This window comes from Sphingobacterium siyangense, assembly GCF_007830445.1.
Lineage (GTDB): Bacteria > Bacteroidota > Bacteroidia > Sphingobacteriales > Sphingobacteriaceae > Sphingobacterium > Sphingobacterium siyangense.
Window position 1 is genome coordinate 1 of the sequence record NZ_VLKR01000009.1, and the last position, 115,343, is coordinate 115,343.

Below are 115,343 nucleotides of genomic sequence, written 5' to 3' on the forward strand. Positions count from 1 at the left end.
TATCGACATTCATAGGGACTTCTGAAAATGCAGTGATGATCCAGATCTGGACTTCACTCATTGGCATATTACTGTTAAAATACTTGCAAAAAAAGGCCAAATATGACTGGAACCTGTCCAATCTGGTCGCATTCATCAGAATGAATATCTTCGTGAAAATAAACATCTGGCAATGGATAGATGATCCCTTTTTCAGGCCGCCTATAAAAGGAAAAAAGGGACAGCTAAAGATCTTCGCAGATTGAAAAATAGGGGTCAATATCGAAATGATGAAAAAAGCTATGCCTGTACCACAGAAATCCAATCCTAAAATTTATTTAGGACACATGTGATTAAATATGTATTATTTTACCGAAAAACGATACAGGGATTTCGTTTGATAAACTTGCCCGGGGTTTAGGACGGTTGTTGGAAAATTGAGCTGATTTGGGGCATCCGGAAAATGCTGCGGTTCGAGGCAAAAGGCGGTACGAAAGGAGTCTTTTTTCCCGTTCTTCAATTGCACTTGTTCATTCATAAAATTACCGCTATAAAATTGTATTCCAGGTTCTGCAGTCAGAATATCCATAACAATACCCGATTTATCTCCAATCACATGGGCTGCTTTGTACCAATCGCCATCTTTCTCCTTGCTTAAGACAAAGTTGTGATCATAGCCCTTTCCAAAGCTCAGTTGCTGATCATTGGCATTAATATCTTTTCCTATTGGTTTCAAGGTTGTAAAATCAAAAGCTGTTCCCTTTACCGGTGCTAATTGCCCTGTTGGTATTAGTGTACTATCCACTGGTGTGTATTCATTCGCAAACAATTGAAGCTGATGATCCAGAATTGTACCGCTTCCCTCACCATTTAAATTAAAGTAAGCATGGTTGGTCAAATTGATCACCGTCTTTTTATCGGAAGTAGCACGATAGGCAATCATCAATTCATTATTATCGTTAAGCGTATAAGTCACTTCCATCTGGATGTTTCCTGGAAAACCCTCGTGTCCATCAGGTAAGGTGTAAGCAAAAGTAAGAGACGATTTATCTGACGATTTTAATGTCCAATTGGCAAAATGCACACCTTTAAAACCTCCATGCAGTGTATTAGGACCGTTATTTACCGCCAATGTATAGGTTTTATCATCCAACTTAAATTTTCCCTTAGCAATCCGATTACCAAAAGGCCCTACAATAGTACCAAAAAATGGTTCTTTGGGATTATTATAATCAGCCGCTTTAGAAAAACCCAAAACAACATCGCATAACTCCCCCTTATTGTCAGGCACCCATAATCCCACTAAACGTGCACCAAAATTGGTAAAATAAGCTTGTACGCCATTTTTATTGCTCAGTTCATATAGATAAGCCTGTTTTTGATCAATAGTTCCGCTGAACTGTGCGTTATCCATGTAGGCCGATAAAGAATCTGCTTTTGAAGTTTTGGAACCAGTCGATTGCTGACAAGACACACAAAATGCCAGCATTGCAGAAAGACCAAGCAAGGTCAATTTTCCTCTCATTCGTAATATTTTAAATGGTTTATAATCTTTGTTTAGATAGAACATACGTCCTTTTCTAGATTTTTTATAATTTTAACGCTTACAATATATAAGCTAAAGTCTTAATTTTTTCAGAAATTTTAAGATTAAATTGTTTCATTTTAGCACTATTTTGTATCAATAACCAAATGATCATGATCAACCTAAAGCCTTTACGTCTTCTATTTTTTCTGTTGCTCCCCGCGTTGCTCCATGCACAGCCTTATTATTTCAATCATTATCAAATCAATGAAGGATTGTCTAACAATGCTGTCATTTGTAGTATGCAAGATAGTCAGGGCTTTCTTTGGTTCGGTACAAAAGATGGGTTAAATCGTTTTGATGGTAATAATTTCAAACATTTTGATGCATCAAAATCTGGAAAAAATAGTCTGGGGGGCAATAATATCATTTCATTGAAAGAAGATTTTCGAAAGAGAATTTGGATTGGTACAGATCAGGGAATCTATTGTTACAACCCCGTCGATGAACAATTTAGACTGCTGAGTAAACAATTTGAAAATGCGGACGTCCCTGTTATTATTACCGATCAACGCAAAAGGATCTGGTTTATATCAAATGGAATGCTCTATTGCCATGATTTAGTTAGTCATGCAATTCAACAATTTACAAAATCAGATCTCTACATTACGTCCATCAGCTGCACAAAAAATGGAGCGGTATTTTTTGGAACTCCTGAAGGCAAAATCTTCCAAATAGGTCCTTCCGGAAAACCCGTACTCATGCTTGACTTTCAAGCAAAATATGGTGCTAAGGATTGGTTTAGTATTGAGAAAATAATGGAAAACCGCGACGGAGACTTATTGATTGGTACTTCAAAAACTGGTGTTTATTGCTATCGCTTTCAAGATAAATCCCTTAAGTCTATCCTTGGACCAGATCAACTGCATCAATTTCTCTATGTCAGAGATATTATACAGCCAAATGATCATGAATATTGGTTTGCAACAGAATCTGGCCTCTTCATTTATCAAATTGCTAGCCGACGTTACATCAACATTCAGAAAGAACAAGAAAACCCTTGGGGTATATCTGACAATGCCATTTATAACATCCTACAGGATAAGGATGAGGGTATTTGGCTGGGAACCTATTTTGGTGGGATCAACTATTATCATAAGAACAATAGTATCATCGAAAAATTCCTCCCACAAGATCGCCCCGGGGGCCTAAAAGGCTCTGTTGTACGCATTATCAAAAAAGATATCGATCAGAATATATGGATAGGCACCGAAAATGGAGGACTATCTAAACTGGACCCTAAGTCGGGTAATATCCAAAACTTTTCCGATAAGCAGGGGAATCTGGCAAACAATAATATCCATGGCGTTCTTCCTATTGGTGATAAACTACTGATCGGCACCTTCGTCAATGGCCTGGACATATTTTCGCCAAAGCTTCAAAAAGTCATTTATCACATCGATCGCAATAACAATGCAACCCCTTCTGATCTACAAAGCAATTTTCTATTTTATCTCTATAAAACTCGAAAAGGAGACATTATAGCTGCATCAACTCGTGGCTTATACCGGTTTAACTTTGAAAAAAAGTCTTTTCACCTCATTGATAATGTCCCCGAATACATGTTTTACACGACTATTTTGGAAGATAAAGAGGGAAATATCTGGGTAGGTACATGGCGCGATGGGCTATTTTGCTATAATCCGACCACACGTTATTTCAAACATTATACACATCATCAGAATGACCCCAATTCTTTGCCTAACAATAGGGTCAATAGTCTATTTGAGGATTCAAAAAATCAAATTTGGATCGCCACTGAAGGTGGAATGGCTAAGAAGAAATTAAATCAGGACAGTTTTGAAAACATTGGCCTGGAAGAAGGAATGCCCAGTAACGTAACGCTCGCATTTTTAGAAGACAAACAACAGAATCTCTGGGTAAGTACCTCTAAAGGGCTGGTACGCTATCATCTGCCCAATGGCAGAAAACGGATCTTCAACTTGGAGTCAGGCCTACCGACGATTCAGTTCAATTACAATTCATCTTTTGATGACGACAATGGGAACTTCTATTTCGGTACCATCAATGGCCTTATACGTTTCAATCCGGAAAAACTAAACCAAATTAACTATAAGAATCAAATACCGATTTATATCACTAATTTTTACATCAACAATAGAGCGATCAATCAATATACCGATGCAAGTATTTTATCCAAATCAATCTTATTCACAAAAAATATCAAACTAAAACACGACGAATCATCCTTCAGTCTTGATTTTGCGGCATTACACTACCAAGCCCCCCATTCTATTCACTATAGTTATAAAATGGATGGTCTTGACGACAATTGGATAGACATTACAAGCAATCAACGCGCTTATTTCACCAAGTTAGCTCCCGGTAATTACGTTTTTACCGTAAAAGCGGAGGATCCAAATGGTAACACAATACCCACCTTTGCTAGTCTTAAAATCACGATTCTTCCTCCTATTTGGGCAAGTATACCAGCTTTTGTTTGCTACGCACTAATCCTTATGGGGCTCATTGTATTTGTGATTCATCATTTCAATGAAAAGATCAAGCAACGCAATCGACAACACCTTCTAACCGTACAAAATCTACGTGAGCAAGAACTCTACCGTTCAAAAATCAATTTTTACACCGATGTTGCCCATGAAATACGCACACCGTTGACATTGATCAAAGCCCCCTTAGAGAAGCTTATGGATAAGGTAGATCACAATCCTGTAACAGACAAGCTATTATTGACCATGCAGAACAATACGGAGAAGTTGATTGCGCTTAGTAACCAATTACTGGATTTTAGACAGGTTGAAACGGAAGGATTCAAATTACACTTTGAGTCAGAAAACATAAGCCAAACGGTTCAGGAAATCATCAACAATTTTACGGTCACACTCCAGGCACAGGGAAAGCAGATTGTGTCACACATTATGCCGGATATTATAGGTCAGGTCGATATCGACGCATTCGACAAGATTTGTTACAACTTATTGAATAATGCCCTTAAATATTCTTCATCCTATATTGAAGTGAATTTGAATATGGATAAACAGAAAAATATCTTTATATTGACCGTGAAAAACGACGGAGCTTTAATTCCTTCAGAAGAAAGGGAAAGAATTTTTGAACCATTCAATCGTTTAAAGCAAAATAAGAATGTTCCCGGAAGTGGTCTAGGCTTGGCATTGACAAGATCCCTAACCTTAAAACACCAAGGTACCTTGTTATATAGTACAAACGACCTCCAATTGAACGTATTTAGCTTGACGTTACCTTTGAATCACAATACAAACCCATAATTATGAATGCCAAATCCAATTTATTATTAGTAGATGATCATACCGAACTGCTTGAATTTATTGCGGATGATCTCAATGAAGATTATCAGATAACAACGAGTTCTAATGGAAGAGAAGCCCTAGATTTATTAGCCTCTGAATATTTCGATCTGATCGTAAGTGATGTAATGATGCCAGAAATGGATGGTTTTGAGCTCTGTCAAAAAATTAAGGAAGATATCGCTTATGCACATATTCCAGTTATACTTTTGACAGCAAAAAATAGTATTGAATCAAAAATTCAGGGTTTAGAATTTGGTGCCGACGCTTACATTGAAAAACCTTTTTCGCCCGCTTTTTTAAGAGCACAAATAGCCAGTTTATTAAAGAATAGAGTTAAGGTCAAGGAGTTTTTTATTAAAAATCCGATGTCACAAATCCAACAGATCGGGCAAAATCAAAGTGAACAAGAGTTCTTGCTGAAGATTGAAGAAATCATTATGCAACATCTCGATGATCCCCAGTTTAATGTCGATAGAATGGCCGATATTCTCTGCATGAGCAGACCTACACTCTATCGCAAAATCAATGTGGTATCCAGCCTATCACCCAATGAACTGATTAATTTAACTCGGCTCAGAAAAGCAGCAGAACTGCTTATTCAAAAACAATATAAAGTTTACGAAATTTCTAATTTATTGGGCTACAGTTCCGCTACTCATTTCTCACGTAATTTCCAAAAGCAGTTTGGCCAAAGTCCTACCGAATTTCAGGACGCTCAAACTGCTTTATCTAAATCTTAACCCAGCAAATAATCATATCTGAATAAAAATAGGTGTCCGTCCAAGCGTGCACCTATTTTGTTGATTCAACTTGGGCAAGTGTTGCATACTGTGCTGCATAAGTGAACATAAACATTCCTTCCAAATCATTCTTACTTTTATCATTTGCCCAGCCTCCGAGCAAGTCATTCGGCAGAAATCCATCTTTCAAGAAGTGGGTATAGCCGTAATCCAAGTTATCCTGAAAAGATTTTGCATACAGTCCAGCCTTGCTATAATTGGGAAATATAGCGGTATATCCTCTTAACAACACGCCGTTAAACCAATTATTAAAACCATCTGTCGCATAGGTATAGTGCTCAGGAATCTGCTGCCCTAACTTTCCAAAATAAGTAAAAGTCGCATCGGCCAGTTTCTTGCCATCTTCTAAATATCTTTTTGCTTTCGTAACACGATATAAGTCGGCGGCTCCAGAAATCATCGTTCCACTGTTATAGGAAAATGCCGTGCCGACCGCTTTTCTGAGCTCGGTATTTTTTCGATATTGTACACCGTTGACCGTTTCATAAGCTATCGAACAATCTGGAAAACAATCACCCATCATATCCGCATAAACACCTTTTTCATTAAGAAGATATGCCTTTTGCCAGTCATAAATCCTTTTAGCATAACGGAGATAAAAATCGCTCTTCTTCTCTTTTTTAGAAATACGAGTTAGTTTATCTTTCGGATCAATGGAATGCGCAACGATTTGATCTCCTTTCTTTTTATAGATTTCATACAATGCAACAAGCGGACTAATAATCGGTGCATTACTACAGGCATGCTTAGTTACATATCCTGGGCCCCATGGGATTCCACCATGCTCTTTCCCTTTCTCATCCAAAGTACAGTCCCAACCATCAAGAACATAAGCAGTAAGGTATTCAGCTTCTTGCAAATAGCGTTCTTGCCCAGTCAAATGATAAGCTTCCAATAATTCCCGTACTAGCCACATCTGATCATCATAGACATTCAGTACTCCCGTTACATTTGCTTTTCCTTTTTCTCGGACGCGATCGACAGCATACACCGTCCATTCTTTATGTTGTGTAAAAGATGTTAGCGTAAATGTCCCTAAATAATAAGCTGCATTTGCATGAAGCTTAGCCAATAAATCCACATAGCGGGAATAATACTTTCCGTAAAGCTCGGTATTACCTGCCTTTTGTTGCTTTTTCAAGCCGCTCAACACAGCATTTACAGCTTCTATGGAAGCAGAGTACATCCATACACTCGCTTTTTCTTCGGATCGAACCTGCGTAAATGGATTATAAAAACGATGCATTTTGAAATCTTCACCAGAAAAATAGACTTCCATTGACCGATCAATCAATTGGATCGCCCGTAAAAGATTCTGTTGGTTTTTATGTTGATCATGTACTGATCTTTGGCTGTGCAATTCTTGCGCACAAACCTGTTTTACACAGAGCGGTGATACTGACAGAGAAATTAGAGAGAGTGCCCAAAAAGGCCGGATGGAAAAGAATTTGATCATGACGTGGTTTTAAATTGATTAAGTAGTCTTTCATGCGCATTGGTAGAGCGTGATAACCGAGGTTGAAGATAAGCATTTTTCAGACAAAAAAAATCGCATTTTTTGAAATGCGATTAAAAAATATTTGCCCTTTAGCTTAGTTAACCAAGAACTTTCTCGGTCAACTAAGCTGCCACTGGCTGACGATGACGATTCACAAATTGCTTTTTCAATAGATACAATTTGTAATGGTCGTACAAACCAATGATTAAAAGAACAAAACAAACCACGTAAAATGTCTTATTCGATAAATAGGTGAATGAAATACCGCTCACAAGCCCTCCCATGACATAGGCTCCCACGATACTCAGCAGTAAATGGAATTTGTCGACCAATGTCTTATTGCTTCGGTTCGACTCCTTAGTGAACATCGAAATCAATATTGCTAAATCTGTCGTTAGCCCTGTCAAGTGTGTCGTTTTCACAACAGAATTCGATATGCTCGCTGTTAAACCATTTTGCAATCCCATTGCAAACAGCAATGCACCGACAAGTATCTCTGTTTCTTTCAAAGAATCTTCATAAAATACATCAAGATATATCCCGACAAATAATATACTCAGTATTTCCAATGCCAAAGGAATGGAATGTGTCAGATAGGAGCTAAAACGTCCTTTACCATGAATGATGATAAGATTCGAAAGCATACTCCCGACTAGAAAAAGTAAAATCCAAAATAGCACTACTGCACCTTGATACCAATTTCCTTTCGCAATCTCTTGCGCAAAAACCGCATAATAACCTGTTACATTGGATGTAAACGAGAAAAAGACAATGACAGATGCGACATTGACCATTCCCGCAGAGAATGCAGTTATTCCCCCTAATTTGATATTATCTTGAATCGTTCTATGATTGCTATATTTTCTCAGCATATTTTTCCTTTCCTCCTTTTTTCAGCACAATTCGTGCGATTCCTTTCGTCTGCATATCCAAGTTAAGATGCAGTATCAATTGGTTTTTATTCAATTTTTGTATGACAAAGCTCTCTATAAGCTCATCATTTTTCCGAAGCTCAAGGATATGGCCTCGTCCCTTCAAAAACCAATTGTATTGTTTGTCCTCATGATGGGCAATAAAATTTTTGTCACCCATTTTTTCAAAATGCCATAATCCATCCTGCAAGGGTGGAAGGTGAGCGATTGCAGCATCTTTTATTCCCTCATGGATAACCGCCTGTTTTTTGAACGTTGGAGACTTCTCCACTTTCTCAAAGTACCAACCTTGCTCTTCCCACTCTCCTTCTAAAAGCCGCTCGGGGTTTTCATAAAACATAACCATTGAACTAGCTCCTAAAAGCAAAAAGGACAACAAGACGAAGTTGAACCTTGCTAATATTTTTCTCTTAATAGTTAACATCCCATTTCTTGTTAAAAAATAAATCCGCCAAGACATTTCCTCCTGTTCTGTTTGTCCCAGGTCTTGCGACAATCGAGACATTCTTCTGTTTACTTTTACTCAAGTGAAGCAAAGCCTGTCCGACGTCGAAAAAATGCCGTGTTCTTCTTTCAAATTCATAATCTGTGGGAACTTTGACTTCATCAATCCGAGCTCCGCGCAAATAATGTTGTAAATAATTGAGATTGTCAGAGCCGATGATATCTGTATAGATATTTAGCTTACGATTTTCATAACGATGACTGATCATCTGGCAGGCCTTCAAAAAGTCCTCCGATTGAAGATTACTGAGTTGGTCATCCAATGTGATTCCCAATAGTTCGCTGATCGATGTACTGCTCTTATTACCATAGACAAGAATGATATCAAGTTCTTCGGCTTTCGATTGCTCTATACTATGAATCACAAAAAAAAGTGAATCAATCGTAAAATCACTTGGAATCAATACACGCATTGCCTTTGCCATATCCAATTATTTTTATACAAAATTAATAGGTCATCATGGCAACCGAATGAATCTGGAATTAACTTTCTATTAGAATTTTAAGACCGATATTAAAATGAGATTAAAAAAAAGATGCAGATTAAAATGGGATTAAAATTTAGTTCCGGCTTTGTAATATAATTCCGCTAGTGCCTTTCTGTAGTCCGTAACCAGCTTCTCTTGCTTGATCCGCATTTCGATCAGCTTGTTTTCCCTACTATTAACAACAAACAAGGTTGATTCACCCAGTTCAAACTTATTTAATTCCCCCCTAAGAAGCAGTTCCTGATTACTTATATTGATCGATTGAAGTTCAATCTGTTTACTGTAAGCATTTAAATCATTATATTTTTTAACGACTTCATTGTAAATATTTCTCTCGGTCACAGCTTGTTCAAATCGTAGCTGATCTTGCTTAATCCGGACCTCTTTGAGCTTCCCACGTTCGGCGCGAATAAAAAGTGGAAATGCAAATTCAAAACCTACTTTATAATTCTGCCAATTAAAATCATACTGCGGCGGTACAAAGTCATTAAAACCGTGACGGCTAGAAATGAGCGTGCCTGACACATTGAATTTAGGTTTAAGCATTTCTTTTCGATAACGTTCCTCAAATAGAAGTTGTTGATTTTTACTCGCCAACTTTATCATTTCGGGATGAGCAATTTTTGCCGAATCAAGTAGCGCCTCGATCACACTATTATCTGGCAAAATAACAGGATCTTCGAGCTTATGCGGTATGGCATGATCGGGAAGTTCTACTGGAAATTGTTGATCATTCCACAGATGATTGGACAATACAATTTTCGCGTTTTTAAGTTCAACTTCATACTTTGAAAGTTCTATCCGCCGTTCTTTTACAACGACCGAAGCTTCGATGGAATCAATTACAGGTTTATCTCCCAGCGTCGTCTGCTCACTGATTGCTTTAAACCGTTGATCAGCCAATTTTACACCCTCCAATAAAAGCTGATACTGCTGATAGGCAAAATACCAATTCCAATAATCTGAAAGTGCCTGAAACCAAATGGCATTTATTTGTTTTATCTTTTCGCCTTCGAGGTAGCTGATCATAGCCTTTGCCTGCTGCAGCGTATTTCTTCTGCTATCGACGATTAAACCTTGCCCCAATGGAATACTTAAACCGATTGCGGAAAGCCCTGCATTATTTGTTCGGGATTGCGGGTTTGTATAATCACCAACATTTCGATCATAAGCAATTTTCAGATCTGCGCCAGCTAACCAAAGAGGAATTTTTAGCTCACTATTCCACTGATTATAATAATCCGTATTGCCAAAATGCTTATTTTTAAAACTGGAATTTAACGTCGGATCAAACTTCCCTAAAGCCTGTGTTACCTGGGCTTTTGCAGTTTCACTCAGCAGATTCACTTGTTTAACGATTGGATGATTGGCCATTAAAAGCTCTTCCATGTCATCCACGGTAAAAGTATTCCTTGCTCCATACTCCTTTTCCTGAGCCGAAAGATGAGGAGAGAAAAAAAAGCACAACACGATAAAAATAAAATTCAATTTATTCATATAACAATTACTTTTTCTCACTTTCTTTTGGTTCTCTTTCCAAACTCGGCGGAAAGCCATTCAACTGTCGCCATATCTCATACCATAATGGGACTTTATTTAAAATAACCCTTCCATAAGCACCTGAGCCCTGATTTAACTGAACAGGCCAGGGTTCATCTCCTTCCGGAACAGGAACTGTTGCACGTATCAAAATCCTAAATCGGCCATTCGTACTACTCACTTTATCGATGACTGAAACTTTTCCAGCAAAGGTACCGACCGCGACAGACGGCCATCCGGAAAATTGGATCGATGGCCAGCCATCAAATTGTAGCCTTACATCACTTTCCGGCTCAATCAGTGGGACATCCATTGCGTTTACATAAAGTTCTACGGCAAGCTGTGGTTTTTTAGGCTGTAATGTCGCAACGGACTCACCCTCCTTCATATTTTCACCAATTCCTGCCTTAAAGGTTTTTACAATAAAACCATCTTGTGGAGCCCTCACGACATATAACCCCCGTCGTACATCAATATTGGATATCTCATTTCTCAGTTTGGCGATATCCCCTTGTACTGAGGCTTTGGAGGAAAAAGCCGAACTTAAATCGGACTGCGCTTTCGCCAATGATTCATTATACTTTGCGCGGATGTTGTTTAATTCGATACTGGCATTTGTTAATGATTGTCTTGAATTCGACAACTTGTTATCTGCACTTACTACTTTAGCTCGATCATTTTGCAGATTTAAACGCCTTGTTTCGATATCTGTTAACGAAAATAAGCCGTCACGATAGCCCTCTTCGTACCGTTTGAGCCGCTTTTCACTGGTCTCAAAAAAACTCATGACAGCGACCAATTCTGCACTATCTATTTTTACCAGATTTTGAGCTTGGATCACCTTATTTTTAGCTGACGCAAGCTGAAAATCAAGCCCATTTTTCAATGCTTCAATCTGTGCTTCAGTGGCTTTCATTTTTTGATTAGCAGCATTTTCTCCGCTTTGTTTGGCATTCAATTGCTCTTCTAACCGCAATGGTAACATGGGATCAAAATAAGATTGAGAAGTCTCCGAAAGCACTAAAATCGTATCACCTTTCTTCACTTCCTGCCCCTCAGTAACGGCCCAATATTCAATGCGGCCACCAATCTGATTTTGGATAGTCTGTGGTCTATCTTGTGGACGTAAAGCAGTAACCGTTCCTACTCCAGGAATTGTCTGCCTCCATGGGAGAAAAAGTGCTAGTACAAAAACAATCCCAGAAAACACAAGAATTCGCCCCAAGACTAGGGATCCCCGCTCTTTCAATAACTTATCAACCGCATCATGGGAAAGATCTCTCCATGAGAGCGTTTTCTGACTCGAACGATCCTTATTAATCAACATAAACCGCAGCGTCCTCCTCCAACGCAAGATCCGTTACAGCCGCCAATTTGACAACTCCAGTAAGCATATCAAAAATAGTATTCAAATTTGTCATCAGTTTTTCAATGGCATAACCAATTTGAACGATGACAACTTCAGCAGCAACAAATTGACCAAAAGTCATTTGCCGCTCAACAACAAAATAAGATCCAAGCAAGAGCATCGCTCCAAACAACAGGGTGCGAAGTAGGACAGAACCAATAAAAAAACGCTTTAAAACCTTAAAATGATCGTTCCTCGCCCCTAAATACTTACTGACAATATAATCTGTTGTTTTTGTCACTTCGTTCATTTTCGTCTCATCAGCACGATAATGGTCAATTTGTCCGGCAACAGCTTCCAAATAGGCTACCGTCTCATATTTGTATTCAGACTCTTCAATACTTGTTTTCAACCCTCTTTTATAGTATAAAACAAGTATCGTAATAACAGAAAAAATGACAATAAGGCCAAAGGCCAGAAATGCAGGATGATAAAATGATAATAAGACCACGCTAAAGAAAATTGTCACCACTGCAGCGATGATATCGATCAAAAGTTTGATAATTCCCTTTTGGATAATGATAACATCAAAAAATCGGTTGACCAACTCCACAAGATTTTTTCCAAGTAACTCTTTAGGTTTAATTCTCGGCAGGCGATAAGAAAATTCAACCGCCGATTTTAGAAAGATTTTCTGCTCTAAATACTCGACTAAGGTCAATTGTCCGATCAATAATACCCCGCCCACAATCACGCCAAATAACACAAAAGCAATTAAGATATAGGTAGAGCTATACATCGCTCCATTGCTTAAAAAATTAAAGATAGCTGTTATCCCTATTGGAATAGTCAAACTAAAAATACCGATGACGATGGCATAAATAAATATATAATTGATCGTTTTCCGTTCAGTATGTAATAAGCTAGCCAACCGTTGCAAAGGTGATGGTCCGCCTTGTATATGCCCCATAAAAAATAGATAGAAGATAAGTTATAAATGATGAATTTCAGCTAAAAACAACAGTAAAAACTCCGATCGATCATTCAATTAGTCCGATCTCTCTGTTTCTAATACTTGGTTGTTCCTTAAATGAAATTGTAGAGGGAATTTGACTCTCGACTTTACGGAGTGCAATAGCGACATTAAAAAAATTGCGTGTTTTCTTTTTATAGGTATAATCGCGTGGTATTATGACCTCATTCACAGACTGCCCTTTGAGGTAATGCTGCAAATAATGACTGTTATCGGTACCCAAAATATCCGCAAAAATACTGAGCTTACGGTTTTTATAGCGTTGATAGATTCCGCTACAGGCTTTTAAAAAAGATTCAGATTGAAGTGTTTCCAGTTGATCTTCCAATCCAATTCCGAGTAATTCACTCGCAGAAGTGCTGCTTTTATTGCCATACACAAGAATAATATCGATAGAATCAGCCATTGACTCTTCAATACTTTGACGCACAAAATGGAGTGAGTCAACTGTAAAATCACTAGGTATTAATATACGCGTTGTTTTAGCCATGCCTTTTTTTAACAAAGTTAAAACGCACATATGGCAACGGAATGAATCTAAAATTAGCTTTCCATTAGAAAGCGAGCAACAGTATTAAAATGAGATTAGAAATGCAGTTGAAATTAAAACCACATTAAAATCGAAGGTAAGTGGGTAGTTCAATTTCTACAGTGGTGCCTTCACTCACAACAGAATTGACCTTCAATGTACCACCATGCAACTTAATAATATTTCTGGCCAAAGGAAGTCCAATACCATAACCGTCAATGCCACTCGTATTGGACGCTCTAAAATAAGGATCGTAGATATGATCCAATTCGCGGGAGGGTATTCCGATACCTTTGTCTTTTATTAGAATAAAGACTTTATTGTCCAATGCCCCTAAAGCAATATAAGCGGTTCTATCGGATGAATACTTACACGCGTTGCTGATAATATTGGATAGCGCAAGCTGTAACAAAATTGCATTTCCATTCACCTTAAGTCGCATACTATCATCTGGTAATAGACTGAAATCTGTGATAATCTTAAATTTATCATTGATGGCCTTAACAGTCAGCTCGGCGTCCATCACGATCTGATCAATACGAACGGGGCTAAATGCGGTCGCATTATTAACAAAACCTGTACGCGCCAACAGTAAAAGTGCTTTTGTTTTCTTTTCCAAATGCTCTGCCGACTCAATGATCTTAAATAATGTTCGTTGGTACTCCGCTGTTGTTCGTTCTTTGGATAAAGCAAGATCTGCCTGTCCTATGATGGATGTCAATGGTGTATTTAGCTCATGTGATGCATTGCTGATAAAGTTCTTTTGTGTTTCGAAAGAAGTTTCCAAGCGCGTCAACATCCGGTTAAATGTGAGTGCCAGGCCATGAAGCTCACCTTTGTATTTATCCTCATCCAATCGTTTATAAAGATTTTCCGAACCAATCTCTTGCACCTCTTTCATCATGGTTAGTATTGGCTTTAAGAACGAACGTTTCATAAAAACCGAAACAACGAATATAAAGAGAATCCCCAAAATCAGACTTATAATAAGCAGATTACGAAGGTAGGCCAAATGGTGTGTATAAAAGTAATTTTCAGCGGAAGCGCCCACAATATACTTTCGACCATTTTGCGAAAAATATTTAGTTGAATAGAATTGATTACCCGACTTGAAATTTGAGCTTCCTTTTTTATTGATTTTATCCCAAAGTTCTTGATGAAATCCTTGGCTTCTTAAAATAGCACCATTGCTATCAAATTCCACCAAAAATTCATGCTGATTATTGAGATTTTCTATAAAATCAAGGCTCCACTGATCAGCCTGGGAGGCGGATTTACTATTCAGAAATTTTTCAGCAGCAATATTTCGCCGCAGATCGAGCCGTTTATAAAAATCTGTAAAAGCAAAATTTGTAACGGAATAAAAAATAAAGCCAACAAAACAACTCACATAAATGACCAGAATTGCAATGAGATAAATAAGCTTTCGATTGTAATTGTGCATTTTTAAATATTCAGTCTTCTATTTTTAGAACATATCCCATACCAATAACCGTGTGGATCGCTTTTTTGCTCGTTATTTTTTCAATCTTTTTTCTCAAATAATTCACATAAACATCGACGACATTTGATCCAATATCGAAATTTATCCCCCATATTTTGTCCAAAAGCTCCGTTCTCTCAAATACCTTTTTGGGGCTCTGAATAAACAACAAGAGTAAACGATACTCTGTACTTGTCAGATTGAGTTCCTGCCCCTCACAGTAGGCTATTTTTTTATAATCATCGATACTCAGAAAACCATAACTAAATGTGTCTTTCGAGGGCTGTAACTCACGTTGTGTTGCCTGTACGATAGACTGTTGCCTGCGGATCAATGAACGTATCCGAGCCTTCAATTCAATGAGCTTAAAGGGCTTGGAAAGATAGTCATCGGCACCATTATCGAGTCCGAGCACCACATTTTCTGGAGTACCAAGTGCAGTCAGCATCATAACAGGTAAATCGGTATACCCCCACTGTCTGATCTGCTTACAAATATCCAGGCCATTGGTTCCCGGCAAAAGAATGTCCAATAGCACAAGAGAGACATCTTGCTTCGCCAAAAGCTGTTCCAGACCTTCCGAACGCCCCAGATGAATGACCCTATAGCCATCCTCGCCTAAGCCTTGTACGATCAAATCAGCAACATCCTGTTCATCTTCAACCAAAATAATTTTTTGCTCCTCCATATTCGTCATGATGTGTAGCTCTCTGTAATGAACTACGATCCAAACCATAAAAATAACGTTTTGACACAAGAGACACAAATCCCATTTTTGCCCGAATCCACACAAAAAGAATCTTGCTCTATTTTGCAAAAGAGAAAGCGCTGTGTTCATCGATCGTGAAACAGCGCTTTCGTCCTAGTATTTAATTGGTTCAGCTATAATTCTACTTTACCCATTAACGGGTCTGTCTTACTTGATTTACCAGTCTCTATATGTCCAGCATAGCGGAATTTGACCGCATGATCTTCTGAACACGTTATTTCGATATCATACCAACCTTCACTCTTGCTGCAATCGATTTCAACCAAAGCAGGATCATCCTTGCGCATTGCTTTCGCATGGAAAAGATCATAGGAACAGTCTTTAAGAAATAAATCCCAATTTAGCGACTCTGATTGTACACAAAGAATAGGCTTTCCAGCAACTACTTTCGTATACACATCAATAGCTGGAATATGCGACTTTGCGCCTTCAATCGCACGATAGAAACCATTAGGGCCATGCAATGCAAATGATATGTACTCTCCTACAATTTTATCGAGTTCCCATTCATACGCTAATTGATCCCCTTCCCGTACCGTAAAATTCCAAACTTTACCCGCCGCATGGCCATCATACGCCACATAGGAAATAACATGATAAGGCAGACCCGCTCCCGCTTTAGCTGTATTGAGCCTTCTTTCCAAGGTTGAGCTGATGGAAAGCATCGTTGGTGTATGCTGTACTTTTAGCTGCAATTCATAAGGTAAAGCACAAGCATCCTTCCATCCCTGCTCTTGCATCTGCATAGCTGCATGATACTGACCTGTCGATTTGATTTCCTCCAGTTTTTGGCTGTCGATTTTCACAAAATCTGTTGGGAGCTTTTTATTCCTGGCGGAGAATATACGTTCAACATACCCGTCTCTGTCTACCGGATTAAGCCTTGTTTTGGAAATGTTATCTACAGGACGAAAAGACGTTGTTAAGTCGCCACAGACCATTCTTCGCCATTGACTGATGTTTTCTTCCCGTATCACCTTACCCGTTTTCTTCTCCAAAAAATGTTCTAAAAATTGAAGACAGGAGGTGTGGTCAAAAACTTCGGAATTGACCCAACCACCCTTAGACCAGGGTGAAGCTATCACCATTGGTACGCGATAGCCCAAACCAATAGGACTTTCAAAACTTACATGATTACTATTTTTCCTTTTTCGCTCCTGTTCTAGCGTAACATATTCATCCGAAGTGTCGATTTCTGACACGGCACCCTGATCTTTGTTCGTGCTCAATGGCGGAACAAAAGGAGCGATATGGTCAAAATATCCATCATTTTCGTCATAAGTTAAGATGAAAATTGTCTTTTTCCAAACCTCAGGGTCTTTGGTCAATATATCGAGGACTTCGGATACGTACCATGCCCCATACCAAGGTGAGCCCGGATGATCCGAAAAACGACAAGGTGCCACTAACCACGACACTGTAGGTAATTGGCGATCTTCAACATCTTTTCTAAACTGATAAAAAACATCTCCGGCTGGCACCTCAACTTCCTGCCGCTTTCCACCTTCTTTATAACTTAATTTATCAAGTTTGTGAAAGTTGGGATCAGCTAGATTAGTCACAAATGCATTGTGATGGATATCTTTTTCGAACTGGGATAGCTTTTCAAAATTCTCGGGCGTATAATGAATGACATCCCTTTTCAAATCCTCCAATTCCGCTTTGGCTTTGTGCAGCAATTCTTCTTTTGGATTTGTTTCCAAAAATTTATGCAGCTCTTTTACCCGTTCTTTCATCCACTGATAATGTGCCAAATGATATCTTACACCATATTGTTGGTGAAACTCCAGGTTGTTATCTGTAAAATTGGCCAACCAATCTTCCTCTTCTCCTTTAAAGCCTACTGGTAAACTTAGTTCATTTTGATAAACTTTCCACGAGACCCCTGCTTTTTGCAGTCGTTCAGGATAGGTTTTCCATTTGACATCCTTGTAGTTGATCTGACCATTGTCTACATGCGCAACAGATTCGGGATTACGGGGTTCTTCGCGCACTGTACCAGTCCAAAAATACGATCGATTAGCGCTCGTTCCCGTCAGTGAAGAACAAAAATGCTGGTCACAAATTGTAAATGCATCTGCAAAAGCATAATAAAAAGGAATATCCGCACGGTTATAATAACCCATTGTTAAAGGCATAGCCTTATATTCTGAATTGCCAGAGCTCTTTGCTTCCAACCAATTATCCATTTTCCCGTCATGACGAGCAGCAACCATATCACGCCAACCATGCGGAAGCGACCCCATCCAAGTCGATTTACTATTGACGATATCTAAATGGAAAGGTGCAAAATATGCACCTTCCTTATTTCCTTGTATCCATACAGGTAGGCCATTCGGCAATTTCATCGCGCGGGGATCGTTAAAGCCACGTACACCCTTCAAAGTTCCAAAACAGTGGTCAAACGATCTGTTTTCCTGCATCAAAAAGACAACATGTTCGGCATCCAAAAAAGTTGATCCTTTTGGAGCTTCAATCGCCAAGGCTTTTTGTATTGATTCAGGCAGCCAGTTTATGGCGACTGTACTCCCTGCCAGCATGGCTGCTTTTTTTAAAAATACCCTCCTTGAATCCATTATTTTAACCACCAAGTCTGTAAATTAATATTGTCATTTCCGCCAAATTGTAATTTGATCGCATCAGATACATTCGCCGTATTATTATTGTACTCATCTTGAGGATACATCCAGCGATAGGCTGTTTTCACATTCGCCGATTTACGGAAACTCGGATATCCCGTGCGCAAATGATCAAAATAAGCCGAGTATCCCCCCTGATGAAATGAGCGCAGGTATTTCTGCATCAAGATACGTTCGAGCTTTTGCTCATTGGAGCTAGCTCCGTCAAGACTTACCGAATTTTGTTCAAGATATTTGGCCGCTTGTGCTTCATTTGTATAAGTTCCCAAATTTTTCGCATACTTTTCATAAAATTTGAACGATGCCTGTACTCCTTTGGTATACGTTGCATTGAGATCGCCCGTTATCCAACCTTTCAAAATGGCTTCAGCCAAAATAAACTGCATCTCCGAACAGCCCAATAAGACCAATGGCTCAGCTGTGGGATCTTGATAAAATCGTTCGTGGACTTTCGATAATTTACCTAATACGGCTTTTGCATTCACCTGTGCATAAGGAACAATCGGATCTCCGCCTTCATAAGCCGTAAAGTCATTAATCGCTTTACCCGCTTCTTTACCCAGTCTTGTTTGTGTAGCGACGACAAATAACCGCGGATCTTTCAGGTCCTGCAATCGTTGGATAAAAGTGGAATCCATATACATTCCCGATCCATAACCGCTAGAGTTAAATTCAGGATAGCGATTACCCTCTTGATTCAAAAAGATGAGTTGCCCATCTTCAGCACCACTAACATCAGTGATTCTAGACTCATTGGTAAATATTTTTGAAAATTCTGTTGCTGCATTAAATGGAAGATCAGTCGTTTTCTTCGAAAGCGTCAATAATACTTTTAGGCGAAATGAATTGACTAACTTGTTCCAATTGCCACTATTTCCACCATAAATAATATCCCCATTTATGGTGTTATTGTTCTTCTTCAGAATAATACTTGCTTCCTCGAGCTCCTTCAATACACCCACCAAAACGTCTTTCTGTGTATCGTATTTCGGCGCAAAAATTGCCGAATTTTCACCCTTTGCTGCTTCTGAATAAGGGACATCACCAAACGTTAAGGTAAGATTATAAAAATAATACGCACGGAAAAATTTTGCTAATGCCAAATAACTTTCAGCGCCAATACGTTCAGCTTCTTCCGTCATCTTGGTAATATTGCGAAGATTACCATATTGCTCAAAGCTTCCCCTTTGCCAATTATAAATTTGATTCGCATTTTCACCATCTGTTTGCACAATCATTTTCAAGGCATATAGTGGTGAGGTACCATGCCAGGTCCGAAAAGCATCCCATTCTACCTTCGTCAATAAAGCTTGCGGGTGGGTTGTTGTCGCTTCATTTGGATTAACATTTACTTCAGTCAATTTCTGACAAGAAGTCATGATTGAAAGAGAAAATAATCCAAGAAATATATGTTTATTAAATAATTTCATCGTACTACGTTATTAAAACTTAAAATCTAGAGAAAAACCAATATATCGCGTGGAAGGATCTTGTAAGTTTCCATCGTTCCCAACACCAAAATCAGGATCGATATAAGGTACTTTCTTCCACATAGCCAAATTATAGCCAAATAGTGATGCATTTAAGGCCGTAAGCTGTTTTAATTTAAACACCTTATTGACATCATAACCTACCGAAAGTCTACGCAGTTTTACAAATGATCGATCAAACACATTGGCAAACAGTTTACTCTCAGACTCTGTAACTCTGGCCTGGTAAGGATAATTTTGACTCCAAGCCTGCCAATCAACAGCTTTTGTATTACTTGTATACGTTCGGGTATCTGAAGTAATATTACCGTTCACGTCGCGGGTAAGCTCACCCCCTGTTACGATCACCCCATCTGGTACAAAAACTGGTTTCCCTGCATCATATTGTTCCTGACGATATAAGACCGAAGAAGGATGCTTTCCACCCCACCACATTTTTTCTATGGTTGTCGAATTCATCACGCCGCCAATAGATCCGTCGAAATCAAGATTTACCTGAAATCCCTTAAATTTGAACTGGTTTGCAAAACCAAATTGCCAGTCCGGTTGAAAGTAACCTAAATACTGTGGAAATGGATTTTTGGTCGGCATACCCGTATTCGGATTCAAGATAACCTTACCATCAGCCGATTTTTCCCAGACAGTACCATAATAGCTGTCTGCACGATCGCCTTTTTTAAGATTACCGTATTTCGCTTGGTTATTGTAAATTTCTTCCAAACGCTGAATTGCACGAGACCAGTTAACAGTAGACGTCCACGAAAATTGTTCATTTTTAATTATATTCCCTGTCAAAGAAATCTCCAATCCTTTTGTACGGTATTTATTTCCATTTACTTTACGCGAAGTAAAAGCGGATGCTTGGGAAATACTCAAATCGATGATCTGATTTTTATCAACAACATTATAGTACGTTACATCAGCCGAAAGCCTATTTTTAAAGAAAGCCATAGAAGCACCAATTTCTAAGGAAATGGACTGCTGCGGAAGGATATCAGGATTAATAATACCTACAGGATAGGTTACTGATGGCGTCGAACCATAGGTAACATCTTTTTTATAAGTCGCAGCAATGCTATAAGGATCCAGATCAGAAGATACTGATGCCCAGGAACTGTACAATTTAACAAAGTCAATTTGCGCTGGCAGTTTAAAATAATCGGAGATAACACTACTTAGTGAAACCGATGGATAAAAGAATGACTGATTTGCCTTTGATAATGTGGATGACCAGTCATTTCTTCCTGAAAAATTCAGATAGGTCGACTTAAACACATTTAAGTTTACCGACGCATAAGCACTTCGGATTATTTTCTCAGTTGTTGTATTTGTTGCCTTAACTGGACCTTGGGTATTGCCTAAGTTGTAGACAAATGGTACAACTAAACCATCAGTAGTTTGATAAAGCTCACGATAATCTCTTTTGAAAGTGGAAGATCCCGCATTAACGGTTACACCGAAATTATCAGACAACTGCTTAATATAGGTTGCTAAGACGTCCGCATCAAAATTGAGCTGCTTGCTATCCCAGTTTTTATAATCCCCATTCCGTGAATCGCCATAATTCATATAAGACTTAGGACTCTGCATGTCCTGGAATAGATTTTTTTGTCTTGCTGCAGCACGACCTTTGATGGTAAATTCAGGTGAAATACGCCAAGTTAAAGCAGTCTGCCCGGCCAAAATATCCTGATCGTATACTTGGTTCAACTCATTAGCTGCAAAATAAGGGTTGTTGTACCAAGCATAGTTATAGTTTGCTTGACGATAGCCTTCCTGTCCCGGAATATAGAGGTGATCCTTTAATTCCTGTCCATTTACATCATTTCCCATCCACAACAAAATCGTATACATATGATTTTTAGGTCCATATCCATACCTTGGATAATTTGGAGATTTCACTTTGTTATAGGATAAGTTAAGATCTAATTGTACCTCAGGAGTAAAACGGTAAGAGGTATTCAAATTTAATCCACCTGTAGAAAGCTTTGTATTGGGCACCTGACCTTTTTGATAGGCATATTTTCCTGTTCCAAATATGCTTACCTTTTCCGAACGATACGATAATGTCGCATTATTCTCGGTAATCAGTCCAGTTCCAAGGAAATCCTCTAAATTGTTATGTGCGCCCCAATCAATCGGCACTCTTTCATAACGTGACTTATCATTATACTTGGTTCCACTCACATCACCCCACCAAGGAATCACTTCACCAGTTTGCTTATCACGAATCGGACTGTTCCATTGTGCCACCTTTATTCCGGAGTTCAATTTGGGTCCCCATGTCATATCTCCATCTGAAATCCCCCCATCAGCACCATCCCAAAACTCATATTTACCGTTGGATCCACTTCCGAACTCCTTCTGCGATTCAGGAAAAACTGTAAATCCAGCAGAAAACATATTACTGGTTCCAACCGAAAACTCCAGCCTATCGCTTTTTGCACTTTTGGTTGTAATTAAGATCGCGCCATTTTTACCGCGTGATCCATATAAAGATGAAGCGGCTGTTCCTTTCAGTACATTGATATTCTCTATGTTTTGACTGGACATGTCGTAAAAATCAGATTCTACAGGAATACCATCTACGACAATAAGTGGGCTCTTACCACGCAATTGAAAAGATGGTGCCTGAAAAATCCCCGTTGGATTATTAACGATAAGACCAGATACTTGTCCCGTTAGCGCTGTACCAATATTCATTGTTTTAGACTCTTTAAGTACGTCTAATTTAACTTCTTGAGTAGCGTAACCAATTTGCTTCTTTTGTTGCTTGATACCAATTGCCGTGACAACAACCTCATCCAACTTTGAATCATCCTTTTCCAAAACCACCACAAGATCCCCATCTGTAGCAGTTATTGTAGCTGTTTTATATCCTAAAGAAGAAACACGGATTTGGTCGCCAACCTGACCTTTCAGATTGAATTTACCATTAAACTCTGTACGCGTACTCTGTTTGCTGGTTTCATTGATGATCGTGCCGCCGTCAATAGGTTTGCCGTCCTGATCCTTAACAATCCCTTTAATAATAGCTTGATCGGCAATTTCGAGCTTGGTAGTTTCATTCGCAAAGTTTGCCCATACGCTATCGACATGTGCCGCATTCAGCAATGCAATAGCTAAGGTCACCTGAGCTGTTTTCCTAAATTGAGGTAGTTTAATAGGTTTCATTATTTTGAATTTTGCCCAAAAAAATGAAACCTATATTACTAGAAGATGAGTAGTATATTAACAATGCAATCTTAAAGATTGCTTAACTTAACATTAACATCGTTCGCGCTGCAATGTCTTATACATCAACTTGCATATTGAGCTTCCGCGTGCTTCGTCGAACCGCATAGATGACTATAATGAAAATAATCCAATCTATCGCCGCGCTCGCTACGTAAATGCTGTGTACACCAAAATATTTTGGCGCAATAATTAAGATAGGAATATAAAATACAACCTGTCGCAATACACTGATAAAAGTCGCAGGCTTGGCATGATCAATGGAAGGAAACCACACCATCGCCATAAAAATAAATGGAAGAACCAATAAAACACTCATGTAAATTCTGAAATCCATTAGCTGCTGTATTGAAAAAATCGCTTCTGGTATCAGTATCGATATCACAGCAACGGGATGAAGCATCACCAGCAACCAGAACGGAAGCAGAATCAGCAGCCCAGTAATGGCAAATAAACGGTACGAATTGATACTTCTCGTATACTGCCCAGCACCATAGTTCATCCCCGTTACAGGCTGCAAAGCCCGCATAAGCCCCCATAGTGGGGTATTTAATAAAATATAAAGCCGATTGACCGCCGTAAAAAACGTAATATCCATATCATTTCCGTAATTGGCCAATGCGTTGAAGACAACAATATTCTGGATTACAATCATGACCATCATAATAAACCCGGGCATTCCTAATGAAAGCGTTTCTTTTAAAATCGATAAATCCCAAGATAAAGACCAAAACTTTGTTTTGAACGAAGCCTTTCCCCCGGCGTAATACCATACACCTAAAAATGTGTAGATGATCATCGATATATTGGTTGCCCAAGCTGCCCCTGATACACCCCAACCAAAGTGTTCTATAAAAACCGGTTTAAGTAAGACATCAACAAGCAATCCAATTGCAATCATCCAGGCCGCAGTTTTCATAAGACCCTCTGCACGAATAATCATGTTGAGGGCCAAACCATAAATCCAGAAAAAACTACCCAATATGGTTGTTCGAAAGTAATCCACCCCAAGAGCCAATATATCACCTCTACCACCCATCATGTAGACCAATTTGTCGGCAAATGCATAGCAAGGGAGCGTAATTATAAGAGAGAAAATAATAGTCAAAAAATGCACCGTACCAAATGACCTATGTAATTTCTCCTGTTGATCCCCACCTATCCAAATACTAATTGCCGCCCCCATACCTGTTCCGATCAGAGTACCAAAACCTTGTGCAAATTGGGCTAAAGGATAGGTTACACCGACAGCTGCCAACGCTGTATTGTTAATCAGATGACCAACAAAAATACCATCCAGAAAATTGTTCAGACCATACAGGACCATTGCAATCACGGCAGGCCACGACATCTGCCACATCACTCTACTTAACTTACCGTTTAAGATCAGTTGTTTCTGTTTCTCCATAACCTATCGTAAACGTTAGGCCTGGATTTCTTCACTCTCACTACGGCGATCTGTAGCAGATTTATCTTCAGCAACTCCGGCTTTCCAATACGAATAAGCATAAAGCTCCTCTCTTCCCCAACCGAGATCCTTACGCAAATAATTGCGAATCTCCTTAACTGTCGAAAATTCAGCAGCTACATAAGCAAATTTATCCGCTACAGGCAAGGATCTGATCTTCACCAAATCCGCCAAAAGGCTACCTTCCTGTGGCGTATCATTATGTAACCAAATAAAATCAATAGCAGCCTTAGTCTTCAATTGCTGTATATCTTCGCTACCATGTACTTCAATCATACAGATTCCCTTTGCCAAAGGTGGCAAATCTTCTAAGATTGCCCCCAGAACAGGAATTGCAGTTGCATCCCCAACAAGGAGATAGTTAGCTGCAACTTCATATAGAGAGGTCTTACCTGCTTTCATTAGAATCCCAAGCACATCGCCAGGTTTTGCAGCCATAGCCCAAGCTGAAGCTGGCCCCTCATCACCATGGGCAACAAAATCAATCCATACCTCATTTCTATCAAGGTTGATACCGCGATGTGTATAAGTTCGAACTGTTGGCCTAATCGCCTCATCCATCGGCTTCCACTGCCCTCGTTCATAATCAAATTCTGGAAAATAAATGCGATCTACATGCTTTGGCGGAATCAAGATCTTGTTATTGACTCCGACGGTCGTATTAGCGATTTGATCTACACCATCACCAGTCAAATAAACACGAATATAATGTGGCGTCAGGTATTCTTTTCTACTTACAGTCAGGGCGAGCTGTATTACTTTCATTTCAGTTTTTCCCATGATTTTCTAATTACGTACATATTTGATCAAAAGACCATTATTAAGAATCTTTCTAAACAAAGGTAGTTATTCGACTTTTATCAAACCCGATTCATGCGCTATTAAAACTTCCGTAAGAAGGAATAAAAGGTCCGTAAAGTGTAAAAAAAACTATTCCACATTACAAGGTATTTTTTAGCTTACTCGGTGGGATTCCAAATTTACGTTTAAAGGCGTCCGAAAAATGGCGTTGATTTTTGTAACCAACCAAATCAGAAACTTCACCGATTGTTCGATCTTCATCTAAAATCAGTTTCTTGGCATGTTCCATTTTTGCGTCATGCCAAAAACCAAAAACAGTCGTACCAAATAGCTCCTTAAAACCTTTTTTCAATGTGAATTCATTGGTACCCACCAGATGCGCGAGATTGACTAGTGTACTATTGGTATCCATATTTTTTAGTAGAAACTCACGAACGGCATATATCTTATCGATATCGGCTTTTTTTAACGAAACTGCTACAAAATCCTCTTCCTGAAACTGTTCCAATTGAAGAAGCAAGAGCTCCATAATCTTTGCTTCCAGGAAAATTTTCTTAAAAATTCCCTTTCGTTGACAATTGATTATATCGTCGATAATTTCATACATATCGTGGGTAATCCGTCTATGCATATTGGTCAGCAATCCCGATTTACCACGGTCAATAGCATTCCGAAAATCTGCAAAGAATTTATAATCTTCGGGCAGGAATCTTTTAAAAAATTCGGGCGATAAGTTTATTTCACATAACTGAAACTCCTGATTCCCCCACTCCATTTGACCACACATTGAATTTCCGTAAATAATATTATGCTGGTATGTCTCAAAATTTACACCTAAGGGCATCATTTCGCCACTCGCCTGACTATTGCCTTTTAAGGCAAAGTGCATTTCAACTGTTTCAAAATCACTTTCAAAACGAAACCGCATCCGTTTAAATAACTGTGCATGACCGTAACCAATATGAATACCATCGAAGAAAACCTCCTTATAAAAACCTTTTCCAAATGTAGTATCTAAATGTGTTACAGATTCATAAATTCCAGTGTCGACAGAAAAGTAGGTACTTGGGTAAGTCCGCTCCAATAATAAATTGGGTGAATCAATATCATATAATCTTAGTGCCATTTTTAATTCCTTTTAGGATTCAAATAGTCTTACGCACATTAGGCAATATACCTTAACAGAAATATTCCCTTCGACGGACATTTTACTCCTTTATGCAGACCCCATAACAATAGAATGCCTGCTATCTTTGACTAAAGTATAAAATTATTTAGAATCATTCTTAATTATTTGAAAAATAATTCACTATGGATACAAATAGAAATCAGGATATGGCAGACAACTTTCCACTCATCCAGGATAGCATTTATAATAACATCAAGATTGCCAATCCAAATGCAACGAAACATGACATTATTTTAGCCGCAGAAAAAGCGAAAGTCTTAGATTTCGCCTGGGAATTTCCAAAGGGGCTCGACACATGGATTGATGATAGCAGATATCCTTTATCCAGCATACAACAACAACAAATTCAACTGGCCCGTAAATTTTTAAGGGCATTGTCGTAATGACAATGCCCTCCTTATGCTATGCCGGGTAGCGTACTGGGGGAGCATAACTATTTAATCACCTCAGTTTACAATAACCAGCCCTTTACGAGATCGTTATGTTTCTTGACCCATTCTTTTGCCGTAAATGCTTTGTCCTGGCTTCCCTGCATTTTTGACAACAAATCAGCCATTGTTGATTCATCGAAGTAGACTTTGGAGAAAAATCGGGCTAGCTCAGGCTGCTCAATGTTAAAGTTTCCCCGTGCAAAAATTTTAATTTGCTCGGCATCACCCAATGTCTTTTTGGGGTCATCCAAAAACTTCAATTTCATTTTAGCAAACATCCAATGCGGCTGCCAGCCAGCTACCACAATCCAACGTTTTGCTTTGATTGCATTTTGCAATTCCGTGATCATAGCTACGGTAGATGAGTTCACATGCTTATAATCGAGGCTATAATCTTTGATCACCTGATCCACGGCACGTGTTATTCCAGCCCCTTTTTCTATTCCAATGATCCGTTTATCAAACTCTTTTTCATGTTTTTTCAACTCTTCAATTCCATCAATTGTTACGTAATCCGGTACAACAAGTCCATTTCGCGCATGGTTATAACTCGTTCCAAGCTCTTCAATATTGGGGAATTTAGCCACTTTACTTCCATGGGTCAATGGCAGCCAGACATCCATATATAGATCTGTATCGCCATTGTTCATGGAGGCTAAGATCATATCTGGCGTAGCCCGCTGGACAACAACATGATATCCCTTTTCTTCCATAATAACTTTTGCGACCTCTGTCATTGCGACCCCTTCGGCCCAGCCATCGACCATACCGATATGAATAATATTTTTATTCCGACCTGTGCTGCATGACGCAAGCAACAACACCATCAGACACAATACCATACTTTTTATTTTCCTCATACTATGCTTTCTTTTTTACAAAGCCCTGCGTGATTCGATCCAAAATAATAGCGAGAATCACAACGGACAAACCACTTTCAAAACCAAGACCAATATCCAAGTTATTAATACCCTCAAGCACTTTTTCTCCCAAGCCACCAGCAGCAATCATTCCGGCAATAACAACCATAGATAAAGACAGTAATATGGTCTGATTGATCCCTGCTAAGATTGTTTTTGTAGCCAAGGGCAGTTCTACTTTAAATAAGATCTGACTATTGGTCGCGCCAAATGAACGTGCAGCTTCAACGATATCTTTTGGAACCGCATCAATCCCTAAAGTCGTCAAACGGACGGCAGGTGGCATAGCGAAAATAATGGTAGCAAAAGCTCCCGGGACTTTACCGATACTAAAAAATAACACCGCTGGAATCAAGTAAACAAAGGCAGGCATCGTCTGCATTAAATCAAGTAAGGGCCGAATGATTTTCGCTGCTAGTTTATTCTTCGCGGCCCACACACCCAAAGGAACTGATATAACCAATGCTGTTAGTGTAGCGACCAACACCAGGGCCAAAGTCTCCATCGTTGCAATCCAAAATCCCATCAGATAGATCAATGTTAATCCCACCAACGTTGTCAATGCAACCCCTTTCCCAGATTTCCACCAGGCTAAACCTGTAAATAATGCGATGATAATAAAAAAAGGTATCGTTGTTAGCACCCATTCCAGTCCAATAATGGATGCATTCCCCGTATTTTTTATCAAGTTAAAAAATGGTTCTAAATGATCTGTCAGCCAATTTACAGCTACAGCGATGTATTGTCCTATATCGATTACTTTATTCATTTCTACTGATTATTTGCTTTCTCTTTTAATTCAATAATTTCTTCTTCATTATACTTTGTCGCTTCGATAATCAACGATGTCTGTGTTACGATCCCCAACAAACGATTATGTTCATTCACCACAGCGATTGGCGACCGGATCTCCGATATCAGGGGCAACATTTCTTCAACGGTCACCTCTTTTGATACTGTTGGAACGGTAGTATGTATAATGGATTCTACGGTAGGTTCCCTACGCTTTGCAGATTGAATGACTTCATTCATGTGAACAAAACCAAGAAAAGTCTCATGAGCATCAACTACAGGGAGAATTTCAATTCCTGTCGACCGCATTTTCCGTAGAGCCCCCTCAGGGCCATCTTTTTTGAAACGTACAACAGTAGGTTTCTCAAACATCAGGGAACCTGCCGAAATGATAGACTTGCGATCCACTTTTTCAACGAAGGCTTTAACATAGTCACTTGCTGGATTTGTCAAGATATCTTCCGCGGTACCGATCTGTTCGATGACACCATCCTTCATAATAGCAATACGATCGCCCAATTTGATTGCTTCATCGAGATCATGGGTAATAAAAACGATCGTCTTTTGTAAATTATCCTGCAACTCCAATAGCTGATCTTGCATTTCGGTTTTAATCAGGGGATCTAGTGCTGAAAATGCCTCATCCATCAGCAATACTTCGGGATCATTGGCAAGTGCCCGAGCCAGTCCAACCCGCTGTTGCATACCACCAGATAACTGAGACGGTAACTGTTGCTCAAATCCACTCAGTCCTACTACATCCAGCGCTTTCTGAGCTTTAGATTCCCGTTTTTCCCGTTCTTCCCCTCTTAGTTCTAAACCAAAAGCGGCATTGCTTAATACGGTATGATGTGGCAACAGACCAAACTTTTGAAAGACCATACTCATTTCTGTCCTACGGACTTCAAGAAGATCTTTATTATTTTTCCCTGTAATATCCTCTCCATTGACAAATACCTTTCCCGATGTAGGTTCGTTCAATCGATTAAGACAACGGAGCAGCGTAGATTTCCCACTCCCTGATAGTCCCATTATAACAAAGAATTCACCCTCGAAGATTTCAAAATTAGCTTTGTTGATTCCGATCGTGCAATCTGTCTTTGCCAAGATTTCTTTTTTGGAGAAACCCTCATTTAGTAATTTCAAAGCTTGCTTCTTCTGTTTTCCGAAAACAAGTACCAAGTCTTCAACTTTTACTTTTACCTTACTAGTTTTATCCATTTTTTAATTTTTTTAAACATAAATAAACCATAAGGGCATGAGTGATCCACTAAGGCCATACGCCTACGCTATTTTCTTACAAATAAAAATATCCCTACAGTTGAGTTCGTTTGATCGAAATCTTACTCTTACAGTTCAATCAACTTATTAACTAACATACTTTACTCTCGGTTCGGTAAGAGCAATGATGAAAAAGAAACTAATCTTTTAAAGACGAAATGCTCCATTCAAAAAGCATCTCCAAAATATACTTCAACAAGTATAACGAACAACCTAGGCTGTGCCAAAGGCACAAAGCCATAGCGGAATAAACTCACGCCATTCTGTCTTTTGACAGTACAAAGGTACGAAAAATAAATTAAACGTCTTTTCCCCACCATATACAACTAAAATACAGATAGTTAAAAAAAACGTCGTTATGTTAAAAAAATACGATCAGCAGGCGAAGGGCTCGACCACTGATCGTATTTTCTAAGGGGTATTATTCTCCCCAGTTTGGATTTTGGATGAGGTTAGGATTTAACTGTCGTTCTTGAACAGGTATTGGATATAAATAGTCTTTCTTTTCATCGAAAACTTTTTTGATATGTGCGTTAATAATCACATTTCCTTTATTTCCATTTTCCAATAAGATTTCCGACCCTAATTTCAATAACTGAATGCCTGAAGCACTAGGCTTGTCACCTTCATAAATCCAAACGTCATCTTTACCATCATTATCTAGATCAAACTTACCTGTACCTGGAAAATACATCCCTTTAAATTGCCTTGTGACCAACTGCCCGCTTTTCCATCTTAAGATATCATCCCAACGGAAAGACTCCATAACCAATTCCACACGTCGTTCTCTTCTTATTTCCAATAGTACCCCCTTCATATCACCAACTACATTCGGATAATCTTTAGCTAAAAATGCATCTGGGTTTGATTTAGCCGCTTGCAGATTTAGATTTGGCATACCTACACGATCGCGTAACAACTTAATTGATTTGTCCAAATCAGCCTGGCTCAATGTACCTAACTCTGCTTTCGCTTCAGCATAATTCAATAAAACCTCGGCATACCTAAAAATAGGCATATCATTTTCAGAACGATTGTAATTATCATACTTTACATCACCTACAAATTTGATCAATTGATATCCCGTTACCGAATTCCCAAAGTTCGGTGCAACAACAGCAGCACCTCCTATACGCTTATAGCCTGGTGTACGTATCGTCTGGCTTAGGCGTGGATCACGATTTAGAACCTCTTCTTTAAACATCATTGTTTGGTAATTCGATTTATCGGTAAACCTCGTTCCATCTTTCATCAGATAAGAATCCACCAAATTTTTATCCAATCCAGGTTTCCCATAGGAAGCCGTGATCGTATAATAATTTACATTGTGCCAAATTTGCAAAGCATCCGAGAATTTCCGCGCTAAAATAACCTCTTGCGGCAAACTATTAACACTATAAAACAACGCACCATAAGAGTCTGTTCCCGCGGCATTGTATACACTGTATTGCGCTCCCTCCATAAGCTTACTGGCTGCATCGGCTGCCTTCTCTAACAAACCGTTTGCATCAGTTAGATTAAATTCTGTGTGATATTTACAAATGTTCCTTCAAAAAGTGCGACTCGGGATTTTAAGGCCAATGCAGTCCATTTAGTCACTTTTTCATCACTTTTGGTAGCTGATAGATTAGCAATCGCATAGTCCAGATCAGCGAGAATATTTGATACAACCAAAGTTCTAGGATCCCTTGCCTTCTTAAGTTGTTCTTCGTCATTTTGGTCAATGACCTTGTCATACCAAGGCACATCTCCAAAACGTTTCAGTTTATCGAAATAAAAATATGCCCTAAAAAAACGCGCTTCGGCAGCATAAGGCGCAGCAGTTGTTTCTGAAACTGTATTAAAGCAATTTGCCAAAAAGTAATTGATATTACGAAGATTTGCCCAAGTCCATCCACCGCCACTTATCGGAACCTGTCTTTTTCCGGTCAATTCATCATCCAATGTTGTCTTAACGATATTATCGACCGATTCGTTATAAATACCTTCGGCCGAAGGCAGTGCGGCATCGTAAAATGACTTTGTAAATAGTGCCAAATCCTTTTCAGTTTTAAAGGAAGCCTCAGGAGTAACCGACGACTCAGGCAAACGCTCCAAATAATCTTTGCTACAAGCCATCATGCCGCAGCTCAACAATGCATATATATATACTATCTTTTTCATACTATTAAAATGTTAAATCTAGACCAAATGAAAATGTTTTAGAGATTGGATATGATCTTCCGTTGACCTCTTGAGCCGACTGTTCGGGATCGATATATTTGGAACGGAGCTTAGTCGCCGTCCAAATATTTTCACCTGACACATAAACCCGTGCATTGGCCAATTTCACGCGCTTCAGCCAGGCCTGAGGAACCGTATATCCTACGGTTAGATTTTTTAGTCTTATATAAGCTAAATCCTGTAAGTAACGATCCGATTTGACGTTCAAAGATCCACGATCATTTAAGGCAATATAACCTCGTAGCAGTGGATAATAGGCATTTGCATTTTCAGGCGTCCAAATATCTTGTTCAAAATCCTTCGGTACAAAAGAATAATAGGGTCTTGAGTATGGCCCCCAAAACTTATCTGCATTTGCTCCAGGCCACCAATGTTGTCGACCTATCCCCTGAAAGAAAGCCGAGATATCGAATCCTTGCCAATTTGCCCCCAAATTAAAACCAAATGTATAACGGGGTCTGTTATTCCCGATGATAACTTGATCCCCAGGGTTCATCAATGTATTGTCTCCAGCATCAACCTTTCCATCCGGAACTCCATCCTTTCCACCAATGTCAACAAATTTCAAATCTCCAGGATGAAGCTTAGACCAGTCTCCCGGTGCAGCCAACCGTTGTTTGTCCACATAATCCTGATTAACTTTCCAATTGTCAATTTCCGCCTGAGACTGAAAAAATCCATCGGTCCTATAACCCCAAATTTCGCCCAAAGTCTGGCCAACGTAATAGTTACTCAGCAACATTTCCTTATTGTCAAAACGCGTAATCTTCGCTTTGGAATCCGATAGTCCCAATCCAACATTATAGCCAAAAGGTTTTCCATCCAGCTCCAGTTGATCCCGCCAGGCCACAGAAAGCTCCCAGCCCTTATTCTGTAAGTCGCCTGCATTGGTCCGAGGTGAACCGGAACCAAAAACCGCTGGCAATGTCTTACCTGGGATCAACATATCCAACGTATTTCGAATAAAATAGTCAGCAGAAACACTCAAACGATTTCTAAAAAATTCAAGATCTGTTCCAAAATTTAACGTATTCGTCCTCTCCCAGGTTAAATCAGCTGAAATTGGTGTCGGAGCACTCAGGTATTGTGTTTTTGTACCATTGGTTATGTAATTGGACAACCCTGCATTCAACAATTGGATATAACCATACTCAGCAGCCTCTTGCGCATTACCCAATGCCCCATAAGAAACTCTAAATTTAGCTTCATTCAAAACAGGTTTCAGATTTGCCATAAAAGACTCCTCAGAGATCCGCCATCCACCCGAAAAAGACGGGAAAAATCCATACCGCTGATTGGACGGAAATTTAGAAGTTCCATCATAGCGACCATTAACTTCCAAAAGATATTTCCCTTTATAGTTGTAATTCAGCCTTCCAAAGTATCCTCGTAGTGCCCATGTATTTGCATTTCCGAGTAGTTGCATCTGACCAGTCCCAAGAGCAAAGTCATTCAGATCCTCTGACAATAGGTTATTATGTGTTCCACCAATTCGTTTGTATCCGGTAGTCTCCTGGTTAAAACCCACCGTAGCCGCCAACTGATGGTCCCCTAACTGCTTGTTATAATTTGCAAAAAGGTTGAGTGAGTGTTTAGGTCGATTGATAATCGTTTCGGTAAACGTATCATTCCCTAGGTAATTGATCACTCCCGGGAAAACAGACCAAGGCGCTACAGTTCTCCTATTCCAATTGTGTATAGGGTTATAGGTAAAGGTGTAATTCCCCGTTAAGGTCAAGTTTGGCGCCAATTGAAATACCGTCTCAAACATATTGATAAACTCATATTTATCCTCGCCTCCTTTTGACTTTCCATGCAACAAATCTGCGTAAATACCATCACCAATATTATAATTGTTCAACTCGGTCCTATATGTTGCTGTACCATCTGGATTCATTGGCACATAAGATGGTAAAGCATGTACCGTTGTCGAAATAAAATTATTGTTATTATCTGGACTTGTCGCCCATCCCGGATAGGTATAATTCTGATAATTGAGCTGGGTATTTGCACTTACTTTCAACCAAGGGGTCACCTGCGCATTTATGCGCGATCGAACATTATATGCATCGAATTTATCTTGGTTAATTTTCATTAGCCCACCTTTTTCATAAAGACGCCCCGACACATAATAATCAATTTTTTCACTACCACCAGAGAAATTCAACGAATGTTCCATCGATGCCTGTGTTTTTCGATACATCTCATTCCACCAATCTGTATTGCCATAATATACATATTGATCTTTTCCATTTCTATTCTGAATCACTACGGAAGGCAGGCTCGGATCTGTTTTTCGTTTCAATAGTTCAGCATAGTCATCTTCTGTATATCCCGTATAACTATTACCAGTGGCACGAATAAAAGCTTCATCATTTAGTTTCGCGGCATCATATCCGCTCGTCATAAAATCTGTCCGCACAGTCAGTCCAGACCAACCAAAATTATTACTATAATTAATGTTCATTTTTCCGGCCTTTCCTTTTTTGGTTGTTACTAGCATAACACCGAATGCCCCTCGAGCTCCATAAATCGCTGCAGCAGAAGCATCTTTTAAAACGGATATCGATTCAATATCACGCGGATTGATAGTATTGATATTACCTGGGACACCATCAATGAGAATAAGAGGTTGTGCATTAGCTGAGTTTATCGAAGCAAAGCCCCGGATATTAACATTCCCTTCCCCTCCTGGCCTACCATTGGTAAATGTAATATTCAAATTTGGTATTGCTCCCTGCAAAGCCTGAGTAGCATTGGCAACTGGACGGTTTTCAAGTATCTTCGCATCAATCTGTGTAACAGCACCCGTTAAGTTTACCTTTTTTTGCTTACCATACCCGACAACAATTACTTCATCAAGCGATTGATCTGTAGAAACCAGCTGAATCGTTAAAGTTGTTGCCTCTACTTTTACTTGCTGTGTTTCAAAACCGATCATCGACAAGCTCAGTGTATGCCCGATTTTCCCTTCAATGACAAAATCGCCATGCTGGTCAGTCTGTGTAGTTTTACCAGTAGTTAAATTAAAAATTGATGCACCTAAGATAGGTTCACCGGTTGCTGTTTTTACAATGCCTCGGATAGGCCCCTGAAATTTGGCAGAAATTTCAACATCTGGAATAGATGTCAGAAAGACAGGTTTGCTCTTGGCCCACGCGCCGAAAGACATCCCAATCATTACAGGAAGTAATACGTGTTTCGTTTTCCTTAATTTGGTTTTGTTTTTCTTCGGTTACAAAGAAAGGTTATTTAATATTTGTAAATTATTAATAAAGCATTACTAAACAATTAAACGACAATTGGTTAAATCAGTATTAAGATAATATAATTTTAACACGAAACAGAATGTCTTTTTTAATTTTTTAGCAAAACAAAGCGCCAATTAATTTCATTAAACTAATTAAATAGCTTAAAACCAAACAATTACACAAAAACAGACAAATAATATTTTAAAAAATACAATACGAAATAAAATGTAACATATTTGAAACAAAACAACATAAAAACAAAACAAGACACACCTATATTTAATCCATAAAACACACGAACAATTAGGCTAATTATTTCCTTAGTTTTAATTTAAAACTTCGTCATAAAAGTCATTTATACAAAAAATTCGTTTTCCATCGGTTTCAGCTAGGACCAAAACATACAATTAAAGGTTAAAATTCAGACTGCCGGAATACCGAAAATATCTGTATTTGTTAAGAGCTAGAACAAGAAAAGTATAGTCGGTATCCCTAGCTATCCACCCAATAGATTCCATAAATATCAGGCCTTTAACTCTAATAGAAAATTCTTGCTTCTATTTCTACAACTACGGTATTTCGAAACAAAGGTTCTTAAATCCAACTTTGGTGTTGATCAATTGACTGAAATACTCAAGAAATTATAAGGAATCGCCAGCCGGCAGCCGGTCTCGCAGCCCATATTGTACACATAATCCCTTTACCTTTTCCGCAAATGCCTGTCGATAATAGTTGGGAAGCTTACCGTCCGGACCAAACAATCGTTGGTATTTTTCCACGAACTGTGGATAGTGTTTTTCAACCGCGCGCATAACCAAAGTCCGATTATCACCAGGGTCAGAACCATATAACGCCAAGGTTGCTGGAAAAATATAATTTGCATCAACGGATCGAAAAGTCGAAAACATCTGATCAAGATGAGCTCCTGTATCTGAAATAAATGGTAACAAAGGCATTAAACTTACGCCACTACACAATCCCATCATTCGCGCCTGACTCAATGTACTCAAACGAAGCTCAGGCGATGGTGCACCCGGTTCAAATATTCTGGCAATTTCGGTATCGATTGTCGAAAATGAAAAGGTAATAAAAGCACGATGTGTTAATTTACCTTGCAGATCAAATGGAAGTATTGCTTCAGCATCAATCTGCTTCACCAAATCAAAATCTCTACTGACGAGATCCGATTTGGTGATAATATGCACTGGGAAACGATAATGTAATATAATTTCCAACAATTGCCGCGTCAGTAACTCCGTCTGTTCAAATTGCAGATAAGGATCCGTTGCAGACGACAGTACAATTATTCCATATTGTTTTTTACGGGCACGGAGCGCTAAAGCACGATCCAACAAATCAATCGCGTTCTGTTTGACACTTAGCTTTTCAGCCATATTTACCCCATATTTACTACCCCTGATATAACAATATAGACAGTTAAAAGAGCATCCGCTATAGGGATTTACAGTATAGTCATCAAGAAACCAAGGATCTCTCTGTTTTGTTTTGTTAAGAATGGATTTAGCAATTACACGCTGCATACGGAACTTTACGTTTAATGAAAATCTATCTTATAAAACAGATTTTAACATACTAAGTTAATTCAAAATTACGACTAAGAGACAAAAAATAATTCCATAAAATTATTCGTTTAAATAAATTTCACAAAACTCCTTTCGGCTACATATTCCCTCAATTTGGCGATTTTTATTAGACGCTCTTTATGGAAGTTTGTATTACAAATACAAAGAAATATGACACAAAATACGCAAAGTAAAATATGGTTTATCACGGGCAGTTCGCGCGGATTCGGGAAAATCTGGACAGAGGCAGCGCTCCAGCGAGGCGACAAAGTAATTGCTACCGCACGACGACTCTCTTCCATCGCCTATCTCAATGAGAAATATGGAGACAACGTATTGACACTGGAATTGGACGTTACCGATACAAAAAAAGTAAAAACTGTTGTACAACAGGCATATGATCACTTTGGCCAGTTAGACATTGTCCTTAACAATGCAGGTTACTCTCTGGTTGGAACTATTGAGGAAGCTAGCATGAACGATATTCGAAAACAATACGAAACAAATATCCTTGGACCGGTCGCTGTCATTCAAGCTGTTTTACCATTATTACGTCAGCAAGGATATGGCCACATCTTAGGTACATCAAGTAGCCTAGGCCACGTTACACTGCCTGTAATCGGATACTATTGTTCCTCAAAATGGGCATTTGAAGCAATACACGAAAGCTTAGCACTTGAGGTCAAAGCGTTTGGCATCAGAGTAACCATCATAGAACCCGGAGCCTATGCCACCGAATTTGGAAGTCAGGAATCTCTACAATTTGCTGAAACATTAGATCCCTACCAGGATTTTAAAGCCCAATTTTTTACTGATTTAGGAAAAATGGAGAAAGGTGATCCGAATGCGACCCCAGCTGCAATCTTCAGTATTGTTGACACAGAAAATCCTCCCTTGCGGTTTAATCTAGGAAATGGGAACCTATCTTGGGTAAGTAGTGTGTATGCCGAAAGGATTGCCACATGGAAAGAATGGGATACTGTTTCAGCCCAAGCTCAAGGCGCTTCCAAGTAATCCCTATGTCAATAATTCATTCTCGTTTACATTATCGACTATTGTAAACGAGAATTATGTAAATTCAAAAATGAAAAAAGAACAAAAAGCTCTTCCAAAGATGGAATCCCTATCGGATATTCACCGTGCTTTTGGCCTTCCAACACCGGTCCACCCCTTGGTTAGCATGGTGAATGGCAGCACTCATCAGATTATGCTCAACAATATTCCTCAACCGCATGTATTGAATTTCTACAAAATATCCTACAAACCGAGCATTAAAGGAAAACTCATCTATGGACAAGGTTACTATGACTTTGACGAAGGTGGACTTCTGTTTGCCGCTCCAAATCAAATTATAGGAAACCATGGCGCAAATGAAGGCGAAGTATGCTCACAATATACCCTTTTGATACATCCCGATTTCTTTTGGGGATATCCGCTAGCAAAAAAAATAAAACAGTACGGTTTTTTTTCTTATACCACAAATGAAGCCCTACATTTATCCGAAAAAGAAAAAGACCGAATTATTTCCATCTTCCGACACATCGATGAAGAATTAACTAGCCGAATCGATGACTTTAGTCAAGATGTGATTATTTCCCACATTGAATTACTTTTAAATTATGCCAACCGATTTTATAAAAGACAGTTTATCACACGAAAAGCGATTAATACAAACTTAATAGCCAAACTTGAGGAAATATTGGAAGCATATTTCGCTAACAATATTTCTACCAAACAAGGCATCCCAACGGTACAGTATCTTGCTGATCGCCTACACATTTCAGCTAGCTATTTAAGCGATATGCTCCGTTTGCAGACTGGTGAAAATACCCAGCATTTCATCCATGATAAAATAATTGACAAAGCAAAAGAAAAATTATCCATCACAAACCTATCCGTAAGCGAAGTTGCTTACGACTTGGGCTTTGGCCATCCCCAATCTTTTAACAAGTTATTCAAAGCGAAGACAAATATGTCGCCTTTGGCCTTCCGAAAATCTTTTCCCCAACCAAATAAGTAGGTAAATACGAGAAAAATAAGTGATATAGCACAAATAATTGCAAATATTTCATTTTCAATACCTAATAAAGGCATTTATTCATTACCTTTATACTATTGAAACAAAACTCAACCCCAGCCATGTTTATCGGCGCAGTCAAATGGTTCGACAATAACAAAGGATTTGGTACTCTTGCGTTACCTTCCGGAGAAGAACTCTTTGTGCATATACGCAGGTTTAAAGTTCCTCCAGAACATATTATTCAACCTGGAGAAGTTATTGTTGGCGATAAGAAACCCGACCCTAAAAGGAGCGGTTATCTCGCCCAGAACTGCAGGATTCTCAAAAGGCCCGAAGATTGGAAATTCGTCATCTCGCTCCTCGACAAAGAACACACCGTACTCCTCCCCGACAGCCACGGTCGAGAACAAAAGCATAACTTAACCTCATTAACAGCAAGACAACTTTTAAGAACCCAGCCCAGAGAACATATTGTGGCCATGCTGACCGCTAATTTTGATGTTCATTTTGATAGCTCAATTTTCATTTCCTATGCCGAATTGATCGACAAAAGCATTACTGGTGTTTTTGAGAAAGAAACCGCTTACGATATACTTTCCAAGGTGTTCGAATACTTTGGGAAACATGTCTCACATCAAATTCTATTTCGCGTATGGAAGGAAAGCATGTTTAGGTATATTGGCTATCCGGCGGAAGGCGACTACGAAATTCCTGAGCTTGTATTTAATCTGAATGCCACCGAAATCAATTGTGAGGATCTGGCGAGAATAAACACTTACAGCTTTGGCAAATCTTTTTGCACTGATTTTGTAAATGCTTTATTTGAAGACATAGAAACAATGGACAAAAAGGATATTGAACCATTGTTACCTTATATTGAGTTTTTGGAGAATGAGGATTCTATTGAAAAAATACAGACGCTGCTGCAAGAATAGCTGAAACTATTTAATGCTGTAAAATTAGCATGCAATCCGCCCCAATATAATAAGCGAGATCAGACAAAGAATCTGAACTATTGATTATCCTTCGTATGATAATAATTGAATATCTACGAAGGATAAGTTCTTCACCTAAAGTCCTCTTTATGCGCTATGCAGGTGGTTAAGAATGATTGATCCCCATTCCACCGTCCAAAACAAAATCAGCACCAGTGATGTAAGATGCATGATCACCACTCAAATAAACAACCATTTTAGCGACGTCTTCGGCTGTACCTATCTTTTTGAGTGGAGATTCTGCTGCCAACTTATTCCAAATATTTTCGACAGTCTGCTTGTCATAATTCTTGTTAAGCACATCTGTCCTAGTCGGACCCGGACTCACCGTGTTTACACGAATTTTACGGTTTGCAAGCTCCATTGCCGCTGTTTTGGCGAAGGAATTAACGGCCGCTTTACTCGCTTGGTAAATCGAACTCGCTGGCATATTTAAGGTAGCTACATTAGAAGAAAGAATAACGACAGACGCACCATCGCGAAGTAGAGGGATAAATCTGCTCAATGTAAAATATGAACCTTTTAAATTGATATCCATTACTGCATCAAAATTCGCTTCTGATGCTTCATCAATAAAACCTCCTTCACCTGTAATACCGGCGTTTATAAATAGGACATCAATATATCCAAACCGATCTTTTATTTCCTGAGCAAGTTTTTCAATATCTTGCAGTATAGCCTGATCCGCCACGTAAGCTGTTGCTCCTATCCGCTCAGCAGCTTGATCAATAGCTTGCTTTCTTCTTCCTGTAATAATAACTTGTGCTCCATTTTTACTAAACTCCTTTGCTGTTGCGAAACCAATTCCACTATTCCCTCCCGTAACTAAGACGACTTTGTTTTCTAAATTTTCCATTGTTCTATTTTTTTGACAAATATATTGGGTATTTGATATACATTTGATACCAGTATAATAGAGTATACCAAAATTACCATGGAAAGAAATCAAGTAGAAGAACTAAGAGCATTACAAGACACCCTGTATTTTATAGGCGGAAAATGGCGTATTCCTATTATCAATTCACTATGCAACGGTAATAAACGGTTTCGAGAAATTGAACGAAGTATCACTGGTATCACTACACGTATGCTGTCCAAAGAATTGAAAGATATGGAACTCAACAAGCTTGTTAACAGAAAAGTCAATCCGGACAGCCCTGTGCTAATTGAATACCTACCGACTGCCTATTGCCGGACATTTGGTAATATCATCCAAGAAATGATTAACTGGGGCCGAGAGCACAGAAAGGTGATTATTGAAGAATCTGTAGAATAGACTTTTGAGCTCTATTCTACAGATTTAAATCGAAGTGCAGTAAGACTGAGTTTATCACCATCGCCCTCCACTAAAGAAACAGTAATTTTGTAACGTCCCGGAGCCTTAAATTTCATCCATCCCCAAGGGTACCAATTATACACAGAAGAGGCCGCTTGCTGATTCTGCACGATCTCCCCAGCCGAGTTTTCGATTTTCCACACCACTCTCCCCTGCCCCGTATAATTGAGATCAATTTGATAATAGCCTGGCTTAACAATGTCTATAGCATACGTTAGTTTACTTTCATCAGTCTATTGCCCTACTTGAACCACATGCTTCCATTCACCGAATTTTTCCATCCAGGATTTTCCAGTTTTATTACATCCTTCAACTTCAGCAAAATCAACAGGCACAATTGTCTCCATGGCCGGATCAACTCCCAACATTTTATCAATAACGGGCATTTCCCGCATAACGACCTCAATGACAGAAACCAATGGATCGGGGGCTACACCTGGCGTATTGATTTTTAACCATTTTCCATCGAACGTGTAATTCAAGGACTTTTTGCCGTTGGAAGTTAAAAGGCTAATCGACTTTATCCCTTTTGTTAGGCCCGGAACAAACAACTTTCCATTGGTCGGCCAATGATAGACCAACAATGAAATTTTACGTCCCTGCACAGTAGCATCTCCCCAGGGTAAGGCATGCCCCCTAGGTGACGCCTGTGCACCATAAACGGTCTCTGGATATTTTCGGATCCAGGCACCCGCACCGCGCAACGCTAAGCTCGCGGGCTCTGGAATAGTCCCGTCGGGCTTGGGGCCGACATTTAACATATAAGTCCCACCTCGACCAACCGTCGACAATGTACGCAATAGGATCTCGCGAGCACTCTTCCAATTATTGTCGTACCAAGCATAACCCCAAGAATCGTTGGTTACATCCACTGCTTCCCAAAGCCCTGGAACATTCTGCCGCGGTACTTCCATATCTCCTAAAGTAGAATAATCCCCGAGCCCATGCCCAACTCGCCCTGACACAAATGCTCCGGGTTGATTTTTATGAACCAATTCAACAAGCTTTTGTGCATATTTCTTGTCCATTCCCCCAGGAGTATCGAACCAGACCAATTCTATCGGTCCATATTGTGTCGTAATCTGATCCACCTCAGGATAACATTTTTCCCAAAAATAATCATCAAATGTTTTCGGCTGACCAGCTGCATTCACCTTGGGGCCTCCATTTCCGCCAGGATAAGTCCAATCCTGATTTTGCGAATAATAGAACCCAAAACCAATTCCCCCCTCTTTACAGGCTTTTGCGAGCTCAATCATTGGATCACGCTTAAAGTCAGTCGCCTCAACAATATTAAAAGAATTCACCTTAGAATGAAACATTGAAAATCCATCGTGATGTTTACTTGTGATCACGATGTAACGCATTCCGGCATCTTTTGCAAGCTGCACAATAGCTTTAGCATCAAAATGATCTGGATGGAAAGAACCCGCAGCAGCCATATAGTCCGCAACAGGGATATTGGCCATGCTCTTGTTCATGAGCCACTCCCCTATGCCATAAAACGTTTTTCCCTTCCAGGTATTTGCCAGCTGCGAATAGATTCCCCAATGGATAAACATCGCATATTTGCCTTCACGGAACAGTTTCCCTCTATTTTGGGCGATCGCTTTATTTCCCCCTTCACCATCCCACATGTGTTCCATCTGTTGCGCTGAAACCTGGTTCACAACCAACCCCGCCAGTACTAGACAAAACAATATCTTTTTAATACCTATTTTTAACATCTTAGACTTTGGGCAGGTTATAACCATTATGATAAACTTTCGCCAGGTACTGGTCGGCATCCTTATCATTGAAACTGCGCTTTTGTTTGTCCCAGAACAATTTCTTTTTGGCCCGATAAGCAATATTTCCCATTTGTGAGAATATCGCAATATGTGCCCCGGCTTCTATCGGAGCATGTAAACCCTCCACGGATTTCTTTCTAACTGCTTCAACAAAATTAACCATATGCTTGTCCAACCCATTATCTTGTGAACGTTGAAAAGAGACAGCATCCATTCGCCCTTTCTCCGGGATAACCTCCCAACCCTCACGATTGACCACCAAGGTACCATTATTGCCAATGAAAGCAACTCCGTGAGTCTTCTGGTAAGGACCCAAATCTATACCTGTTGCCTGCTCCCATTGAACATTAAATCCATCAAACTCGTATACCGTTGTTAAACTATCGGGTGTTTCAGCGGCATCGTCAGGATAAGCAAATTTACCTCCAGCAGCCATAACAGAAACAGGATCTGATACTTTCATTCCAATTAGCGCATAATCCAACATATGTACCCCCCAATCGGTCATCAAGCCACCCGCATAATCCCAATACCATCTAAAATTGAAGTGAAAACGATTGGGATTAAATGCACGTTTTGGTGCTGGCCCCAACCATTTATCATAATGTACTCCCGCAGGAACAGGAGCGTCTGCCTGAACCGGGATGCTCTTCATCCAACCTTGGTAAGCCCAAGCCTTAACAAGACGTATTTTCCCCAATTTTCCGCTATGAACAAAATCCATCGCATCTCTGAAATGTTGTTGGCTTCGTTGCCACTGCCCAACCTGTACAACGCGCTTATGCTTTTTAGCAGCTGCAACCATAATTTCACATTCCCGAATGGAGTTTCCAATCGGTTTTTCGACATACACATCTTTTCCGGCCGCAACAGCATCAACCATTTGCATACAATGCCAATGATCGGGGGTAGCGACAATAACAACATCAACGTCATTTGCTTTTAGGAGGTCTTTATAATCGATGTAAGTCTTCACATTGATATTGCGTTTCTTTAGTTCCTCAGCTCGATTCCCCAAAACATTTTCATCGACATCACATAATGCCGTACACTGCACTCCTGATACCTTCAAGATGGCGTTCAGATTGGACCAACCCATTCCGTTTGTACCGATCAGCCCTACACGAACCGTATCAGCTTGAAAACCGAATACTTTCGTCTGTGCAAAAAGTGCTGATGCAGCCAATAGGCTCGTATTTCGGATAAATTCTTTTCTCTTCATTGTTTAGTTTGGTTTATATTGATATTGTGTATTCATTACTAGGAAGACGATTATCTTGGGATCCCCCCTAGTGAGATTACTAATATAACATTTAGTCTTTAGGATGAAGAATATTAATCCAAACAAAATGGCTGAAATAAAGGACTTTGAATACCGTAGATAATTTCTATATTTGTTAAAAACAAGCATAAAACCATGGACCGAAGAACTTGTCTTTCTCCTCCAGCAAAATAATATAGCGCAATGTCAAACGAATAATGGCTTCCGATCAGGAGCAAATTCGGATGATATAAGGATTAACTATTTATTTAGCTTTTAAATTTCCCTTTATGGGAAAGACATTTCTCTTATGAAAAAATCATATTTAGTACTTCATACCGCAGTACTGCTCGCAGGCTTCACCGGTGTTTTCGGCAAGCTCATTACGCTCAATCAAATACCACTCGTCTGGTTTCGGGTCTTACTTTCAACAATCATCTTATTCATCGTTCTCAAATTATTCAAAATTGAGCGTTTAAAATCCACTAAAGATGCGTTTAAAATTGCGAAAGTCGGCGTACTAATCACTATCCACTGGATATTTTTTTATGGTAGCATCAAGTTTTCCAACATTTCCATTGGCGTTGTTTGCTATTGTCTGACCAGTTTCTTTACCGCTGTATTAGAGCCAATCATCAACAAGAAAAGATTTAGCGCAGTGCAGCTCATGTTAAGTATGCTGACATTGATCGGAATCAGTTTAATCTTTCATTTTGATAGCTCTTATCAACTTGGGATTATTTTGGGTGTAATTTCAACTATTTTTGCGGCTCTATATACCATTTACAACGAGCAATTAGTCAAACAATATGATAGTAAATTGCTCAATTTTTATCAGATGCTTAGTGGCACCATTGTATTGGGATTTGGACTGCCCATTTTCTATTATCTATTTCCTACCGAACGTTTTATACCGAGCTTTTCTGATGGGGTCTATTTAATCTTGCTGGCTTTATTTTGTACAGTTGGCCTTTATGTTCTTTTTGCTGAATCACTCAAGAAGTTATCTGCATTTACGGTCAATTTGAGTTTCAATCTCGAGCCCATCTATTCGATTATCATTGCTTTTTTATTCTTCAACGAAGGCAAACAAGTCAATGCTTCCTTCTATGTTGGACTCGCTCTTGTACTCGTTTCTGTTCTTCTCCAAACGATGCGCTCTATCAGAAAAAAAGCCTAATAATTCCTTATTCCATAGGCAAACATCGCATTGATTGCCTATGGAACCTCTATTTTAACATGAAGAAAAAAATTAATTTTCATCACATTTCTAAGACAGATGGTATCTTTGTCAGACTCGCAATATGTTGTCCGGCTTTCATGCCGGAGAAAATACATCCTCCCAAAAACGTGCCTTCCAGTGCCCGATAGCCGTGCATCCCGCCACCACCAAATCCCGCCACCTCACCCACAGCATACAAGCCCTTTATCACCTCGTCATCCTTTGTTAGTACTTGTGCTTGGAGATTCGTTTTAAGACCGCCTAAGGTTTTCCGGGTCAGTACATGGAGACGTACCGCAATGAGCGGTCCATTTTCTTGCGCCAGGATTTTATGAAGGGCTGCCACTCGGCCTAATTTATCACCACGGTAATTCCGTGTATTCCGGATATAATTCACTTGCGTGTCTTTTGAGAACTTATTATCTACTTCCCGGTCACGCGCTTCAATTTGCGATTTAATTGCTTCATAGTCCAATAAATCCTCCCCTGTCAAACGATTCATACGAGCTACCAGATCCTTTAGATTGTCCGAAACAATAAAATCAGATCCTTTTTCCTTAAAGGCCTCAACGGGCCCGGGAGCATTTTTCCCAAAAATGCGTTTCAAAAATAACCTATAATCCTTGTTGGTAATATCTGGATTCTGTTCTGAACCCGAAAGAGCAAACTCTTTTTTGATTATCTTCTGCGTCAGAATAAACCAGGAATAAGAAAAGCCTGTCTCTTGCAGATGCTTGAGTGTACCCAAGGTATCAAATCCAGGCAAATAAGGCGCAGGAAGTCTGGTACCGCGGGCATCAAACCACAGCGAAGAGGGCCCAGGCAAGATACGGATGCCGTGGTTAGGCCATATTGGATTCCAATTTTCAATCCCTTCCGTATAATGCCACATGCGATCGCGGTTTATCATATGAGCCCCAACCTCTTCCGCAATTCCGATCATTTTTCCATCGACATAGGCGGGAACACCTGAAATCATTTGTGCCGGTGCTTTCCCTAATCGTTCAGGCCAGTTTTCGCGTACCAATTGATGATTTGCGCCGATCCCTCCAGAAGCAATAACGACCTGATCTGCATAATATTCAAACGCTGCAAGAATAGTTCTGTTGGTTGCAACACCCCTTGCTTGGTGATCGTCTGCCAATATATCACCTCCAATTCCAATTACCGCACCATCTTGCGTTAGCAATTTTGTTACGCGATGTCGAAAGCGAAACTGCAGAAGACCTTTTTCCTGCGCAGCATAAGCTTTATCCACAAAAGGTTTCACAACTCCGGTTCCGGTCCCCCAACTGACATGAAATCTAGGAACGGAATTACCATGCCCCGAGGCCGAACCATCACCGCGCTCCGCCCAACCGACCATAAACATCAGCTTTATACCAAGCTTAGCGATGTAGGCAGACTTTTCTTCTGTTGCAAATTTCAAGTAGGCCTCAGCCCATTGTCGTGGCCAATAATCCTCCTCGCGGTCAAACCCGGCAGTCCCCATCCAATCCTGTCGGGCTAGTTCATAAGAATCCTTAATCCCCATGCGACGTTGTTGTGGCGAATTGATAAGAAAAAGTCCCCCGAAGGACCAATAGGCCTGTCCCCCTAGATTTTCTTCCGTTTCCTGATCTACAAGAAGCACTTTCTTACCAGCATTGGTGACTTCCATTGCTGTCGTAAGTCCTGCTAAACCCGATCCAATAATAATCACATCAGGTTTAAATTGTTCTACTTTTTGCATTGTTATTCTTTTACCGAACAGCTATCCCAATAAAAATGTGATTGCTCACAAGACCAACTGCCTTATATAAATTTACTAGTTTGGGCAGGATTGCACAAGAAAAACTTAACAGGAATCCCTTCGTTCTTTCCTTAAAAAAACACTTAATAATATATTATAAAAATAATAGAATAACACAATTTAAATTATTTTAATAATAAAAATCAGGATTATAACTTTGTGCTATCAATCATTCAAATAATAATAAGCGCCATTTCGAACAGATTTATTTGATAAAAAAGTGCATTAGCGTAATAAATAATTTTAACAAGAAATATAAAAAATAAAAAAAATGGAATACAGAAAATTAGGAAAAACAGATTTAGAATTATCGGCAATTACTTATGGAGCTTTCGCCATTGGCGGCAACATGTGGGGCGGAAATGAAAAGAAAGATTCTATTGATTCTGTAAAAGCATCGATCGACAATGGTGTCACTACATTGGATACAGCCCCTTTTTATGGATTTGGTTTAAGTGAAGAAATGATCGGTGCGGCAATACAGGGTTATGATCGGACCAAAATACAGCTATTGACCAAATTTGGTTTGGTATGGGACGGCAGTAACCAAGGAAAAGGTGAATTTTTCTTTGATGCAGAAGAAGCTGGTAAAACTATTCCAGTTTATAAATATTCGTCAAAAACCAGTGTAATTCATGAAGTAGAGAATAGCCTAAAACGCTTACGTACGGACTACATCGATCTACTTCAGATTCACTGGCCAGATAGCACGACCCCGATTTCGGAAACGATGGAAGCCTTGGATCTTCTTTTACAACAAGGTAAGATCCGTGCCGCCGGCGTCAGCAATTATAGTGTCGATCAAGTTTCAGAAGCACGGAAGAACCTCAACATTGCAAGTAATCAAGTTGGTTACAGTATGCTAAACCGAGGTATCGAAAAGGACCTTGTTCCTTATGCAAAGGAAAATGATCTAGGTATCATTGTATATAGCCCTATGGAACGAGGTTTATTAACCGGTAAATATTTTAATACAGGTAAATTAAAAGAAAACGACCACCGCAATGGTTATTTCCAACAATTTGATCTGGCCAAGGTAAAGACTTTCTTGGATACCATCAGTCCAATTGCCACTAACAAAGGTGTAACACTTTCTCAATTGGTATTACGCTGGACCAGTCTACAGCCTGCGATCACTGTGGTTTTGGCAGGTGCTCGAAATGCAGAACAGGCCATAGCAAATGCGCAAGCCATCGATATCACGCTTACCACCGAAGATCTATCATTTATCAATCTTGCTTTAGCAAAAATTTAACATTCAGCGATGAACAAATTCAATCAGTTGACAGTACTCCTTATGGGTGTACTGTCACTCACAGCAAAGCAATGCGCAAAATAAAACACTGCTGGTAGACCCAACAGATCGTACATGGTATCATGCTGCTTAGGATAAGAACGACGAGAACACTATGGTCTTATTGTCGAAAAGTTATCGATAATCTTCATCAGAACCAAGGCTTCCTCAATCGGAGATGGATTTGGCCCGATACCGCGGAAATAATCTACCGTACGCGAAATCATCGGCAATTGAATATTTTCAGGATGATCAAATATAAATTCCTTCTCTCCATCTCTTGTTTTGACAACAACTGAATTTCCAAAAATAGAAAAAGTAATATGCCCAAGGCTTCCTACAATTTCCACCTTATCTACCTGGTTTTCTTTGGCAACATTAAAACACCAACTTCCATTGAAGACAAGCTGATTTTCAAACAAAATGGTTCCTGTGGTCTGATCAGCTACAGCACTTTCTTTATCCTGAATCAAGCTAAAACCATCGTATGAAACCGGCATTCCAAAAAAATAGAGCATCAAATCCAATTGATGTGGGGCTAAATCAAAGAAATAACCTCCTCCCGAAACAGCAGGATCAGTACGCCAATCTCCGCCACCTTTGGTCACTAGGTCGGGCATTCTACTCTGCCATAAACGCAATTTTACCGTCCTTAACTCACCAATTTCACCATTTCCAACAAGCTCCTTAACCTTCAGAAACAAAGGCAATTGCCGCCTATAATGTGCAACTACCAACTTCCCGTCTCTTTCTTTTACTTCCTGCAATAATTTTTCTGCTTCTATCGCATTTAACGTAACGGGCTTTTCAACATAAACAGATTTCCCTCTACGCAGGGCAGATACTGCATACGCGAGATGAGATGACGGTGGCGTTGCTACATAAATCGCATTGAGATCGATATTATCGAGCAAATCGTCCGCGTCTGAATACCACAAGGGTACTTGATGTCGACTAGCATAATCAGCAGCTTTCGTCGCATCTCTTCGCATTACGGCCATTAGCTGACTATTATTTATGCGATTAAACGCTGGTCCGCTTTTTTTTTCTGTGACATCACCACAGCCGATGATACCCCATACAATTTTAGGATTATCCATAAGTATATTCAAATTATTGCTAAGACTCTGACCAATAATCCCGATATCTGGCCAGCATTACAGTACATACATCGAAGTACTGGTCTGATTTCTTAGGGCTTTTCACGTCCCACAAATCGGTTTTTACCCAAAAGAAAACCGATTGCCCTTTCGATGTTTTTTCTTCGACTATCCGCAGTTTTTAAGGAAGAAATATAGCGGATAATTTCCTTTTGCTTTGATGGAGACAATCCATCGAATACCTGCAGAGCTTCCTTATTTAGTGCAAATGCTGCTTCGAGTTCGGGGTGAGGCAAAATAGTGCGGTCTTCCGGATCAAAAGCGATTGTTACGGCTAAGGTCTCACCGATTCGTTTCGGCGAATTCGACAATATAGCCGTGTTAATGTACAGTCTCCACTCCTCCTTAAACCGCAGCAACGTCTGAACATAATCCTTTTCATTCACTTTTCCTTTCACAGGAATATATCCCTTGTTTATTCCTGCATCCTTAAATAGGTTTTCAAGAATATCCGTAGGAACAAAAACAAAAGGATTGATACCAATAATTTCCAATTGTGCTTCAAAGGCAAACATGATATGATCAATTAGGTGATTAATTATGCTTCAGAATAGTATCGATATGCGTCAATTCATCCGTCGTAAAGTCCAACCTGTCCAGGGCCTTGAGGGAATCAACCAGCTGCTCACTATTTCTCGCCCCTACTAAAACCGAGCTTACGCGTTCATCTTTCAACAACCATGCAATTGCCATTTGTGCCAATGTTTGCCCTCTTTGTACCGCAAGATTATTCAACCGGTCGATCTTCTCCATTAATTCTGGAGTGATCATTTCACTTTTCAAAAAATGTTCTTTCGAAGCACGTGAATCCGCCGGAATGCCGCCGAGATATTTGTTGGTCAGCAGTCCCTGTGCCAAAGGAGAAAAAGCGATCGCTCCGATTCCTTCTGCCTGCAGCACATCCAAAAGTCCCTCCTCAGGTGTCCGCACCAGCATCGAATACTTAGGCTGATGAATAAGGCATGGTGTCCCCATAGCACGCAATAACGCAGCTGCTTTCTGAGCAAGATCAGGAGGATAATTGGACAAGCCTACATAGCAGGCCTTTCCTTGATGAACAATATCTCGCAATGCTGCCATTGTCTCTTCCAACGGTGTATTCGGATCAGGTCGATGATGGTAAAATATATCCACATAATCGAGACTCATCCGTTTTAAGCTCTGATGTAAACTGGCCATCAAATATTTACGGCTTCCCCAATCACCATACGGCCCCGGCCACATGGTATAACCCGCTTTAGTGGAAATTAAAAGTTCATCACGATAGCCCACAAAATCGGTACGCAATAGCTGTCCAAAGTTCTCTTCGGCACTTCCCGGAGGAGGACCATAATTATTGGCAAGGTCAAAATGGGTGATTCCACGATCAAAAGCGGTCAGCAAGGTTTTCCGGAATACAGCTTGAATATCGGTTTCGCCAAAATTTTGCCAAAGCCCCAATGATATGGCTGGCAAGAGAATACCACTCTTCCCACAGCGTCTGTAGGGCATATTCTGATATCGGTTTGGATTGAATGTCACGTTACAAAGTTTATACCTGCAAAATACAAAACTATTTCCAACAGTCCAGCGTATTTCCCGCTTTCGTCTTCTTTCGCAAACCTCTTTTTAACACTATATCATTTAACAGCAGGTCATGTTTCTAACACCAAATCGATTAGCAACAGGTCATGATAACCTTAGGAAAGCAGGCTTCGATGCATAATTCTTTTTGCATAGAAACGTATTTATATTGCATATAAAAAGCAATTTATCTAAGTTTGGTCTTATCCAAAAGCAAAGGGATTAATTAGACATAACATGATTGGCAGATTCTTCAGAAAATTCTATTTACATATTGTCATCTGGACCATATTACTGCTGTTGCCCTTTATAACGTATCTCTACCAGCCGGATAAGATCGCTGATTTCAAAGCCTATTCGGCGTTATCGCATTTAGTAAATATTGTATTCCTGGCTACTCATTTTTACTTGCATTGCTACGTTGTTGCGCCCACCTATTTTTTCGGTCGCAGAAAGATCTTTGTACTATTAATGGCACTTGGGTTTGCCACCTACGTAGCACTGAACTACAGCATAGTTTATTTTAATCCAGATGGAGAGCTTGCTCATCTGACGAAGGAAAATATTCTTTTTGTACGGTTGGTCATCGGCCCAGGCATTATTTACTCCCTTTGTATGATCACGTCTTCAATGATCTTCCTTTACGATGAGCAAGCGCGACAAAAGGAGCTCAACAAACAGATTGCGCTTGAAAAAACAACGGCAGAACTAACAATGTTAAAGCTACAGATCAGCCCGCATTTCCTATTCAATACACTGAACAATATCCGTTGGCTCATTCGTAAACAATCACCAGATTCCGAAGACACTATTGTTAAGTTATCCGAAATGCTACGCTATATACTTTACGAAGTAGACGGCCCCAAAGTCGAACTTTTTAAAGAGATTGACCATATGCGCAATTTTATTGCCTTACAGACCCTTCGTCTTCCTATCCAAGGAAATGTAACACTTGATATCGAAGACAAGGTCAAAAATAGAATGATCCCCCCATTACTCTTCATACATTTTGTGGAGAATGCATTCAAATATGGCGTAGATAGCAAAACAGCTCCACAGATACAGTTTCAATTTCAGGAAACTCCGGGTGGCATTATCTTTATATCCCGTAATAGAATCTTACAACATACAGAACCGCGTCCAAACGAAGGTATAGGACTGACCAATGTACGCAGACGATTACAATTATTGTATCCCAATCGACATGACCTCAGCATCAGAAAAACCGATGTTGGAGATTTCGAAGTCACCCTCAAACTGATGACCGATGAAGATTAAATGTATACTCATAGATGATGAACCCTTCGCACTCAATATTTTAGAAGACGACTTATTGAATTTTGAGCAAATCGAAGTCGTCCATAAATTTAATGCGACGGCCGAAGCGGAAGAATATTTAAAAAATCACGCTATCGATCTGATTTTTCTGGATATTGAAATGCCCGATCAATTGGGCACGCAGTTTATTCGCGAGCTCGCTCCCCGACCCTTGGTTATCTTCACCACGGCCTATCACCAATATGCTGTTGAAGGTTTCGAGCTAAATGCTATTGATTATCTGCTTAAGCCGATCTCAAAAGAACGACTCGCAGCTGCAGTCCGAAAAGTGGAAGAGGGTATGCTGCTCCGTGCAAAACAGCTCCCCGAACAGGATCATATTATCGTTAATGTAGAATATAAAAAGACGAAAATTTTTCTCCATGAAATCAGCTACATCGAAGGCTTGAAGGACTATGTAAAAATATACCTGGTGGACCGTGAATCGCCCCTTCTTACGCGCAGCAACCTCCGTGGAATGGAAAAAATATTACCTACAATAGACTTCCTACGCATACATAATTCTTTTATTGTCAATAAAAATCGTATTGAGCAGGTCGCCCAAAGCAAACTCACCCTACCTGAAACCGCCCTTCCTATCGGTAAAAAATATATCAAAAATATTGAACAATTTATCTAATGCTACCGCCACAAATTGAATCGATGCAATTATCCGTTCGTCTACACATTGGCCGCTTCGGTCTACAGATGATTGCATAGCTAAAAAATCCTTTTCAAATTTGTGTACTATCGAACAGCCTAATCCGCGTAGCCGGTAGAATAGCAAAGAAAAAATGAAAAGATTTATAGCAATAGCGCTAATGGCAACTGCGGTTGCTTCCGTACACGCTCAAGCCCCTGCAGGTGGTCGTCCTGCTTTCGCCATGTCCGAAAGTCAGCTCTCGGGCCAAATTGTGGACAACAACGGGAAACCTATCTCACAAGCTTCCGTGAATTTATTGAAGGTTATCAAGGATCAAGCTACAGGTAAAGAAAGGGAAATCCTGGTAAAAAGTACCAGCTCTTCAGAAAATGGAAAGTTCAATTTCGCAGCCATTTCACCAAAAGAAAAATGGAAACTAAAAATTAGTTCTGTAGGCTATGCGCCGATAGATCTTGCTGTAGACTATAGCGATAGCAAAACAACAAACAAAGATCTAGGTGCGATCAAATTGGACGATGACAACCGTAAACTCGATGAAGTTACCGTGACTGGCCGCAAGGCACTACTCGAAATGGACATCGACAAAAAAGTCTTCAATGTAGAGAAGAATATCGTTGCAGCTGGCGGTACTGCGATCGATGTACTCCGCAATATGCCTTCTGTACAAGTAGATATCGACGGAAACGTAAAACTGAGAAATGCAGCCCCTACAATTTTTGTCGATGGAAAACCTACAACGCTCACCCCCGACCAGATTCCTGCCGATGTGATCGATAAAATCGAAATTATCACAAATCCATCTGCCAAATACGACGCTTCCGGAAGTATGGCCGGTATCCTCAACATTATCCTGAAGAAAAATAAGAAAGCTGGATACAATGGTATGGTCACCTTAGGTGGAGACCGCTTTGGTGGAACCAACTTTATGGGTAGTTTAAATCTGCGTCGAAATAAATTCAATATCTCACTGACGGGAATGAATATGCGCATGCGGACCAACACCGAGGGCGACAGCCACCGTACAAGTACAATTAATGGCATAGAATCAACAGTAGATCAAGATATTGAAGGCAAAACAAAAGGTATGATTACTTTTGGCCGGCTCGGCGTAGATTACGACTTAAGTCCCAAAACAACGCTATCTGTAGCCGGCGTATTGGTTCAGGGTAAATTTAAGCCGAATGAGAACTCGTCGATCTTAACCACCTCTGGCAATAGCGAATCACGCAGCGATCGGATTTCCGAGTCTGAAAGAAGCTTTAAACCACGGGGGTTGCAGGCAGGTCTTGTTCAAAAATTCAAAACTGAAGGCGAGGAATTGTCTGTGGATTTCAATTATTTCGGCGGCAGCAACACATCCAATGGTTTATACACCACCAATTACCGCAATGCAAGCAGCGAAATCAGCGGAACTCAGATTCAAAAGAACATCGGTTCCGGTGATAATAAGTTCATGACTGTGCAGGCAGATTATGTCAAACCATTCAAAAATGGCATGAAACTCGAAACTGGTGTGCGTGCACAGATCAATAAACTCAAAAATCTCAACAATAATTCCTTAAAAGCAGTAGGCGAAGATGATTTTGAGAATATAACCGCAGCATCAGCTAACTATAACAATAAAAACAGCGTCTACGCAGCCTATGCCTCACTTGGAGGAAACCTCAAGGACTGGGTATCCTATAAAATTGGGCTGCGCGCAGAAAGTTCAACGTACGACGGTGAACTTTTGAATACAAACGAAAAGTTCCACAACAAGTATCCCCTGAGCTTATTTCCTTCTTTGTTCTTGAGCAAAAAGCTAACCGAAAAAGACCAAATACAGATGAGCGTAACCCGTCGTGTCAACCGTCCAAACTTCTTTCAACTCATCCCATTTGTTGATTACACGGATAGCTTGAATATTACACGCGGTAACCCTGACCTTGTTCCTGAATTCACAACATCCGGCGAACTTTCCTACAGCCGTACACATGGAAAAGGTACATTTTTGGCAACAGTATACTATAAACGCACAAACAATCTAATTACACGTTACCTGACACAGGAACTCAATCCGGTAACGAACAAAATGGATTTCATTAATACCTATATCAATGCCAATTCCAGCAAGAATTATGGGGCAGAATTTACTTATACCAATAATCTCAAAAAATGGTGGGATCTGACTGCAGACCTCAACTTCTACAATTCCAAAATTGAGGTGGATGAGAAAACGCCTTCGGAAGGTATGTGGACAGTATTTGGAAAACTGAACAATACATTCAACCTACAGAAAAACTGGAATCTACAGCTAGCCTTTGAATATCAAGGCAAAACAAATATGCCAGTGACACAGGGTCAAACATTCGGTCCACCAATGAACCAGGCGCAAAGCTCTTCACAAGGCTATATCAAACCATTCTATGGTATCGACTTTGCCATCAAGAAAAGCTTCTTGAAAAATCAGGCTGCCTCAGCAACATTGGCCATCAACGATATTTTCAGAACACGTGGCAATACCATTGTTTCATCGGGTGAAGGATTCTCTCAAACCTATTATCGACTGTCAAATCCACAGTTGATCAAATTGAACCTTTCTTACCGTTTTGGAAAAATGGATATGAATATGTTTAAGAAAAACAAAAACCAGAATTCAATGGAAGGCATACAAATGCAATAACATGTGGATCATATCACAATCAAAAGCGGGTATTTCTTGTAGGAAATACCCGCTTTTTTATTAAACTGCGTCAAAGACTAGACGACTGTATTGGATATATTCTTCTTTTCAAGTATTTCAACAATCTCCAGTAGATCATTAATCACATAATCTGGATTTGCCGATCTGAGTTGAGCCGCATCATGTGCACCTGTTGTTATACCAATACTCAAAGCACAACCCGCTTGTTGCCCCTCCTGTATATCGATGATGGAATCTCCAATTTTCATCACCACACTCGAATCGGTAATTTCAAATTTTTGCATGGCCAGATCAATCATATCTGGATAAGGTCTGTTTCGAGGTACATCAGAAGCAGTAATTAAAGCATCTACATCTTTGCCAACTTTCCAATTAAGCTTCTTCAAAAGTGATTCGGCTGTCTTACGATCATAGCCCGTATTGAGCACACGCAAGATATCCCGCTCTTTCAAGATTGCAAATAGTTCTTCCGCATTCGCATTAGGGTAAATTTCCTCGACTTCATAAGCATGTTCCAAGTCTTTCAAAAACAAAGTAAACATCCGTTGAGCCAATTCATCATCATCAACATCCAAACTATTTTTGAGTACAGTCTTAATTGCCTGTAGCTTCTCCTTACCTGCAGCATGGGCCAATACCTCTGTTAATGTCAGTTCGTATCCCCCTACCGTATTTATTGCATTTCTAAGTGTCTTATAAACAATATTATTTTCGTTCACTGTCGTACCTGCCATATCAAATACGACCATCTTGATGGCTTCTTTCATTCTATTCAATCTAAAAGTTTAGCAAAAATAAAAAAATGTTAAATAAAACTAAACAACACTATGTTAATTTATTGCTATGCTTTAGTTAAGAAAACTACTTTAACGCACCACAAAATAATAGGTCCAGGCGATCAGCAAGATTTGAAACGGAATACGAAACCACAAATAGTTTGGACCGGCGTCATCAAAAGTAGCCGTCTCGTAATTGATACGCCTTAAGTTTGCCCGAATATTTGTAGGTAATACCAGTAGAAAGAAGACAATTAAAAGGATTCCCGTTATGCGGCTCACCTGCGGGACAAATAGCCCAATTGCAGCCATGAATTCCATTAAACCGGTTCCATAGATCATTTCTTTTTTAAATGGAACGAAGTCGGATAGCATCAACATCATTCCTTTGGTATAAAGTAGGTGTCCCAATGCAGTGAACAACAGCATCACTGCCAATCCAACTTTACCCGCTAAAAGAATATCCATCTCCCCCTTCAGCAGCAATAGGATGAGATTGGAAATAATGCAAACGACAATTAAAACAAAAAATGGTTTCATCTTTTTTATAACAAAAATAGGTGCCCTTCCTTTTGTTATCAATGAACATTTGTTAATAAATTTCTTTCCTGATCCGGCTTAACGATTGCGATCTAATACCAATATAAGAAGCCAGATATTTTAAGGGAATGTTGCGAATCAGTTCAGGTTGCTCACGCATCAAATTGATATACCTGGTTTTTGCCGAATCTTCAAGTAGCGTCAGTTCCCGTTTCATTTTTTTTAGAAAAATGTCCTCAACCGCTTTCCGACCAATTAGGTTCCCAACCGTTGTTGTTTGATATACCGCATGGAGATCCTCAAACGATATCCGCCATAAAATACAATCTGTTATTGCCTCGAGATGATACGATGAAGGCTGCTGCGTCAAGAAGGAATCGTACCCACTTACAAAAGAGTTTTCGAAAGCAAATCCAAAAGTAAAATCATAGTCCAGTTTTGGGATATTGAAACGTACAATTCCTTTTTCAATAAAAGATAAATACTGTTCAGTTTTTCCGATTTCCAAAATCAGTGATTTTTTTGGAAACTCCATCTTAACAAGCTTAGCGGAAAATACTTCCCAGTCCGTATCATTCATGACAACGAGCGATTCAAAATATTCTTTGATCTTGTCCATGATTCTTATTTTTTAAGAGCAAGATAAAAACTTCTGTTCAAATACATCGTAATGATTATTTACTATTTAATCGATTATTTATTTCAATAAATAATCGATCTATTTTACCAAAAAATATTAACTTAAATACAGTAAACTTTAATTATGCATATTCTTAACGAAAACGCTCCAGAACGGTGGCCTGCCTTTAGAAAATTAGGTTTTCGATATTCCTTTATTTTCATTTTGTCCTTTATTCTTGTTTTTAATAACGGTACTTATCCGTTATATGGATATATCAGCATCCCTCTTACTCATTTCATGCAAAGGTTGACTCCCTGGTTTGCAGAAAATATATTGGGCTATTCTTACGACCACAGCATCTTCATCAACGGAAGTGGAGATACCTCCTATGCCTGGATATCCTTATTGATCCTATTCCTGCTGGCATTAGTTGGGGCGGCTTTATGGTCCATATTGGATCGAAGAAGAGCCAGCTATACAATCCTTTTCTATTGGTTAACCACAGCAATTCGCTATTATGTTGCTTTTATGCTTATTAACTATGGACTGTACAAAGTCTTCTATATGCAAATGCAACCGCCGAGGTTAACACAACTTCTACAGCCATTGAGCGAGTATTCTCCTATGGGGCTGGCATGGACCTATATTGGTTACTCTCAAGGCTACAATATACTTATTGGTTCAGTAGAAATATTATCGGGCTTATTGCTTTTCAGAAAAACGGTGGTTGCTGGTGCACTAATTACGGTTGCGACCAGTATCAATATTATGGCCGTCAACTATTTTTATGACGTCCCCGTTAAAATGGTCTCTACAGCACTCCTGCTACTTTCCATATTTCTACTGCTTCCCTACTTAAAAGCATTGTTCGCAATTTTTATTTCAGGAAAACCTGTACAGTTACTCCCTTTCCAACAACCCCTATTCAACAAAAGCTGGAAAAGAAAAAGCTTGTTTATCGCCAAATTGGTGGTGTTACTGCTCTTTATGGTGCAACAGGGCATGGGCATATTAAGTACAAAAAAAATGATAGCTGAGTACCTAACGAAGTCACCACTCTATGGAATCTACCGTATTGAACAAGCGGGAACACAAGGTAAATCAATCCCTGAAGATTGGCGACTTATTGTTTTCGAAATTGATAACAACAAGGTCTTAATACGTAACACAGACTATACCCCACAAAGGGAGAGCGTTGTTATTGATGCCCCCGGTAAGAAAATTACCCTAAACAATTATCAATTTGATTATCAGATCAACTCTGACGGAAATATTCTTCTGACAAAAACCTTTGATGACCATACAGCGCACATTAAACTTATTAAACAAGACGTGCAAGCGTTCGAATTAATACAGCGCAAGTTTCATTGGGTACAGGAATATCCCTATAATCGTTAAATAAGAATCGTAAAAACTCAATAAAACAAATCGTACACTTAACACCTCCCCAGACCAAAATAACTATGTTTAATGCTGCAAACATAACAACATGCGACGACGAGGTAGAGCATCTCGGTTTTTTATATCGCATGCGGAATATCAGGGTACACACCTACCATATGCTCAAAAGCAAAGAAGTGGTGACCCTTATCTTAATACATTCGAGCGGAGGTCGCCGTGAGATTGATCAGGGGCAACATAATATAATGGGTTATCAAATTCATCTAATGTTCCCCGGTCAGTCAAGTTCTTTCTATTTTTTCAAAGAAACCGCTGTTTATCATTTTAGAATTCCCTGGCAAAATTTTGAAAAATTATGTCATGCGCTTTCAATCAACATAAAACTCCTTAAAGATTATCCGATACTTCAGGTCACGCCATATGAATTTGAAACGCTCCGCTATGAATTCGATAAGATCCGTAATGAACTCTATCGCTATCAGCCACCATTATCACTCATTTTATCACGTTTGGCAACTAGCTTACTAGAGATTAACCACTCCTTAATCAACCACATCGATAATTTAGCACCATACGCTTATCCAGCCATCCTGAATCGTTTTCTTGAATTAGTAGAACTTCATTATAAACAAGAACACCATGTCGCTTATTACGCAAATTTACTGAATATAACTGCAAAAAGTCTTTGGATGCAAACACAGCAATACATGGAGACTAGCCCCCTCAAACTGATTCATAATCGTTTATTAAAGGAAGCTATGCACCTGCTGAGTTTGGGGCCCAATCCAATCAAGACTACCCTGATTGAATTGGGTTTTGAGGACTCCGCTACTTTCTCTCATTTCTTCAAAAAACAGACAAATATGTCACCTTCAGCATATCAAAAGAAACATTTACCACATAAAAAAACATAAAAATGGCTCCTACGTGATATACATGGAGCCAATATTTATTAAGAAAACCGCATTATAACGATCTTTTTTTCAACGTGATATTATCCAAAAATGCATTTCCTTTTCCTACATTGGTAAATCCGATCCGAACAATTTTTTTATTCGGATTAATCTCCTTGCCAGTAACAAAATCAAGCTCCTGCTTTCCACCTTTCTTTTCTAAATCAGGTATTAACGTCTTTAAATTCGACAACTTTCCTGTTACGACAGTGACATCATCGACTTCCACCTGCACTTTGTCTCCTTTACTCCAATAGACAAGTTTGAAGTCTTGTTGGGGATCCAAATAAACATATTGCTCTATTTTTTGACCCGGCGCAAGTACCACCGCTTTACTCCCCTTTTCGCCGCGCCCTTCTTCGATGACCGCTGCTCCTTCCCAAGGTGCAAGGCCAGACTTACCCTCAAAATCTGGATTAGGCAATTCATTACCATCTTTTAAAGGCCAGTTATACGCCCGAATATAATCGACCTCCATATTGACTCCGCCTTCAGATCCATAGGCTCCAAGAAATACGTTCAAAAAGTGGTTGGGTGAATAAATCTGATTTTTATTCGTATATTCTTTGATCAGATCTCCATTGATATAATGTTTAATACTTGTGGGTGTCCACAATACCCCATGTGTTACCCATTGTCCGACATGTTCATACCCCTCTGCAATATGTGTAGCAAGGTTACGTTGAAATACCCCTTTTTGATCAACATGTCCATGTATCACAAACTGAGCCGTAATATATTCGAAAACGTCGATTTCAAAAAGCTGTCCCTTGGGGCGAATGCCTTTAATTCCGTCGACTTCGGATCCTTCTTGAAGATAATAACGAATATCTGGTCCAGGTGAATCAAACCAAAAAGCTGTATTTGTTCCCTTGGGATTCCCCTGTCGGTTACGTCTTACCTTAACTTCAAAGTACCCACCTTTGCTGTTGTCCAATAAATTTTCATTGGACTTCCAATCGTAGGTTTGGATGGATGAAATCTTCTGGTTGCCACCCGCTGTAAAAATCCGTTTGGGAATAGTATCATTGACATACAGATTGATCGCTGATCCATTTAAAGTATAAGCGGGTTGTGGCAAACGATCATGCAACATTTCATCCTTGGATTTTGCATTCAGATAATTCAAGGATGAAAAATAGTTGGTCGTCCATTTATTCCGATTAAGTAATTGATCGTTAAATTCATCCTGCCAATAAACTTCCATACCAACAGGAACTGCTCTTGAACTTGGATTCTTTCGCTCTTCATCGAGTTCAGTATTATCCAGCTGCCATCTCTTGCTCGTATACACTTTTCCATTTGCCAAGGATTTTCCTGTAGCAGATTCTACCCAGATATAATAGGTCGTTTCAGGCTCTACCTGCTGAATATAATAACGTTTGACACCTTCTGCCAATATCGCATTGGCTGTCTGCGGTTTCTTATTCGTTTTTGCCCAAAAGACTTTCGCTCCGGATATGCTCGGTTGATTATCCTTCATGTCTACACGGATCCAACTCCGGGTACCCAATAGCTGTAATGGTACATTTGAACTTGTCGTTTGAGCCGATAGCCCTAACGCTGACATTACCTGAATACCTGCAAGAAATAGATATTTTTTCACAATTTTCTTATTTTATAAACGAACAAACGATAGTCAATCTGCTTACGAACAGACTATAACCTTACGATAATAACGAGAATTATCAGCATTGGCAACTCTGATCAAAACGCAACCGTTTGTTCAATTTAGCGATTCCGAAAATTGGGACTTAAACAATGGATCAGACAACTCGAATTTTCCGCGCTAACACGTTCTGCAGCATTGGTAAAGTCAAGAAAAAAGCCGCTTGGAAAATCCAAAACGGCCTGATATATAGCGTAAAAAAAGTTTCCATTCAGATTATTCATGCAAAACCAAAATCGCTTTAACTGATCGGTTCAAAACTTCATTCACCGTACTACTTGCAAATAAACGGTAAATCATATTATGGTTGCGTTTGACCAAACACAGAATATCGGTCTGATTGTTTTCAACAAAGTCAATGATCGCATGTGATGGCCGTGTATCATCCTCATCCACATAATTAAAGTTGATATCTACGTTAGGAAGCAACTGACGCATTTTTTTCTCGCCATTACGCACCAGCTTTTCGTCCAAATCCCTTTCTGAGACGTGTAGAATTTCCAACTTCTTGGGGTCTGAAAGTTTTAAAATACGATTGAGCGCTTTGACATCACGAACAGACAATTTTGTTGTTTTATAATCCGTTGCCAATGTAATGACTGGAATAACCGACAGATTACTTTCAGGAGGTACAATCAAGGTCGGAATACGCAATTTTGTCACAGCCATACTCGCATTACTACCGACAATTTCTTTAATGCCTGTCGCCCCGGTAATTCCCATCACCAAAAAAGAAACATCCGTATATTCAACATACTTTGTGACTACATTACGCAGATAACCTACTTCAACAACGGTTCGCACTTTGAGGTCATTGTATTTATTTTCCTGGACCACCTGATCAGTCCATTCTTGCAAAGCAGCACGTTTTCTAGCGTAATAATCTTCTATAAAGATCGCGTTATAAGTACTGTTGTTGATCCCTTCTGTCGGGTGTATGGCATGTACAACAGCAACTTCCATATTCAAACGAGAAGCCAAAGACAAGGCGTAACGCAAAGCATGACTTGCATTGATTGAAAAATCGGAGGCAACAAGAATTTGTTTCATTTTTTAAGTTTTTAATATTTACCTGTCAATAGCCATGTGTACAAATGCAATGGATGACAAAAACATTCAGATAACAATCAACTAAATAAAAAGATGGAAGAATACAAATAGTAATAATGCCAAGCCAATTGACACGGGTAAGGTAAGTACCCAGGCAAGACCGATACTTTTGAGTGTCCCTTTATTCAGATTGCTCTTTCCTCCAGAAGCGACCATTGAACCGGCAATACCACTTGAAAGCACATGCGTTGTACTAACCGGCAAACCCAATACGGTACTGATACCAATTGTCGAAGCAGCAACAATCTCGCTTGAGGCTCCTTGAGCATAACTTAAATGTTCATTTCCTATTTTTTCACCAATCGTTACTACAATACGTTTCCAACCGATCATTGTCCCAAGACCTAAGGCGATTGAAATAGTTAAGATCACCCAGATCGGTGCAAAGTCCGTAAGATGTTTCAATTCGCCCAACTTACGATTAAGCTCCAATCGATTTTCAGGATTGATATCGATCTGTTTACTGCTCTCTAATGTAGCAATGGATTTAACTAAACCTTCAACCTCTTTTCTGAATTTAAAAGTACCGGCTTTATCCGTTACACTTTTATCCATCAAATGCAACTTGACTTGCTCAATCTCCTGATTGACTTGCACAAACATCGTTCCCTGAGCGACATTACTGGAAGCAATTCTCTGTAACACGATTTCCGTTTGATCGAGCGTTTTAATGACAGCCGCATCTGGTACGGAATGGTTGATTGAAAAACGAGCAGGCAGAAATGCAATTAAGATCAACATAAACAGTCCTACACCTTTTTGTCCATCGTTGCTACCGTGAAAAAAACTGACCAATGTACAGGTCAGTATAAGAATACCGCGTACTAACAAGGGAGGTCTGTCATCTTCTCCCTGTGGGATGTGAAAAAGTGCTTTATAACGGACGACATGCTTTAAAAAGAGCATCAATAACACTGCTAAACCAAAACCAATCAAAGGTGAGAGAATCAAAGAAAGACCAATTTCCTCGGCCTTATGCCAATTGACACCACTGCCACCATAATACCAGGTGAAGCCTATACCAGCCCCGATAAGAGCACCAATCAAAGTATGTGAACTCGAACATGGAATACCAAAATACCAGGTCCCCAAATTCCAGATAATAGCCGCTAATAATACAGCAAGGACCAGGCAAGCGCCTACCGAAACAGGTAGTGCCATTAAGGTATCGAGAGGCACCAATTTAAGTATTCCCATAGCAACTGCGATCCCACCTGCAAAAACACCTAGAAAATTCCAAAAGCCAGACCAAGGAATGGCTACAATTGGTTTAAGTGCTTTGGTATAAATTACCGTTGCAACAGCATTCGCGGTATCATGAAAGCCATTGACAAATTCAAAGGCCACAACGGCAAATAAACAAAGGGCAAAAACAATAAGAAGTCCAGTACTAAGATCGGTTTCCCCTAAGAGAGGAATCATGTTGCAGAAAATTTGCATATTATTCTTTCATAAGATTTATGGTTGTCCTTGCTGAGTTTTTCTTACTTGCTGAGTTTTCCTTAAGGAAAACTACCAAAGGAACAATCGCTTCATTCAGCTCAAAAATAATTTTCAGATGTTAACTTTTGATAAAGGATATATTACGTTATACAACACGAAAGAAAAACTTAAAACACTGTTAACGAATCTTATTCCATCGCTATTTTATTTCCCACAAACTTTCTTAATTTTCAGGGAGCTAATACGGACTTTATAGGGACCTCATTCGGACTTCATTCGGATGAAAGCGAATAAAGACCGAATAAGTTCCGTAGAAATAACGATTATAAAACGGATCAAAAGTAAATTTGATCGCTAGTTTCTACCCACAAAATATAGCCCCCTGTATAAAACCAACTGTGAAGCAAGAGCCGTATAAGACCAACCGTAAAGTAAGAGCTGTATTAGACCTTTTGTAAACTTTTTTCAGGAATGGACATAGTGTATCTGCGAAATGCCAAGCAGAGGATTCGAGAGAATTTTAGTCCGCCATTTACAACGAAAATAGTACGATTTACCGATTCAAATCCACAGTCTACCGAAAAACGCACACTTTTTAGAATTAAACCCATTACTTTAGACAAAAGTAAATTTAACACCGAATTAATTATGCCTAAAACTTATCCATTAGACTATTCCTTGACGAACTATTCTCCCTTACAGCGGATTACATTTAGTACGCTAACTTTTCTCATCGCCATTTATTGCGTTCTTTTTGCACAGCATACAAAAGCGCAATCTTTAGACTGGTCTACAAAAGATATTGTATTTAAGAGTGAGGGTATTAACCTGGCAGGAACCATACTTCAGCCTCGGCGTGCCCATGCTGCCATTGTCCTCATACATGGTTCTGGACAAGAGAAAAGAATGATGGATTTTGCCTCATATTTAGCCCAAAACGGTATTGCCGTATTTACTTATGACAAGCGCGGAGTAGGAAAATCTGAGGGGACCTATGCTGGCCCTGAGGTCGGTACCAATAATATCGATTCTGCCAACCTCCACCTGCTCGCTAAAGATGCACAAGCGGCAGTAAAAGCATTCCATCAACAACTAGGGAAAACGAACATTCCTGTAGGGCTACTGGGATTCAGCCAAGCGGGATGGATCATTCCCTTAGCGACTAACCAAAATCCTTTGGTCGACTTTTTTGTATTGTACAGTGGAGCAGTTATCCCTGCCCGTGAGCAGCTCCGCTTCCAGTTCTTTACAAATGGAAAAAAAGATTTTTGGGATAAACATACGGAAGCCGATGCCCGACAACATGTAGCGAATGATCCAGATCGCTATCAGTTTACAAATACCGATCCGATGACATCACTTAAAACGATAACAACTCCAGGACTCTGGCTTTTTGGATCCAAAGATATCCAAATACCTGTAGGCTTATCGATTGAACATATCAATGCACTGAAAGCACAGGGAAAGCCCTTCGAATATTGCTTATTTCCTTTATTAGATCACAATACAAGCCTTTCGGCATCGCGTGAACCAAGTGCTATTGCATTGAATTGGATCAAAAATCAACGTAAAAAAAGTCATAAAAAATGCCTCCTGACAACGATTCATCTGCATCAAATCAAGCATTAAAAAGGCCTAAGTTTTTTACTTAGGCCTTTTTAATGCTTGATTTGAACTCGCTAGATTAATGCAAATCCGTACGAAGTACTTTACTTTTGTTCAATGCTCGATTGGAATAGATGATATACACGGTGCCAACAATAGTTGGCATAATCCAAACCAGCGTTGAACCAAGCTGAATCCCAGCAACTAAAAATGCTGTCACCGACGCGATCAATGCGCCTACCATACGGCCCAAGTGACTGACCAGCCAGGCATTTTTCTTTTCTTTGAAACTTTTAAACAGCTGAAAATCCCGAATACTCATAAATGCACCAAAACCACCAAAAAAGACATATAAAACAGAATTTGCCATCTGTTGTACCAATCCAATTAGACCAAGACATAACATACCGACCGATACAAGTAGCATCGTGGCGGAAATCAGTTTGTCTTTCCAATCGGCCTGTTGTTTAATTTTACTGCGTAAAGTCAATGCGCGATTACCTGCTAGAATGAGATAGATGGTAAAGATACCGATCAAAAATAAAAATGTGTTTTCGTGGCCCGGCATCCTCGCAATAACAAGCGAAATTAAAGAACTAATCACCATCGCATAGGAAAATATAATCCCCATTTTCTTGTGCCCTGCTCCCCCCTTTTTTACAGCCACACTTATCAGGCCGGTAATCAATCCTATCCCACCAAAAAATGCGTGAACGTAGATCAATGTCTTAATTGTTTCTTCCATAGTTCTTCTTTAATAATTGTTTTTAGCTAATAATGGTATTGAAGCAAAAAGGCTAATGGTTATGCCCTGTTTAAAATAGATAGACAAAAAACAGCACTATTATGCCGTTTGCGACAATAGCCCAAATGTAAAAAATACCCTTTAATTATCTATATGTTTAAATAAAAATTACTCTTTTTCCTCACGGACGAGAAAATCATAAGAGTACCAGAATTTCAGGTGCCCATGGGAATTAAGGCCTCCTAGACTATAGCTAATGGGATAATCAAAGCTATTCTGTTGCAGTTCAAGTTCATTTTTATAATCAACGACAAGTTTTTTAATTTCATCCAGACCTGTCGCGCGTCTAATAAAACTTGTTTGACGTCCACCGCGCAGATAAACCAATACGTCGGACCCTTTTAATACCGTTTCGTCGGTTTTCGTCAGAAATTGATTGTACAGCAATTTTTCCAATACATTTTTAAGATCACCTCGTGGAAAATCACTTTCTCCCATCATGATTGAGTGTGTACCATAGTTGACTGAGGAAACATAGTAGGGATTATAACCTGTATTTTTTAACTTCCCAAGTGCATCCCTATTAAAAGCCTGTTCATAGTCTTTCAGATCCGCATGGAGACTAAATGTAATATGTTCTCGACGCAACAACAGGCTATTAGCTCTTTTTATCGTGGTGGAATCATGGTGACGGACCAATTTGAGTACACTATCTACGTCAGGGCTATTATTAAGATGGTAACGTATTGCCCTATAATCGAAAAATGCCCCTACCGATGATTGCTTCAAAACAGCCGGTTCCCCCTTGCTTTTCTTCGCGAAAGCTCGCACAGCATCAAATCCAGGAATAATATGAATGGGAGATAAAGTGGGTTGTGTAGAAGAAATTGTGCTTTTGAAAGGTTTATAATAGTTACGAAGGGAAGTTAGTTTTAGTTGCGGTGTGGTATCTTTTAATCCCCAAACTGTCCCCAAATAGAAGTTTTTATTTGTGGTACCATCCACGTAAATCTGGCTAACCGAAAACCCGACGGAACGCCCTTCAAATTGATACCTTTTAGCCATTGTTCCACCACCGACCTCCGTGGAGTCAAAGTCAATATCTTCTTTGTCACAGCTGGACAAAAAACAAATGCTTAGTAACAACAGGAAAAGATATTTCATAATTTAAAAAATTAATCGTCAGCTCTGGTGCAGCACTTCGATCTCATCTACCCGTCGGACAATGGCCTTTAGATTCTTTTCAAATATATACAAAATTCCTAATCCAACATACATAAAAATAAGAATAACAACACGATACAAAGCTAAAGGAATATAATTAACGATCCATTCAGAAGAAACCAACCCGATGATCAAAACCATAATCGGTATCGTTAAACCAAGATAATTGCGATAAACGCAGTATTTGCTCCCTCTAGGCCGATGCCGCAATAAGTATACTGGAATATAAAAAACGAGTGTACCGATCATCCCTAATTTTAATCCGGTCCAAAAAGCATCTGCATCGAGCGGCACAAAATAATAGAACAATGTGAAGTACACGATATAAATTGCACTATGCCAATGCTTGACGAATTGTAAAAAATCAGCAGGAAATTTATTGATCTGTTTACGTTGCAGATTCAATTCATAGCTAGCGGCAATGTTTCCAAAACCTGCCGCTCCAAAACTGGCATAAGCGAGATCAATGGCTCGATTGAAATATATACCGGCATCTGAAGACATGAGTTCCTCTACCTTACAAGCAAAGTGATCCAGAATTTCAAGTTGAACATCAACATAACGATATCCTTTAGAACGAATAAAATCCATCAGAATACCTAATTCCGCTTTGGTCAATTTCTTTTCTGTCATGATACAATTGGTTTAGTGTTCAAGATAACCTGTAACTTCTCCACAAAGGTCAACGCATCTTTCATTTTACTTACCTGAGCTTTTTTTCCCTTCACTGTCAGGGAGTAATATTTTCTTGCTCTTCCATCGACTACTTCTATTGCTGTATCCAGGAGTCCTTCCGCTTCTAGCTTATGTAATGCAGGGTAGAGCGCTCCCTCAGTCAGAATAAACTCTCCTCCGGTTAAGAGTTTTACTTGTTGAGTCATTTCATAGCCATACATTCTTTTCGTTCCAGACAATAGCTTTAGAATAATCGTTTGTAAAGTGCCTTTTAATAACTTCGTATCTTTCATTCGTTCATCTTAAACAATTAATTAAATATACCTAATTTTCTTATATATACAAAAATATAAGAAAACTATGATACAGCAGCTTGCATTTTAACCGCCGCCATTAGTTATGGCCCTTGCACTGCCTTTTGACTGGACTGCTTCGGCCCTGCTTTTGCAATTAACCAATCAAATTCCTATGAATCGCCTAGTGTTTACCTCGTGAACCAGATAAACATTAGGTCTCAGGTAGGCGTTTACGAGGAACAAGAGTGAACAAAGGCACTGGCAAGAGCAAACAATGGCAACGGCAGGGATACAGGGAAAAAGCCGCTAGAGCTGGGAACTCCAAACGGCTTTGCATTAACAATTATATATAGAATGATATGATTATCCCGCTTTCAGGAGATCAACAATAAGACGATCTCTATTTTCATTCAATGAGGGATAAAATTGATTTAAATCAACCAATATGATCGGCATACCCCTATTTTCGGGTTTATACAAGACATTATCTACCAAGTCCCGACAGAAAACTAACGATTCATTATCCGTGAATACTTCTTTTGACCTTTTGAGGAAACTATCAAAAAAACGTCTTGGATTATTGATGATTTTAAGATGTTCCTGGTTTGGAAAAACCGTACTGGAGAGATCTAGCCTTCGAGAAAATATAACGTCCTTCAATTCCGCATGACCGAAATTTATCAAGGGAGTTTTTAATGGTTTGGCTTTTTTGAGAATAAAAAGATTGGTAGAGTATAAATCTTCTGTAAAAGGAATTCCATAAAACCATGAAGAACTGATCTTTCCTTTAAAAACCACATGAACCAAATTTGTCCCATCGAAAGTTGTTTTGTCAAATGTATTGTAAAGAAAGGAGGACTTTTCAATTTTTAAATTTCCAATAATGGCTTTCGAAAAATCGTTCGCTTCGAATGTACTTTCCATCCAAAGCCCAGATTCCTGAAAAACAACAGACTGAAAGTTACAGTCTATAAAGGTACAACGAATGAACTTACAATCACGAAACATGGAGTTCATGAAGCTTTTCCCTTTTATCGTACAATCGATAAATGAACAGTTTTTTAAAACTTTGTGATTGAATTCAAAACTTTCAATCTCACTTTGTTGGAATATTTTATTAGTCAGTGCCATGCTAAAAATGATTAATAGGCTAAAATTTCATAGTAGTTGCATTGTAAATGGATTTTTAACGGCCAAAATCTCCATTTATACAATGATGACAACGGGAAAGACAAAACGTCCTAAAGAAATTTTGACTTTTTTTTTTATCCTAGCCTAAAACAGCCAAGAAATATAAGATCTCCTAGCAAACTGACTATAGGACTACGCTAGCCAGCGATTCTTATAACTGGCCAATAGACACAAAAAAGCCGCAAGAACGGGGAGTCCTTTACGGCTTACTACCTATGAAAAACATTCACCTTAAGTATAAGGCACTATCTACTATGACAATTAAAATTAAAATGGCACACATAAACCTACAGCACAATGAATTAGCGGATTAAGATCTGTTCACTCCCTACTTCAAAAAAACTCCAATCTATGTTCTTGGCATTTCTTGGAACCAAATATAAAGTGCTCGGTCAGAGATTCTCCCCCCCGTTTACAATTCGCCAAAAATGATTTACGATTCGTCTGTTGTACTATTTGAATCGACCGGTTAATCAGCCCTTTACTGCTAAAAGAAAAAAAAGTATATTGGTGAACACAATTAAAACTGTTTATGAAATTGATAAAAAATATTTTGGCGGTGCTCGTACCACTTACCTTATTCAGTGGCACAGCCTTTTCCCAAACCAAAGAGGAGCTTAAAAAAAATATGAAAACAGCATACCAATTCCTATTATGTATTGGACTCAGCCGTCAATGATTTCCATTCTATTTCCATTGATATTATTGTACAAGATGACATCCCAGACCACTATTCATTTTACATTTCACCCTTTAATATATCCCTAAACAATATGCCTTTATATTGTGGTATTCAATCTGCCGGTGGCGGTATCAGTGTTAAGACTGGTAAAGAAGAAGATATCAAATTTAATGGCATCTTTTCGCGTTGGTTTGAACGAACAAAAAAGGCTTTAAAAACTACAGGATATTATGCCAGTTCAGATGCGGAGGGTGATTTTATCAGTGTCCGCAATACCGTAGGCTGGCACAAAGGTTCTTATCGCATCACACTAAAAAAAGAAGGCTATATCGCAGACAAAGCCGTTCCAGACACTATTAACCCCAAAGAAACCTATTTCAGCTGGGGCGATTATGAACATTCCTGGGTCACGATGTATGTCGAAGATTTAAGCACTAAAAGAGTGGTCAATGTAGGGTCCCTAGCCTTCCCGGGTAAAAAGATCCAGATGAAAAAACACATCACATCGTTCTTGGAGCAATACAAGTATTTTATTGATTTCGCCCAAAGACAGCGGGACCTCGAAGGGTTGAATGTCATCCGATACGATAAATTGCCTAAAGTAACCGTTGTTCAAAAAAATCTACGCATCAATGGTAAATTGGTCAAGCTTGAAAAAGTGCCGACTTACCATAACCGTACACATAATCCCGAACAAAGTAAAGTAGCCGGTGAAATCCCTATCCTATCCAAGGATAGTTATAATGCTGCAACTGGTGAACTTACACTTGAAACGGGCGTGTTTGTAAAATGGCCGGAGAAAAAAGACGTTAAGTAAAAAGAACCTTTTTAATTAAGTCCAAAACTGACAATAAACGAGTTTTCTTCTTTTGCGATCCTATCTGACTTATTCTTAAAAGGCTCTCCAATGGAAGCGCCATTCTTCGCAACAGCGCAAAAAAAAATTGCTCCATATTGAATAACGTATAGCATGGCTTATCCCATTGCATAAACGACGACAAACCTGATCGGAAAAGACACATGTGGTGAACTCTTGTCAATCAGATAAAGTCGCACACAAAATAACATGTAAGTCAAGTCCAAAAAAGAGTCTTCTCATCATTGTGATGAGAAGACTCTTTAAAAAATTGAAGTCTTGATCCGAAACGTTTGCCGAGCGGCTTACTTAATGTCGAACCAAGTTTGACTTTTTGCCGGTATATTGACCTCAAAGATCGCTTCCGAGGCTGCATTTAATGGTATTATGCTGCTGTTCTGATCTTGCTCAACCACTTGTGCATTTCCTGTCAGTCCGGTATAGTATAAGTTGACCTTAATTTTTCGTTTTATCGCTTCGTCCAATGGATTATAGATCATTAGTAATCCTTTTTCTTTCCCCGCCGGATTCACGTGCAAAATAGCATCATAATCCATCCCGTCAGGACGTCTTACATGGATAATATCACTGTCCAAAACTTCGCGGTGTTTCTTGTAAAAATTCACCCATTTGGCCACTACATTTTTTGTTTCTGGGGAGTCATAAAGCTGTGGCCCACGATAACAGGCCTGTACACCTGCGCCAAATAGATTGGCCAAGCGTTGCTCGTAATGCGGTAGGTGATCCTTCAAAGGCTCGATCGTTGCCTCTTTGCCTCCACCTTGATATTCTACCAAAGGAACAAACATCCAGCCCATAGACGGCGCCTTTGCCCAGGTACCATCAAAGATATTCTGTCTTTCCACAATCTCCTGTTGTGCCCTCGGAAGCGACCAGTTCGCCTCACGGTAGCCCATCCCGACTTTGTTTCCGCCATTCAAGAAATACATATCCGGAATATTCAGGTAGATTCCCTTTTCACGGCACCATTTGTAAAAATCAGTGATCCGTTTAAACTGATTCCATTGTGAGTCTTTTTCATTATGATGCCCGGGGTGATCGGTGGAATAGCACCAATCTCCAGGATAAGATCCATCGTGCTCAAATACGCCCAATCCCGAACTTTCATACAGGTTATACAGCTTTTTGAAGTAAGCCTGGCCCCATTCACTCTCAATACAGGGTGAACTTCCAAAGCGAGGATGCATGCCTTCAGGTAGCACAACGTCATTTTTAGCATCAATATGCCGACTAGCCAGGAGCGAATAGCCTCCAAGTTCAATTCCTTTGCTATGCGCATAGTCAGCAAGCTCCTTCATACGCTTGAGATTTTCGGGAGAATCATCTTCGGCATTGAATCCAGACCAAAAGGTCATAATCACCATTTCAAAACCAACTTCCGATGCTTGATCAATTGCCTTTTTTACCGACTCGTTGTCCGAACTCCGTACATGCATCAATATTGGATTTTCAGTTGCCCATGGCGCCATGGAGCGCAGCATTTTTCGATATCCAAGGCTCTTACGTTCGCGTTCCCAGCTATCGTTCAACAGCTCCCAAACCCGATAGCTTGCAAATTCTCCACCGGCAGCAACCTGTTGTTCAGGTCCCATTTTAGGTGCAACTTCCAACAGACAGGGTGTCTCCCGGTCGTAGTGGACCTGTGTCGTATATAGCGGGTCTTTTTTCCACTCCAGACTCGAGGAATAAACGATTTCATCGCTCATACCGCCAAATGTATAATCTGTTTCCACCGTGATATTAGGGTATAACCAACGGCTTCTATGATCTACCGAACTTTCGGGCTCAAATACAGCCAATTGCTCACTCTTAAAGCTATTAACCACAATTTCCCGGTCCGACTGATTCTGCACGGTAATCCACTTACTAAAGATCGGCATGTCATCATAAAGATCATAATGAACCTGTACCGTAATGTTTTTCATATAAGCAAGTTTACTGGATAGATCGCCTGCAAATTGGGATGGAAAATCACCGTATGCCCAAAAACCTTCTATTTTGGAGCGCCCTTCCTTTGTCGAAGCCTTACCATCCTTATTCCCGCCGTTTGGATCCATTTTTCCGACACGAACCAGTTGTATCTTGTCACCCGACTTTAGTGGAAGATGACCAACAGTACGCCATTGCTGTCCGTCCAAAGAGGCTTGTGCCAATAATTCTTTATCTGCTATTTCATATCTAAACCATAGCTGATCTACTTTACCAACTTCGAAAGTTCCGTTATCGCGTTTGCCATCAAAAAAAACAACCTTGCCTTCGCTTGCTCTCCAATAAAGTCTGGGATTACTATTCGTTAGGCTTAGTCCAAAACCCAATCCCCAATCGTTGGATTGATCAGTACCTTTATTCATCTTGGCTACGAGTACCTTTACCTCTTGAGGAACTGTTCTTTCAGCGAACACAGCAGCATTTTCAAGTGCCATAATTTCGCCCACTTTTCCTTCATTGACAAAGGAATTACGCTCATGTGATTTTGAAACCATCAACTTCCATCCGGAATCTAGATGCTGAAATTTATCTTCCAACAGCAATGCCCTGTTTTGGTCACTTTTATTCTTTGCGGCAAGCGCATCGATCGCCTGCTGATCCAATGTATAGGTAAATGTCAGCTCTTTGCCCGGGACAGGCCAAGGCATATCTTTAGGCATCCAGTTTGGTCTCTTTTTCCAACCAAAACGGGGTTTTGTATCTTCAATTTTATAGTCATGGAATTTAAAAGCCATGGGGTTTGCCTTTAAACTCGGGATCCATTCTTTCAGTAAATAATTATGTACTTTCTGTCCTTCCAATCCGCCGACATCAAAGGTAAACCCATCGATTGTTACGCTGGCTTCAGGTCGAATCGACCGTAGAAATGCTGTATTTCCAGTCAATTCATCCAAACCAATACTGGCTACATTTGGAAAAGTCGTAAATGTACGGCTGACCAAACCATTGGAAAAGACCAAATGACCTTCTTTCGTCTTGAAAAGTCCTGCTTTCGCCTGGGGAGTTCCTATTAGCCAGTCTCCAGACAGGCTGTTGCTTTCTTTGCTAAATAGCGGCAGCTGCTGACTATAGCTCTGCTTTGCCTGGCCCAACACGCCCAATAGACACAGGATATAGAGTTGTTTTTTTAAGTAATTCATCTTTTTTTTTGCCAAAACATTTACTGATGCGACTTTCAGATACTTGCTTGAGACTTTGATTTTATTTGCTTTCAACAATTTTACTGAGCCCCCCATTCTTTATTCGGTTCTTTACCCATAAATAGCACCAAGGTTCCGCCTCGCATAATTTCATTGTGATCTATAAAACAGTTATTATAAGAGACGCCATTAAGTTCAGCCTTTTGGATGTAGCGATTTTCAGGCGAGTTATTTTCTGTTTTGATTACAAACTGTGTCCGAGGATAATATTTGGGATCAAGTTTAAAGGTGATCGTATCAAACACAGGACTTGTAATCTCATAGCGTGTGTCACCCGGACAAATAGGGTGTAATCCAGATGCCGCCAATACATACCATGCTGACATTTGCCCCACATCTTCATTACCTATCAGACCATAAACTGAATTATGATAGGCACGTGAACAAATTTCACGCGTCCATTTTTGCGTGAGCCATGGCGCTCCTAAACGATTAAACAAAAAGGGTGCATGGTGTACCGGTTCATTGGCATGGTTATAATAATTATTCCACATCATATCTTGCGGAGCGAGTTCAAAAAAACTATTGAGATCCGCGATGGTTTTTTGCTTACCACCCAAAAGGCCTGCAAGTCCATCCACATCATGAGGGACAAACCATCCCTGCTGATAAGGGTTGCTCTCAACACAGCCATAATTTTGGGTTAAGCGGCCCGTTTCTGGCCATTTACTCCATGTACCATCCTGTTCTTTCGGTCGAAACCAGCCGACTGTGGGATCAAAGAGATTTCTATAACTTTGCGCACGATGAGCATATAAATCCACATCAGCCGTTTTATTTAATCGTTTTGCTAATTGAGACAGGCACCATTCTGTATAAGCGTATTCCAATGTCGTTGAAATTTCTCCTGTAGTTCCCTTTTCTCCATTTCCAAATTTTTCAACAGTCTGTCGCGCATATTTATAAGCTTTTTCTACATCAAAGTTGGATATCCCTTTCATATAGGCGTCCGTAATAACTGATACGGCAGGGTTTCCGATCATACAGCCACTATACGCATTCAAAAATTCCCAACGTTCTAAATAATCCTGTTTACTTTCTTCGGCCAATGTCACCAAAGAATTGATCATATCATTTACGATAGTCGGATTAATAATCGTTTGCAAAGGAAACTGACTTCGAAAAACATCCCAGCCGCTAAATACTGTTCGCTTGGTAAAATCTTTCGTTTGGTGAATATGTCCGTCACCGCCAACGTATTTTCCATCTACATCCGAGAAATCTCGCGGATCGATCATCGAATGATACAAAGCTGTGTAAAAAACAGTTTTCTCGTCTTCTGTCCCACCGTGAACCTCGATTTTCCCTAATGCATCATCCCATCGTTTCTGCGTTTGCTTCAATACATTGTTAAAGTTCCAATCTTTGATTTCTGTTTCAAGGTTATTTTTGGCTCCCTCCATACTGACAAATGAAATTCCAGCTTTCATTAAGACCTGCTCATTTACTTGTGTAGGGAATTCGGTATAAAACCCCAAATGTTTACCTTCCATAATGCCGATATTTTTTGTGACGACAGATTTGGAAACCATCTCTTGATAACTGGCACTTGTGACATCTTCCAATTTCCGTTTTTGCCCCTCTGGAAGGGTACAACTCCATACTCCTTTATCGGTAAAAGGCTTACTAAATTGGGCATAAAAATAGACCGTATAATTTGCCTTCCCATCACCATTTCCCCAACCTCCACCTTCGGGCGCGCACTTCATCCATCCTTGGATGGTATGGTTGTCCACCACTTTCACATATTGTTCCGTAGATGTACCACCTACTCGCCGCGCTAAGTCGATCTGAATCCGCGACTTTTTATGTTTGGGAAAAGTAAACCGAAGCATACCGCTATGCGGTGTAGCGGTCATTTCAGCTTTTATATGATAATCTGAAAGCACCACGCCATAGTAACCGGCACCTGCTTTCTCATCTTTTTTGGAAAAACGAGAGCGGTAGCCTTTTTCCGGATGTTCGGCACTGCCTGCCGAAGTTTTCAGCTCTCCTGTGGTCGGCATGACTAAAAAATTACCTAGATCACCGTACCAGCCTATACCACTCATTTGTGTAAAGGCAAATCCTTCGATGGAGGTATGCTCGTAGTTATATCCAGAACCATTATCTCCACCGGTAATCGTGTTGGGGCTAATCTGTGTTAAGCCAAATGGAGTTGCTGCTCCTGGAAAAGTTTTACCGAATCCGTGTCCTCCCGTTTCGGCTTTTTCACCACTGGTAACCGCACCGATAAACGGATTGACATATTTAGATTGCGAGTAGCAGTTAAAATAGATAAAAAATAGAACAACACTAAATTGAATACGGGATATCATAAAAAATGGTTTAGATTACTTTGTCAAGTCTACGGAATCCGATAAGATACAGACAATTGGTTATGTTCGACCAAAAGTTTGCCAAAGACTATAAAACTGGAACAATATAATCAATATCACAATAATCTCATTCTTTTTGTCTTCCCAAATCAAATTTCCTTAAAATCTCAAATACCCGTTCTTTACGCAATAACCACATGCCTAACTTTTCTTCGGCAACACCATCCAAAAGTCGGTACGTAAAGACAATCCCCTCCTGTTCATCCAACTGAACCTCTAAATATTTCATCGCAATACCATCTTTATACAGTATGGGGCAAATTTCTGTAATATGTGAGGACAATAAGAATACACTGTTCTTATATCCTTTCAAACAGTTAACTAATTCCTGGGTTGCTTCACTAGCATCACTATGGTTTGTCCCCTTGAATAGCTCATCCATGAGAATAAACATTTGCTTACCGGATGCCAGTAACTCCGCCAAATGTTTAACCCGTAATACTTCGTTAAAAAAGTGACTTGCACCTGCATTTATATTATCACCTAAATTTATGGTCGCCGATATTCCATCAAAAAGCACTGTTTTCATCGCATCTGCTGGAACCGGAAAACCAAGATGTGCCAGATAAACACAGCTTCCAATTGTCTTCAACAAGGTAGATTTTCCTGTCATATTTGCTCCAGTCAAATACCAAAGGTTATTTTCTTTATTGATTTCGACATCATTTTTAATGGCATCTTCGATAAATAAATTATAAGCTCCACGTATGGTGATCATATCCTCTCCCCCTGTCTTTTCCTCAATCTGAGGAAATACAAGATTCTTTCCTTTGATACTTTTTGCTACACTGAACAAGGCATCCAAATGATACAAAACATCGAAAATCTCACGTATTGCATTTCGTTTTATATTTCTAAAAAGATAATCGTATTTGATCATCAGCTCTTTAGAAAATTTGTTATTCAGCAACTGTATAAATTCATCCCGATCGATATCTTCCAAAACATAATCTATGTGTTTACTATACTCTTTGAGAATAGCTAAAGTATGACCTTCTGATTTTACATATTCTAATAAAATAGCAAGACCATCCGTAATCTTTGCTATTTCGTGAATAGATCGCTTTACAAGTATCTCGCGTTTTTTAAAATCCAAAGAAAAAAAATTCGTTGACACCATTTCCAAGTAATAAGTAGTCCGAGAAGGTGAATAGGGTTCCTGTGGCAGAGACAAATATTGCTCAAGATCCTGCATCATATACTTATCCAATAGATCCGAAATCTCAACTTTTTGCATAAAAAGAATTAAATGCTGTCTGCTTTCTATTTCCAATTTAGAGGAAAGAGGTTTAAGAAAATAACTATACAACATATCCCGCCCACCTACCGTAACTGTACAATCGAAAAAATCAATCATATCCTTATACCTGTTGTTGGTAACATTTAAATCTGCTAAAGTCTGTTTGTCAACAATAGACATAATTTATTTCCTGTGGCTCTTTCCCTAAACTTACTCAAAGTCATTATAATTAGCAACACTGTAGCAGAATCGTTATACAGCGAAATAAATTTCCATAATCATGAGATTACTAGCGATTATTCTAGAATATTAAAACTGAAATATTTAACCAATGAGCCAATCAGGCAAGATATAGGTTCTTAAGCATTTAAATTTAGTTAAACATATCCAAGGAACAACGGAAGGGTAAAAAACAAAAAAAACACCCGAAAGCATGGGGTACTCCGGGTGTTTTAGCCATATTATTAACCTATTTTATGAAAAGTGCCCTTGAATGGGCAACACTAAAATAGAAAATAACTTTGTATAAACAAAATAAAATCAAAAAAAAATCATTTTTTCTAAATCACTAAACCGGTTAAACATGGAAATTTAGCAGCGCGGCTAAAGTATTTCAAGGTCCTTTTTTGTTTGGGCAAAAGTTAAAATCTAATTGATATTATCTTAATATATTACAGGGAGATTACAGGGAGTTAACAGGGGGGTAGCAGGGGTATATCCCTATTACCCCCCTGTTATACCCCTGTAAAAGTAGTGTTATTCCCTTCTTAATTTTGAATCTGAGGGGAACTTGATGCAGGCCTTCGCTATCATTGTGAGATTTTGTTTAATTTTAAATCGATCAAGTAACTGTTAGCTATGACCGAACGTGAAATTCTGAGACAACATATCGACAAGACCGTCCAGTTAAACGACGAACAATTCGACTACTTCTTTTCTTTTTTTAAACCGATCTCCTTTAAAAAGAAACAAATGATTATCCGTCAAGGAGACCTTGTGGAACAAGAGTATTTTGTGCTAAATGGCTGTCTAAAGACCTATTTCACCAATGATGAACAAAAGATGCATATCTTACAGTTCGCCACAAAAACCTGGTGGGCTTCCGATTATAATGCATTGCATAATCAAGGCCCGGCTACGGTCAATTTAGATTGTGTCAGCGATGCAGACACTCTTTGCTTATCGAACGAGGACCGTGAAAAAGTATGTAAGGAAATTCACGAAGTTGAAACCTTTTTTAGATGGCGTTCCAATAAAGGATATATTGGGCTACAAAAAAGAATAATGTCACTGCTGAACAACGATGCCCGAAGCCGCTACGAGGAACTCATGCAGCAATATCCAGAACTCTATAATCTCGTTCCCAAACATTTGATTGCAGCATATCTGGGTGTTTCCCGCGAAACACTGAGCAGGCTATACCAAGCAAAATAATGTGATCTATATCACAAAAGCAAAACCATTCGCTAAATTGTGATGTATATCACATAGGGCTCTGGCAATTTATCCCCTACTTTGTACTATCGTTTTAAACATATAATTTTTTAACAGACTTGGTTATTTAATATGAAAAAAGACAAATTAAAAGTATTGGTTGTATTGACATCACATGACCAATTGGGAGATACAGGAGAAAAAACAGGTTTTTGGATAGAAGAATTTGCTGCACCTTACTACGTTCTGCAAGATTCAGGAATCGATGTGACAATTGCATCGCCTAAAGGTGGTCAGCCACCGATAGACCCTAAAAGTGCACTCCCGGATTTTCAAACCGAAGCAACCAAACGTTTTGATGCCGATAAGGAGCTTCAAGTAAAATTGGCAAATAGCATTCCTTTGCATCATATCAATGAGCAGGATTATGATGCTGTTTTCTATCCTGGGGGCCATGGACCTTTGTGGGATTTAACCAACGATAAGACATCCATTGCATTGATCGAATCATTTTGGGCCCACAACAAACCTGTCGCTGCCGTATGCCATGCCCCAGCTGTATTTCGCTATGTCAAGGATAGTAATGGTCAGCCACTAGTCAAAGGCAAAAAAGTTACCGGATTTTCAAATAGCGAGGAAGAAGCGGTTCAACTAACGGATGTTGTTCCCTTTTTAGTGGAAGATGAACTCGTAAAATTGGGTGGTCAGTACAGCAAAGGGGAAGATTGGCATAGTTATGTAGTCAAAGATGGTCATCTCATTACCGGGCAAAACCCTGGGTCTTCGGAAGAAACTGCTAAAGCTTTGTTTACTCTATTGAGCAAGATATAATAAACAATTAGCTAAAAATCAACAAGGTTATTTCCTTTCAAGGAAATAACCTTGTTGATTTTTATATAGGTAGCAGCAAAGTACAAACTGGCTTTGGCCGATTTATATTTTTTGTGAGCAATATATAAAACCGTAATTTTTCCAATAGTGGAATGGACATCCTATAAGATTTTGGCATAAAAAAAGCACCGGAGTTTTCCGGTGCTTTTTTAGTTCAGAAGTTCAATAAAGACAAGTGAGTTAATTATTTTATGCTATAGGTTACGTTTGCCATTGTCAACCAAGGCGAGGTAAATCGTATATTAATTGTATCGCCCGATTTGCCCAAAGCCTGAACATACACGATCATTTTTCCATGATAAACGCGCTGTTTATTATCGGTATAGTCGCCCATATCTGCATTGTTCCCCGCTTCCATACCCAGTAATCGCGCATGTCCAGCAATATCACAGGTGATTTCATCTTCCGAAAGGACCACAGGAAGTCCCTTGTTATCCACCACTTGCAAGGCAACCTGCAAAATGCCACCGCCTTCAATCGCTTTCCCTCCTATCACCGTCGCCTGAATCGCCGCCGGACGTTCACTGGATTCGATAGTGTGCCGAACTACTTCTTTTTTATTCGTGTCCAGACCAACAACCTCTAGTTTACCAGCTGCATAGGGAATATCCCAAAAGATGATACCTGTCTTCTCATCGTAATTTTTCTCTTCGCCAACAACCTTACCATTGAGCTCCAATCGCGCCTGAGGGCTATTGGTGTAACAGACCACCCTGATTTGCTGTCCCTCCTGATAGTTCCAAATTGGCCAGGCATCCATGGAGGGCGCTTCATTTTTCCGTTGTCCTTGCTCGGATTCCAACGCAGACCAAACATCGGTAGTCGTTGCTGCGCCCTTCAATGGATAGGTTCCCAAATAAGCCATTGGTTTATCGGACCACAGCGATTGGCGGTAATAACCCCTCGGTTTAATAAAACCTGCGAAATCCAGCAGTCCCGAATAAAATCCACGTGAAGGCCAACGCCCCGACTCTCCGAGATAGTCAATACCCGTCCACAAGAACTGGCCAAATATATGCTTGTTGTCGCGTACGGCAAGCCATGCCGGAAGATCGTGCCGATTCTCACTTCCGAAAATCACGCGTGCTGGATAGCGCTGATGATCCAGTTGATAACGACTTTCGGTATAATTGTACCCTGCAATGTCGAGTGCCCCCGGATAGGCCGTTTCGTTGGACATAGCCACACCTGCAAGCCCTGCTGTAACAGCTCTGCTTTTATCATATTTTTTCACAACCGCAACCAAGCGTTTCGCTATATCACCCAATCGCATCGCATCTGGTGCATCCTTTTTGTATCCGCCATACGAAGCCTGTGTAAAACCACCCTCCTTCTTCTCGCCGTTAAGGACAGGATGTGAATAAGGGTCATTTGGATAATCCACTTCATTCCCTATACTCCAGGCGAAAATCGAGAGGTGATTGCGATCCCGTTTGACCATATCTGCAAGATCTTGCTCTCCCCAGCTTTCAAAAAAGTCATACGATCCCTCAAAACCGGGCGTTCCGACATTCCAGCCCTGCAGCCATTTCCGTTTTGGAAATTCCCATTCATCAAATGCCTCATCCATAACCAACAGCCCCAACTCGTCACATAAGGTGTAAAGCGAGGATGCTTGCGGATTATGACTGGTTCGAATGGCATTGACACCCAAAGATTTTAATGTCTGCAGCCGCCGACGCCATACCTCGGTATACATTTCAGCACCCAGCACACCGGCATCGTGATGTAGGCACACGCCTTTGACTTTCATCCATTCGCCGTTTAAAGCAAAACCCTTGTTTGGATCAAATGTAAAAGTTCGGAAGCCCGTTTTGATTGCCGACTGATCAATTTGCTTTCCATTTTGCAATACGCTTGTCCGCAAGGTATATTGATTGGGTTGATCCAAGCTCCACAATTTAGGGTTTGCAACCGTCAATTGCTGCTGTATCGTCGCTTTAGCAGCAGCATCAACCTTCACTTTCTCCGATTTATTAGCGACAACTTTCCCTGCGGCGTCAATCAACTCCTGCACAACGGTAACCGCACTGCCGTTGGACGTACTATTGACAACGGTCACTTCGGTATTTAACATTCCTTTCCCTTGCTTTAGCTCGGGATAGGCATATACTCCCCATTGATCGATATGCAAGGGATTGGCCTTTACAAGCCAAACGTCACGATAAATGCCCGATCCCGTGTACCATCTTGAATCGGCACTTTTACTGTGGTCGACCTTAACAGCGATGGTATTTTCTTTTCCAAACTCAATATATGACGTGATATCATAAGAAAAGGATATATAGCCGTTGGGGCGTTTTCCAACAGATTTGCCATTGACAAACACCTCGCTTCGGTTGTATACGCCCTCAAAATAGATAAATATTTTTTTGCCCTGATCTTCCATAGGTATCAGGAGCTGTTTTTGATACCAGCCAATACCACCCGGTAAATAGCCTGTCGCGCTGGCTAAACTTGGACTGAGCGGGTATTTTACGCCCCAATCATGGGGCAAACGGACCTGCTGCCAGGCTCCACGCTTCGTTTCTGCGCTGACCTGCCCCTCGATATCACCCAAATGGAAACGCCAGTCTGAATTGATCGCTTCGGCTTCACCAAATCCAGCCTGTGCGTATAGGCCACTGATGCCCATACCAATAGAAACAGCTAAGACGGATAGTTTTTTTATGAGATTCTTCATTTTACTTTTTGCATTTGGTTCAAGTGATTAAAGCGTTGGAACAACAGGCAACACATGGCCCTGATCATCAAAATACAAACGATCCATGCATACCTCCCGGTTAAATCCTGCTGCGTCGCCCATATCAATACCTTTGGGATAATTGAATCGATGGTAAACAATATACCATTCGTCTTTACCGGGAATCTGCAAAATCGAATTATGCCCAGTGCCATAGATCCCTTTCGCAGGATCTTTTTGTAAGACTAAATTATTAGCCGGAACTGTGATCGGTCCATCTGGGGAAGTTGCAGTTCCATAGCGTACCCGATAATTTTCACTCCGGGTATCATCTTCTGACCAAAAGAAATAATAGCGTCCTTTACGGTAGACAACATAGGCACCTTCGCGGAATGTCTTATCCGGAGTGAGTACCTTTACTGTATTTTTTTTGATGGAAACCATATCTTTGTTGAGTTCAGCAACAGCCAGATAGCCATTTCCCCAATACAGATAGCTTTTTCCCGATTTCGGATCGTTAAACACCGCCGGATCAATCTCCTGCCCGCCATTGACACCCTCAGGCTTAAAATCGATCAGCGGTTTTCCCGCGTCCTTAAAAGGCCCGGTAGGTAAATCAGCCACCGCAACACCGATCTTTTGCGCTGCTGTAAAATAATAATAGTACTTATAATCGTTCTTGACTTTCTTTTCCGTTATTGTAGGTGCCCATGCATTGCGAGGTCCCCAGGCAACATCTTTTTTCAGGTCCAAAATCACCCCTTCATCTTTCCACTGATTGAGATCGGAAGACGAAAAGGTCTTGAAATAATAGCCCCCCCAGCCATCAAAACCATCACTCGTTGGATAGATATAGTATTTTTTTGTTTTATTGGAATAGAGTACATCTGGATCGGCATAAAAGCCATCCAAAACGGGATTCTTTCTGAATGCGAATTCTATATCTTTGGGTTTCCCCCATTTGGAGGTCAAGTCCAAAAGCTCTTGTCTTGAAATAGGAATAATGGTCCCATGACGTGGATGGAAATCCATGTCAATTTGATGGTCGATTACTTTAAAACGATCAAGGTCTTCGGAGGTGCAGAATTGGTATTTCCCTTTACCATAGACATCATACATAAGGATATATTTATCGGACTGATTGAGTTTAAAGACACTGGATCCTTCCACAGCATCATTGGTTTGCTGTTTATAACCCGGCTGTTCAATCCATTTTCCCGAAGTCAGAGAATCGGTTATCGCCAGCTTAATGCCATTTCCATGTCCTTCAGTTTTGTAAAAAAGGTAGAACAAGCCATTCTTTGCAATAATATCGCCATCGATACAGGATTTACCATTTTTTGGAAGAAACAGCACTTTAGGTTCGCTTTCAAAATCTGTAAACTCCTTATTAGCATAGGCATAGTAGATGATATCCGGACCATTTCCGTGCTGCATGGACCAGTACACCATGTATTTACCGACCGAAGGGTCATATATAGTTTGTGGTGCCCATACTCTTTTCAACGCTTCCTGACCTTTGAAACGCTGCTGGATATCGATTGCCTGATGAGACCAATGCACAAGGTCTTCGGATTTTAGCAGGATCAAACCCCGATTGGAATCCCAGCCTTTGGAGGAGGTCATGTCGGTGAGCACCATATAAAATGTTTTCCCATCTTCGCCACGGAGGATATGGGGATCCCGTACACCACCAGTCTTGCTGATCGCCTTCGAATCCAGGATAGGCTGGTTTTCATTTAAGGCTCTGTAGGTATAGCCATCTGTGCTGATCGCAAAACAAACCGCTTCATCTGCGACAGCATTACCTTTGAAATAGGCAAATAAATAACCTGCAAAATCTTTGTCCGTAGGTCCGTTGCGATAAGCCTGAGCAAAAACACCGCATGTAGCATGTATTAAAAATAAGGTAACTAAGATTGAAATTTTGTTTTTTTTCATGAAGGTTTAGTAGAATAAATAAGCATTAGACCATTTTTTTTTGCATCTTTAAAAAGCCACGGAATATGATCCCGTGGCTTCGTAATCCGGCAATTTTACTTGCCATCAGCACCTATTTTAAAGCTATTTTTTGAACTGCCGTATAGTAGTACTCTCCGGATACCGTAGCTTTCACCCCTATTCGGGCAAACACATAATCGAGGTTTTTCAGGTTGTCCGGCAATTCACCAACGATACTTGTCGGTTGACCAAAAGCAACATTAGCCAAATTGGCATCCACACGTAGCTCGCGTTGTACCTGATCTGTTAAAACAGATTTACCGAGGTAAAGTCGCACAAACTCCAAATTTGCCATACCTACTATTCTATTAACCGTAAAGTTAGCAGTAATACTGTTATTATTTTTTTGAAAAGACTCGTTTGTCACCGTGAAATAGGGTGTTACAGGCACATCAATTGTCGTATTGCCCTTTACTTGCACCAAAACCGTATCGGTTGCCTGTTGTAGCCATGGTGAATCTCCTTTCCGCACCAATTTGTATTCGCCATCAAAAAGACTAACAGAAAAAGAGCCGTCCTGATCAAAATATACGGGTATTGCTGAGCGAAGCGGATACCCATCCTGCCATAATTCCAATTGAGGCCCATTATTCCGAACGCCAATCGCCTTTCCTTCATAAACAACGCGTCCCGAAAGCGTTGATTTTGGGGCTTCAAAATTATCATATTTACAACCTACAACGAGTAAGCTTGCAAAAGCTACCAATAAGCTTAAAAATTTTATTTTCATCGTACAACTAGATTAATGGAATGGATTTCTAACTATTTTAGGATTTTTATTAATGACATCCTGACTAATGGACGCATAATAATTGGCCATACGGAAAAAGCGTGCCTTTCTGAAACGCGCAGGTCTTACCCGTTCATAGATATACTTACCGTCATCGGCATGCCCTGGACGCACGACACGATAAGCATATAGTCCATATACAACAGCGTTGGGATCATTTTCCGATCCGTCCCACACCAAATGTGCAATACGCCATCTTTTAAGATCATAGTAACGATGATCTTCGAAAGCAAGTTCCACACGACGTTCGTTCCGGATAATATCCATCGTTAGGTTACTAACGCTATTGGCCGGAAATCCTGCTCTTTCGCGTAATTTATTGACGTAAGTTCTTGCGTCCACAGTCTGTCCCAGCTCAAATGCAGCTTCTGACGCGTTGAGATAAATTTCACCAAGACGAAACCACGGCCACCAGTTAGCAGCTGATGTACCGCGAGTACTGGCTGCCGGCGCATCACTGACAAATTTACGGATATAGAAGCCAGTGTTGCTGACGTCCTGTGCGTCATAAAGCGGTCCATCAAAGCCGGTCCACAAACCACCACTCGCATAATTCTGTCCCAGTTGTGGCGCTGCTGTAAACTGGTAAGCTCCATTCGTCCCCCAAGTTGCCACTCCAGCTTGAATACTCACAGCACGTCCCCGAAAGGAAGTTCCCGGATAAATCACAGTCCCAAACAAACGAGCATCTTTATTCGCAAAAATATCGTTGATATTTTGGTAGGCTACGTAATTTCCTGCGCCGTTTTTATCATGTAGTGTGCCTTTGCTACCGTCTAGATAATCAAAACTTTCTACAAGACTCAATGAAGGAGAAATCGTCGATGATGACTCATTGTCTTCGGTCAGACTTCTGACGATATTGTCATAAGCAAAGCGGTGAACTTTTAAACTCGTTACAAAATCCTTGGCAAAGATGACTTCAGCACCAGTTTTCTTATTGAGCATATCATAAAAATTGGCACCCTTATCGGCATTCTCATTATAAAGTGCATAGGGGCCATTCATAATTTCCTTGGAAGCAGCTAGCGACTTGGTATAATACCCCGTCGCCATATTGGCGGGAATCCCCACTTCTCCTCCGGCAGTCGTTATCGGTGAGGCCATTAGATTATTATATTTCGCGATGGACGCCGCATAAAGCATTGCCCGACTTTCCAAAGCTAATGCTGTATACTTGTTGGCTCTGGTCTTACTGGCATTATAGACGGTAAGATCTTCCTTGATCTCTTCCAATTCTTTGTAAATAAAATCGTAGACTTCATACTCCTTGGCACGTGCCACCTGCAATGGTGTTGGATCACCGCTAAAGTCATAGATGAGCTGGGTTGTAACGATCGGAACCCCACCCATGCGTTTGACGAGCTCAAAATAAACGAAAGCGCGGATGAAGCGTATTTCGGCTTTGTACTGCTTGCGTTGTGCATCAGACAATTGTGTACTGAACTGATCGATATTTTCGAGGGAAAGATTCAGATCCCGAATCAATCCATAATCCCAATAGCGACCGTAATCGTCACCAAACTGATAATCATTACGCCAGTTTTGATCGCGATGTCCCGACCACATGGCATCATCCAATTCAGTCATTCCTCCTGTATTGAAAACACCATGTAGCGTTGGCATTCTATCGTAATAATTGGCGACGAGTGAAGTCAACAGTTTTGGGTCATTCCAAAGCTGTGCATCGGTAATCAATGATTTTGAATCCCGGTCAAACCAATCGTCGTGATTGCAGCTGCTCAACGAGGACAAGGTCAATAAAGCAACTCCTATATATGTAAGTTTAAATCGTAGTTTCATGTTAAAAAGTCATATTAAATCCAACCATAAATACCCTTTGCTGTGGATATACTACTGCTGCTCTCGCTTCGATCTCGGGATCAATCTGGTAGTCTTTGACATTGTCAAAAGAAATCAAGTTTGAGGCATTGATATAGAACCGTATTTTTTCGGCCTTTATCTTTTGAATCCATGCTTTTGGCAGATTGTATCCAACCTCCAGGTTGCGGACACGCAGGTAACGTACATTGGTCAACCAAAAATCACTATTTCGACTATTGGGACCCGAGTTGCCGTTACGAATCGCAGGGTAGCGTCCCGGAATCCATTCGCTGTTTGGATCATAAGGGTCTTTGCGATGCCATCTATCTTCAAGTAGATAAGCTGGAGAATTACCCCCACCATGGAAAGCATTACGTAATTCATAATCCTGAAACCAGGATTGCACCGCACCACCGGCCAGATCAATATTTAAGTTGATGCCTTTCCAGTCAAGTCCTATCCGACCACCGAAGCTCATCATCGGTGCCCAACCCGTCGGATAACCGATCGGACGCTGATCCATATCATTGATAACCCCATCGCCGTTTACATCTTTATAAATCAGATCACCAGGAAGTTGCGTCCTATTGTTCTGACCATCATTATTGATCGGATGGTTACGGATCTCTTCTTCCGACTGAAATCGTCCAACTACTTGGTATCCCCACCATACTCCACCCCAGCGGTCTTCAATCGAGTTACGGTATTCATTCCACGAATTACTGAAACGAGGCTTATAGGTTTCTAGGTCACGATAACGTGAAAAAGTCATATTCCCACTGACAACATAGTTAAGCTCACCGACCTTATCGGTATAGGTAATGATACCTTCGGCTCCATAATAGCCGTTCTTACCGAGGTTTTCATTGGGAAGATCATAACCGATTTCTGCTGGTAATAGGACATCGTATCGTTTGCCAGGATATCCAGTACGGATAATTTTAAAGATATCGGCCGTCAATGTCAGCTTATTTTTCAGCAGTGTCGCATCGATACCCATGTTATAATTGGTGTTTTTAACCCAGGAGAGGTTGCGAACTGGTAAACCTCTAGGCTGTACCCCGGGCACATAAGCTCCGTCTAAGACAGCACTTCCAGCCGCCCAATTATACCCGGCAAGGTAATCGTGCATTCCCACCCCCTCTTCAAGTCCTGTTTGTCCGATCGAACCACGGATTTTAAGGTCACTCACCACAGATTTTAAGGGTTTAAAGAACCCTTCATCCGAAATACGCCAACCTACCGATGCTCCTGGAAACAATCCCCAGCGTTTACCTTCATAATATTTAAAGGAACCATCATAACGGCCCAGTACCTCCAGAAGATACTTGCCCTTGTAGTTGTAATTGATACGGCCAATATATCCAGCCCGAGCCTCGTAAGCCCATTCATCGGCCAAACTATTGAGCTCCGACAGTCTTAACAACGGAATATAATTGTTTGAAGGATTTGCGCCCAATGCCTTATACGTCCGGTCCCAATCTGAACGCTCATAGCCTAACATTCCCGCGAAAGTATGATCGCCGATCTGCTTGTTATAATCGATCTGGAACTGTGCAAAGCGGGAAACAATCTCCCTCGTGGTATCGTAACGCCAGCCAGCATCACTTCCACCAGTACGCTTATAGGCATTATTTTCGTACCGATATACATCATAGGTATATTGGAAGCCTTCAAATTTATTGTTGGTATAGTTGTAAGAAACAGTTCCTTTTGCCGACAAACCAAAATTTGTCTTATAGGCCGCAAAGAGATTCACATTTCCAGCAAGGTATTTATTGTCTTTATAGCCGGCAATATCGCGACTAAAGAGAGCCGGGTTATAGGGAAAATCATTGGTATGATTGATATATTCCGGATTGTCATTTGCGTAGGGACCTACAGTCGGCCTATTTTTCATAATAGCCAAAATAGACGAGAAGTATCCATCCCCACCTGGTAAGCCAACATCCTGTGTGCCCTCATGTCTTCCTGAAATCTGCGTCCCGACAGTAAGTCCTTTGAGTACCTCAGCTTCCATATTGGCCTGGAAATTGGTTCGCTTATAATTGAAATCCTTGATCATTGCATCCTGATTGAGGTGGCCCAATGACAGGAAGTAATTGGATTTTTCATTTCCACCGGTAACATTGGCATTGATGTATCGCTGTGGAATATTCTTACGGATCACCATGTCATAATAATCATAGCCTTGGTAGCCGGGCTCTGTCCCTGCCTGCCATTTCGCCAACTCCTCGGGCGTATATACCGTCCTCGGGTCGCGGTTTTCATTCTGTGCGGCCTCAACCAATCCACGTGTGTATTGTTTAGCGTTTGCCATGGTCGGAAAACGTGTCAAATTTTGCCAGCCTTGGTAGCCATTAATATTGATTTTTGCACTTTCTCCTTTTGCACCTTTTTTGGTGGTAATCAATACAACACCTCTGGAAGCACGGAATCCATATACTGCTGCGGCGGCATCTTTCAAAATAGAGATACTCTCAATATCTTCTAGATTCAGCGAATTGAAGATATCTGCGCCGGAGCCATTCTGTGTACCAACCCAATCAGTACCTTCCTGACCTCCATAAGCAACACCATCAATTACATATAAAGGCGAGCCCATATTCCGGATTTCGATCGCTGCACCACGACCGGGACGCGCGTCTTTGGCACGCACTGAGATCCCCTGTACCTTTCCTGCCAAAGCCCCAGCAGTCGTCGTCGATGACGACCGTACAATATCCTCTGATTTAATATTGCTTACCGCCCCTGTAATATTACGTTTGGACTGTTTACCATAACCAACAACGACGACATCCTCCAATACATTTTCATCTGCCTCGAGCTGGATTTTTAAATTTGTTGTTCCATCCAATGGAACTCGACGAGTCTTATACCCAACAAATGACACGACGAGCGTTCCTTTGTTAGCATTCAGCTCAAATTTCCCCGATTTGTCTGTTGAGGTTCCCTTCCCCCCTTCCAGGAGGAGTACACTCGCACCAACGATAGGCTCGTTTGCTTTGTTGAAAACTTGTCCCGTAACCTTCTCCTGCGCATACAGCAATGTTGGCATCACGCTCAACATGGTGTAAAAAGAAGCAATCTTTAAGTTTTTCATAAATTTCAATACGAATTAAACAGTAAATAATACAATCTAGCCGGACAAGACAATATGATGGTAAACTACGGTCTACTTTGGTTATTTCTTTTGCATCGTTGCCACCCCTACCTAGATTTATAATTGGATTAATACCTCAAACTTAGCCGATTTTGCAGCATTCTATCGTACACAAATCCGTCAAAAAACATATATTTTTTAGTCAAAAACAGTTTTTTAAATATATTTAAGGCATATTTTATGTTTTTTTTCAAACTGATCTACGAAAAAACTATGCCCCTAGCTATGTTTAAATAGTAGGGGCATACTTATCTGATGTGGATTGTTTTAATACACTACGCGAGCTTTATTGTCGGATCGTTGATATTCGGAAGGTAGCTGGCCAAACTCCTCTTTAAAACATTGCCGAAAATAAATCGCACTATTGATTCCGACCATAAATGACACTTCAGTCACGTTATACTTCCCGGTCCGAAGTAGATCTGCCGCCTTATGGATACGTATCTTACGTACGAGCTGATTGATATTTTTCCCTGTGATGCCTTTCAATTTCCGATAAAGGGTAGACTGACTCATATTCATGCGATCAGCGAGGGTAGCAGCATCCAATACCTCATCCTGCATATGCTGTTCGACGATCTGCATAAAATCCTGAACAAATTCATTTTCACGCCAGAGTTCCTCCGTAGGCTTTTGTTCTAGTTCTATATTGGTAGTTGAAAAAGATGATTTTGTATTTAAACTTTCCAAAATCAGTTCATTGATCTGTTTCTGTCGGCTCAATAGATTGTCAATACGTTTGAAAAGTAAAGCTGCTGTAACTGGTTTGATCAGGTAGGAGTCTATCCCCAGATCATAGCCCCGTTGTCGGTCTGCATCGGTGTTTTTTGCTGTCAATAGCAACAGTGGGATATGACTTGTGCTACGTTCCTGTTTCAATTGCTGTACAAGCTGAAAACCATCCATATCGGGCATCATAATATCACTGATCACCAAATCGGGCACTCTAGCCATCGCCATTTGATAGCCTACAGTTCCATTTTCGGCGAGCACTACATCATACTGTCTTTGCAAGGTACTTCCCAGATATTCACGAAGTTCCAGATCATCCTCAACCAATAGCACTAGCGGACGTTGCGAAGAAACAGGCAGCTCGCCATTCTCAACAGGTAATCGATCGGTTTTCAATTTTACTGTAAAGGTGGTACCAAGACCAAATGTACTATTCACATCAATCTTTCCATGATGGATCGCCACAAGTTCTTTCACCAAGGCCAGACCAATACCCGTACCCTGAGTACCTGTACCCGCAACCTGATAATACTTTTCAAAAATCCTACCGATATCTTCTTTGTCAATACCTACTCCTGTATCTTCTACGGACAACACCGCCCAATGGTCCAAATCCGATTCTTCGTAATGCAAGCTTAGTTTAATATAACCTGACTCGGTATATTTATAGGCATTCGACAATAAATTATCGACGATCAATTGTACGATTTCGGCATCAAATAGCGTACGTGAATCCTTCACAGGGAGTTCAGACAACACCCGAAGACCAGGTTTGTGATTCAATGTTTTATATTTATGGGCAAGATCTACGAGCATTTCTCCCAAAGACCCAGCTTCAGGTACAAAGGGTTTAAACTGCGATTCTACCTTCCTAAATTCCAACAACTGGTTGACCAATGTGAAGAGTCTATTAGCGCTTTTCTGTACCGTCTGAACCAGTTCGCGATGTTTTTCAGTAAGCTGCTGCTCTTGGGACAGGTCGTCAAGGGGGCCTAGAATCAACGTCAAAGGTGTCCGTAGCTCGTGTGTTATATGCGTATAGAAATTTAGGCGCTCTGCATGTAACTGTTCGTCCTGCACATGTTGCCGCTCTTTCAGTTTTAGTTCGGATTCAGCTTTCATTTTTTTGAAATAGAAAGAAATGATAATATATCCAATTAGCAGCACAAGGAGCAGATACACGATCTTGGCGGATAAACTGAGATAAAAAGGTGGCGCAATGTTGATCAATAGATGCTGGTAGTCCTGCGACCATTGCCCATTTTTCATCCGGGTACGAATCAGTAGCTCATGTTCACCGTAGGGTATATTACGAAAATCGAGGTTGGTCTCGTTTCCCAGAAAGATCCAGTCATTATTAAGCCCTTGCAATTTATAGCCAAACTCGACCAAACCGTCTAGAGCAAAGTCCATGACAGCAAGTTCGATACGAAAGCTATTTTCATCATAATTGAGTTCAATCGCCTTTGTCGGCGAGGGATATTTATCGACCTGCGTACCGGACTCTCCGGATCGAAAAACAATAAATCGGCTAATACTTAGGGACGAGGTTGGTAAATTGGACGGGATTGTGGCTGGGTTGAAATAACACATTCCTTCCTGCATCCCAAAATACAGTCGACCTTCACTGTCTTTTCCTACACTTGCATTGATAAAACCTCCCAAAGGCAAACCGAAAGACTGGTCATATTGTAGAAAACGTCTTTCTTTCGGGACATAGCGTAACATCCCCGATTTGGTCGAACACCAAATATTTCCGGTCTGATCTTCTGCGAGTCCATTGACAAAAAGCCATGCATTCCCTCCCGGAGGCATCAATAGAGACAGATCACCAATCTTCTTACCCGCTTCCTGTACAGCCAGTCCTTGATTTGTAGCCACCCAGATATTGTTATTTCTATCCCGCAACAAATGATTAATCGTGTTATTTTGCAAGCCATTACCCTTGTCCATTTTTCGAAGCAGTTTATGCTGAGGATCGTAAACATAGAGTCCTTGCCCATAAGTTCCGACCCACATGTTGTGTTGGCCATCTTCCATCAACGTTCGGGGCGCATAATCGCCAAGCATTGGTTTGTTGATCAAAAGCTTCTGGACATGCCCCTTTCCTTCATCATATATAAATACCCCTTGATGTGCTGCAAACCAGATCTGTCCCAAATGGTCCTCATAAATCGCGCGTACCTCCGTCACAGGCTCACCTAAATCAATGGTTTTCCAAACGGACGATCCAGCATATTGAACGGCAATTCCACCTTTACGTAATCCGAGCCAAACATGTTGATGCTGGTCCTTAAAAGCTGTTAGCAGGAAATCGTCTGCCCCACCATTCTTTTTGGTAATCTGTCTCAATAAACGCCCTTCCGCATTCATTTCGACCAGACCTGAACCTTCAGTCGCCAAACGTATTGTCCGATTTTCCCCCACCAATACATTGCTCACTGTTGCCAGTCGATCCGGCAGCATATTGTCTGATGGAAAGAAACTAAAGAAGGGGGCTATATGACTCACAACTCCCAAGCCACCACCATATAACGCTAGCCAAACGTTTCCAAACCGATCGGGAGTAATATGCTGAACCATCGTATTATTGCCTTTCCCCAGATCAAAACGCTCTACATGCTGTACGGCTTCAATACGCTTATCATAACCATAGCTCGGCTGCAATAAAAAGAGTTGCGACGATTCGGCCCCTATCCACAACGTATGGCCAATTTCCTTAATCGCATATACAAAAGGTTCATTTCCATTTTTTGCCAATCCTGCCAAAGAAATCTGCTGTAGTTTACCGGAAGCTGGATGATACACAGCCAGCCCCTTTCGGGTCCCTATCCACATATTGCCGGCTTGATCACAAAACAAAACTTTAATTTCATTATCTGGTAATTGTCCGGAGGTATTGTGATTAGTTAGTCTTTTCAAAGAATGGCTAATGGGATCCATTATTGTTAAACCTTCGTTAACATGCCCGATGTAAAGCATTCTTTTTTGATCTTCGGCCAGAGACCAAATGCTATTTTCGGGAAGACCCGGAAAATTCTTTTTATTGAAATGACTAAATTCTCCCGTTACCGGATCAAAATGCTGCACCCCTTGATGGTAGGTCGCTAACCACAATTTCCCATCCTTGCCTTCAATCATATCCGTAATATCATTCGTGGCTATGGATTTTGGATTAGCTGCATCATGTGTATAATAACTGAATCTATTTGTGCCTAGGTCAAGCACATTCAGCCCATTGGACCTTGTTCCGATATACACTTTCCTGTCTGCATACAGCAACGTATTAATTTCATTGCTATTGATCGATTGACCGTCCTGCTTATCGGCGGCATAATACGATTTAAAAGACTTACCCGCATAACGGTTCAGCCCTAGCTCTGTGGCTACCCACATAAATCCTTCATCGTCATGCACGATATCCAGTACCTGCTGATTGCTTAAGCCATCTTGAAGGGAAAAAAAATGGGCATTGTTGGGCTGTCCATAAACATAGGCCAACTGCCAAAGAAAAACAATAATAATGAGAAAATTTTTCATAGCTCCGCCACCACCAAATAAGTTAACAACACCAACCTGTTCTCTTGAATTGGATCCTTTGCCGACTATCATTCGCCCCAATCCATTTGCAACTTTTTGCAAAATTATTGAGCACCACAACAACTATACAATGAAAATATTCAGGATATAAACACAACATAGGTCCATTCAAATAAAGGTTATTTTCAAGTTAAAGATAAGAATAAATATATAAATGTCAAATAAACATTTATAATAGTGCCAAGAGGAATATCGTGCATAATCTCACGGAATATTGATCAACTAAAATTACCTACCAATACCTGAAATATTGGTATATTGCAACAAAATCTAATAACACTTGTGAATCACAAAAAACACGTTCATGAATAAAATCTTCTCAACCTTACTCCTATCCTGTGCCCTGTACCTGCCGACACTAAATTTTGCGCAACAAAAAAATGCACTTCCTCAACTCATTCCATTTCCGCAGCAATTGGAGGCTAAGCCAGGCCTTTTTCAGCTAAAGGGTCAAGAATTGGGTTACTATATTGATCCAGCCCTATCTTCTAAATCATTATCGGGATGGATCGACCATTCCCTATTCGGGAAACTGAACAAAAAAAACGTAACGAAAGCCAGCGCTACGTTGCAATTAATTAAAAATCAAGGGCTCTCAAATGAGGGATATGAATTGATAATAGATCAAAAAGGTATCCAGATTATCGCCGCATCTGAAAAGGGTGCATTTTATGGATTACAGACAATCCAGCAATTATATTTACTCTCAGGAACAACAGCTAAGCTTGCTCTTCCCTATGTAACGGTCAAAGACGAGCCAGCTTTCCAATGGCGAGGTGTCGAACTCGATGTAGCCCGTCATTTTTTTCCAAAAGATTATATTTATAAATTTATCGATCTACTTGCAACCTACAAGTTCAACAAATTTCACCTGCACCTGACAGACGATCAAGGTTGGCGCATAGAAATCAAAAAATACCCCAAACTAACCGAACAAGGGGCTTGGCGGACGTATAACAATCAGGATTCTGCCTGCTTTGTGAAAGCCAAGGAAAATCCCGACTTTAATCTGCCCAAGGAATTGATCCGCACAACAAACGGAAAGGAAGAATATGGCGGTTTTTATACACAACAGGATATCAGGGACATTGTAGCGTATGCGGGCAGCCGACAAATAGAAATCATTCCGGAAATAGATATGCCAGGGCATATGATGGTAGCTACAAAGGCCTATCCCGAACTCCTATTGGACAGTCAGTCCGCGGGCTGGGGAAAACAATTTTCTGTACCGATCAGCCCCTGGAAAGAAAGCAGTTATACTTTTGTTGAGAATGTACTAAGCGAAATCATTGAGCTATTCCCATCACACTATATTCACATTGGTGCCGACGAGGTAGAAAAAGACTCCTGGTCAAAATCAGCAGCTGCGCAGGCTTTTATGAAAGAAAAGCAAATACCTAACTTACATGATCTGCAAGGTTATTTCGTCAAAAGAGTGAACAATTTTATCCGTTCAAAAAATAAACAGAGTATCGGCTGGGATGAAATATTGGACGGCAGTTCCGATACCAGCATGATGGTCATGTACTGGCGTGGTTGGGTAAAAAACGCACCTATGGAAGCTGTTAACCGTGGTCACAGGGTCGTTATGACACCTACAAATCCGCTTTATTTTGATTACCTTCCAAATAGCAGCAGCCTAGATGCCGTGTACAATATGAGCGTGGTCCCTTCGGATATATCCAGCCAAAAAGCACATTTGATCCAAGGTGCACAAGCCAATATCTGGACAGAAATGATCCCCTCAACCGCGCGGTTAGAGTTTATGATCCTCCCACGTTTAAGTGCTTTATCGGAACGCGTATGGACCAACAAATCCCTGTATGATAGCTATAGAAATCGAGTGATTGCACACTTTGGACTCTGGAACAAAATGGGTTTACGGTATCGTATGCCAGACCTCAACGGTTTCGCCGAAACACAGGTAATTGTCGACGGACAATCTACACTAAAAGTCTCGAATGAACTTCCCCAAAATCCAATACATTATACCACCGATGGTAGTCTTCCAACAAAGCAAAGCGCAGTGCTGAACGGCTCTCTTGTCGTTAAAAAAGAAGGCCCTATTCGTTTTGCGACAATCTCGCCTTCGGGTGCAAAAAGTGAGCTCTATCAGGTTGATTTTAAAAATGATACTTGGAAAAAGGGTATAAAAGTTGATGAAAGCACCGTGGTTCCGGGCCTTACAGCGACATTTTTCAATGGAACTTTTACCAATACTTCGGCCATTTCGGGTCCCGAAGTGCGTCAGGAAGTGATAAGCAATGTAGCGCTAAGCGATACCATCAAAATGCCTTCTTTTGGTGCAAAAATAAGAGGATACCTCTACGTCAAAGAAAAAGGAATCTATAATTTCTATTTTACTTGTGATGATGGTGGTGTCCTGCGGATACATGATCAGCTTGTCGTTGATAATGACGGACAGCATGCGCCGATTATGAAAAGCGGACAGATTGCGCTAGAAGCAGGCTACCACCCAATTGCTGTAGATTTCCTTGAAGCTGGAGGAGGTTTCACTTTAAAACTTCAATACAATGTCAATGATTCAAAAGTGATCGATATTCCCAAAGCGTCTTTTTTCCATAAAAAGGATTAGAAAAAATCGACATAAAATAGCAGTGATACCATCCCCAGTGCAGTCAATACGCACTGGGGATTTTTTTACCCGACAAGATTCTGGTCTAACGCGAAGCTAGGGATAACATATTCGCAAAAAGACGATATGCCCCTGCTACTCCTGCTGGCAGTTGTCGAAAGAGCGACAGGCTGTTATAGATATAATAACCTTTTCCCTTTTTGTGCAGCAGCAATAACCCATCTTCCGTACGATTATCTCCATTTTGCCCACGCAGTATCGGTTCAAAACCCGAAGCCCATTTTTGAGGTAAAAAAAGTGCCCGGTCCTGTACCCAATTTTGAAAATCATGCTGTCCGATTACATTAGGGTAGTTCAATATGCGATGGGAAGGGTTCAAAAATGATATATGGCTTTCCGCATCTGTAATTCTTTCCGGGGAAACCGCTAAAGGATAAGCCCCAACCTCCGTCAAATGCAAATCATACGGCGTATTATACTGCCCTATCAATACACCACCCTGCTCAACATAGTCACGAAAAAGCTGATGAAATCCCGTAATTAGCGGGTGGCTATTGTATATTCGTATTCCCAAAACCACTGCATCAAAGCCTGAGAGATCAATTCCCCCAATTGACTCAAATGGAATAATCTCCAAATGACCAACAAGCTGGCGTAAGCTCCCTGCAAGTTCATCGTTCATCCCCGAAATATAAGCAACTTTCTGGGCCGTAATATTCACGGGTAAATTTAGCACCCGCAATATGCCCTTGGGAAAGTAAGTTACTTGATTAACATGTGGATAAACAATACTTCTGGATGTGAACGGATACCGTCCTGTAGCCGTCTCAATCTCAAAGCCGATCTCTTGAATATATTCCTGCTGCGCAGGCGAACTCAACTCAAAGCTAAGCTTCTCGGTTGCATTACCCGCTATATTGAGTTCAATTTCTTTCGGAAATACATCGAGCCCATCCGGTAGCGTAAGCTTAACCTTTATGGCTAAGGCTTCGGGGGTATTAGATTGCAGCTCTAAAGCAATTGAACGTTTGGTTGCATTAGAGAGCACCACGATATCCGACTCAAAAGTTGCTGTCACCGGAGGGGCAACTGCAACAGGACCAGCAGCATGTTTTACAGGTAGCTTAACCGCAATCGGTAAGCCAGCAAACTGCAGTTCCAAATGAACAGACAATTCAGTCCCAAATTGTGTCAATACAACATCAGCAGGCGACGCCGGCGCATAGTTATGTGCATCGCCCTCAGCACTAAGCCAAGTTGGAAAAGTAGGTAAAATCGTATCCAGAAGCTGACCATTTAAATGGATCGTCTTCGAAGGTGACAAAGTAAAGTCTTTTTGCTCTCCGTTACGAATAAATGGAACTTTCACCGTGGTCAGCTGTAGATTGGATTCCGATGGGATATGCGCATTCAGGACCATGTTAACCTCGGTCCCTGGTACCCACAGTTCCTCAATAGCCTGTACTTCCAAAGAAACACCAGCAAAGTCGAGCAGAAGACGCTCTACCTCAGCTCGCTTTTCATGGATAACATGACCATCGGGAACAATCCTCATCCAAAATAAAATCGTTCCAAGCTCCAAGACAAGTTCTGCTGTATCTGACTCACATTTTGCAATGAGGTCGTCCACCAAGCGATTAAATACGAGTGAATAAGAATCTTGAGCAGTATATTGCGTAAAAATAGCGGGCTGTCTCTCCGAACTGATCGGTGTACCTTTTAATAATTCAAAATATTCGGTGCTAGGCTGATGCCGAACAAGACTTCCCATGGCCTGAGAACGATGCCTATTACGGCTTTCTGCAGCAATCTCACCATAATGAAAGTCCAAAGAGCCGTGTCTCACTGGAATATCCAGCGAAAAATATGCTGGCAAAGGCCTTACTTCTCCACCGATATCCTTCACACCACTGTCCTGATACACATTCCACAACAGCTGCCGAGCCTTCCAAGGCTCCAATTCGGAGAGCTGTTCTATATAAGCTGATGGATCAGCGGCCAGATCAAAAGCCTTTGCCGCTAGAATTGCTGAAGCCTGATGATGTCCATGTGAGTCCGGGACACCCGGTGAAAAACGTGTTACAATTACAGTAGGGCGAAAATAACGGATGGTCCAAACCATATCGGCAAGTACACCGTTTTCATCCCATCGTGCCAGCGTTTCATCGACAGATTTTGCAAATCCAAAATCCTTAGCACGTGTAAAAAACTGTTTTGTTCCCTCAATTGCACGGGCTGCAAGTGATTCCTGCACCCGAAGTACACCTAGATCCAGTCCCTTTTCTGTGCCTATAAAATTCTGTCCACCCTCACCACGCGTCACGGAAAGATAGGCCGTATCGACCAACTGATGCTGAGCCAAAAAGGTCAACAATTTATTGTTCTCGTCGTCCGGATGAGCACCGATATATAAAACACGATCAGACATTTTAAGCCTACATAACGCACGCATCATCATTTGTTCTTTACGCGAAAAAGCCTGATCTAAATGTTGTTCGTGTGCCTGTTGTGCTAAATATTCCAATGCCATATCCTTCCTACTAAATATTTCTACGGCTCAAATATAGGAATATTTTTCAATAAACTACTAAATAGGTGGATTATATATTTTAACCAAGAATTAGTATTAATTATAATGGAGGATTAGCGTTAAAAATAAACATGTTGCTCGTAAAAAACACTAATCTAATCGTGTCAATACACCTTCTTTATGGGCGTAAAATTCATAGCTGGCTCCTTTTCTAAACTGCATAACCTTTTCGATATGGATACTCCTATGGTTTTTGCTGAGGGTAAAGTATTTTTGCCGGAGCTGAAGCGGCAGACCAGTCCAGTGAATAGATCGTTCGAATTCCAGACCATGAGCTTTACTATATTCCAAGACAAGATTTGTTTCTCTCCAGCTCAAAGTAAGCTCGGTTTTATTTGGCGAATGAGCCAAGCTAATCAGCAAACTATCCTGATCGACAATCTTACGCGAACTACCGACCAACAATACTGCTCCCGAAACCACCATAGCGCCATAACCTATTTTTTTAAAGAGCTTATCACTGACATAGGGCAATATAAATTTGACTGTCACTGAAGAGACTATTGTTGCTATGGCAATAGCCAAACCCAGTCCCAAGGCTGCCTTAGAATACAGACCTAAAATAATATAAATAATAAGCTTTACGAGATGTAAAAACACTTCATTTGCGGCACGGGTGGCTATAATCTCTTCTTTGGAAAGGCCCATTCTCAGATAGAACCGATTAAACAGCAACCCAATCGCACCTGTTATTCCCGAAATAAAGCCGGAAAGAAAACCAATAATTGCCAAAAAAGATTTCGAATACTTATTTTCCGATGGCAAATCCGCATTTTTTGATCCAAATAATTGGGGGATATTTCCAATAAGGAAAAACGCGACAATCAACTGCAAATAAGAGGGTTCGATATATTTAATCAGATATCCCCCCAATAGTACAGCTGGAATGGAAAACGGCACAAACCATAAAAAGATTTTCCAGTTGATATGCCGTTTAAAAACGACTATTCTTGAGACTGAACTTGTAAATGTACCGATAGTCAACGAGAAAGGAATGACCGATGAAGGTAACATAAAATTCAAGAGAGGTATAAGGATAAGACTTGCCCCTCCTCCACAGATAGCGCTGATCCAAAAAGCGACTATCGTGCTTAAAAATAGGATAACTAAATTTGTAATCATATTTCAAAAACTAAAAAGCTACTTAACTGTAACACCTGACAAAGATGCCTCCCCTTTCTGTAGAAATTTAGAATTGATAGCCGCTGGTATTTATTTTTGATGTACATCATGCGTACACTGCCTGCTCAATCTTGTTTTGTATAAAAATTAAATGCTTTCGTATAATATCGATTTCCCGGTGTCACCAGGAACATAAATTTGTAAGGATACCTCAGGTGATTGGGGAATCAAATGATTTTGAACGCAAATAAATTAGTAGCGATGAAAGTTAGGCAAGTGTTGATTTTTAAAAGTTCTGTGAAGACCAAAGACAAGAAAAATTTTTTGATGCAATTGGTCAAAACTCATCTTCCACAAGTACAAGATGCCACGGTTGATCTTGATGATGAGGATGCTATTTTCCGGTTCGAAACAGAAGAGTGTTGTGTCGACTATCTGACAAATTTCCTACGTAGTTATGGTATCCAAGTTGATTTTCTGGATCGCTTTGTGGTTGCCTAGGATAACTATTCGATCAAAGTAGCCCTCCGGTATATTGTTTAAAGAAAGATTCTCGATAAATCTCACCAATCGGGATTTCAAACTTATCGATGTAAACAGTATGGTTATCAAAAGAATCAATAAACGATAAATTAATCAGATAGGATTTGCTGGTACGCGCAAACAGGCTCACCGGAAGTTTCTGGTGAATTGTCTTCAAATTCATTGCAGTAATCAGTTTATTATTCCGGGTATAGATAACCACATAATCTTTGAGTGCTTCTATAAAGCGAATATCAGTAAATGCAATTTTATAGTATTTCCTATCCGATTTAATAAAAAGTGCATCCTCACTGGCCTTCTCAACCGTACTTTGGTTTTCTTTTAACGCTAGTAATTTTTTATAGGCCATTGCTTTATCGATCGCTTTGGCTAAGCGGTCTTTATTAATCGGTTTCAGCAGATAATCTATTGCATCCAATTCGTAACTTTTCAGTGCATATTGCGCATAGGCAGTCGTCAGGATAACCAGCTTGTCATTTGGAAGAGACTGTGCAAAATCGAGTCCATTGACCGTCGGCATCTCGATATCCAAAAAAAGCAAGTCCACCGGGTTTGTCTTAATACATTCCAATGCCGATATCGCATTGGAAAATGTACCGACTATCTGAATAGACGAAATTTCTTCGATTAAATTTTTCATTTCCTCCCTAGCCAGGGGTTCATCGTCTACAATAATGCAATTCATAAGGGAATAGTAAGTTTAACGCTATATAATGTCTCAGTTGTTGACACCGAAAGTTCATAATCATTTCTATACAGCAGATCCAGTCGTCTTTTGGCATTAGCCAATCCCAGTCCGCTATATTTGCTTCGGACAAATGAGTTGTCGGGATCTTTCGAATTTTCACATTCAAAACAAAGCTGCTAATCCGTCTCAGAAAAATGGATTGTGATGAAAGTATCAGCATCACCGGCGCTGAGACTATGTTTAATCGCGTTTTCAACAAAGGCCGTAAATAGATGCGGCGGTAGAAATACACCCTTTTTTTCCAATTCTATTGGGCAAGATATACATGTTTTTAGGTTATCGCGGCGTATTTCCTCCAATTTCAGGAAATTGCTTATAAAATTGATTTCGGACTTCAGAAGTGTCTTATCATCGTTATTTTCATACAGCTGATATCTTAGAAAATCTGATAACTTCATGATGACCTCGGTAGCCATATTCGGATCTTTTCGAATTAAAGCTTTAACGTTGTTCAGCATGTTGAATAAAAAATGTGGCTGAATCTGATTTTTTAAGGAAACAAGCTCTGTGGTCAAAGCCAGGTTTTTCAGTTCAGAAATACGCTTATTGTCTTCCAACCAACGTTTAAAAAGCTTAAATGTCGTGGTGGTTAGAATAATCGGAATACAGATAAATAATGCGGCGATTAGCCCCATAGAGTCCGACTCCGGTTTTTTTATAGCGGGAATATGAATGGAATAGATGTAATTTGCAATGTACATGACTACCAGCAAACTGGCTGTTACCAGCAATATCAGTGCTAAGACATATAACTCATATTTGGCCTTAAAGAAAAACTTTGGGATCAGTACATACATATTGGCGTAAAACATGCAGACGAATACAAACCATAGGATAATAGAAAAATAAAACCGGTAACTCCCTTGAAAATGAGAACTCGAATTTGCATTTGCAAAGAGCAACAGTAAGCCGATCAGAAAAACCACGTGTCGCAGTGGCCTGAATTTATTTTCTGTAAAATACCTTAAAACAATGCTATTATTGAAGTCTTGCATGCATTAGAATGATTTTAACCTAAATAACAAAAATAAAGCTTTTCTTGGCAAGAATCCGATCTCTTATACGAAGACCTGTTTTTTTTATACCAAAACTGGGAGATGATTTTTAACGTTCCTTTTCACTGTTCCCCTAAATTGGACTTTTGTATAAAAACAACACCTGTTGGTCTAAAAAAAAATTCCACCTACAAATTTCGGCTATCCTTACAATGATTTTAATCATACATTTATGCAAAAAATACTTTTAGTGTTTGTACTATTGTTTCGTATATCCACTTCAATCGCACAGACTAAAGATAGCGTACAGCAAAAAGTGAGGGCTGTTGTTACCGACAAATTCCCCATAACACGGGTTCTCAATTTGACCTATGAATCCAATACAGGATACCGTTATTCATCAAAACTCCAAGGTCAGGATTTACCTAAAACAAAAGTAGAATCGATGTACCAAGCCGGAGGTAGTATCAACATTAATTTTTTAAAGAGCAGAACCTGGAACTTGGGTACCAATATTGGCTATCAATTCACTTCTATCAACTCCAATCGTCTAGACCCCATCGCACAATCCACCATACAGTCAACCCATCAATATCATTATCATTACGAATCACTTAATCTTACCCGTTATTCACGTTTATGGGGCAAAGTAGCATTTTATACCGCAACGGTTGCTGCCAATGGGAGTGAAAAAGCAATAGAACGCATTAATGGGATATTATCTGCTACTGTGGTACTAAAAGCTACGCGGGAGATTCAAATGGCGGTGGGCCTCATCGGCTTTATAGATCCGGCAGCAATTATTCCGGTTTTCCCAACCTTTGCCTACAAGCAACAATTTGCCAATGGGATGATACTTGATGTCATCTTACCTAAAGGAGCCTACCTTCGAAAAGAGGTCTTGCGGAATGGCCGCGTTTCAATAGGTTCCGATTTAAATAGTACGATCTTCTACCTCTATAACTTTCAGGGCGCTGAAAAAGTATATACCTTCAGTCAGATGGAGATCAATTCGGGTCTGACTTATGAACATAACCTGGGCCGATCTTTTATTGCTACCCTTAAATCAGGACTAAAAACCATACCTCGTGCACGCGTATTTGAAAAAAACAAAACCCAGCGCGATTATGTATGGGAAGCAAGTCCTGATCCTTCGTTTTATATTAATGCAGGGCTTTCCTTCAATCCCTTTGCTAAGAAAAGGAAATAATATCTTTTTTTCGGGTTATCCACCCCATATAAATCGATGATTGAAAGAATCGAACAGGAGGTTCAAATCCGGCTTCCTCACAGAGCTCGGCTAATCGTTCTTCCGAGACATGCAACAATTCATGCTCGATTCTTCGCAATCTTTGAGCGACCTGTATTTCATCTATCCCCTTGGGCAGAAGAAGCCTCAACAACTGCAAGTTTTGTTGAATCTGCTCCTTATTGCCCGTAATATCTAATAATAACAAGGGTGCTTGCGACATCATTCTCTTGGAAATATCTTGGAGCAGAACCAATTTTTCGCCATTGTCTTCTAAAAAGTGTAATACAAGCAAAAGCGTCGCAGCACCATATTGTTTCTCTTCGTCCAAATCACTTACCACACCTTCGACAAGATGAACATTCTCATCCGCTTCAAATTTTTCCAGGGCCTGACTAATCAACTCAGGCGACGGATCTACCCCGGTTATTGTCCAAGATTCTGCTGTGTCAACAAAACGTTCTATTTCATTTCCTGTGCCACATCCTACCACCAATAAATCCTTATTTTCAGTTTCTCGGAGGAGCTTTGGCAACTGATCTAAAAAATAATGGTAATTGGGAATCCAGCTCTCAACAAATTGGTCATAGCCACTTGCGCGCTCATTTTCAAACAGTTCTACTTTATTCATATAGCTAACAATAATCGTTCAATATAAAATCAGTATGCAGTTAAAAGGTATACCTTTTCTGCATTCCAAATATACATTCAAAGTCATCTATTTAAAACTATTCTAAATAACTAATGATTATTCTGACAATCTCGTTACTTATATTTCACCGAATAGATCGGTCAATGAGTTTCTATATTCAGGTTATATCAATACTATTTTTTTGAAAGTGTATCAATTACTTTTTTCAGATCGATCCCTTTCCCCAATACAGGTTTAAAGATATCACCCAGCTCATGCATTCTTTCAATCGCATTAAACAAGGTGAAATCACTAATTTTCAACCCTTTTTTAACTTCATCCCAATATAATGGCATGGACACTGTCGCTCCAGGCTTGGGACGTACTGAATATGCTGCAGCAATGGTAGCATGTGGTCTATTTTGAAGAAAATCAAGATACATTTTACCTTTCCGAGCACGAACAGTTCGCTCTAAGCTGGTATAGTCGGGTAGCTCCGCATGAATCAGGGTGACAATAATATGCGCAAACTCCTTGGACTGATCGTAATTATATTTATTTCCTAATGGTATATATATGTGAAGTCCAGTGGAACCACTTGTTTTACAATACGAAGGTACCGCCATATCATCTAAAAGTTGTTTGGTGAGCTGGGCGGTTTCAATAACCTGATCAAATGTATTTTTATCCGGATCCAGATCAATGATACAAAAGGTCGGATTATCCGGTTTTCCGACGGTACTACTCCAGGGATTCATTTCAATACAGCCAAGATTAGCCATATATAACAATGTAGCCTCGTCTTTTCCGACCAGATAATGCCGATCACGGCCATCGGCCTCACTTTGGTAAAGATAGGTTTCTGCCCATTCCGGTGCTGTATCGGTAACATCCTTGAAATAGAACCCTTCTTCTTTGATACCATTTGGGTATCGATTCATACTTTGTGGTCGATCTTTAAGGTATGGTAAAATAAACGGTGCAGCCTGCTCATAGTAATTAATTAAATCGCGCTTGGTGATCTTTTCGTCAGGCCAAAATAGTTTATCGAGGTTGGTAAATTTTAACTCATGTCCATTTACCTTCTGAACCTGGGTTTTGTCTTTGGGGTTTAGCATTGTTTTATAGTTTTTCTTATCCGAACTGCCTTCCTTACTATTTTTTCGCATCCCATCTCCCTCTTTTGATTGTTCGCCGATAATCTCATTAACGGCTTGCTCTTCTTCCAGAATCACTTTTTTGGCATTTTTATCGTTACGCATGCCGAAAAATGAGGGATGTCGCATGACACCGTCACCGGTCATTTCTGTAAAGCTCACTTCGCAAACCAGGTTGGGATGTAGCCAGGTGACAGCGGCATGAGGAGAGCGGGGTCTAAATCGTGAGGATTTGTTGATATCGGGTTCGTCATCAAACGGGCTATTTTTTGTGACCAAGGGTTTGAACTGCGCCATCAGCTCTTGTTGTAATTTTGCACTGAATCCTGTTCCGACCTTTCCGGTATAAATAAGCTTTTTATCTTCATATAAGCCTACTAATAGGCTACTAAACAGTTTGCTGGAGCCTTCGTTCTTTGTAAAACCTCCAATAACAACCTCCTGACGCCTATTAGCCTTGATTTTCAACCAGTCAGATGAACGCTCATGTATATGGTAAACGCTTTCCTTGCGTTTGGCCATAATCCCCTCTATACCGAGTTTTTTGGCTTCATTCAAAAATCCAACGCCCGATGTATCGAAATGTTCACTCAATAAAATCAAATCGTTTTGCGGCATTACCTCCTTTAAAATCGCTTTTCTGTCCAATAGCGAAAGACCTTTTAGATCTTTTCCATCGTACCAAAGGATATCAAATACATAATATACCAAATCGCCATCCGCCTCACTTCTCCAGTTTTGTAGGGCCGCAAAATTGGCCGTTCCATTTTTTTCCAATACAATGATCTCACCATCGAGTATGGCATTGATCGCGATGCTTTTCAGGGTATCATATACTGGATAAAACTTTTCATTGAAGCTTTTGTCATTTCTGGATTTTAGTTCTATTTTGCCATTTTTCATAAAGGCCAAAGCACGATAACCGTCCCATTTCACCTCGTATACCCAGTTTTGATCATCAAAAGGCTTGTCGATCAGCGTCGCCAGCATGGGCTGCACCGTAGTATAAAAGACCTGCTTCGGTGATTTCTTTAGCAAGTCGGTGATATTATACGCTTGTTTCTGCGTCTCAGCCTTTTTCTTTTTAGGCACTTCTTCCAACTGGTTGCTGATTATTTCAGCAGCATTCCTACTTTTTTTGCTTTTATTTTTTGATATGCTATTCTTTTTAACAACTGGCTGTCCATAGACTTTATCGGGCGATTTTTCCATTTCCGCTATCGTCTTTCCCGACAATACGGATTTATCATTTGCTATGACATCCTTGCTTGTTGCATATTGATCTTCCAACTTCATCAATAGCCATTCATTTCCTCCTCTTCCGTATGCTTTTACCAAAGCAAATTCTCCCTTCAATTTTTCTCCATACAATCTGAATTTGAGCTTTCCGCTATAAAGCTGATGTCGAAGATTCTTATCCATTTTTACAACATCATTGCTCTCAGGAGCTAAAGCTTCATATCGCCCTTCATCCCACACGATAACTGAGCCACCCCCATACTGTCCTTTTGGTATGATACCTTCAAAATTCCGGTAATCATAAGGATGATCTTCAACCATCATGGCCAAGCGTTTAATAGATGGATCCATAGATGGCCCCTTGGGAACCGCCCAACTTTTGAGCACCCCGTTCATTTCAAGCCGGAAATCATAATGCAGATGCGAAGCATCATGCATCTGCACGACGAACCGCAATTCCTTTCCGCTTGATCTACCTCCAAAAGGTTCCGGTGTTTTTCCTGCGGAACGCTTTTCGCGATATTTTGACAAACCCATACGCCTGCTTTTTAATCGTAGCTAACTCTCTATCTTAACACAACCATAACACAAAAAAAGTTTGTTTTTTTAGATATTGGGGTTGATAAAGGTTCAGTATAGTTTCCTGGCAAGATCTGACAATTCAGCATAAAAAAGGCCAGGAAATCAACCCCTGGCCTTTGAAAAATACAATATCTAACCTACATTACTTACTTTTTTAACCGATGCAGATCGCAAATAGTTTTAAATATTTTTAGGAAATTCGTCTTTCCACCAAGTAAAACGCCAGTCATCACCTTCTTCTTCGGTCAACAGGCATTCTTCCAGCTCCGCCAGATATTTTTCTTTATCCAGATCCTGACCTATAAATACCAATTCATTTTTTCGATCTTCCCACTCGGGATGCCAACGTTTAAGAAGTTCAGGTCTGATTTCGGCATAACTGGGATACTGATAACGCTGCTCTTCGGGCATACTACTCCACCATGAGCCTGCACTTTCCAACCTTACGCTACCGCCTGCCTGACTAAAGCTAATGGCCAAATGCGGGCGGGAGGCCAACCACAGGAGACCTTTAGCTCGTATGATATTGTGCGGGTAGCGCTCGTTGAGGTAACGGTGCAGTCGTTGTGGATGGAAGGGCCGTTGTGATCGAAAGACAAAAGATGAAATACCGTACTCTGCTGTTTCGGGTGTATGTTCATTTTCAAGTTCCCTGATCCACCCGGCCGACGATGAAGCTTCATCAAAATTAAAAGAGCACGTACCCATAATTTCCCGGGGATCAACGCGTCCAAATTGTGTACGGATACGCTTTGCACCTGGATTGAGCCGCCCAATTGCAGCCTCCAGGGTACCCAAAGTTTCCTCAGATACCAGATCGGCCTTATTCAGAATGATAACATTCGCAAACTCGATCTGATCAGTCAACAGATTTACGATCGCCCTATTATCATAGTCGTCATCCGTCAATTTCCGATCTAATAAGGTGTCGGCGCTTCCAAAATCTTTGGCAAAGTTGAAACAGTCCACAACTGTTACCATGGTGTCAATATAACTGAATGTAGACAGGTCAATCGCATTATCATTACCAACATAACTGAATGTCTGGGCAACAGGGATAGGCTCCGAAATACCCGTACTTTCGATAAGAAGATAATCAAAGCGGTTTTCTTTCGCTAGTCGCTCCACCTCCACCATCAAATCCTCCCGTAATGTACAACAAATACATCCATTGCTCATCTCTACTAATTTTTCTTCCGTTCGCGAAAGTACATTTTCGCGCTCAACAGCCTGTGCATCGATGTTCACTTCACTCATATCATTCACAATGACGGTCACTTTCTTACCCTCCTTATTGTGTAAAATATGATTCAATAGTGTTGTTTTTCCTGCGCCTAAAATTCCACTTAAAACGGTGACAGGCAATTTAGTTTTTTGGGAAATGCTGCTCATAGTAATTTCGTTTTCACAAATGTAAAAACAATAACAATTAAATGCAACACTGTTGCTTTATTATTATACGCACTAAACCAAAAGTCTTCCAAATGCCCTTAACACTTATCAATGATTAAGATAAGTTTCATTTCACCTGATCAGCAAGACGTTGCCTTAAGATACGTTCACGATCAGCATCCCAATACTTGCAGTCCAGTTCTATAAACAAGGAACTGTAAGGCAGAGTTGACTCGGTCTTCAGTACGACAACACCAAAAAGCTGTGCTGCTTTATCCATTTTCGCAAATACTTCTTCGTGCATCAGCGGGGTTAATTTTATGTTCGGAAGTAATTTCTTTAGACTCTCCTGATATGCTTTTAAGCCTGGCGCGATGGTTTCATCTAAGTATCCAAGCTCCTTATCTTGGTAAAAAACAGGTCTTATATGTGTTTGCTTATCGAGTAGTCGCAATGCGGTATCCAATACCTCAGGCATCTTTCTTCCCGTATTAATAATCAGCATATTTTGGGTTGCAGGAGCGGGATAGGCCTTATCAACAATCAATATCCAATTGCGGTGACCTAACAAAGGTAATTGCTGCGAAAATAAATCCTTCCAGTCTGGTTTTAACGGCGGATCACCCAAATGACGTGGCGATGATTCACAAGCGACCATCACAGCAAACATCATGAAAAGAAGCAAATTATTTATCCATTTTTTCATAGCCATTGTATTGTTAGTGTATCTCCATTTTTTAGCATGACTTGCTTCTTAAAACTAAGGATCAGACGCCCATCGGTGCGTTTCAACTCAACCAGTTCAATCGACCTTTCATTTTGCTTTACAATGAGTTGTTTTTTATTGAGCGATAGGTCATCCGCATCACCTAGATGAAATTCATTGAGCATCAATTGACCATATTTCAAGGTCAGTGTACACTGACATACCCCTTTAGTTTTTCGCTTCTGGGCATATGTCCCCCATCCTTTTGCTGTTGTGAAAGGCGCCTTGAAATCTGCTTTTCCTAACTTAGGGGCAAATCCAATCTGCCCTTTCGGCCCATGATAACTAAAACCGCAGGCGCTGATAAAGGTTCCATAACTTGCCATGGCACGTGCATAATGATCGCTGCATTCAATCTCATTAAAAGGATTTCTCTTGGCAGCATGATGGCGATCGTGGATCACCCTTGTCAATGTTAAACTTTCGTCAACCATGCCTTCAGCCATCATATGTGCTGCGACCTGATGTTCAAAGCCACTCATGCATTCATGGAAATAACCTAATTGCCAGGTCGTATTGTCCCCATAAGCCTTGTCTTCATTCTTTGGATTAGTGTTCATAACCATGCCCCCCTCCCCAGCCAAGGCATAAGGCCTTCCGCCAAGATGTGTTTTTATATAGGGGCCAACATCCATAGTAAAGTTATATTTCCAGAGTGCTTTCAATGCAGACACAACATTCTCCTGACGATTGACCCCCGGCATGTCCACTTGTCTGCACCAGGCCTGACCATACACCTGGTCAATATGACAGGTATTATAAGAGCCTAGCATCTTTCGCCCCTGCAGCATATCGGGACGATGAATATAATACTCTCCATTAAAGAGTTTGCTATCCATATTTTCAGATCCCTTCCTAACGTATTCCAAACACGATTTTTGAAAGGTTTTATCACCTACTTCCTTCGCCATCAATGCAGCAGCCTGTATTGCTGCGAGACATAACCCGACAATCCAGGCAATTTCACCTTCCCAGACCGCATCGAGTGTATTTTCCATTGGCGTATCGGTCATACCATCCTTGTTTTTATCCTGATCAAGAACAAATTGAACTGCCTTCTTAAGTTTAGGCCAGTTTCGCTTAAGGAATTCGCTATCGCTGCTCATCTGATGATCGCGATAGAAGCGTAGAATAACACCAGCCTGCCCATCAATAGCTGGTCTTTTTTCATATTCAGCACGAAAGATGATGGCACCGGTATCAGACTGAAAGCCAACACCTAAATCCGTCACTTCACGTAAATTACGTTCAAGATCCGGAAATATCCTGCCCATGGACTGCCCATATTGCCAAACGTGCGTACAGGTACCGGCACATGCCCCTACTCCTTCCCAGCCCCAAAATCTTCCCGAAGCAAAACGCATGGTGTTTGCTGTGGCCAGTGTGCCTATATTGACAAAAGTGCGATCCATAAACCAGTAAGGCAGTGTTGTATCATTCCAGGTTTGCTGCCATGCCATGGTTTCGCTCTCGAGTTTTTCACGATTGTTCAAATAATAATTGATTACTTCGGCCGCATTATTAAACCTGGCACCATACCAATAACCCGATTGCGCATCCTTGAGGTGAAGTTTCAGTTTAGGGTGTGGATTGTTAAAATACCAAGATATTGCATAAGAAATTTGGCTTGTCGCCTTCGCTTTTATTGTCCGTTTTACCGTAAAGGCACCTACTTGCAAATCCGAAAAATCGACGGTCGAATCCACCCTATCCGCCTTTACCTCCTGCGGTTTTACAGGCCATTCCTGTAACCTCGTCGTGGGTTGCGCTTCGATATCAATACAGGTAAAAGCCATTGATCCATGGTCGCCAGCTTCCATGGCTTGAGTAGGAACCTGATCGCAACTAAAAAGCAACACTTGAGTATCGGCATGTTCCGCTAGGAAAGAGCGTTTGTTTACAGTATCAAAATCTTTCCGTCCTTTATGTACGCCATTTTCCATCCAGCCCGTAACCGTTACATCGACTGGCGCGCCGCCCTTGTTCTGCAATTCGATATGTATTGTGGTAAGTGGCAACGAAGAATTGTCCTGATCTAAAGGAATAAATGGCGAATAGGCGACCAACACCACATCCAATGGAAAATCAATACTGCTATAGGTTATTCGACATGTTGGATATGTTGCTTCAAATGTAACTTCATCCCAGTGGTTTTCCCTAAGCTCCTTGATAACCTGCTTTCCATCGACTAAGGTCGAAATCGCAAAGCCCTGTTCCATAGTCCGCAGGTTGTCTGCTATAGCAGGCTCAATATAAGCAGATCCATCCCTCGGCCGCACAGTGACCAATTCTTTTCCATTGTTCCATTGTACATTTTTGGGCTCTATCCCCTCACGCTCACCATCATAAGCCGTATTAAATATCTGCCACAACCATAGCCGACCATCACCTCCTATATAGACCGTACCCGAATGTAAACCACCCACAGGCATTCCAATGTACCGAAGCTCATTTTTACTTTTTCGATAAGTAATTTTTTTACCCTTTTCATACAGCGAATCAAACCATTGCCCGCTGAGACCTTTTTCCTCCGGAATGTTGTGAACAGGTTTATCCCAGGCAAATACGGTATTTGACCATACAGGAAATTTGCTGACCAATACGCCCAGGCCAACTAAACTGGCTTTCTTAAAAAAACTTCTTCTATCCATTCGTTTATAATTTATTGCCGTCCCGAATTTAGCGGAAGGAACTATTGGTTTGTCTACACAAGATATTGAAATATCCTTGATATCCAGCAATAAACATCTTAACAACAAATGGTTAATCAATAAAAAAATTAAAGCCGCCTGATGTAGCAAAATCAGAGCGGCTCAGCTTACAGCACAGGAAAGTCTGTAAAGGTTACCTACCAGTGGATCTATTCGCTTAAAACAAACGCACTTTAAATCCCAGTTGATACTGGTCAATATGTGCATCCCAGTTGTCTACGATTTTATTATTCTTTTTGAACTGTCGGTATCTAAAATACAGCGCGCCAAGGTCTATCCCTAATGCGTAACCAATCCGTGTACGACTGTTGAACGCTGGTTTTCCATCATTAAGTTTATAAGCATCGTCATTGAGCAGCATATTAAGGTCTAGACCGCCCAGGATGGAAAATTTTCTTGTAAAATTAACTTTAAGGTACACCGGAGTGTTGAGATATTTCAGCGAACGGGTCCCTTTGGACAAACCTCCAGGAAGGGAGGCTGTGTTGTCATTGACACGAATTCGGGTTAAATTATAGCTAGGTTCAACTTGAATATCCATCTTGCTATTAAGCCCAAATATCAAATCTCCACCCAATTGATATCCCATTCTATTGGCGCCAAACGCATTCCCACTTGCACGCGAAATATTACCACCACCCCGAAGTCCAAATCCCATTTGTCCGTAACATGCGGTCTTGAAACCGAACAATCCCATGATCAAAAAACAAACTAGTGTACAATGCTTCAACTTTAATCGATCTATCTTTATCATTTTTACCATAAAACACACCATTACATTAGACCAATAACTGTTTTCCCGTAATTTGCAACTTCACAAAATAGGCTATATTATTTTTCTTTATACTTTCCTTCAATATGCGCGCTTCCTTCGTAAAGTACGTGTGGGTTCGCAAGAAGGCAAGGGTCAGTGCACACCAGATACGTTCATCAATCACCTGATTCTTTCTATAATTTACCTCCAGATACATCCTTTGGTTAAGGTCAACAAAACTTTTACTTCCTAAATGAAAAGAAACTGCATCCACAACTATTTCCTCCAGCAGGTTTTCCGGTTTTTTCGAGGGCCTTGTTGCGAGAATACACATTTCA

84 protein-coding genes and 1 pseudogene (1 of these 85 running past the window's edge) are annotated in these 115,343 nt (G+C 40.3%); 22 read left to right on the forward strand and 63 right to left on the reverse strand.

Annotation, left to right across the window (positions count from 1 at the left end):
- Window positions 1–245: pseudogene (locus tag IQ31_RS09725) on the forward strand (hypothetical protein); the annotation flags it as partial.
- 98 nt (window positions 246–343) lie between these two features.
- Here IQ31_RS09725 and IQ31_RS09730 read toward each other — a convergent pair.
- Window positions 344–1,504, reverse strand: a complete 1,161-nt coding sequence (locus tag IQ31_RS09730) for an aldose epimerase family protein (protein ID WP_115050907.1) — start codon at window positions 1,502–1,504, stop codon at window positions 344–346.
- Between the two features lie 173 nt (window positions 1,505–1,677).
- Here IQ31_RS09730 and IQ31_RS09735 point away from each other — a divergent pair, with 173 nt between their 5' ends.
- Both IQ31_RS09735 and IQ31_RS09740 read left to right on the forward strand, forming a co-directional pair.
- Window positions 1,678–4,833: a sensor histidine kinase gene (locus tag IQ31_RS09735; protein ID WP_158638847.1), complete on the forward strand. Its 3,156-nt coding sequence runs from the start codon at window positions 1,678–1,680 to the stop codon at window positions 4,831–4,833.
- A 2-nt stretch (window positions 4,834–4,835) separates the two neighbouring features.
- Window positions 4,836–5,615 (forward strand): response regulator transcription factor, encoded by a 780-nt coding sequence (locus tag IQ31_RS09740; RefSeq protein ID WP_075993465.1) that lies wholly within the window; start codon window positions 4,836–4,838, stop codon window positions 5,613–5,615.
- A gap of 52 nt (window positions 5,616–5,667) precedes the next feature.
- On the opposite strand, the gene IQ31_RS09745 is transcribed toward IQ31_RS09740, so the two are convergent.
- The 16 genes from IQ31_RS09745 to IQ31_RS09820 all read right to left on the reverse strand — a co-directional run bounded on the left by IQ31_RS09745 (window position 5,668) and on the right by IQ31_RS09820 (window position 26,556).
- Complete coding sequence (locus IQ31_RS09745; RefSeq protein ID WP_088162272.1) at window positions 5,668–7,131, reverse strand: glycoside hydrolase family 76 protein; 1,464 nt, start codon at window positions 7,129–7,131, stop codon at window positions 5,668–5,670.
- A 164-nt stretch (window positions 7,132–7,295) separates the two neighbouring features.
- Complete coding sequence (locus tag IQ31_RS09750; protein WP_088162273.1) at window positions 7,296–8,045, reverse strand: YoaK family protein; 750 nt, start codon at window positions 8,043–8,045, stop codon at window positions 7,296–7,298.
- Window positions 8,029–8,529 carry a hypothetical protein gene (locus IQ31_RS09755; protein WP_075993468.1) on the reverse strand — a complete coding sequence of 167 codons (501 nt, stop codon included), beginning with the start codon at window positions 8,527–8,529 and terminating at the stop codon, window positions 8,029–8,031. Before IQ31_RS09755 ends, IQ31_RS09750 begins: the two co-directional genes overlap by 17 nt.
- A complete protein-coding gene (locus IQ31_RS09760; protein WP_145327865.1) occupies window positions 8,516–9,034 on the reverse strand; it encodes a hypothetical protein in 519 nt (172 codons plus the stop codon). The genes IQ31_RS09755 and IQ31_RS09760 overlap by 14 nt, the downstream gene beginning before the upstream one ends.
- Before the next feature lie 129 nt (window positions 9,035–9,163).
- A complete protein-coding gene (locus IQ31_RS09765; protein ID WP_088162275.1) occupies window positions 9,164–10,594 on the reverse strand; it encodes a TolC family protein in 1,431 nt (476 codons plus the stop codon).
- 7 nt (window positions 10,595–10,601) lie between these two features.
- Window positions 10,602–11,963: an HlyD family secretion protein gene (locus tag IQ31_RS09770; protein ID WP_075993471.1), complete on the reverse strand. Its 1,362-nt coding sequence runs from the start codon at window positions 11,961–11,963 to the stop codon at window positions 10,602–10,604.
- Window positions 11,953–12,954 carry an ABC transporter transmembrane domain-containing protein gene (locus IQ31_RS09775; RefSeq protein WP_075993472.1) on the reverse strand — a complete coding sequence of 334 codons (1,002 nt, stop codon included), beginning with the start codon at window positions 12,952–12,954 and terminating at the stop codon, window positions 11,953–11,955. Before IQ31_RS09775 ends, IQ31_RS09770 begins: the two co-directional genes overlap by 11 nt.
- Before the next feature lie 70 nt (window positions 12,955–13,024).
- Entirely contained in the window at window positions 13,025–13,507 is a 483-nt protein-coding gene (locus tag IQ31_RS09780; RefSeq protein ID WP_075993473.1) for a hypothetical protein, read from the reverse strand.
- Between the two features lie 124 nt (window positions 13,508–13,631).
- Complete coding sequence (locus IQ31_RS09785; RefSeq protein WP_075993474.1) at window positions 13,632–14,990, reverse strand: HAMP domain-containing sensor histidine kinase; 1,359 nt, start codon at window positions 14,988–14,990, stop codon at window positions 13,632–13,634.
- Between the two features lie 10 nt (window positions 14,991–15,000).
- Window positions 15,001–15,765 (reverse strand): response regulator transcription factor, encoded by a 765-nt coding sequence (locus tag IQ31_RS09790; protein WP_227550161.1) that lies wholly within the window; start codon window positions 15,763–15,765, stop codon window positions 15,001–15,003.
- 146 nt (window positions 15,766–15,911) lie between these two features.
- A complete protein-coding gene (locus tag IQ31_RS09795) occupies window positions 15,912–18,374 on the reverse strand; it encodes a phosphocholine-specific phospholipase C (protein ID WP_208734189.1) in 2,463 nt (820 codons plus the stop codon).
- Window positions 18,374–19,867 carry a SusD/RagB family nutrient-binding outer membrane lipoprotein gene (locus IQ31_RS09800; RefSeq protein WP_075993476.1) on the reverse strand — a complete coding sequence of 498 codons (1,494 nt, stop codon included), beginning with the start codon at window positions 19,865–19,867 and terminating at the stop codon, window positions 18,374–18,376. The genes IQ31_RS09795 and IQ31_RS09800 overlap by 1 nt, the downstream gene beginning before the upstream one ends.
- Window positions 19,868–19,879: 12 nt before the next feature.
- Window positions 19,880–23,101 (reverse strand): SusC/RagA family TonB-linked outer membrane protein, encoded by a 3,222-nt coding sequence (locus tag IQ31_RS09805; protein ID WP_145327866.1) that lies wholly within the window; start codon window positions 23,099–23,101, stop codon window positions 19,880–19,882.
- A gap of 118 nt (window positions 23,102–23,219) precedes the next feature.
- A complete protein-coding gene (locus tag IQ31_RS09810) occupies window positions 23,220–24,569 on the reverse strand; it encodes an MATE family efflux transporter (protein ID WP_145327867.1) in 1,350 nt (449 codons plus the stop codon).
- A 15-nt stretch (window positions 24,570–24,584) separates the two neighbouring features.
- Window positions 24,585–25,394 (reverse strand): siderophore-interacting protein, encoded by an 810-nt coding sequence (locus IQ31_RS09815; RefSeq protein WP_244294444.1) that lies wholly within the window; start codon window positions 25,392–25,394, stop codon window positions 24,585–24,587.
- Window positions 25,395–25,569: 175 nt separating this feature from the next.
- Window positions 25,570–26,556 (reverse strand): helix-turn-helix transcriptional regulator, encoded by a 987-nt coding sequence (locus IQ31_RS09820; RefSeq protein WP_115050491.1) that lies wholly within the window; start codon window positions 26,554–26,556, stop codon window positions 25,570–25,572.
- A 185-nt stretch (window positions 26,557–26,741) separates the two neighbouring features.
- On the opposite strand from IQ31_RS09820, the gene IQ31_RS09825 reads away from it, so the two are divergent.
- Complete coding sequence (locus tag IQ31_RS09825) at window positions 26,742–27,002, forward strand: hypothetical protein (RefSeq protein WP_046675378.1); 261 nt, start codon at window positions 26,742–26,744, stop codon at window positions 27,000–27,002.
- A gap of 68 nt (window positions 27,003–27,070) precedes the next feature.
- Here IQ31_RS09825 and IQ31_RS09830 read toward each other — a convergent pair whose 3' ends face one another.
- The 7 genes from IQ31_RS09830 to IQ31_RS09855 all read right to left on the reverse strand — a co-directional run bounded on the left by IQ31_RS09830 (window position 27,071) and on the right by IQ31_RS09855 (window position 37,058).
- A complete protein-coding gene (locus IQ31_RS09830) occupies window positions 27,071–27,910 on the reverse strand; it encodes a glycine betaine ABC transporter substrate-binding protein (protein ID WP_088162284.1) in 840 nt (279 codons plus the stop codon).
- Window position 27,911: 1 nt separating this feature from the next.
- Window positions 27,912–28,739, reverse strand: a complete 828-nt coding sequence (locus IQ31_RS09835; protein ID WP_075993479.1) for an ABC transporter permease — start codon at window positions 28,737–28,739, stop codon at window positions 27,912–27,914.
- 2 nt (window positions 28,740–28,741) lie between these two features.
- A complete protein-coding gene (locus tag IQ31_RS09840) occupies window positions 28,742–29,983 on the reverse strand; it encodes a quaternary amine ABC transporter ATP-binding protein (protein WP_075993480.1) in 1,242 nt (413 codons plus the stop codon).
- A gap of 481 nt (window positions 29,984–30,464) precedes the next feature.
- On the reverse strand, window positions 30,465–31,541 hold the full coding sequence (locus IQ31_RS27860; protein WP_244294447.1) for a RagB/SusD family nutrient uptake outer membrane protein: 1,077 nt from the start codon (window positions 31,539–31,541) through the stop codon (window positions 30,465–30,467).
- 14 nt (window positions 31,542–31,555) lie between these two features.
- A complete protein-coding gene (locus tag IQ31_RS27865) occupies window positions 31,556–32,206 on the reverse strand; it encodes a RagB/SusD family nutrient uptake outer membrane protein (protein WP_244294449.1) in 651 nt (216 codons plus the stop codon).
- A 4-nt stretch (window positions 32,207–32,210) separates the two neighbouring features.
- Window positions 32,211–35,438 (reverse strand): SusC/RagA family TonB-linked outer membrane protein, encoded by a 3,228-nt coding sequence (locus IQ31_RS09850; protein ID WP_244294450.1) that lies wholly within the window; start codon window positions 35,436–35,438, stop codon window positions 32,211–32,213.
- Between the two features lie 720 nt (window positions 35,439–36,158).
- Window positions 36,159–37,058, reverse strand: coding sequence for an SPL family radical SAM protein (locus IQ31_RS09855; protein WP_075993483.1), 900 nt, complete (start codon window positions 37,056–37,058; stop codon window positions 36,159–36,161).
- Window positions 37,059–37,271: 213 nt separating this feature from the next.
- Between IQ31_RS09855 and IQ31_RS09860 the strand changes: the two genes are divergently transcribed.
- The 3 genes from IQ31_RS09860 to IQ31_RS09870 all read left to right on the forward strand — a co-directional run bounded on the left by IQ31_RS09860 (window position 37,272) and on the right by IQ31_RS09870 (window position 40,055).
- Entirely contained in the window at window positions 37,272–38,114 is an 843-nt protein-coding gene (locus IQ31_RS09860; protein ID WP_075993484.1) for an SDR family NAD(P)-dependent oxidoreductase, read from the forward strand.
- Between the two features lie 70 nt (window positions 38,115–38,184).
- Complete coding sequence (locus IQ31_RS09865) at window positions 38,185–39,120, forward strand: helix-turn-helix domain-containing protein (protein WP_075993485.1); 936 nt, start codon at window positions 38,185–38,187, stop codon at window positions 39,118–39,120.
- 95 nt (window positions 39,121–39,215) lie between these two features.
- The gene (locus IQ31_RS09870; RefSeq protein ID WP_145327869.1) at window positions 39,216–40,055 is read left to right on the forward strand and encodes a cold-shock protein; all 840 of its coding nucleotides are present in this window, start codon (window positions 39,216–39,218) and stop codon (window positions 40,053–40,055) included.
- A gap of 166 nt (window positions 40,056–40,221) precedes the next feature.
- Here the strand turns inward: IQ31_RS09870 and IQ31_RS09875 are convergent, their stop codons facing one another.
- On the reverse strand, window positions 40,222–40,971 hold the full coding sequence (locus IQ31_RS09875) for an SDR family oxidoreductase (protein ID WP_075993487.1): 750 nt from the start codon (window positions 40,969–40,971) through the stop codon (window positions 40,222–40,224).
- A 78-nt stretch (window positions 40,972–41,049) separates the two neighbouring features.
- Here IQ31_RS09875 and IQ31_RS09880 point away from each other — a divergent pair, with 78 nt between their 5' ends.
- Window positions 41,050–41,391, forward strand: coding sequence for a winged helix-turn-helix transcriptional regulator (locus tag IQ31_RS09880; protein WP_075993488.1), 342 nt, complete (start codon window positions 41,050–41,052; stop codon window positions 41,389–41,391).
- 11 nt (window positions 41,392–41,402) lie between these two features.
- Here the strand turns inward: IQ31_RS09880 and IQ31_RS27635 are convergent, their stop codons facing one another.
- The 3 genes from IQ31_RS27635 to IQ31_RS09890 all read right to left on the reverse strand — a co-directional run bounded on the left by IQ31_RS27635 (window position 41,403) and on the right by IQ31_RS09890 (window position 44,463).
- Window positions 41,403–41,597, reverse strand: a complete 195-nt coding sequence (locus tag IQ31_RS27635) for a hypothetical protein (RefSeq protein WP_208734193.1) — start codon at window positions 41,595–41,597, stop codon at window positions 41,403–41,405.
- A gap of 87 nt (window positions 41,598–41,684) precedes the next feature.
- Entirely contained in the window at window positions 41,685–43,178 is a 1,494-nt protein-coding gene (locus IQ31_RS09885; protein WP_208734195.1) for an alpha-L-fucosidase, read from the reverse strand.
- A 1-nt stretch (window position 43,179) separates the two neighbouring features.
- Window positions 43,180–44,463: a Gfo/Idh/MocA family protein gene (locus tag IQ31_RS09890; RefSeq protein WP_075993490.1), complete on the reverse strand. Its 1,284-nt coding sequence runs from the start codon at window positions 44,461–44,463 to the stop codon at window positions 43,180–43,182.
- Window positions 44,464–44,812: 349 nt separating this feature from the next.
- Here IQ31_RS09890 and IQ31_RS09895 point away from each other — a divergent pair, with 349 nt between their 5' ends.
- Window positions 44,813–45,682 (forward strand): DMT family transporter, encoded by an 870-nt coding sequence (locus IQ31_RS09895; RefSeq protein ID WP_075993491.1) that lies wholly within the window; start codon window positions 44,813–44,815, stop codon window positions 45,680–45,682.
- 82 nt (window positions 45,683–45,764) lie between these two features.
- Here IQ31_RS09895 and IQ31_RS09900 read toward each other — a convergent pair whose 3' ends face one another.
- Window positions 45,765–47,456: an FAD-binding dehydrogenase gene (locus IQ31_RS09900; protein ID WP_145327870.1), complete on the reverse strand. Its 1,692-nt coding sequence runs from the start codon at window positions 47,454–47,456 to the stop codon at window positions 45,765–45,767.
- Between the two features lie 331 nt (window positions 47,457–47,787).
- Between IQ31_RS09900 and IQ31_RS09905 the strand changes: the two genes are divergently transcribed.
- Complete coding sequence (locus IQ31_RS09905) at window positions 47,788–48,771, forward strand: aldo/keto reductase (RefSeq protein WP_145327871.1); 984 nt, start codon at window positions 47,788–47,790, stop codon at window positions 48,769–48,771.
- A gap of 152 nt (window positions 48,772–48,923) precedes the next feature.
- On the opposite strand, the gene IQ31_RS09910 is transcribed toward IQ31_RS09905, so the two are convergent.
- The 3 genes from IQ31_RS09910 to mgrA form a co-directional block, all read right to left on the reverse strand.
- Window positions 48,924–49,910, reverse strand: a complete 987-nt coding sequence (locus tag IQ31_RS09910) for a Gfo/Idh/MocA family protein (RefSeq protein WP_145327872.1) — start codon at window positions 49,908–49,910, stop codon at window positions 48,924–48,926.
- Between the two features lie 92 nt (window positions 49,911–50,002).
- Window positions 50,003–50,485 carry a YdeI/OmpD-associated family protein gene (locus IQ31_RS09915; protein WP_075993494.1) on the reverse strand — a complete coding sequence of 161 codons (483 nt, stop codon included), beginning with the start codon at window positions 50,483–50,485 and terminating at the stop codon, window positions 50,003–50,005.
- Window positions 50,486–50,504: 19 nt separating this feature from the next.
- Window positions 50,505–51,491, reverse strand: coding sequence for an L-glyceraldehyde 3-phosphate reductase (gene mgrA / locus IQ31_RS09920; RefSeq protein ID WP_075993495.1), 987 nt, complete (start codon window positions 51,489–51,491; stop codon window positions 50,505–50,507).
- Between the two features lie 279 nt (window positions 51,492–51,770).
- Between mgrA and IQ31_RS09925 the strand changes: the two genes are divergently transcribed.
- The 3 genes from IQ31_RS09925 (at window position 51,771) to IQ31_RS09935 (ending at window position 56,176) form a co-directional block, all read left to right on the forward strand.
- On the forward strand, window positions 51,771–52,811 hold the full coding sequence (locus IQ31_RS09925; RefSeq protein WP_075993496.1) for a sensor histidine kinase: 1,041 nt from the start codon (window positions 51,771–51,773) through the stop codon (window positions 52,809–52,811).
- On the forward strand, window positions 52,801–53,490 hold the full coding sequence (locus IQ31_RS09930; protein ID WP_075993497.1) for a LytR/AlgR family response regulator transcription factor: 690 nt from the start codon (window positions 52,801–52,803) through the stop codon (window positions 53,488–53,490). Before IQ31_RS09925 ends, IQ31_RS09930 begins: the two co-directional genes overlap by 11 nt.
- 154 nt (window positions 53,491–53,644) lie before the next feature.
- Window positions 53,645–56,176, forward strand: a complete 2,532-nt coding sequence (locus IQ31_RS09935; protein WP_145327873.1) for a TonB-dependent receptor — start codon at window positions 53,645–53,647, stop codon at window positions 56,174–56,176.
- A 77-nt stretch (window positions 56,177–56,253) separates the two neighbouring features.
- Here the strand turns inward: IQ31_RS09935 and IQ31_RS09940 are convergent, their stop codons facing one another.
- From IQ31_RS09940 to IQ31_RS09950, 3 genes are all read right to left on the reverse strand, one after another.
- Window positions 56,254–56,964, reverse strand: coding sequence for an HAD family hydrolase (locus tag IQ31_RS09940; protein WP_145327874.1), 711 nt, complete (start codon window positions 56,962–56,964; stop codon window positions 56,254–56,256).
- A 99-nt stretch (window positions 56,965–57,063) separates the two neighbouring features.
- A complete protein-coding gene (locus IQ31_RS09945; protein WP_145327875.1) occupies window positions 57,064–57,513 on the reverse strand; it encodes a DoxX family protein in 450 nt (149 codons plus the stop codon).
- 52 nt (window positions 57,514–57,565) lie between these two features.
- Window positions 57,566–58,132, reverse strand: coding sequence for a Crp/Fnr family transcriptional regulator (locus tag IQ31_RS09950; protein ID WP_145327876.1), 567 nt, complete (start codon window positions 58,130–58,132; stop codon window positions 57,566–57,568).
- 144 nt (window positions 58,133–58,276) lie between these two features.
- Here IQ31_RS09950 and IQ31_RS09955 point away from each other — a divergent pair, with 144 nt between their 5' ends.
- On the forward strand, window positions 58,277–59,533 hold the full coding sequence (locus IQ31_RS09955; protein WP_145327877.1) for a hypothetical protein: 1,257 nt from the start codon (window positions 58,277–58,279) through the stop codon (window positions 59,531–59,533).
- Between the two features lie 65 nt (window positions 59,534–59,598).
- A complete protein-coding gene (locus tag IQ31_RS09960; protein ID WP_145327878.1) occupies window positions 59,599–60,450 on the forward strand; it encodes a helix-turn-helix domain-containing protein in 852 nt (283 codons plus the stop codon).
- 52 nt (window positions 60,451–60,502) lie between these two features.
- Here the strand turns inward: IQ31_RS09960 and IQ31_RS09965 are convergent, their stop codons facing one another.
- The 3 genes from IQ31_RS09965 to IQ31_RS09975 all read right to left on the reverse strand — a co-directional run bounded on the left by IQ31_RS09965 (window position 60,503) and on the right by IQ31_RS09975 (window position 64,690).
- A complete protein-coding gene (locus IQ31_RS09965) occupies window positions 60,503–62,095 on the reverse strand; it encodes a glycoside hydrolase family 16 protein (protein ID WP_208734197.1) in 1,593 nt (530 codons plus the stop codon).
- Window positions 62,096–62,374: 279 nt separating this feature from the next.
- Window positions 62,375–63,208, reverse strand: a complete 834-nt coding sequence (locus tag IQ31_RS09970; RefSeq protein ID WP_145327879.1) for a universal stress protein — start codon at window positions 63,206–63,208, stop codon at window positions 62,375–62,377.
- A gap of 81 nt (window positions 63,209–63,289) precedes the next feature.
- On the reverse strand, window positions 63,290–64,690 hold the full coding sequence (locus tag IQ31_RS09975) for an inorganic phosphate transporter (RefSeq protein WP_075993506.1): 1,401 nt from the start codon (window positions 64,688–64,690) through the stop codon (window positions 63,290–63,292).
- Between the two features lie 492 nt (window positions 64,691–65,182).
- Between IQ31_RS09975 and IQ31_RS09980 the strand changes: the two genes are divergently transcribed.
- Window positions 65,183–66,340 (forward strand): alpha/beta hydrolase family protein, encoded by a 1,158-nt coding sequence (locus IQ31_RS09980; RefSeq protein WP_208734199.1) that lies wholly within the window; start codon window positions 65,183–65,185, stop codon window positions 66,338–66,340.
- A 55-nt stretch (window positions 66,341–66,395) separates the two neighbouring features.
- Here the strand turns inward: IQ31_RS09980 and IQ31_RS09985 are convergent, their stop codons facing one another.
- The 5 genes from IQ31_RS09985 to IQ31_RS10005 form a co-directional block, all read right to left on the reverse strand.
- Window positions 66,396–67,061 carry a DUF2306 domain-containing protein gene (locus IQ31_RS09985; protein ID WP_145327880.1) on the reverse strand — a complete coding sequence of 222 codons (666 nt, stop codon included), beginning with the start codon at window positions 67,059–67,061 and terminating at the stop codon, window positions 66,396–66,398.
- 168 nt (window positions 67,062–67,229) lie between these two features.
- On the reverse strand, window positions 67,230–68,225 hold the full coding sequence (locus IQ31_RS09990) for a hypothetical protein (RefSeq protein ID WP_145327881.1): 996 nt from the start codon (window positions 68,223–68,225) through the stop codon (window positions 67,230–67,232).
- 18 nt (window positions 68,226–68,243) lie between these two features.
- Window positions 68,244–68,918, reverse strand: coding sequence for a hypothetical protein (locus IQ31_RS09995; RefSeq protein WP_088162302.1), 675 nt, complete (start codon window positions 68,916–68,918; stop codon window positions 68,244–68,246).
- Window positions 68,915–69,253 (reverse strand): PadR family transcriptional regulator, encoded by a 339-nt coding sequence (locus IQ31_RS10000; RefSeq protein ID WP_075993510.1) that lies wholly within the window; start codon window positions 69,251–69,253, stop codon window positions 68,915–68,917. Before IQ31_RS10000 ends, IQ31_RS09995 begins: the two co-directional genes overlap by 4 nt.
- A gap of 366 nt (window positions 69,254–69,619) precedes the next feature.
- Window positions 69,620–70,387 (reverse strand): pentapeptide repeat-containing protein, encoded by a 768-nt coding sequence (locus tag IQ31_RS10005; protein WP_075993511.1) that lies wholly within the window; start codon window positions 70,385–70,387, stop codon window positions 69,620–69,622.
- A gap of 833 nt (window positions 70,388–71,220) precedes the next feature.
- Between IQ31_RS10005 and IQ31_RS10010 the strand changes: the two genes are divergently transcribed.
- Window positions 71,221–71,946, forward strand: coding sequence for a hypothetical protein (locus IQ31_RS10010; RefSeq protein ID WP_244294451.1), 726 nt, complete (start codon window positions 71,221–71,223; stop codon window positions 71,944–71,946).
- A gap of 344 nt (window positions 71,947–72,290) precedes the next feature.
- Here the strand turns inward: IQ31_RS10010 and IQ31_RS10015 are convergent, their stop codons facing one another.
- The 3 genes from IQ31_RS10015 to IQ31_RS10025 all read right to left on the reverse strand — a co-directional run bounded on the left by IQ31_RS10015 (window position 72,291) and on the right by IQ31_RS10025 (window position 78,992).
- A complete protein-coding gene (locus IQ31_RS10015; protein ID WP_145327882.1) occupies window positions 72,291–75,134 on the reverse strand; it encodes a hypothetical protein in 2,844 nt (947 codons plus the stop codon).
- An 80-nt stretch (window positions 75,135–75,214) separates the two neighbouring features.
- Window positions 75,215–77,512, reverse strand: coding sequence for a GH92 family glycosyl hydrolase (locus IQ31_RS10020; RefSeq protein WP_145327883.1), 2,298 nt, complete (start codon window positions 77,510–77,512; stop codon window positions 75,215–75,217).
- A gap of 127 nt (window positions 77,513–77,639) precedes the next feature.
- Window positions 77,640–78,992, reverse strand: a complete 1,353-nt coding sequence (locus tag IQ31_RS10025) for a MutS-related protein (protein ID WP_145327884.1) — start codon at window positions 78,990–78,992, stop codon at window positions 77,640–77,642.
- Between the two features lie 678 nt (window positions 78,993–79,670).
- Between IQ31_RS10025 and IQ31_RS10030 the strand changes: the two genes are divergently transcribed.
- Window positions 79,671–80,246, forward strand: a complete 576-nt coding sequence (locus IQ31_RS10030; protein WP_088162307.1) for a Crp/Fnr family transcriptional regulator — start codon at window positions 79,671–79,673, stop codon at window positions 80,244–80,246.
- Window positions 80,247–80,378: 132 nt separating this feature from the next.
- Window positions 80,379–81,077, forward strand: coding sequence for a type 1 glutamine amidotransferase domain-containing protein (locus IQ31_RS10035; protein WP_145327885.1), 699 nt, complete (start codon window positions 80,379–80,381; stop codon window positions 81,075–81,077).
- Window positions 81,078–81,321: 244 nt separating this feature from the next.
- On the opposite strand, the gene IQ31_RS10040 is transcribed toward IQ31_RS10035, so the two are convergent.
- From IQ31_RS10040 to IQ31_RS10065, 6 genes are all read right to left on the reverse strand, one after another.
- Window positions 81,322–83,820, reverse strand: coding sequence for a glycoside hydrolase family 2 TIM barrel-domain containing protein (locus IQ31_RS10040; RefSeq protein ID WP_208734201.1), 2,499 nt, complete (start codon window positions 83,818–83,820; stop codon window positions 81,322–81,324).
- A gap of 27 nt (window positions 83,821–83,847) precedes the next feature.
- Window positions 83,848–85,761, reverse strand: coding sequence for a glycoside hydrolase family 43 protein (locus IQ31_RS10045; RefSeq protein ID WP_145327886.1), 1,914 nt, complete (start codon window positions 85,759–85,761; stop codon window positions 83,848–83,850).
- Between the two features lie 112 nt (window positions 85,762–85,873).
- On the reverse strand, window positions 85,874–86,551 hold the full coding sequence (locus IQ31_RS10050) for a DUF3823 domain-containing protein (protein WP_145327887.1): 678 nt from the start codon (window positions 86,549–86,551) through the stop codon (window positions 85,874–85,876).
- 12 nt (window positions 86,552–86,563) lie between these two features.
- Entirely contained in the window at window positions 86,564–88,414 is a 1,851-nt protein-coding gene (locus IQ31_RS10055) for a RagB/SusD family nutrient uptake outer membrane protein (protein WP_145327888.1), read from the reverse strand.
- A 1-nt stretch (window position 88,415) separates the two neighbouring features.
- Window positions 88,416–91,538, reverse strand: coding sequence for a SusC/RagA family TonB-linked outer membrane protein (locus tag IQ31_RS10060; protein WP_145327889.1), 3,123 nt, complete (start codon window positions 91,536–91,538; stop codon window positions 88,416–88,418).
- 327 nt (window positions 91,539–91,865) lie between these two features.
- Window positions 91,866–95,972 carry a hybrid sensor histidine kinase/response regulator transcription factor gene (locus IQ31_RS10065; RefSeq protein ID WP_145327890.1) on the reverse strand — a complete coding sequence of 1,369 codons (4,107 nt, stop codon included), beginning with the start codon at window positions 95,970–95,972 and terminating at the stop codon, window positions 91,866–91,868.
- 262 nt (window positions 95,973–96,234) lie between these two features.
- On the opposite strand from IQ31_RS10065, the gene IQ31_RS10070 reads away from it, so the two are divergent.
- Entirely contained in the window at window positions 96,235–98,526 is a 2,292-nt protein-coding gene (locus IQ31_RS10070; protein ID WP_145327891.1) for a family 20 glycosylhydrolase, read from the forward strand.
- Window positions 98,527–98,611: 85 nt separating this feature from the next.
- On the opposite strand, the gene IQ31_RS10075 is transcribed toward IQ31_RS10070, so the two are convergent.
- Together IQ31_RS10075 and IQ31_RS10080 are read right to left on the reverse strand one after the other, a co-directional pair.
- Complete coding sequence (locus tag IQ31_RS10075; RefSeq protein WP_145327892.1) at window positions 98,612–101,056, reverse strand: PIG-L family deacetylase; 2,445 nt, start codon at window positions 101,054–101,056, stop codon at window positions 98,612–98,614.
- 150 nt (window positions 101,057–101,206) lie between these two features.
- Window positions 101,207–102,238, reverse strand: a complete 1,032-nt coding sequence (locus IQ31_RS10080; RefSeq protein ID WP_088162315.1) for a sulfite exporter TauE/SafE family protein — start codon at window positions 102,236–102,238, stop codon at window positions 101,207–101,209.
- Between the two features lie 261 nt (window positions 102,239–102,499).
- On the opposite strand from IQ31_RS10080, the gene IQ31_RS10085 reads away from it, so the two are divergent.
- Window positions 102,500–102,739, forward strand: coding sequence for a hypothetical protein (locus IQ31_RS10085; RefSeq protein WP_139145043.1), 240 nt, complete (start codon window positions 102,500–102,502; stop codon window positions 102,737–102,739).
- Window positions 102,740–102,752: 13 nt separating this feature from the next.
- On the opposite strand, the gene IQ31_RS10090 is transcribed toward IQ31_RS10085, so the two are convergent.
- Together IQ31_RS10090 and IQ31_RS10095 are read right to left on the reverse strand one after the other, a co-directional pair.
- A complete protein-coding gene (locus IQ31_RS10090) occupies window positions 102,753–103,466 on the reverse strand; it encodes a LytR/AlgR family response regulator transcription factor (protein ID WP_088162316.1) in 714 nt (237 codons plus the stop codon).
- Window positions 103,467–103,645: 179 nt separating this feature from the next.
- On the reverse strand, window positions 103,646–104,524 hold the full coding sequence (locus IQ31_RS10095) for a sensor histidine kinase (RefSeq protein ID WP_208734203.1): 879 nt from the start codon (window positions 104,522–104,524) through the stop codon (window positions 103,646–103,648).
- Between the two features lie 232 nt (window positions 104,525–104,756).
- Here IQ31_RS10095 and IQ31_RS10100 point away from each other — a divergent pair, with 232 nt between their 5' ends.
- Entirely contained in the window at window positions 104,757–105,734 is a 978-nt protein-coding gene (locus IQ31_RS10100) for a hypothetical protein (protein WP_088162318.1), read from the forward strand.
- Here IQ31_RS10100 and IQ31_RS10105 read toward each other — a convergent pair.
- From IQ31_RS10105 to IQ31_RS10135, 7 genes are all read right to left on the reverse strand, one after another.
- Window positions 105,718–106,404, reverse strand: coding sequence for a class I SAM-dependent methyltransferase (locus IQ31_RS10105; protein ID WP_088162319.1), 687 nt, complete (start codon window positions 106,402–106,404; stop codon window positions 105,718–105,720). The two genes, IQ31_RS10100 and IQ31_RS10105, sit on opposite strands and share 17 nt — an antisense overlap.
- A 194-nt stretch (window positions 106,405–106,598) precedes the next feature.
- Entirely contained in the window at window positions 106,599–109,337 is a 2,739-nt protein-coding gene (gene ligD / locus IQ31_RS10110; RefSeq protein ID WP_145327893.1) for a DNA ligase D, read from the reverse strand.
- 225 nt (window positions 109,338–109,562) lie between these two features.
- Window positions 109,563–110,774: a GTP-binding protein gene (locus IQ31_RS10115; protein ID WP_145327894.1), complete on the reverse strand. Its 1,212-nt coding sequence runs from the start codon at window positions 110,772–110,774 to the stop codon at window positions 109,563–109,565.
- Window positions 110,775–110,901: 127 nt separating this feature from the next.
- A complete protein-coding gene (locus tag IQ31_RS10120) occupies window positions 110,902–111,480 on the reverse strand; it encodes an RbsD/FucU domain-containing protein (protein WP_158638848.1) in 579 nt (192 codons plus the stop codon).
- Window positions 111,477–114,191 (reverse strand): GH116 family glycosyl hydrolase, encoded by a 2,715-nt coding sequence (locus IQ31_RS10125; RefSeq protein ID WP_145327896.1) that lies wholly within the window; start codon window positions 114,189–114,191, stop codon window positions 111,477–111,479. Before IQ31_RS10125 ends, IQ31_RS10120 begins: the two co-directional genes overlap by 4 nt.
- 217 nt (window positions 114,192–114,408) lie before the next feature.
- Entirely contained in the window at window positions 114,409–115,005 is a 597-nt protein-coding gene (locus IQ31_RS10130) for an outer membrane beta-barrel protein (protein WP_208734205.1), read from the reverse strand.
- 25 nt (window positions 115,006–115,030) lie between these two features.
- A protein-coding gene (locus tag IQ31_RS10135) for a hypothetical protein (protein ID WP_120332458.1) crosses the window boundary here: on the reverse strand, window positions 115,031–115,343 show its 3' portion. The gene runs 305 nt beyond the window's last position; only the last 313 of its 618 coding nucleotides appear in the window; its start codon lies beyond the right edge, outside the window; it ends in the stop codon at window positions 115,031–115,033.

What these genes read in the sequence shown, in the direction of transcription:
- IQ31_RS09730 (WP_115050907.1), bottom strand. Translation starts at nt 1,504, where the DNA reads ATGAGAGGAAAATTGACCTTGCTTGGTCTTTCTGCAATGCTGGCATTT.
- IQ31_RS09735 (WP_158638847.1), top strand. Translation starts at nt 1,678, where the DNA reads ATGATCAACCTAAAGCCTTTACGTCTTCTATTTTTTCTGTTGCTCCCC.
- IQ31_RS09740 (WP_075993465.1), top strand. Translation starts at nt 4,836, where the DNA reads ATGAATGCCAAATCCAATTTATTATTAGTAGATGATCATACCGAACTG.
- IQ31_RS09745 (WP_088162272.1), bottom strand. Translation starts at nt 7,131, where the DNA reads ATGATCAAATTCTTTTCCATCCGGCCTTTTTGGGCACTCTCTCTAATT.
- IQ31_RS09750 (WP_088162273.1), bottom strand. Translation starts at nt 8,045, where the DNA reads ATGCTGAGAAAATATAGCAATCATAGAACGATTCAAGATAATATCAAA.
- IQ31_RS09755 (WP_075993468.1), bottom strand. Translation starts at nt 8,529, where the DNA reads ATGTTAACTATTAAGAGAAAAATATTAGCAAGGTTCAACTTCGTCTTG.
- IQ31_RS09760 (WP_145327865.1), bottom strand. Translation starts at nt 9,034, where the DNA reads ATGGCAAAGGCAATGCGTGTATTGATTCCAAGTGATTTTACGATTGAT.
- IQ31_RS09765 (WP_088162275.1), bottom strand. Translation starts at nt 10,594, where the DNA reads ATGAATAAATTGAATTTTATTTTTATCGTGTTGTGCTTTTTTTTCTCT.
- IQ31_RS09770 (WP_075993471.1), bottom strand. Translation starts at nt 11,963, where the DNA reads ATGTTGATTAATAAGGATCGTTCGAGTCAGAAAACGCTCTCATGGAGA.
- IQ31_RS09775 (WP_075993472.1), bottom strand. Translation starts at nt 12,954, where the DNA reads ATGGGGCATATACAAGGCGGACCATCACCTTTGCAACGGTTGGCTAGC.
- IQ31_RS09780 (WP_075993473.1), bottom strand. Translation starts at nt 13,507, where the DNA reads ATGGCTAAAACAACGCGTATATTAATACCTAGTGATTTTACAGTTGAC.
- IQ31_RS09785 (WP_075993474.1), bottom strand. Translation starts at nt 14,990, where the DNA reads ATGCACAATTACAATCGAAAGCTTATTTATCTCATTGCAATTCTGGTC.
- IQ31_RS09790 (WP_227550161.1), bottom strand. Translation starts at nt 15,765, where the DNA reads ATGGTTTGGATCGTAGTTCATTACAGAGAGCTACACATCATGACGAAT.
- IQ31_RS09795 (WP_208734189.1), bottom strand. Translation starts at nt 18,374, where the DNA reads ATGGATTCAAGGAGGGTATTTTTAAAAAAAGCAGCCATGCTGGCAGGG.
- IQ31_RS09800 (WP_075993476.1), bottom strand. Translation starts at nt 19,867, where the DNA reads ATGAAATTATTTAATAAACATATATTTCTTGGATTATTTTCTCTTTCA.
- IQ31_RS09805 (WP_145327866.1), bottom strand. Translation starts at nt 23,101, where the DNA reads ATGAAACCTATTAAACTACCTCAATTTAGGAAAACAGCTCAGGTGACC.
- IQ31_RS09810 (WP_145327867.1), bottom strand. Translation starts at nt 24,569, where the DNA reads ATGGAGAAACAGAAACAACTGATCTTAAACGGTAAGTTAAGTAGAGTG.
- IQ31_RS09815 (WP_244294444.1), bottom strand. Translation starts at nt 25,394, where the DNA reads ATGAAAGTAATACAGCTCGCCCTGACTGTAAGTAGAAAAGAATACCTG.
- IQ31_RS09820 (WP_115050491.1), bottom strand. Translation starts at nt 26,556, where the DNA reads ATGGCACTAAGATTATATGATATTGATTCACCCAATTTATTATTGGAG.
- IQ31_RS09825 (WP_046675378.1), top strand. Translation starts at nt 26,742, where the DNA reads ATGGATACAAATAGAAATCAGGATATGGCAGACAACTTTCCACTCATC.
- IQ31_RS09830 (WP_088162284.1), bottom strand. Translation starts at nt 27,910, where the DNA reads ATGAGGAAAATAAAAAGTATGGTATTGTGTCTGATGGTGTTGTTGCTT.
- IQ31_RS09835 (WP_075993479.1), bottom strand. Translation starts at nt 28,739, where the DNA reads ATGAATAAAGTAATCGATATAGGACAATACATCGCTGTAGCTGTAAAT.
- IQ31_RS09840 (WP_075993480.1), bottom strand. Translation starts at nt 29,983, where the DNA reads ATGGATAAAACTAGTAAGGTAAAAGTAAAAGTTGAAGACTTGGTACTT.
- IQ31_RS27865 (WP_244294449.1), bottom strand. Translation starts at nt 32,206, where the DNA reads ATGAAAAAGATAGTATATATATATGCATTGTTGAGCTGCGGCATGATG.
- IQ31_RS09850 (WP_244294450.1), bottom strand. Translation starts at nt 35,438, where the DNA reads ATGTCTTTCGGCGCGTGGGCCAAGAGCAAACCTGTCTTTCTGACATCT.
- IQ31_RS09855 (WP_075993483.1), bottom strand. Translation starts at nt 37,058, where the DNA reads ATGCAGCGTGTAATTGCTAAATCCATTCTTAACAAAACAAAACAGAGA.
- IQ31_RS09860 (WP_075993484.1), top strand. Translation starts at nt 37,272, where the DNA reads ATGACACAAAATACGCAAAGTAAAATATGGTTTATCACGGGCAGTTCG.
- IQ31_RS09865 (WP_075993485.1), top strand. Translation starts at nt 38,185, where the DNA reads ATGAAAAAAGAACAAAAAGCTCTTCCAAAGATGGAATCCCTATCGGAT.
- IQ31_RS09875 (WP_075993487.1), bottom strand. Translation starts at nt 40,971, where the DNA reads ATGGAAAATTTAGAAAACAAAGTCGTCTTAGTTACGGGAGGGAATAGT.
- IQ31_RS09880 (WP_075993488.1), top strand. Translation starts at nt 41,050, where the DNA reads ATGGAAAGAAATCAAGTAGAAGAACTAAGAGCATTACAAGACACCCTG.
- IQ31_RS09885 (WP_208734195.1), bottom strand. Translation starts at nt 43,178, where the DNA reads ATGTTAAAAATAGGTATTAAAAAGATATTGTTTTGTCTAGTACTGGCG.
- IQ31_RS09890 (WP_075993490.1), bottom strand. Translation starts at nt 44,463, where the DNA reads ATGAAGAGAAAAGAATTTATCCGAAATACGAGCCTATTGGCTGCATCA.
- IQ31_RS09895 (WP_075993491.1), top strand. Translation starts at nt 44,813, where the DNA reads ATGAAAAAATCATATTTAGTACTTCATACCGCAGTACTGCTCGCAGGC.
- IQ31_RS09900 (WP_145327870.1), bottom strand. Translation starts at nt 47,456, where the DNA reads ATGCAAAAAGTAGAACAATTTAAACCTGATGTGATTATTATTGGATCG.
- IQ31_RS09905 (WP_145327871.1), top strand. Translation starts at nt 47,788, where the DNA reads ATGGAATACAGAAAATTAGGAAAAACAGATTTAGAATTATCGGCAATT.
- IQ31_RS09910 (WP_145327872.1), bottom strand. Translation starts at nt 49,910, where the DNA reads ATGGATAATCCTAAAATTGTATGGGGTATCATCGGCTGTGGTGATGTC.
- IQ31_RS09915 (WP_075993494.1), bottom strand. Translation starts at nt 50,485, where the DNA reads ATGTTTGCCTTTGAAGCACAATTGGAAATTATTGGTATCAATCCTTTT.
- IQ31_RS09925 (WP_075993496.1), top strand. Translation starts at nt 51,771, where the DNA reads ATGATTGGCAGATTCTTCAGAAAATTCTATTTACATATTGTCATCTGG.
- IQ31_RS09930 (WP_075993497.1), top strand. Translation starts at nt 52,801, where the DNA reads ATGAAGATTAAATGTATACTCATAGATGATGAACCCTTCGCACTCAAT.
- IQ31_RS09935 (WP_145327873.1), top strand. Translation starts at nt 53,645, where the DNA reads ATGAAAAGATTTATAGCAATAGCGCTAATGGCAACTGCGGTTGCTTCC.
- IQ31_RS09940 (WP_145327874.1), bottom strand. Translation starts at nt 56,964, where the DNA reads ATGAAAGAAGCCATCAAGATGGTCGTATTTGATATGGCAGGTACGACA.
- IQ31_RS09945 (WP_145327875.1), bottom strand. Translation starts at nt 57,513, where the DNA reads ATGAAACCATTTTTTGTTTTAATTGTCGTTTGCATTATTTCCAATCTC.
- IQ31_RS09950 (WP_145327876.1), bottom strand. Translation starts at nt 58,132, where the DNA reads ATGGACAAGATCAAAGAATATTTTGAATCGCTCGTTGTCATGAATGAT.
- IQ31_RS09955 (WP_145327877.1), top strand. Translation starts at nt 58,277, where the DNA reads ATGCATATTCTTAACGAAAACGCTCCAGAACGGTGGCCTGCCTTTAGA.
- IQ31_RS09960 (WP_145327878.1), top strand. Translation starts at nt 59,599, where the DNA reads ATGTTTAATGCTGCAAACATAACAACATGCGACGACGAGGTAGAGCAT.
- IQ31_RS09970 (WP_145327879.1), bottom strand. Translation starts at nt 63,208, where the DNA reads ATGAAACAAATTCTTGTTGCCTCCGATTTTTCAATCAATGCAAGTCAT.
- IQ31_RS09975 (WP_075993506.1), bottom strand. Translation starts at nt 64,690, where the DNA reads ATGATTCCTCTCTTAGGGGAAACCGATCTTAGTACTGGACTTCTTATT.
- IQ31_RS09980 (WP_208734199.1), top strand. Translation starts at nt 65,183, where the DNA reads ATGGACATAGTGTATCTGCGAAATGCCAAGCAGAGGATTCGAGAGAAT.
- IQ31_RS09985 (WP_145327880.1), bottom strand. Translation starts at nt 67,061, where the DNA reads ATGGAAGAAACAATTAAGACATTGATCTACGTTCACGCATTTTTTGGT.
- IQ31_RS09990 (WP_145327881.1), bottom strand. Translation starts at nt 68,225, where the DNA reads ATGAAATATCTTTTCCTGTTGTTACTAAGCATTTGTTTTTTGTCCAGC.
- IQ31_RS09995 (WP_088162302.1), bottom strand. Translation starts at nt 68,918, where the DNA reads ATGACAGAAAAGAAATTGACCAAAGCGGAATTAGGTATTCTGATGGAT.
- IQ31_RS10000 (WP_075993510.1), bottom strand. Translation starts at nt 69,253, where the DNA reads ATGAAAGATACGAAGTTATTAAAAGGCACTTTACAAACGATTATTCTA.
- IQ31_RS10005 (WP_075993511.1), bottom strand. Translation starts at nt 70,387, where the DNA reads ATGGCACTGACTAATAAAATATTCCAACAAAGTGAGATTGAAAGTTTT.
- IQ31_RS10010 (WP_244294451.1), top strand. Translation starts at nt 71,221, where the DNA reads ATGCCTTTATATTGTGGTATTCAATCTGCCGGTGGCGGTATCAGTGTT.
- IQ31_RS10015 (WP_145327882.1), bottom strand. Translation starts at nt 75,134, where the DNA reads ATGAATTACTTAAAAAAACAACTCTATATCCTGTGTCTATTGGGCGTG.
- IQ31_RS10020 (WP_145327883.1), bottom strand. Translation starts at nt 77,512, where the DNA reads ATGATATCCCGTATTCAATTTAGTGTTGTTCTATTTTTTATCTATTTT.
- IQ31_RS10025 (WP_145327884.1), bottom strand. Translation starts at nt 78,992, where the DNA reads ATGTCTATTGTTGACAAACAGACTTTAGCAGATTTAAATGTTACCAAC.
- IQ31_RS10030 (WP_088162307.1), top strand. Translation starts at nt 79,671, where the DNA reads ATGACCGAACGTGAAATTCTGAGACAACATATCGACAAGACCGTCCAG.
- IQ31_RS10035 (WP_145327885.1), top strand. Translation starts at nt 80,379, where the DNA reads ATGAAAAAAGACAAATTAAAAGTATTGGTTGTATTGACATCACATGAC.
- IQ31_RS10040 (WP_208734201.1), bottom strand. Translation starts at nt 83,820, where the DNA reads ATGAAGAATCTCATAAAAAAACTATCCGTCTTAGCTGTTTCTATTGGT.
- IQ31_RS10045 (WP_145327886.1), bottom strand. Translation starts at nt 85,761, where the DNA reads ATGAAAAAAAACAAAATTTCAATCTTAGTTACCTTATTTTTAATACAT.
- IQ31_RS10050 (WP_145327887.1), bottom strand. Translation starts at nt 86,551, where the DNA reads ATGAAAATAAAATTTTTAAGCTTATTGGTAGCTTTTGCAAGCTTACTC.
- IQ31_RS10055 (WP_145327888.1), bottom strand. Translation starts at nt 88,414, where the DNA reads ATGAAACTACGATTTAAACTTACATATATAGGAGTTGCTTTATTGACC.
- IQ31_RS10060 (WP_145327889.1), bottom strand. Translation starts at nt 91,538, where the DNA reads ATGAAAAACTTAAAGATTGCTTCTTTTTACACCATGTTGAGCGTGATG.
- IQ31_RS10070 (WP_145327891.1), top strand. Translation starts at nt 96,235, where the DNA reads ATGAATAAAATCTTCTCAACCTTACTCCTATCCTGTGCCCTGTACCTG.
- IQ31_RS10075 (WP_145327892.1), bottom strand. Translation starts at nt 101,056, where the DNA reads ATGGCATTGGAATATTTAGCACAACAGGCACACGAACAACATTTAGAT.
- IQ31_RS10080 (WP_088162315.1), bottom strand. Translation starts at nt 102,238, where the DNA reads ATGATTACAAATTTAGTTATCCTATTTTTAAGCACGATAGTCGCTTTT.
- IQ31_RS10085 (WP_139145043.1), top strand. Translation starts at nt 102,500, where the DNA reads ATGAAAGTTAGGCAAGTGTTGATTTTTAAAAGTTCTGTGAAGACCAAA.
- IQ31_RS10090 (WP_088162316.1), bottom strand. Translation starts at nt 103,466, where the DNA reads ATGAATTGCATTATTGTAGACGATGAACCCCTGGCTAGGGAGGAAATG.
- IQ31_RS10095 (WP_208734203.1), bottom strand. Translation starts at nt 104,524, where the DNA reads ATGCAAGACTTCAATAATAGCATTGTTTTAAGGTATTTTACAGAAAAT.
- IQ31_RS10100 (WP_088162318.1), top strand. Translation starts at nt 104,757, where the DNA reads ATGCAAAAAATACTTTTAGTGTTTGTACTATTGTTTCGTATATCCACT.
- IQ31_RS10105 (WP_088162319.1), bottom strand. Translation starts at nt 106,404, where the DNA reads ATGAATAAAGTAGAACTGTTTGAAAATGAGCGCGCAAGTGGCTATGAC.
- ligD (WP_145327893.1), bottom strand. Translation starts at nt 109,337, where the DNA reads ATGGGTTTGTCAAAATATCGCGAAAAGCGTTCCGCAGGAAAAACACCG.
- IQ31_RS10115 (WP_145327894.1), bottom strand. Translation starts at nt 110,774, where the DNA reads ATGAGCAGCATTTCCCAAAAAACTAAATTGCCTGTCACCGTTTTAAGT.
- IQ31_RS10120 (WP_158638848.1), bottom strand. Translation starts at nt 111,480, where the DNA reads ATGAAAAAATGGATAAATAATTTGCTTCTTTTCATGATGTTTGCTGTG.
- IQ31_RS10125 (WP_145327896.1), bottom strand. Translation starts at nt 114,191, where the DNA reads ATGGATAGAAGAAGTTTTTTTAAGAAAGCCAGTTTAGTTGGCCTGGGC.
- IQ31_RS10130 (WP_208734205.1), bottom strand. Translation starts at nt 115,005, where the DNA reads ATGATAAAGATAGATCGATTAAAGTTGAAGCATTGTACACTAGTTTGT.